105 protein-coding genes and 1 pseudogene (2 of these 106 running past the window's edge) are annotated in these 112,872 nt (G+C 66.4%); 71 read left to right on the top strand and 35 right to left on the bottom strand.

Annotated elements, in window-relative coordinates; translation table 11 throughout:
* Positions 1-5, bottom strand: partial view of a response regulator gene (locus tag P7F68_RS11080; protein ID WP_002926268.1) — the beginning only. The gene continues 685 nt to the left of window position 1, outside the view; 5 of the gene's 690 nt are visible here — the first part of the coding sequence; its start codon is at positions 3-5; the stop codon falls past the left edge of the window.
* A 111-nt stretch (positions 6-116) separates the two neighbouring features.
* Between P7F68_RS11080 and P7F68_RS11075 the strand changes: the two genes are divergently transcribed.
* Positions 117-1,262, top strand: a complete 1,146-nt coding sequence (locus P7F68_RS11075; protein WP_277833125.1) for an ABC transporter substrate-binding protein — start codon at positions 117-119, stop codon at positions 1,260-1,262.
* Complete coding sequence (locus P7F68_RS11070; protein ID WP_277833123.1) at positions 1,263-2,324, top strand: AbrB family transcriptional regulator; 1,062 nt, start codon at positions 1,263-1,265, stop codon at positions 2,322-2,324. It abuts the gene before it with no gap.
* A gap of 29 nt (positions 2,325-2,353) precedes the next feature.
* On the opposite strand, the gene P7F68_RS11065 is transcribed toward P7F68_RS11070, so the two are convergent.
* Positions 2,354-3,916 (bottom strand): sensor domain-containing diguanylate cyclase, encoded by a 1,563-nt coding sequence (locus tag P7F68_RS11065; protein WP_277833122.1) that lies wholly within the window; start codon positions 3,914-3,916, stop codon positions 2,354-2,356.
* A gap of 352 nt (positions 3,917-4,268) precedes the next feature.
* On the opposite strand from P7F68_RS11065, the gene P7F68_RS11060 reads away from it, so the two are divergent.
* A complete protein-coding gene (locus P7F68_RS11060; RefSeq protein ID WP_002926263.1) occupies positions 4,269-4,643 on the top strand; it encodes a hypothetical protein in 375 nt (124 codons plus the stop codon).
* A 15-nt stretch (positions 4,644-4,658) separates the two neighbouring features.
* Here the strand turns inward: P7F68_RS11060 and mscK are convergent, their stop codons facing one another.
* A complete protein-coding gene (gene mscK / locus P7F68_RS11055; RefSeq protein ID WP_338405590.1) occupies positions 4,659-8,012 on the bottom strand; it encodes a mechanosensitive channel MscK in 3,354 nt (1,117 codons plus the stop codon).
* Positions 8,013-8,184: 172 nt separating this feature from the next.
* Here mscK and P7F68_RS11050 point away from each other — a divergent pair, with 172 nt between their 5' ends.
* The 9 genes from P7F68_RS11050 (at position 8,185) to P7F68_RS11010 (ending at position 20,394) form a co-directional block, all read left to right on the top strand.
* Positions 8,185-8,958, top strand: a complete 774-nt coding sequence (locus P7F68_RS11050; protein WP_002926259.1) for a hypothetical protein — start codon at positions 8,185-8,187, stop codon at positions 8,956-8,958.
* Positions 8,959-9,047: 89 nt separating this feature from the next.
* Entirely contained in the window at positions 9,048-10,235 is a 1,188-nt protein-coding gene (locus tag P7F68_RS11045; RefSeq protein WP_277833118.1) for a YbfB/YjiJ family MFS transporter, read from the top strand.
* A gap of 215 nt (positions 10,236-10,450) precedes the next feature.
* A complete protein-coding gene (locus tag P7F68_RS11040) occupies positions 10,451-12,688 on the top strand; it encodes an NADP-dependent isocitrate dehydrogenase (RefSeq protein ID WP_002926254.1) in 2,238 nt (745 codons plus the stop codon).
* 101 nt (positions 12,689-12,789) lie between these two features.
* Positions 12,790-14,082, top strand: coding sequence for a nucleoside recognition domain-containing protein (locus P7F68_RS11035; RefSeq protein WP_002926251.1), 1,293 nt, complete (start codon positions 12,790-12,792; stop codon positions 14,080-14,082).
* 76 nt (positions 14,083-14,158) lie between these two features.
* On the top strand, positions 14,159-17,551 hold the full coding sequence (locus P7F68_RS11030; protein WP_422126331.1) for an EAL domain-containing protein: 3,393 nt from the start codon (positions 14,159-14,161) through the stop codon (positions 17,549-17,551).
* 114 nt (positions 17,552-17,665) lie between these two features.
* Positions 17,666-18,244 (top strand): NnrU family protein, encoded by a 579-nt coding sequence (locus tag P7F68_RS11025; RefSeq protein ID WP_277833116.1) that lies wholly within the window; start codon positions 17,666-17,668, stop codon positions 18,242-18,244.
* Positions 18,245-18,301: 57 nt separating this feature from the next.
* On the top strand, positions 18,302-19,504 hold the full coding sequence (locus P7F68_RS11020) for a hypothetical protein (protein WP_277833115.1): 1,203 nt from the start codon (positions 18,302-18,304) through the stop codon (positions 19,502-19,504).
* A 48-nt stretch (positions 19,505-19,552) separates the two neighbouring features.
* A complete protein-coding gene (locus P7F68_RS11015) occupies positions 19,553-19,870 on the top strand; it encodes a hypothetical protein (protein ID WP_277833114.1) in 318 nt (105 codons plus the stop codon).
* On the top strand, positions 19,822-20,394 hold the full coding sequence (locus tag P7F68_RS11010; protein ID WP_277833113.1) for an SIR2 family protein: 573 nt from the start codon (positions 19,822-19,824) through the stop codon (positions 20,392-20,394). The genes P7F68_RS11015 and P7F68_RS11010 overlap by 49 nt, the downstream gene beginning before the upstream one ends.
* A 22-nt stretch (positions 20,395-20,416) precedes the next feature.
* Here the strand turns inward: P7F68_RS11010 and P7F68_RS11005 are convergent, their stop codons facing one another.
* The 4 genes from P7F68_RS11005 to P7F68_RS10990 form a co-directional block, all read right to left on the bottom strand.
* Positions 20,417-20,836 carry a hypothetical protein gene (locus P7F68_RS11005; protein WP_002926243.1) on the bottom strand — a complete coding sequence of 140 codons (420 nt, stop codon included), beginning with the start codon at positions 20,834-20,836 and terminating at the stop codon, positions 20,417-20,419.
* 110 nt (positions 20,837-20,946) lie between these two features.
* Positions 20,947-21,963, bottom strand: a complete 1,017-nt coding sequence (locus tag P7F68_RS11000) for a class I SAM-dependent rRNA methyltransferase (RefSeq protein ID WP_277833112.1) — start codon at positions 21,961-21,963, stop codon at positions 20,947-20,949.
* A gap of 46 nt (positions 21,964-22,009) precedes the next feature.
* Positions 22,010-22,516: an AAA family ATPase gene (locus P7F68_RS10995; RefSeq protein WP_277833111.1), complete on the bottom strand. Its 507-nt coding sequence runs from the start codon at positions 22,514-22,516 to the stop codon at positions 22,010-22,012.
* A 58-nt stretch (positions 22,517-22,574) separates the two neighbouring features.
* Positions 22,575-23,696, bottom strand: coding sequence for an extracellular catalytic domain type 2 short-chain-length polyhydroxyalkanoate depolymerase (locus P7F68_RS10990; RefSeq protein ID WP_277833110.1), 1,122 nt, complete (start codon positions 23,694-23,696; stop codon positions 22,575-22,577).
* Positions 23,697-23,909: 213 nt separating this feature from the next.
* Between P7F68_RS10990 and parA the strand changes: the two genes are divergently transcribed.
* Both parA and P7F68_RS10980 read left to right on the top strand, forming a co-directional pair.
* Positions 23,910-24,569: a ParA family partition ATPase gene (gene parA, locus P7F68_RS10985; RefSeq protein ID WP_002926237.1), complete on the top strand. Its 660-nt coding sequence runs from the start codon at positions 23,910-23,912 to the stop codon at positions 24,567-24,569.
* Positions 24,570-24,571: 2 nt separating this feature from the next.
* The gene (locus P7F68_RS10980) at positions 24,572-24,949 is read left to right on the top strand and encodes a hypothetical protein (protein WP_002926235.1); all 378 of its coding nucleotides are present in this window, start codon (positions 24,572-24,574) and stop codon (positions 24,947-24,949) included.
* A gap of 18 nt (positions 24,950-24,967) precedes the next feature.
* On the opposite strand, the gene P7F68_RS10975 is transcribed toward P7F68_RS10980, so the two are convergent.
* Positions 24,968-25,594, bottom strand: a complete 627-nt coding sequence (locus P7F68_RS10975; protein WP_277833108.1) for a hypothetical protein — start codon at positions 25,592-25,594, stop codon at positions 24,968-24,970.
* A 218-nt stretch (positions 25,595-25,812) separates the two neighbouring features.
* On the opposite strand from P7F68_RS10975, the gene gpmI reads away from it, so the two are divergent.
* Positions 25,813-27,480 carry a 2,3-bisphosphoglycerate-independent phosphoglycerate mutase gene (gpmI, locus tag P7F68_RS10970; protein WP_002926231.1) on the top strand — a complete coding sequence of 556 codons (1,668 nt, stop codon included), beginning with the start codon at positions 25,813-25,815 and terminating at the stop codon, positions 27,478-27,480.
* 111 nt (positions 27,481-27,591) lie between these two features.
* Here the strand turns inward: gpmI and P7F68_RS10965 are convergent, their stop codons facing one another.
* Positions 27,592-28,860 (bottom strand): OprD family porin, encoded by a 1,269-nt coding sequence (locus P7F68_RS10965; RefSeq protein ID WP_002936101.1) that lies wholly within the window; start codon positions 28,858-28,860, stop codon positions 27,592-27,594.
* Between the two features lie 299 nt (positions 28,861-29,159).
* Here P7F68_RS10965 and P7F68_RS10960 point away from each other — a divergent pair, with 299 nt between their 5' ends.
* Positions 29,160-30,020, top strand: coding sequence for a THxN family PEP-CTERM protein (locus tag P7F68_RS10960; RefSeq protein WP_002936099.1), 861 nt, complete (start codon positions 29,160-29,162; stop codon positions 30,018-30,020).
* 138 nt (positions 30,021-30,158) lie between these two features.
* On the opposite strand, the gene P7F68_RS10955 is transcribed toward P7F68_RS10960, so the two are convergent.
* The 10 genes from P7F68_RS10955 to dnaA form a co-directional block, all read right to left on the bottom strand.
* Positions 30,159-32,315 carry a TonB-dependent receptor domain-containing protein gene (locus tag P7F68_RS10955; protein WP_002936098.1) on the bottom strand — a complete coding sequence of 719 codons (2,157 nt, stop codon included), beginning with the start codon at positions 32,313-32,315 and terminating at the stop codon, positions 30,159-30,161.
* A 229-nt stretch (positions 32,316-32,544) separates the two neighbouring features.
* Complete coding sequence (locus tag P7F68_RS10950) at positions 32,545-33,402, bottom strand: methylated-DNA--[protein]-cysteine S-methyltransferase (RefSeq protein ID WP_002936091.1); 858 nt, start codon at positions 33,400-33,402, stop codon at positions 32,545-32,547.
* A gap of 135 nt (positions 33,403-33,537) precedes the next feature.
* Entirely contained in the window at positions 33,538-34,068 is a 531-nt protein-coding gene (locus tag P7F68_RS10945) for a M48 metallopeptidase family protein (RefSeq protein ID WP_277833101.1), read from the bottom strand.
* A gap of 41 nt (positions 34,069-34,109) precedes the next feature.
* Positions 34,110-34,742, bottom strand: coding sequence for an RluA family pseudouridine synthase (locus P7F68_RS10940; protein WP_277833099.1), 633 nt, complete (start codon positions 34,740-34,742; stop codon positions 34,110-34,112).
* A gap of 464 nt (positions 34,743-35,206) precedes the next feature.
* Positions 35,207-35,713: a nuclease-related domain-containing protein gene (locus P7F68_RS10935; RefSeq protein WP_277833081.1), complete on the bottom strand. Its 507-nt coding sequence runs from the start codon at positions 35,711-35,713 to the stop codon at positions 35,207-35,209.
* Positions 35,714-35,875: 162 nt separating this feature from the next.
* Positions 35,876-37,039, bottom strand: a complete 1,164-nt coding sequence (locus tag P7F68_RS10930; RefSeq protein ID WP_277833080.1) for a beta-propeller fold lactonase family protein — start codon at positions 37,037-37,039, stop codon at positions 35,876-35,878.
* Between the two features lie 197 nt (positions 37,040-37,236).
* Positions 37,237-37,416, bottom strand: a complete 180-nt coding sequence (locus tag P7F68_RS10925) for a DUF3375 family protein (protein ID WP_232433225.1) — start codon at positions 37,414-37,416, stop codon at positions 37,237-37,239.
* A 135-nt stretch (positions 37,417-37,551) separates the two neighbouring features.
* The gene (gene gyrB / locus P7F68_RS10920; protein ID WP_002926188.1) at positions 37,552-40,047 is read right to left on the bottom strand and encodes a DNA topoisomerase (ATP-hydrolyzing) subunit B; all 2,496 of its coding nucleotides are present in this window, start codon (positions 40,045-40,047) and stop codon (positions 37,552-37,554) included.
* 167 nt (positions 40,048-40,214) lie between these two features.
* Positions 40,215-41,336: a DNA polymerase III subunit beta gene (dnaN, locus tag P7F68_RS10915; RefSeq protein ID WP_002936065.1), complete on the bottom strand. Its 1,122-nt coding sequence runs from the start codon at positions 41,334-41,336 to the stop codon at positions 40,215-40,217.
* Between the two features lie 47 nt (positions 41,337-41,383).
* On the bottom strand, positions 41,384-42,883 hold the full coding sequence (dnaA, locus tag P7F68_RS10910) for a chromosomal replication initiator protein DnaA (RefSeq protein WP_277833075.1): 1,500 nt from the start codon (positions 42,881-42,883) through the stop codon (positions 41,384-41,386).
* A 286-nt stretch (positions 42,884-43,169) separates the two neighbouring features.
* On the opposite strand from dnaA, the gene rpmH reads away from it, so the two are divergent.
* The 17 genes from rpmH to P7F68_RS10825 all read left to right on the top strand — a co-directional run bounded on the left by rpmH (position 43,170) and on the right by P7F68_RS10825 (position 64,450).
* Positions 43,170-43,304, top strand: coding sequence for a 50S ribosomal protein L34 (rpmH, locus tag P7F68_RS10905; RefSeq protein WP_002926183.1), 135 nt, complete (start codon positions 43,170-43,172; stop codon positions 43,302-43,304).
* Complete coding sequence (gene rnpA, locus P7F68_RS10900; protein ID WP_422126330.1) at positions 43,243-43,668, top strand: ribonuclease P protein component; 426 nt, start codon at positions 43,243-43,245, stop codon at positions 43,666-43,668. The genes rpmH and rnpA overlap by 62 nt, the downstream gene beginning before the upstream one ends.
* Positions 43,665-43,874, top strand: a complete 210-nt coding sequence (yidD, locus tag P7F68_RS10895) for a membrane protein insertion efficiency factor YidD (RefSeq protein WP_002926168.1) — start codon at positions 43,665-43,667, stop codon at positions 43,872-43,874. The genes rnpA and yidD overlap by 4 nt, the downstream gene beginning before the upstream one ends.
* Before the next feature lie 20 nt (positions 43,875-43,894).
* Positions 43,895-45,556 carry a membrane protein insertase YidC gene (gene yidC, locus P7F68_RS10890; protein WP_277833069.1) on the top strand — a complete coding sequence of 554 codons (1,662 nt, stop codon included), beginning with the start codon at positions 43,895-43,897 and terminating at the stop codon, positions 45,554-45,556.
* Complete coding sequence (gene mnmE, locus P7F68_RS10885) at positions 45,528-46,880, top strand: tRNA uridine-5-carboxymethylaminomethyl(34) synthesis GTPase MnmE (protein ID WP_277833067.1); 1,353 nt, start codon at positions 45,528-45,530, stop codon at positions 46,878-46,880. The genes yidC and mnmE overlap by 29 nt, the downstream gene beginning before the upstream one ends.
* Before the next feature lie 65 nt (positions 46,881-46,945).
* A complete protein-coding gene (locus P7F68_RS10880; RefSeq protein WP_277833065.1) occupies positions 46,946-47,716 on the top strand; it encodes a sulfite exporter TauE/SafE family protein in 771 nt (256 codons plus the stop codon).
* Positions 47,717-47,877: 161 nt separating this feature from the next.
* Positions 47,878-48,270, top strand: a complete 393-nt coding sequence (locus tag P7F68_RS10875; RefSeq protein WP_002926163.1) for an S-adenosylmethionine decarboxylase family protein — start codon at positions 47,878-47,880, stop codon at positions 48,268-48,270.
* Positions 48,267-49,151 carry a polyamine aminopropyltransferase gene (gene speE, locus P7F68_RS10870; RefSeq protein WP_277833062.1) on the top strand — a complete coding sequence of 295 codons (885 nt, stop codon included), beginning with the start codon at positions 48,267-48,269 and terminating at the stop codon, positions 49,149-49,151. Before P7F68_RS10875 ends, speE begins: the two co-directional genes overlap by 4 nt.
* Before the next feature lie 166 nt (positions 49,152-49,317).
* Positions 49,318-50,574 (top strand): 16S rRNA (cytosine(967)-C(5))-methyltransferase RsmB, encoded by a 1,257-nt coding sequence (rsmB, locus tag P7F68_RS10865; RefSeq protein ID WP_277833060.1) that lies wholly within the window; start codon positions 49,318-49,320, stop codon positions 50,572-50,574.
* Positions 50,525-51,136 (top strand): DUF4390 domain-containing protein, encoded by a 612-nt coding sequence (locus P7F68_RS10860; protein WP_277833058.1) that lies wholly within the window; start codon positions 50,525-50,527, stop codon positions 51,134-51,136. The genes rsmB and P7F68_RS10860 overlap by 50 nt, the downstream gene beginning before the upstream one ends.
* Positions 51,133-53,256, top strand: coding sequence for a sensor histidine kinase (locus P7F68_RS10855; protein WP_002926159.1), 2,124 nt, complete (start codon positions 51,133-51,135; stop codon positions 53,254-53,256). The genes P7F68_RS10860 and P7F68_RS10855 overlap by 4 nt, the downstream gene beginning before the upstream one ends.
* A gap of 8 nt (positions 53,257-53,264) precedes the next feature.
* Positions 53,265-54,512 carry a sigma-54-dependent transcriptional regulator gene (locus P7F68_RS10850; RefSeq protein WP_002926158.1) on the top strand — a complete coding sequence of 416 codons (1,248 nt, stop codon included), beginning with the start codon at positions 53,265-53,267 and terminating at the stop codon, positions 54,510-54,512.
* Positions 54,513-54,613: 101 nt separating this feature from the next.
* Positions 54,614-56,017, top strand: a complete 1,404-nt coding sequence (trkA, locus tag P7F68_RS10845) for a Trk system potassium transporter TrkA (protein ID WP_002936047.1) — start codon at positions 54,614-54,616, stop codon at positions 56,015-56,017.
* A 17-nt stretch (positions 56,018-56,034) separates the two neighbouring features.
* Entirely contained in the window at positions 56,035-57,492 is a 1,458-nt protein-coding gene (locus tag P7F68_RS10840; RefSeq protein ID WP_002926156.1) for a TrkH family potassium uptake protein, read from the top strand.
* Between the two features lie 125 nt (positions 57,493-57,617).
* Positions 57,618-58,688 (top strand): uroporphyrinogen decarboxylase, encoded by a 1,071-nt coding sequence (hemE, locus tag P7F68_RS10835; protein WP_002936043.1) that lies wholly within the window; start codon positions 57,618-57,620, stop codon positions 58,686-58,688.
* Between the two features lie 389 nt (positions 58,689-59,077).
* Positions 59,078-61,258 carry a primosomal protein N' gene (locus P7F68_RS10830; protein WP_037982219.1) on the top strand — a complete coding sequence of 727 codons (2,181 nt, stop codon included), beginning with the start codon at positions 59,078-59,080 and terminating at the stop codon, positions 61,256-61,258.
* 189 nt (positions 61,259-61,447) lie between these two features.
* Complete coding sequence (locus P7F68_RS10825) at positions 61,448-64,450, top strand: HD domain-containing phosphohydrolase (protein ID WP_277833050.1); 3,003 nt, start codon at positions 61,448-61,450, stop codon at positions 64,448-64,450.
* Between the two features lie 18 nt (positions 64,451-64,468).
* Here the strand turns inward: P7F68_RS10825 and P7F68_RS10820 are convergent, their stop codons facing one another.
* Entirely contained in the window at positions 64,469-65,380 is a 912-nt protein-coding gene (locus P7F68_RS10820) for an ROK family protein (protein ID WP_277833048.1), read from the bottom strand.
* Between the two features lie 219 nt (positions 65,381-65,599).
* Here P7F68_RS10820 and P7F68_RS10815 point away from each other — a divergent pair, with 219 nt between their 5' ends.
* Genes P7F68_RS10815 through P7F68_RS10800 form a run of 4 tightly spaced genes read left to right on the top strand, consistent with a single transcriptional unit; the run spans position 65,600 to position 68,984 of the window.
* Positions 65,600-66,562: a YcjF family protein gene (locus P7F68_RS10815; RefSeq protein WP_002926146.1), complete on the top strand. Its 963-nt coding sequence runs from the start codon at positions 65,600-65,602 to the stop codon at positions 66,560-66,562.
* Positions 66,563-66,577: 15 nt separating this feature from the next.
* Positions 66,578-66,952 (top strand): PepSY domain-containing protein, encoded by a 375-nt coding sequence (locus P7F68_RS10810; RefSeq protein WP_002926144.1) that lies wholly within the window; start codon positions 66,578-66,580, stop codon positions 66,950-66,952.
* Positions 66,952-67,614: a response regulator transcription factor gene (locus tag P7F68_RS10805; protein ID WP_002926143.1), complete on the top strand. Its 663-nt coding sequence runs from the start codon at positions 66,952-66,954 to the stop codon at positions 67,612-67,614. Before P7F68_RS10810 ends, P7F68_RS10805 begins: the two co-directional genes overlap by 1 nt.
* Positions 67,611-68,984, top strand: a complete 1,374-nt coding sequence (locus tag P7F68_RS10800; protein WP_277833045.1) for an ATP-binding protein — start codon at positions 67,611-67,613, stop codon at positions 68,982-68,984. The genes P7F68_RS10805 and P7F68_RS10800 overlap by 4 nt, the downstream gene beginning before the upstream one ends.
* A gap of 50 nt (positions 68,985-69,034) precedes the next feature.
* Here P7F68_RS10800 and P7F68_RS10795 read toward each other — a convergent pair whose 3' ends face one another.
* Genes P7F68_RS10795 through P7F68_RS10775 form a run of 5 tightly spaced genes read right to left on the bottom strand, consistent with a single transcriptional unit; the run spans position 69,035 to position 74,293 of the window.
* Entirely contained in the window at positions 69,035-69,757 is a 723-nt protein-coding gene (locus P7F68_RS10795) for a uracil-DNA glycosylase family protein (protein ID WP_002926134.1), read from the bottom strand.
* A gap of 25 nt (positions 69,758-69,782) precedes the next feature.
* Positions 69,783-70,124 (bottom strand): AzlD domain-containing protein, encoded by a 342-nt coding sequence (locus tag P7F68_RS10790; protein ID WP_277833042.1) that lies wholly within the window; start codon positions 70,122-70,124, stop codon positions 69,783-69,785.
* Positions 70,121-70,837: an AzlC family ABC transporter permease gene (locus P7F68_RS10785; RefSeq protein WP_002926130.1), complete on the bottom strand. Its 717-nt coding sequence runs from the start codon at positions 70,835-70,837 to the stop codon at positions 70,121-70,123. The genes P7F68_RS10790 and P7F68_RS10785 overlap by 4 nt, the downstream gene beginning before the upstream one ends.
* Positions 70,838-70,853: 16 nt before the next feature.
* Positions 70,854-72,143: an AmpG family muropeptide MFS transporter gene (locus P7F68_RS10780; RefSeq protein WP_277833039.1), complete on the bottom strand. Its 1,290-nt coding sequence runs from the start codon at positions 72,141-72,143 to the stop codon at positions 70,854-70,856.
* A complete protein-coding gene (locus tag P7F68_RS10775) occupies positions 72,134-74,293 on the bottom strand; it encodes a putative bifunctional diguanylate cyclase/phosphodiesterase (protein ID WP_277833037.1) in 2,160 nt (719 codons plus the stop codon). The genes P7F68_RS10780 and P7F68_RS10775 overlap by 10 nt, the downstream gene beginning before the upstream one ends.
* Positions 74,294-74,494: 201 nt before the next feature.
* On the opposite strand from P7F68_RS10775, the gene P7F68_RS10770 reads away from it, so the two are divergent.
* Complete coding sequence (locus tag P7F68_RS10770) at positions 74,495-74,812, top strand: hypothetical protein (protein ID WP_002926124.1); 318 nt, start codon at positions 74,495-74,497, stop codon at positions 74,810-74,812.
* A 63-nt stretch (positions 74,813-74,875) separates the two neighbouring features.
* Here the strand turns inward: P7F68_RS10770 and metW are convergent, their stop codons facing one another.
* The gene (metW, locus tag P7F68_RS10765) at positions 74,876-75,466 is read right to left on the bottom strand and encodes a methionine biosynthesis protein MetW (RefSeq protein WP_002926122.1); all 591 of its coding nucleotides are present in this window, start codon (positions 75,464-75,466) and stop codon (positions 74,876-74,878) included.
* A gap of 1 nt (position 75,467) precedes the next feature.
* Positions 75,468-76,595 carry a homoserine O-succinyltransferase MetX gene (metX, locus tag P7F68_RS10760; protein ID WP_270068804.1) on the bottom strand — a complete coding sequence of 376 codons (1,128 nt, stop codon included), beginning with the start codon at positions 76,593-76,595 and terminating at the stop codon, positions 75,468-75,470.
* A gap of 195 nt (positions 76,596-76,790) precedes the next feature.
* On the opposite strand from metX, the gene thiS reads away from it, so the two are divergent.
* The 13 genes and pseudogenes from thiS to P7F68_RS19905 all read left to right on the top strand — a co-directional run.
* Positions 76,791-76,994: a sulfur carrier protein ThiS gene (gene thiS, locus P7F68_RS10755; RefSeq protein WP_002926118.1), complete on the top strand. Its 204-nt coding sequence runs from the start codon at positions 76,791-76,793 to the stop codon at positions 76,992-76,994.
* 84 nt (positions 76,995-77,078) lie between these two features.
* A complete protein-coding gene (locus tag P7F68_RS10750) occupies positions 77,079-77,864 on the top strand; it encodes a thiazole synthase (RefSeq protein ID WP_002926116.1) in 786 nt (261 codons plus the stop codon).
* Positions 77,861-78,595 (top strand): tRNA (guanosine(46)-N7)-methyltransferase TrmB, encoded by a 735-nt coding sequence (gene trmB / locus P7F68_RS10745; protein WP_277833031.1) that lies wholly within the window; start codon positions 77,861-77,863, stop codon positions 78,593-78,595. The genes P7F68_RS10750 and trmB overlap by 4 nt, the downstream gene beginning before the upstream one ends.
* 54 nt (positions 78,596-78,649) lie before the next feature.
* The gene (gene sppA / locus P7F68_RS10740; RefSeq protein ID WP_277833029.1) at positions 78,650-80,500 is read left to right on the top strand and encodes a signal peptide peptidase SppA; all 1,851 of its coding nucleotides are present in this window, start codon (positions 78,650-78,652) and stop codon (positions 80,498-80,500) included.
* A 76-nt stretch (positions 80,501-80,576) separates the two neighbouring features.
* Positions 80,577-81,206 (top strand): YbhB/YbcL family Raf kinase inhibitor-like protein, encoded by a 630-nt coding sequence (locus P7F68_RS10735; protein WP_277833027.1) that lies wholly within the window; start codon positions 80,577-80,579, stop codon positions 81,204-81,206.
* Positions 81,207-81,330: 124 nt separating this feature from the next.
* A complete protein-coding gene (locus P7F68_RS10730) occupies positions 81,331-82,266 on the top strand; it encodes a hypothetical protein (protein WP_002926108.1) in 936 nt (311 codons plus the stop codon).
* Between the two features lie 16 nt (positions 82,267-82,282).
* Positions 82,283-83,422 (top strand): toxic anion resistance protein, encoded by a 1,140-nt coding sequence (locus tag P7F68_RS10725; protein ID WP_002926107.1) that lies wholly within the window; start codon positions 82,283-82,285, stop codon positions 83,420-83,422.
* Positions 83,423-83,525: 103 nt separating this feature from the next.
* The gene (locus P7F68_RS10720) at positions 83,526-84,248 is read left to right on the top strand and encodes an alpha/beta fold hydrolase (protein WP_277833146.1); all 723 of its coding nucleotides are present in this window, start codon (positions 83,526-83,528) and stop codon (positions 84,246-84,248) included.
* 154 nt (positions 84,249-84,402) lie between these two features.
* The gene (locus tag P7F68_RS10715) at positions 84,403-85,083 is read left to right on the top strand and encodes an SDR family oxidoreductase (protein ID WP_277833024.1); all 681 of its coding nucleotides are present in this window, start codon (positions 84,403-84,405) and stop codon (positions 85,081-85,083) included.
* A gap of 522 nt (positions 85,084-85,605) precedes the next feature.
* On the top strand, positions 85,606-86,940 hold the full coding sequence (locus P7F68_RS10710; protein ID WP_277833022.1) for a TrkH family potassium uptake protein: 1,335 nt from the start codon (positions 85,606-85,608) through the stop codon (positions 86,938-86,940).
* Complete coding sequence (locus P7F68_RS10705; protein WP_277833020.1) at positions 86,933-87,628, top strand: potassium channel family protein; 696 nt, start codon at positions 86,933-86,935, stop codon at positions 87,626-87,628. The genes P7F68_RS10710 and P7F68_RS10705 overlap by 8 nt, the downstream gene beginning before the upstream one ends.
* A gap of 79 nt (positions 87,629-87,707) precedes the next feature.
* Complete coding sequence (locus tag P7F68_RS10700; protein ID WP_277833018.1) at positions 87,708-87,929, top strand: hypothetical protein; 222 nt, start codon at positions 87,708-87,710, stop codon at positions 87,927-87,929.
* Between the two features lie 109 nt (positions 87,930-88,038).
* Positions 88,039-88,254: pseudogene (locus P7F68_RS19905) on the top strand (DUF2703 domain-containing protein); the annotation flags it as partial.
* Positions 88,255-88,425: 171 nt separating this feature from the next.
* Here P7F68_RS19905 and P7F68_RS10690 read toward each other — a convergent pair.
* The 7 genes from P7F68_RS10690 to P7F68_RS10660 all read right to left on the bottom strand — a co-directional run bounded on the left by P7F68_RS10690 (position 88,426) and on the right by P7F68_RS10660 (position 94,423).
* On the bottom strand, positions 88,426-89,274 hold the full coding sequence (locus P7F68_RS10690) for an SDR family oxidoreductase (protein ID WP_277833016.1): 849 nt from the start codon (positions 89,272-89,274) through the stop codon (positions 88,426-88,428).
* Between the two features lie 38 nt (positions 89,275-89,312).
* The gene (locus tag P7F68_RS10685) at positions 89,313-89,807 is read right to left on the bottom strand and encodes an OmpA family protein (RefSeq protein WP_270068793.1); all 495 of its coding nucleotides are present in this window, start codon (positions 89,805-89,807) and stop codon (positions 89,313-89,315) included.
* Between the two features lie 176 nt (positions 89,808-89,983).
* Positions 89,984-91,207 (bottom strand): radical SAM family heme chaperone HemW, encoded by a 1,224-nt coding sequence (hemW, locus tag P7F68_RS10680; protein ID WP_002926098.1) that lies wholly within the window; start codon positions 91,205-91,207, stop codon positions 89,984-89,986.
* Positions 91,204-91,809, bottom strand: a complete 606-nt coding sequence (gene rdgB, locus P7F68_RS10675) for an RdgB/HAM1 family non-canonical purine NTP pyrophosphatase (protein ID WP_277833008.1) — start codon at positions 91,807-91,809, stop codon at positions 91,204-91,206. The genes hemW and rdgB overlap by 4 nt, the downstream gene beginning before the upstream one ends.
* A 3-nt stretch (positions 91,810-91,812) precedes the next feature.
* Complete coding sequence (gene rph, locus P7F68_RS10670) at positions 91,813-92,532, bottom strand: ribonuclease PH (protein ID WP_002926095.1); 720 nt, start codon at positions 92,530-92,532, stop codon at positions 91,813-91,815.
* Positions 92,533-92,540: 8 nt separating this feature from the next.
* Positions 92,541-93,464 (bottom strand): PP2C family protein-serine/threonine phosphatase, encoded by a 924-nt coding sequence (locus P7F68_RS10665; RefSeq protein ID WP_002926091.1) that lies wholly within the window; start codon positions 93,462-93,464, stop codon positions 92,541-92,543.
* An 11-nt stretch (positions 93,465-93,475) separates the two neighbouring features.
* Positions 93,476-94,423, bottom strand: a complete 948-nt coding sequence (locus P7F68_RS10660; RefSeq protein WP_002926089.1) for a serine/threonine-protein kinase — start codon at positions 94,421-94,423, stop codon at positions 93,476-93,478.
* A gap of 91 nt (positions 94,424-94,514) precedes the next feature.
* Here P7F68_RS10660 and P7F68_RS10655 point away from each other — a divergent pair, with 91 nt between their 5' ends.
* The 6 genes from P7F68_RS10655 to P7F68_RS10630 all read left to right on the top strand — a co-directional run bounded on the left by P7F68_RS10655 (position 94,515) and on the right by P7F68_RS10630 (position 100,278).
* The gene (locus tag P7F68_RS10655; protein ID WP_277833004.1) at positions 94,515-95,381 is read left to right on the top strand and encodes a YicC/YloC family endoribonuclease; all 867 of its coding nucleotides are present in this window, start codon (positions 94,515-94,517) and stop codon (positions 95,379-95,381) included.
* 12 nt (positions 95,382-95,393) lie between these two features.
* Positions 95,394-96,008, top strand: coding sequence for a guanylate kinase (gmk, locus tag P7F68_RS10650; protein WP_002926084.1), 615 nt, complete (start codon positions 95,394-95,396; stop codon positions 96,006-96,008).
* Between the two features lie 2 nt (positions 96,009-96,010).
* The gene (gene rpoZ / locus P7F68_RS10645) at positions 96,011-96,226 is read left to right on the top strand and encodes a DNA-directed RNA polymerase subunit omega (protein WP_002926082.1); all 216 of its coding nucleotides are present in this window, start codon (positions 96,011-96,013) and stop codon (positions 96,224-96,226) included.
* A 22-nt stretch (positions 96,227-96,248) separates the two neighbouring features.
* Complete coding sequence (locus tag P7F68_RS10640; RefSeq protein ID WP_277833001.1) at positions 96,249-98,477, top strand: RelA/SpoT family protein; 2,229 nt, start codon at positions 96,249-96,251, stop codon at positions 98,475-98,477.
* A gap of 108 nt (positions 98,478-98,585) precedes the next feature.
* Positions 98,586-98,774, top strand: coding sequence for a DUF3460 family protein (locus P7F68_RS10635; RefSeq protein WP_002926078.1), 189 nt, complete (start codon positions 98,586-98,588; stop codon positions 98,772-98,774).
* Positions 98,775-98,829: 55 nt separating this feature from the next.
* Positions 98,830-100,278, top strand: coding sequence for an exonuclease domain-containing protein (locus P7F68_RS10630; RefSeq protein ID WP_002926075.1), 1,449 nt, complete (start codon positions 98,830-98,832; stop codon positions 100,276-100,278).
* A gap of 32 nt (positions 100,279-100,310) precedes the next feature.
* Here the strand turns inward: P7F68_RS10630 and P7F68_RS10625 are convergent, their stop codons facing one another.
* Complete coding sequence (locus P7F68_RS10625; RefSeq protein WP_002926074.1) at positions 100,311-101,009, bottom strand: Crp/Fnr family transcriptional regulator; 699 nt, start codon at positions 101,007-101,009, stop codon at positions 100,311-100,313.
* Between the two features lie 254 nt (positions 101,010-101,263).
* Between P7F68_RS10625 and P7F68_RS10620 the strand changes: the two genes are divergently transcribed.
* The 14 genes from P7F68_RS10620 to ccmE form a co-directional block, all read left to right on the top strand.
* A complete protein-coding gene (locus P7F68_RS10620; RefSeq protein ID WP_277832993.1) occupies positions 101,264-103,195 on the top strand; it encodes a histidine kinase in 1,932 nt (643 codons plus the stop codon).
* On the top strand, positions 103,192-103,836 hold the full coding sequence (narL, locus tag P7F68_RS10615; RefSeq protein WP_002926072.1) for a two-component system response regulator NarL: 645 nt from the start codon (positions 103,192-103,194) through the stop codon (positions 103,834-103,836). Before P7F68_RS10620 ends, narL begins: the two co-directional genes overlap by 4 nt.
* Before the next feature lie 86 nt (positions 103,837-103,922).
* Positions 103,923-104,444: a ferredoxin-type protein NapF gene (gene napF, locus P7F68_RS10610; protein WP_083485739.1), complete on the top strand. Its 522-nt coding sequence runs from the start codon at positions 103,923-103,925 to the stop codon at positions 104,442-104,444.
* Complete coding sequence (locus tag P7F68_RS10605) at positions 104,441-104,695, top strand: chaperone NapD (RefSeq protein WP_002926070.1); 255 nt, start codon at positions 104,441-104,443, stop codon at positions 104,693-104,695. The genes napF and P7F68_RS10605 overlap by 4 nt, the downstream gene beginning before the upstream one ends.
* A 1-nt stretch (position 104,696) precedes the next feature.
* Positions 104,697-107,243, top strand: a complete 2,547-nt coding sequence (gene napA / locus P7F68_RS10600) for a nitrate reductase catalytic subunit NapA (RefSeq protein WP_277832986.1) — start codon at positions 104,697-104,699, stop codon at positions 107,241-107,243.
* 75 nt (positions 107,244-107,318) lie between these two features.
* On the top strand, positions 107,319-108,194 hold the full coding sequence (gene napG / locus P7F68_RS10595) for a ferredoxin-type protein NapG (RefSeq protein ID WP_002926067.1): 876 nt from the start codon (positions 107,319-107,321) through the stop codon (positions 108,192-108,194).
* Positions 108,191-109,135, top strand: a complete 945-nt coding sequence (gene napH, locus P7F68_RS10590; protein WP_002926065.1) for a quinol dehydrogenase ferredoxin subunit NapH — start codon at positions 108,191-108,193, stop codon at positions 109,133-109,135. Before napG ends, napH begins: the two co-directional genes overlap by 4 nt.
* Positions 109,132-109,584: a nitrate reductase cytochrome c-type subunit gene (locus P7F68_RS10585; protein WP_002926061.1), complete on the top strand. Its 453-nt coding sequence runs from the start codon at positions 109,132-109,134 to the stop codon at positions 109,582-109,584. The genes napH and P7F68_RS10585 overlap by 4 nt, the downstream gene beginning before the upstream one ends.
* Before the next feature lie 22 nt (positions 109,585-109,606).
* Positions 109,607-110,233, top strand: coding sequence for a NapC/NirT family cytochrome c (locus P7F68_RS10580; RefSeq protein ID WP_277832982.1), 627 nt, complete (start codon positions 109,607-109,609; stop codon positions 110,231-110,233).
* Positions 110,234-110,391: 158 nt separating this feature from the next.
* Complete coding sequence (gene ccmA / locus P7F68_RS10575; protein WP_277832980.1) at positions 110,392-111,018, top strand: cytochrome c biogenesis heme-transporting ATPase CcmA; 627 nt, start codon at positions 110,392-110,394, stop codon at positions 111,016-111,018.
* Positions 111,012-111,680 carry a heme exporter protein CcmB gene (ccmB, locus tag P7F68_RS10570; protein WP_002926054.1) on the top strand — a complete coding sequence of 223 codons (669 nt, stop codon included), beginning with the start codon at positions 111,012-111,014 and terminating at the stop codon, positions 111,678-111,680. Before ccmA ends, ccmB begins: the two co-directional genes overlap by 7 nt.
* Before the next feature lie 58 nt (positions 111,681-111,738).
* Entirely contained in the window at positions 111,739-112,527 is a 789-nt protein-coding gene (ccmC, locus tag P7F68_RS10565) for a heme ABC transporter permease CcmC (protein WP_277832977.1), read from the top strand.
* Positions 112,527-112,754: a heme exporter protein CcmD gene (gene ccmD / locus P7F68_RS10560; RefSeq protein WP_002926051.1), complete on the top strand. Its 228-nt coding sequence runs from the start codon at positions 112,527-112,529 to the stop codon at positions 112,752-112,754. Before ccmC ends, ccmD begins: the two co-directional genes overlap by 1 nt.
* Positions 112,751-112,872, top strand: partial view of a cytochrome c maturation protein CcmE gene (gene ccmE, locus P7F68_RS10555; protein ID WP_002926049.1) — the start only. 325 nt of this gene lie beyond the right edge of the window; 122 of the gene's 447 nt are visible here — the first part of the coding sequence; the start codon lies at positions 112,751-112,753; the stop codon falls past the right edge of the window. Before ccmD ends, ccmE begins: the two co-directional genes overlap by 4 nt.

Genomic DNA, 112,872 nt, shown 5'->3' with positions numbered 1-112,872 from the left:
CGCATTGGCGTTCCGGTGAAAGTGAATCGAAAGGCGTGTCGGCGATTATCGGGGCAAAGGCGGATGGCGTCCAAGCCGCCGACTTGCAGGGAGATCGGGATATGAGAACAGTGCGGATGAGGACCGGCGACGGCGCCGTGATGGCGATGGTCCGAGCTTGCCGTGGGGCGTTGTGCGGGCTGCGCGTGGCGGTTTTCGGGCTGGCCATGCTGTGTGCGGGCAGCGCCCTCGCCCGGCAGGCGCCCGATGCGCGCGAGGCGGCGGTGCGTGAAGGCGTGGTGGTCGTGTATGCGGCGGCTGACCAGGATGTGGTGCAACCCATCCTCGACGACTTCGAGGCCTTGCACCCAGGGATCCGCGTCGAATACCACGACCTGAGCTCGAACGAGCTCTACCAGCGGGTGGTGGATGAGCGTGCAGCCGGTACGCTAGGTGCAGACGTGGTGTGGAGTTCGGCCATGGACCTGCAGGTGAAGCTGGTCAACGATGGCTATGCCCAGCCCCACCGCTCGCCCGAGACCGCCGCGCTGCCGCGCTGGGCGGTATGGAAGGACGAGGCTTTCGGCACTACCTATGAGCCGGCGGCGATCGTCTACAACAAGCGCCTGCTGACTGAGGCCGAGGTACCTGACACCCATGCCGAGCTGATCCGTCTGCTCGGGGAGCAGCCTTCACGACTGCTTGGGCGCTTGGCCAGCTATGATCCCGAGCGCTCCGGCCTGGGCCTGCTGCTGCATACCCAGGATGCACAAGCCAACCCGATCGTGTTCTGGCAGCTGGCGCGCCGGATGGGCGAGCTGGGGCTGGAGCAGCACAGCTCGAGCCGCGACATGCTCGACCGTCTCGCCGCAGGCCAGCTGGTGCTGGCCTACAACGTGCTCGGTTCCTATGCGCACAAGCGCGCACGCAGCGAGGCGGTGCTCGGCGTGGTGTGGCCGCAGGACTATACCCTGGTGCTGAGCCGGGTTGCCTTCATCGCCCGCGATGCCCGCCATCCGGCCGCGGCGCGGCTGTGGCTGGACCACTTGCTGTCGCCGCGCGGACAGGCTTTGCTCGCCGAGCACCTCGGCCTGCTGCCGGTACGTGCCGATGCCGGCACGGCGGGTGCCGACAGTGCGGCTGCCCTGCTGCATGAGAACCTGCGCCATGCTTTCCGCCCGATCCGCATCGGCTCGGGACTGCTCACCTACCAGGACCAGGCCAAGCGCCAGGCCTTCCTGCGCCAATGGGACGCTGCCACACGGCCGTCCGTCGAACCCTAGATGTCGTCCTCAACACAGAAGAACAGCGGCGCTTCGTGGCGCTATGTCCTGGCCACGCTTGTGCTCGCGGCCGTCGCCGGCTGGCTGGCCGAGCGCTTCCACCTGCCGCTGCCGTGGATGATCGGTCCGCTGTTTGCCGTCGCCGCCGTGCGCATGGCCGACATCGAGCTGCGCCCGCTGCCCGGTGGTCGGCAGAGCGGGCAATGGGCGATCGGTGCCGCACTCGGCCTGTACTTCAGTCCCGAGGTCGTGGCGCAGCTGAGCCTGCATGCAGCGCTGGTGGTGGCTGCAGCAGTCGGTTCGCTGGTGCTCGGTGTCCTTTGTGCGCTGATCATGCGTCGCCTGGGTGGCGTCGATACGCCAACCGCCTTCTTCGCGGCGCTACCCGGCGGTGCCTCCGAGATGGCCAATCTCGCTGACCGCTACGGCGGCGCGGTGGATCGCATTGCCGCGGCACATGCTATTCGAGTAATGATGGTGGTGTCGCTACTACCCTTCGCGCTCACCTTTGGTGGAGTGCACGGCAGTGATCTCTACGTGCCGCTCGCCCAGGCCGTGGATGCCCGGCATTTCCCGCAGCTGGTGGTGGCGAGCCTGCTTGGCGTGGCGATGTTCAAGCTGTTGCGCATTGCCAACGCCTGGGTGCTTGGTCCGCTGCTCGGCGTGGCAGTGGCAACGCTCGCTGGGGTCCCGCTCTCCGCCCTGCCCGTCTGGGTGGTCAATGGCGGACAGCTGCTGATCGGTTGCGCGCTGGGCTGCCGCTTCTCGCGTGCGTTCTTTCGTGCTGCGCCACGCTTCATGGCGGTGGCTGGGCTGACTGCGGTAATGTCGATCGTGTTTGCCGGCGCTTTCGCCGCTTTGCTCGCACTGGCTTCGGGGGTGCCGCTGCCGACCTTGATACTGGCGACTGCGCCGGGCGGGGTATCGGAGATGTGCATCACTGCCAAGGTGCTGCAGCTCGGCGTGCCGCTGGTCACCGTCTGCCACGTGCTGCGCGTGGTGGTGCTGACCGTGGGTGCGCAGTGGAGCTTCGGGGCGTTCCGGCGGATGGTGGAGACCTGAGCAAGGCAGTCGACCTGGGCCGGGCTGGATCAAGCTGTGGTGTCAGCGCACAGGACGACTGCATGCCGGCCCGACTGCTTGGCGGCATACATGGCCATGTCGGCGCGACGGCGCAGGCTGTCGAGATCGGTGCCGTGGTCGGGACAGATGGCGACCCCGACGCTGCAGGACATGGGCAGCGCACCGGCGCTGGTATGCACGGGCTGCGAAATTGCGGCGAGCAGCTTGTTGCCGACCTGAAGCGCATCGCCAGCGTCGAGGATGCTGGTGAGCAGCACGATGAACTCGTCGCCGCCGTAGCGCGCCACGGTGTCGCAGGAGCGCAACTGCGTGCTCATGCGGTCGCTGGTGGCGCACAGGACCTGGTCGCCAGCTTCATGGCCGTAGCGGTCGTTGATGTCCTTGAAGTGGTCGAGATCGATCAGGATCACGGCGAAGCGTGTGCCATGGCGTTGCCAGCCGTGGAGGGCGCTGGCGAAGCGGTCAGCGAGCAGGTAGCGGTTGGGGAGTCCGGTGAGCACGTCGTGCGTCGCGAGGTAGGCGGAATGTGCGTGCTCGATGCCTGCCTGCTTCAGCGCGCGATAGTGGCGCAGCAGCAGCGAGGAGGCTGCGAGCGCGGCGACCAGCAGCAGGGTAAGGATGGCGACCGTCTGGGGAGTAAGTACATCCTGCAAGTGGGGTTGCCGGGTGAACTGGAGGCCGATCGTCTGGCCTGCCGTCTCGATCCGTTCATGATGTTCCAGCATGGCGAGCAGGCGGCGGTCCAGTGCCGTTCCGGCATCCATTTCCTGCCGCAGCAGAGTGTCTTCCATACCCTCACTGCCGATCAGCACGGCCTGGATACCGAGCTGTCTGCCCAGTGCCGCGCGCTCGTCGGAAGGCAGGAGGGCGGCGCTCTTGATCACCAGCATGGATGCCATCGTGCTGCCGAAGAAGTTGGGGGCGCCTGTGCGGCGGTCGTCCGTGCTGCGTTCGACGACCTGAAGCAGGATGTAGCCGGTGTCGCCCTCATAGAAGTCGAACATCGGTGAAGCCACTGCATGCCCTTTGACGTGCGCGCGGGCGAGCGTGCTGGCGAGGTGGTCCACCGTCTCAAGGCGCAAGCCGAAAATAGGCAGTGTGTCGGGCAGTGGCGGATGGATGAACAGGATCGGCCAGTAGTCCGCCCCGGGCGGCAGCGTGGCCGGCGTACGACCCGTCAGCTCGGCGAAGGTCTTCAGGGCGAATTCGCCACGCCAGTTGCGGCGCAGGCCTTCGGCCAGCCTGGGGGTGTCGTGCGGTGGGATCCTGCGTGCGATCTCGACCTGGTAGATGTGGTCGTGGGCGGCGGTGACAGCGGCCGCATAGCGTTCGGTCGCAGCGTAGTCGTCGCGGTCCACCGCGAGCAGGAAGGCCGATAGCCCTGACAGAACGGCCTCATTGGCGTGAAGCCTGTGCTGGACGCCGTTAGCCAAGGTGCCCGCGGCCTGGTGGAACTGGCGCTCCACGCGCTGCAGCTCGGTCATGATCAGCAGCGAGCCGGCGACTGCGAGCAGTGTCAGCCATGCGAGCAACAGCAGGATGAGTTTTGATCGTCGGGGTCGATGCGGCATGGCGGCTCCTGTCCGTGCAGTATCGACAGATGGATGCGCCGTGTAAATTTGACCAAAGTCGTAGAGCGCTTGGACGCTTGCCAGCCTTCGACGGGATGAGCGCTCACAGGCGCTAATCCGTGGCGGCCCGCAGGCGATCGAGGCGCAGGCGCTGGCGTTCGTCGAACAGGCGGCGCGCGGGTTTTCAATCGGTGTTCGTCGTGCTTTGGCTAGGTGCCGAGGGCGCGTGTGCGCGAGAATGCATAGCCTCAATCCGCGTGCGCGATGATGCGGAATCTTTCTTCCGCGCAGCGCTCTGATCTGCCAAGACGCGACGCAGGCGCATACTGCGCATTCACTTCAGGACAAGTTCATGCACAAGGATCCTCGTTTCTCCGGTGTATTCCTCAATGTTGGCGGTGGCAGTGCCACGCCGCCATCGCTGTGGCAGAAGATCGTCGGCGGTGTGGCGGCGCTCGGGGTGTTCGTGCTGGCGCTGACCTTCTCGGTGGCCTTGTTCGCCGTGGTGATCACCGTTGGCGTGGTCGTATGGGCTTACTTCTGGTGGAAGACGCGCGCGCTGCGCAAGGCCATGCGTGAGCAGATGGATGCGCGCATGGCCGAGGCCGGCATGCGTGCGGGCGAGTCCGGCGGGGCGCAGGCCGCGCGTGGCCTGATCATCGAGGGCGAGGTGATTCGCGAGGTCAAGATCGAGGACGGCGCGGGCCAGGACGAGCGCGGACGCTGAGCAGGCCGCCCGCCCTCACTTCAACTCGCCGCCGCCGCCGGCCCGCGGTGCCTCGATGGTCTGCAGCCGCGCTTCCTTGCCGTCGATGCTGCGGATATGCACATCCATCTGATTGAAGGCGATTTCGATGCCGTGCTCCTTGAACAGGCGGTCGATCTCGCGGTTGATCTCGTCGATGGCGGCGTTGCGGTCGCCCAGCTCGCGTACATGCACGCGCAGTTCATGGTCGAGCGTGCTGGGGCCGAAGCTGAGGAAGAACACCAGCGGCTTGGGCTCCTTTAGTACGCGCGTGTTGTCCTCGGCGATCCGTAGCAGCAGCTTGCGGGTGAGCTCGAGGTCCGAGCCGTAGGCCACGCCCACCTTGACCGTGATGCGGGTGACGGTGTCGGTCAGTGACCAGTTGGTGAGCTGGCCGGTGATGAAGGCCTTGTTGGGGACGATCATTTCCTTGCGGTCGAAGTCGGTGATCGTGGTGGCGCGGATCTGGATGCGGGTGACCGTGCCCGACACGTTGCCGATGGTGACCGTGTCGCCGATGCGCACCGGGCGCTCGAACAGGATGATGAGGCCGGATACGAAGTTGGCGAAGATCTCCTGCAGGCCGAAGCCCAGACCCACCGACAGCGCCGCCACCAGCCACTGCAGCTTGTCCCAGCTCACCCCCAGCGAGCCGAGCGTGGCGACGATGCCCACCGCCATGATCACGTAGGACAGCAGTGTGGTAGTCGCGTAGGCGCTGCCTTGCGCCAGCTGCAGCCGTGACAGCACCAGCACCTCGAGCAGGCCAGGCAGGTTGCGCGCGAGCAGGAAGGCGATGCTGCCGATGACCAGCGCGGCGATGAGGTCGCGCAGGCTGATCGGGGTGACGCTTGCGGTGTCGCCGCTGCCGCTGGCGTATTCGTACAGGGTGATGTTGTCGAGGTAGGCGAACACCGTGATGAGGTCCGCCCATACCCAGTACAGGCTCAGTAGCAGCCCGGCGAGCAGGCCCAGATGCAGCAGGCGCAGCGATTGCTGGCTGATGCGATCGATGTCGAAGCGAGGTGGCTCGATGCCGTCGTCGGTGTCGGCGCCGGGCAGGCCTTCGCGCTCGGCGGCTTCGCGGCGCGCGACCGCCTGCTGGTGGTCGAGGCGGCGGGCGGCGACGCCGAGGGCGCGGATCACGGTGGCTTCGACCAGGCGCCAGAGGATGAGCACGAACAGGGTGTCGATCAGCCGCCCGGTGAGCTTGAGCGCGGTGTAGTAGTAGCCCATGAGCAGGGCCGCGATGAGGGCGAGCGGCATCAGTCCGAGGGCGACGCCGATGGTGACGCGCAGGGGCGAGGGCCGGTCCTGTTGCGAGCGGTGGATCAGCAGGCGCGCCATCAGCCAGGCCATGGTGGCGTAGCCGGCGAGCAGGATCAGGATGCCGAGCACGTCGTTGGCGAGCGCCTCGGGCTGGCGTTCGGCCATGGCGACCACCGCCACCACCGCGAGCACGACCAGGCCGAGGTGGCGCATGTGGCGGTGCAGCTCGCGCACGCGCTCGAGCGGCCAGCGGAAGTGGCGCTCGGCGACGCCAGCGGGCGCGAGCACGCGATACGCGGTGTAGAACACCAGCCAGGCCTGGGCCATCTGCAGCAGGGCGGCGCCCAGGCTGGCGTTCTGGCCGCGGGCGTCCATCTGCAGGGCGAGCCCGGCGAGGGCGAGCAGCAGGCTCACCGGCAGTGCGAGCAGGATGTTGAACAGGATCGCGAGCGGCGTGTGCAGCTGGCTGTCGCGGCGCACGTAGCCGATGTCTGCATGCAGACCGTCCAGCCGGGCGCGCAGCCAGCGCCGCCGCGACAACAGCCACAGGGTCAGCAGCAGCACCGGCAGGAACAGCAGCGGACGAGCCTTGAGACCTGCCCACAGTTCCGTGCTCGCCGACTGCCACGGGATGGCGGCCAGCTGCGCCTGCAGCGCGGCAGGAACGGCCATGACCCAGGCGGCATCGAGCGGGCGGTTGCTGGGGATCCAGAACATCTGCTCGTCCAGCGTGCTGCGCAGGCGGTCTGCCGTGGCCTGCAGCTGCCGTTCGCTGAGCTGCAGTGTGATCGATTCGTTGAGGACGGCGCTGAGTTCGCGGTTGAGCCGTTCGAGTAGCTCCGCGCGTGCCGTCAGCAGCCCGAGCAGCTGGCTGCGCATGGTCTCGTCGGCCTGCTCAGGCGGCAGTTCGGCGAGTAGGCGTTCGGCATGGGCGGCGGGGGTGCCGAGCTGTTCGCGTTGCTTGCTGACCTCGAACTGGTAGAGGCGGATGTCGGCGATCTGCTCGGCGAGCTGCTTGTCCACGCGCGGCTGCGGTAGCGCGCGCTTCTGCTCGAGCAGGATGCGCGACAGCAGCAGGCTGCCCTGCAGTACGTTGATCTGCTCGTCGATGATGGTGCCGGCGCGGTTGAGGCTGTCGAGCTGCTGGCGGGTTGCCAGATTGCGCTGGGTGAGCGTGTTGAGGTGCTCGGTGGCACGCAGCAGGTATTCGGACACGCGCTGGTTGGCAGCGATCTCGCGCGCGATCAGGCCGCCGGTGTCGGGTGTCTGGGCCTGCTCGCGCCTGAGCGCCTCCACGGTTTCCACTGCGTCGGCGCTGCGCCGTGCGTTGATCGCGGATTGCAGTGCGTGGGTCTCGGCGCCGAGGCGGCGAAGGTGCTCGGCAGCGAGCTCACGCCGTGCCTGGCCGAGGTCCTGCAGTACGCTGCTACCCGAGAGTTCGAGCTGGCGCAGGCGGTTTTGTGCGTCGAGCGCATGCCATTCGGCCGCGAGCGCGTCGCGCCGCTCGGTGGTCAGCGAGCGGGCCTCGCGGCCCGGGCCCGGCTCGCGGTTGGCGGACAGGGCGGCCTCGATGGCGGTCATGCGTGTCTGGTTGGTGCTGATCTCGGTCTGGGCGCGCTCCGGGCCAGTGCGGGCACTCAGCAAGAGTGCGTCGGCCTCATCGAGACTGCGCTGCCATTGGCTGAGTTCGGCATTGCGCTCGGCCAGGCGTTGTTCGAGCACGCCGGCGGACAGCTCCGGGCCGAGGGCTGCAGCCTGGTCAGGCTCCGCCTTGGCCTGCAACGCATCCAGTTGAGTCCGTGCAGTGGAAATCTGCCGGGGGGCTGCGGCCAGGCGCTCGTTCAGCGTGCTGAGCTGCTGGCGGTAATCCTCCGCGGCGGCGAGCCGCGACAAGGCCTGGTCCAGGGCTTGCTGAGCCGCCTGGCGCTCGGATTCGGGCAGCTGGCGCTCCGCCAGTGCAGCGGCGCGAGCCTGCAATTCCTTGGCCGCCGGCGGCAGGGGCGGTTCTGCCGCTGCCCGCAATACGAGCAGCGGCAGGAGCAGGAGGACGAGAAGGCGGACCAGGTGCGGGAACGAGGGCATGCGCGTGAGGAGCGATCTGGGCAAGACCGGAGTGTACCCTGCTGCGTGGCGAGCGCAGTGTTCCTCCAGCATGGGTGGGTGTGGGTCGGCGCGACGGCAGCGCCCCGGAACTCTTTCCGATCGTGACCCCACTCACCGAGAGCACTCGATCAACCTGCCGCCAATCGCCGCCATGCCATCACCTGTTCGCCTGATCCTGCCTCTGCTGGTGCTTCTGATTGCCGCGCTGGCGTGGCTGAAACCGCTCGATCAGATTGCCGAGGCCCACGCCGAGGCGGGGCTCAAGCGTGCGGTGGCGAGTTTCGCCGCGGCGCGCGCCTTGAATGCGGTGATCTCGGTGGTGCAGGGCACCGAAGTCAGCGGGGGCGTGGTGGTCGGTGTCAAGCTCGCGCCCGGCCAGGTGCTGGACCCGGTGAATGACCTGATCGAGCAGTTCTCCACCCTGATGTTGGCAGCGAGCATCGCGTTTGGCGCACAGTTGCTGTTGATGCAGATCGGTGCTGGCTGGCTGGTGGCCGCGGCCCTCACCGTGGTCGCGGTGGCCTGGGCCGTGTGTTGCCTGCGCGGGCCGCCGCCGGCCTGGCTGTCGCGGGTGCTGGTGGCCTTGCTGCTGGTGCGCTTCATCGTGCCGGTGGCGGCGCTGACGAGCGAGTATGCCTTCCAGGCCTTCATGGCTGACGAGTACCGCGTGCACCAGCAGGGCATCGAGCAGGCGGCCGACTCCTTCGGCGCGCTGCCGGTGGCCGAGGAGGCGGCCAAGTTGCGCTGGTGGGAGGTGCGCGAGCGGATCGACGCGCTCAAGGCAGCAGCCGAGCGCATCGTCGATCACACCATCCGCATCGCGGTGGTGTTCCTGCTGCAGACGCTGGTGCTGCCTGTGCTGGTGATGTGGGGGATGCTGCAGGCCGGGCGGCTGCTGTTGTCGCCGCGGGGGCAAGGCGCCTAGCGCGGGCGCGGGCGGCCGCGCCCGGTGCTTGAGTCTGCGTCCTGCGCAGACTATGGTGTGTGCCCCAAGAGAGACGGAAAACAACAACAATGGATGAGCAGTTCCAACGCATGAAGGTGCTCGGCGCCGGCATCTTCAGCCTGATGCTTGCGCTCGGCGTAGCACGTTTCGCCTATACGCCCCTGCTGCCGCTGATGCAGGCACAGGCCGGCCTCGGGCTTGCCGAGGGCGGCTGGCTGGCGGCGATCAACTACCTGGGCTATCTGAGCGGTGCATTGCTCGCGGCATCGATCAGCAATCTGGTGCTCAAGGACCGCCTGTACCGTATCGGCATGGTGATGGCGGTGCTGACCACGGTGATGATGGGGCTGACGACCGATTTCTGGGTATGGGCCGCGTCGCGCTACCTGGCTGGGCTGTCGAGCGCGGCGTCGATGCTGCTCGGTACCGGGCTGATCCTGAACTGGCTGATCCGCCACAACCACCGCAGCGAGCTCGGTATCCACTTCGCCGGCATCGGCCTGGGCATCGCGGGTTGTTCGCTGGCGGTGGCGCTGATGAGCCAGTGGCTCGACTGGCGTGCGCAGTGGTTCGTCTTCACGGTGATCGCCTGCGGGCTGCTGGTGCCGGCGCTGTCCTGGCTACCGGCGCCTGATACCAGCGGGGTGACGCGGAGCGGCGCACCCATGCACGACGACCCGCCCAGCCCGCTGTTCATGCGCATCTTCATGGCGTCCTATTTCTGCGCCGGGATTGGCTTCGTGGTCAGCGCGACCTTCATCGTCGCCATCGTCAACCGCCTGCCGGGGCTGGAAGGCCAGGGTAGCTGGAGCTTTCTTGCCATCGGCCTGGCAGCGATGCCGGCCTGTATCGTGTGGGATTTCGTCGCCCGTCGCACAGGCGCCCTCAATGCGCTGATCCTTGCCGCCGTGCTGCAGATCGTCGGCATCCTGCTGCCGGTGGTGGTGGGCGGCATGGTGGGGGCGATCGCAGGCGCGCTGCTCTTCGGCGGCACCTTCGTCGGCATGGTGAGCCTGGTGCTGACCATGGCCGGACGCTACTACCCCACGCGGCCAGCGAAGATGATGGGCAAGATGACCATCTCCTACGGCGTCGCGCAGATCCTCGGCCCGGCGGTCACCGGCTGGCTGGGCGCCACCTTCGGCAGCTATGCGGGTGGCCTGTACTTTGCCGCCGCCATGATGGTGGTGGGCACCATCCTGCTGTTGATGCTGAAGGCGGTGGAGCGCCGCGACCGCGAGGGTGCGCAGGCCTGAGCCGCGGCAGGGGCCAACCCGGGTTGCGAGGCGCCGCCGCCTGATCCATCGGGGGCCGCACAAATTTCCCCTCCATGGCCGTGAAGTGCGAAAATGCGCGCGCAGCGCGTGCTATTTTTTCGCGTCTGCTGCGCGCACGGTCCTCACGTTCCTACAGGGGCGATGAGGGGCCGGCCATCGTTCGTCACCACAAGATCAAGGTCCAGGGGGAAACAATGTCTGCAGGGAATTCGAAGATCATCTACACGCTCACCGACGAGGCGCCGCTGCTGGCGACGTGCGCGTTCCTTCCGATCGTCCGCACCTTCACCGCACCCGCAGGCGTCGAGGTGGAGAAGGCCGACATCTCGGTTTCGGCGCGTGTGCTTGCCGAGTTTCCCGAGTACCTGAGCGAAGATCAGCGCGTGCCCAACACGCTCGCCGAGCTGGGCAAGAAGACCCTCGAGCCCGACGCCAACATCATCAAGCTGCCCAACATCAGTGCCTCGGTGGCGCAGCTCAAGGCCTGCATCAAGGAGCTCCAGGAAAAGGGCTACAAGATCCCCGACTTCCCTGAGGATCCGAAGACGGACGAGGAAAAGGACATCCGCGCGCGCTATGGCCGCTGCCTCGGTTCTGCGGTCAACCCGGTGCTGCGCGAAGGTAACTCCGACCGCCGCGCACCGGCCGCGGTCAAGAACTTCGCCAAGAAGAACCCGCACTCGATGGGTGAGTGGAAGCAGTGGTCGCAGACCCACGTCTCGCACATGCACCACGGCGACTTCTACCACGGCGAGAAGTCGATGACGCTCGACCGCGCACGCTCGGTCAAGATGGAGCTGATCACCAAGTCGGGCAAGACCGTGGTGCTCAAGCCCAGGACCGACCTGCTCGAAGGCGAGATCATCGACTCGATGTTCATGAGCAAGAAGGCGCTGTGCGAGTTCTACGAGAAGGAGCTTGACGACTGCCGCGAGGCCGGCATCCTGTTCTCGCTGCACGTGAAGGCGACGATGATGAAGGTCTCGCACCCGATCGTCTTCGGTCACTGCGTCAAGATCTACTACAAGGACGCCTTCGCCAAGCACGGCAAGCTGTTCGAAGAGCTGGGCATCAACGTCAACAACGGCATGGTCGACCTCTACGAGAAGATCAAGACCCTGCCCGAATCCAAGCGCGACGAGATCATCCGCGACCTGCATGCCTGCCAGGAGCATCGTCCGGCGCTGGCCATGGTCGATTCGGCCAAGGGCATCACCAACTTCCATTCGCCCAACGACATCATCGTTGACGCGTCGATGCCGGCGATGATCCGTCAGGGCGGCAAGATGTGGGGTGCGGACGGCAAGCAGTACGACGCCAAGGCGGTCATGCCGGAATCGACCTTCGCCCGCATCTACCAGGAGATGATCAACTTCTGCAAGTGGCACGGCAACTTCGACCCGCGCACGATGGGCACGGTGCCGAACGTCGGCCTGATGGCGCAGAAGGCCGAGGAGTATGGCTCGCACGACCGCACCTTCGAGATCGTCGAAGACGGTGTGGCCAACATCACCGATCTCGACACCGGCGAGGTGCTGCTGTCGCAGAACGTCGAAGAGGGCGATATCTGGCGCATGTGCCAGGTCAAGGATGCGCCGATCCGCGACTGGGTCAAGCTCGCCGTCACGCGCGCGCGCAACTCCGGCATGCCGGCCATCTTCTGGCTCGACCCCTATCGTCCGCACGAGAACGAGCTCATCAAGAAGGTGCGCACCTACCTCAAGGAGCACGACACCACAGGCCTCGACATCCAGATCATGAGCCAGGTGCGTGCGATGCGTTACACGCTCGAGCGCGTGATCCGCGGCCTCGACACCATCTCGGTGACCGGCAACATCCTGCGCGACTACCTCACCGACCTGTTCCCGATCATGGAACTGGGCACCAGCGCCAAGATGCTGTCGATCGTTCCGCTGATGGCCGGTGGCGGCATGTACGAGACCGGCGCCGGCGGTTCGGCACCCAAGCACGTGCAGCAACTGGTGCAGGAGAACCATCTGCGCTGGGATTCGCTGGGCGAGTTCCTTGCCCTGGCGGTGTCGCTCGAGGACCTCGGCATCAAGACCGGCAACGACAAGGCCAAGCTGCTCGCCAAGACCCTGGACGAAGCGACCGGCCGCCTGCTCGACGAGAACAAGTCGCCCTCGCCCAAGACCGGCCAGCTCGACAACCGCGGTAGCCAGTTCTACCTGGCCAAGTTCTGGGCCGAGCGCCTGGCTACGCAGACCGAGGACGCAGAACTGGCGGCGAAGTTCGCGCCCCTCGCCAAGGACCTGGCCGACAACGAGGCGAAGATCATCGCCGAACTGGCCGAAGTTCAGGGCAAGCCCGCTGACATCGGTGGCTACTACAAGGCCGACCCCGAGAAGTGCAAGGCAGTGATGCGTCCGAGCGCCACGCTCAACAGCATCCTGCGTGCCGCAGGGGCCTGATGCAGGCGCCGGCCTGACCGGCGTGCAGCAATGAGACGCGTGGGCGAGCCGCCGAGCGGTTCGCCCACGCGTTTTTTCTTGGTTTCGATATCTTTCCGGTCATGAACGGGATCTTCTTCGGCATCGTCCTCATTGCCTTCGTCGCCGCCGCCTGGCGGCAGTTCAGCCACGTCCCGGTCGACGGCGTGCAGTCGCCGATGGAGGTGCTGTCCGCAGGCATGATCTCGTCCGCCAGCGGCGCGGTGGAACTCGCGCTCGGCCTGGTGGGGGTAATGACGCTGTTCCTTGGCCTGATGAAGGTGGCTGAGGCTGGCGGGCTGCTGGTGATCATCGCGCGCCTGATCCGGCCCTTGATGACCCGGCTGTTCCCCGAGGTACCGCCCAACCATCCGGCGATGGGGGCGATGATCCTCAACCTGTCGGCCAATGCGCTTGGCCTGGGCAATGCCGCCACGCCTTTCGGCATCCGTGCCATGCAGGAGCTCGACAAGCTCAATACCCGGCCCGGTACGGCGACCAACTCGATGGCGCTGTTCCTTGCCATCAACACTTCCAGCATCACGCTGCTGCCCACCGGCGTCATCGCCATCCGCGCTGCGGCCGGCTCGGCCGATCCCGCTGCCATCCTGCCGACGACGTTGTTCGCGACCGTGTGCGCCACCATTGCCGCCATCACCGCGGCACTGATCTACAAGCGCTTCTCGGCCCTTGGCCCGGTCGATCCGGCCGCCGCTGCGATGGAGCGGCCCTGGGTGGCCGACGATCCGGCGCGTGAGGCGGTGGACGACCCCGGCGCTTACCCCTTGTGGGTGTCCGTCCTCGCCCTGGGCGCCATCATCGCGCTCATTCCCGCGACCATCGTTTGGGGGCGCGTGATCTCGCCGTGGATCATCCCCGGGCTGATGATGGGCTTCCTGCTTTTTGGCGTGTTGCGCGGGGTGCGCATCTACGAGGTCTTCGTCGACGGCGCCAAGGACGGTTTCCAGGTGGCGCTGCGCATCATTCCCTACCTGGTTGCGATCCTGGTCGCGGTCGGCATGTTCCGCGCCAGCGGGGCGATGGACGTGATGGTGAACCTGCTCGGCGGGCTCACCTCCCGCGTCGGCCTGCCGCCGGAGGCACTACCGATGGCCTTGCTGCGCCCGCTGTCCGGTTCGGGCGCCTACGGCGTGATGGCCTCGATCATCAACGACCCGGCGATCGGGCCCGACAGTTACGTCGGTTACCTCGTCACCACGCTGCAGGGCTCGACCGAGACCACCTTCTACGTGCTGGCGGTGTATTTCGGCGCGGTGCAGATCCGCCGCATCCGCCACACCCTGGCGGCGGCGCTGACCGCGGACGTGGTCGCGGTGGCAGCCGCGGTAGCGATCTGCTCCTACCTGTTCCTGTAGTTCCGTCGTGCCGGCTTGTGTTCCAAAAAATGTTGATTTCTTGATGATGTGACAAAATCGCGAGGCGCTTTGGCGCTTGGATGCTAGCTTTTGGGGCTCGCGCGCAGCATCACGAATATGGAGCTTGAACGTTTTGAGCGGTAAGTTTCGCATCGGTTTGATGGCTCCCCTGAGTGGCGTGGTCAGTCTTTATGGCCCGGAGATCGTCGCCGCGGCGACGATTGCCTGCGCCGAGGTCAATGAGCAGGGCGGGATTCTCGGGTGCGCGCTCGAGTTGATCGTCGAGGATGATGGCAGCTTGCCGGCGACGGCGATGTCGGCGGCTGAACGCCTGATCGATGAGCACGGTTGTGTTGCCCTCATCGGCAATCTGCTGTCCAACGCCCGTATCGACGTGGCCTACCGCGTAGCCGAGCCACGACGGGTACCGCTGCTCAACTTCTCCTTCTACGAGGGCAGCATCCGCTCGCCCTACTTCTTCCACTTTGCCGCGCTGCCCAATCAGCAGATCGACAGAATGATCCCCTTCGCGGCCCGGCATCATGGCCTGAAGGTGTTTTTTGCCGGCAACAATTACGAGTGGCCAAGGGGCTCGATCGACGCGGCCAAGCGCGCACTGACCGAGCTCGAGGGCGATGTGGTGGGCGAGGCGTATCTTCCGCTCGGTGTCGTAGCCGACCAGGTTGAGGCCTTGATGGCACAGCTCGCCCGCTCCGGTGCGGATGTGTTCGTACCGTACTTTGCCGGGGTGGACCAGATTGCGGTGCTCACGCGCTTCACCGAGCTCGGACTCAAGCCACGGATGGCCGTCATCACGGGGCATTTCGACGAGCTGATGGCCAGCCAGCTGCCGCCCGAGGTGAGGGCGGGCGTGTATGTGAGCAATACCTATTTCATGTCGGTCGACACCCCGCTCAATCGCAGCTATCTCCAGCGCCTGCAGCAGCAGCAGGGAGTGAGCGGGATCTGGCCCGATGGAAACGGTGTTCTGACCCATTTCGGCGAGGCGGCCTACCTGTGCGTGCACGCTTTCGCCACTGCGGCTCGTGCCGCGGGTGGCGTCAGTAACCCGGCGCTGATCGGTGCGCTGCGCCGAGTCGAGGTAAGTGGTCCGCAGGGCGAAGTCCGGATGGATCCCGTGACCCAGCATGCAAGCGTCAATGTCCATCTGGCACGCTGCACCCGCGACGGGGTGTTCGAGATCGTCGAGCACTTCGGTTGCATCGAGCCGCGCATCCCTGCGCGCTATCAGGCCGAGATCGACCAGGAGCGGGGCCTCGAGCTGCCAAGCCCGGCGCTGACGGCCCGGCTCGCTGCGGAGATCGGCGCCAGCCGGCAGCCCCTCGAGTCGGCCCAGCGCATCCTGTCGGTGGCCGACATGGCGATCATCACGACCGATGGCGAAGGCGTGATCAGCCAGTGCAACCTCAGCGCGGAGGCGATGTTTGGCTACGAGGCTGGCGAGCTCGTCGGCCTGTCGGTTCATCACCTCGTACCCCCGCATTTTCGTGAGCGCCATACGGCCTTGGTCAAGGCCTTCATCGACAGTGAGGAAACCGAGCGCCGCATGGGTCGGCGCAACGAGATCACCGGCTATCGCAAGGATGGCAGCTTCTTTCCGCTCGAAGCCTCGATCGCGAAGTTCCATGACGGTCGGGGTTGGTTGCTGGTGGTCACCCTGCGTGACATCACCGAGCGCAAGGAGGCCGAGGCTACCCTGACCTGGCAGGCAACCCACGATACGCTGACAGGACTGCCGAACCGCGCGCTGATCCGGGACCGTCTCACCAATGCGCTGCAACGCTCGCGGCGCAGCGGCCTGATCGTGGCTTTGCTCTTCATTGATCTGGATGGCTTCAAGTTGATCAACGGTGCGCATGGCCACGCAGCCGGTGACGAGTTGCTGAAGACGGTCGCGAGGCGCCTGATCGAACAGATTCGGCCCGGGGACACAGTTGCGCGTCTGGGCAGCGATGAGTTCGTGGTGCTGTGCGAGCAGGTCGAGCAACCGACCAGCATGTCGGTGCTGGCCGAACGCATCAACGACGCCTTGCGCTTGGCGATCGAGGTCGACGGCAACGCCCTGTACGTCACTGCCAGCATCGGCATCGCGGTTGGTAACGGCACCACCCACGCCCCGGACGACCTCCTGCGTCATGCCGATACGGCCATGCATGCAGTGAAGGCCCGCAGCGGGGACGGCTGGCAGTTCTTCAGCGAGGGGCTGGAGGAGAAGGCGCGTCAGCGGCTCATGATCAGTACCGGTTTGCGCCTGGCGATCGAGCGCAACGAGTTGTCCCTGCGCTACCAGCCCATCGTGGCGGCGGAAACGGCCAGGATTGTGGGCGCAGAGCTCCTGCTGCGCTGGCACCCGCCGACGGGCGAAGTGTCGCCGGCCATCTTCATTCCCATTGCCGAACTGAGTGGTGCGATCGTGCCGATCGGTGAGTGGGTGTTGAGGCAGGCCTGCCGCTGCGAGGCAAGCTGGCGTCAGCGCTGGGGCGAGCAGGCGCCGTATGTTTCGGTGAACCTGTCGGCACGCCAACTGGGTGAGGAGAATCTGCCGGAGGTGTTCGCGGCCATCCTGCGCGACACGGGGGCGGACCCTTCGCGGTTGCTGCTTGAGATCACAGAGACCGCGCTGATGGCCGACGTCGAGGCGAATCTGCGCGTATTGCGGCGCCTGGCCGAGTTCGGCCTGCGCGTGGCCGTCGACGACTTCGGCACGGGCTACTCGTCGCTGTCGCAGCTGACACGGCTCCCGGTAGATGTGCTGAAGATTGACCGCGCCTTCGTGGACGGTCTAGAACGGAGCGAGGAAAACCGCGCCGTGATCCGCGCGGTGGCCGGCCTTGGCGCAGCGCTGGGCTTGAAGCTTGTCGCCGAAGGCGTCGAGAACGATGCACAGCGCCAGGAGTTGTGCGCCTGCGGTTGTGAAATGCTGCAGGGCTACCATTTCTACCGCCCTCTCATCGAGGCCGATTTCGCGCGTCACTTCCAGGCTCAGCAGGCTGATGGGGGGGAGGCAAACGCGCCGTCGCTCTACTACCTCATCTATGTGAGCCGCGCACAGGTGGAGGTCGGAACGGATACGCTCAAGGCGTTGCGGCAGGTGATGCAGCGCCGCAATCGTCTCGAGGGGCTGTCCGGTTGCCTGCTCTACATGAACGGTGAGTTCATGCAGATGATTGAGGGTCAGCGCGAGGCGGTCGAAGCGCTCATGCGCAGGATTCGACAGGATCCGCTGCACCGTGACATCCGCGTCGTCGTCGAGGGCTCGGCGGCCCGTCGCGTGTTTGTCGACTGGGGTATGGTCGTGCATGACCTCGAGTCACTGCCCGGTTGCTCGCTTGCCGGCGAGGACGACAAGGCCGCATCACCGCTCACCTTCTCCAGGGTCGCGGACGACGCGCGCCTGTGTTACGTGCTCATCACGGCGCATGCAAGTGGCGGCGCGCCGAGGCGTTAAGCGAATTGTCGTGGTCTGCCCGAGCGGGCCATAGTGTGACGGGCTCGTCGATCGGGAGCGAAATTCGATCGACGGGGTCTGACTCGCTCGATTCAAACGCTGGAGACCTGTTTCATGACCGCACTCATCATCGGCCTGGTGCTGTTTCTCTGTACGCATTCGGCGCGCATCGTTGCCGAGGACAACCGCGCCCAGTACATCGCACACTACGGCGCCGCAAAGTGGAAGCTGGCCTACTCGATCGTCTCGGTGATTGGCCTGGTGCTGATTGTCTGGGGCTATGCGCAGACGCGCTACGACCCGGTGTACCTGTGGTTCCCGCCGGTGTGGACGCGCCATCTGGCAGCCCTGCTGCTGCTGCCGGCCTTCATCCTGCTGGTGGCGACCTACCTGCCGGGCACGCGCATGAAGTCGGCGCTCGGCCACCCGATGAGCGCGGGGGTGAAGCTGTGGGCGCTGGCGCATCTGATTTCGAACGGTACGCTGGCAGACGTGCTGCTGTTCGGCAGTTTCCTGGTGTGGTCGATCGCCGCGTTCGCCAGTGCGCGCAAGCGTGATCGCGCACATGGCGTGGTACGCGCGGATGGCGCGCTCGGCCGCGACGCGCTCGCCGTGCTGATCGGCGCCGGGGTCTGGTTCGTGTTTGCACGCTACCTGCACGCCTGGCTGTTCGGGGTGGCGCCCTTCGGCTGAGCTTGCCGGCTGCGGGGCTGGCGTCTAGGCTGCAGCAACAGCCTGGAGGCCGTCGCCATGCGCAGATTCCTCTTGTCCGTCCTGGTCGGGGCGTGCATATCCTCCGCCGTCCTGGCGCAGGCCCGCCCGCCCATTCCTGCCGTCGTGCTCACGCACATGAACGACCTGGACCGCCGCTGCACTGCAGCCGGCGGGCGTGCCGGCAGCGGGCGTTATGTCGTTGCACAGGATTTCACCGGCGACGGCCGCCTCGATTACCTGCTGTCCGAAGGCGATTACGATTGCACCGGCCGCCCCGGCCTGTTCCGCCAGGGGGGTGTGGCGCGGGTCGATATCTTCGTCGTCGACGCGCGCAACAATGCACGCCGGGTCTATTCGGATCAGCTGATTGCCTACCGTGTACTCGCCGGCAAGCCAGCCAAGGTGCAGATTGCGCGCCGTGGTGCGGCCTGTGGGCCGGGCAGCAGCGCCAGTACGCAGTGCGCTGCCCAGCTGGCCTGGAATGGCCATGGTTTTGGCGAGGCGGTTGCCGTCAGCGATGCCAGCGAGGGCAAGGCTGCGGCGCCTCGGCCAGCCACGGCGGCGGTAGCTGCAGCGCCGGCAGGGAGTACGGCTGCTGCTGGTCCGGCCCCGCCACCGCTGGTGGTCCAGCCCGAGGCGCGGCCGCGTTTTCTGGCCGATTGCCGCCGCTTCTATGTGTCGCTCAGCGCGGATGCGGCGCGCTGGGCAGACGAACAATGCGCAGCCGACTGGGAAAAGATCGGCGCGAGTGCGGCGGCAACCGATGCCCTGCTGGCGGCCTTGCCGGCGGCAGCGGGCGAGGCGGTGCCTGTCGCCGCCCTGCGCCAACGTCTCGGCGGTGTGCGCTGGGCAGCGAAGGCGAGTTCGCGCGAATTGTCGGCGAGCGGCAAGCTGGGCAGGTTCGAGGTGTCGGTCAGCGGTTCGCCCGCGGCCAGGACAGTGGCCATGAACTGGATGGCAGTCGGCGCTGAGCCACCCTATGACATCGTCGGTGCGATGCGTGCGCGTGGTGTGCAGCTGACCGAGATCGCCTGCGAGGAGTTCGGCAGCGGAGAGTGGCAGCGCGTTTTTTCCGGCGTGGCACCAGGGCGCGCACCGTTCAGGCTCGAGGTGGCGCAGCGCGTTGCGCCGACGGCAAATGCCAACTCGTACTATGGCGCTACCATCGATCTCTCGGGACAGGCTCCGCGGGCGGGGGCGGCCCAGGCGTGCCGCAATCCGAGCAATCTCTTGATGTAGGGCGCGGCAGGCCGGTGCTGCGTCCGGCACGACCAGGAGGTGGGCGCCATGTATGTCGGACCATCGCAGCATGCGCACGCCTGGCGGGCGTTCTTTACCGCACGCAGCTGGGAGCCGCAGCTGTTTGCCGATCTTGTCGAGCGTGACGAGATCGGCGCTGCGTTCTTCGAGATCGAGACCCAGATCAACGGCCTGTATCGCTCGCTGCAGATGTCGCAGGCGCTGGCCCAGCGCTTCGGCTTGTCCGTGGACGAAGACCGCCGGGGCGAGGTCGAGCTGAAGGCGCGCTGGCTGTCAATGTGCCCGATCGTGGCGGGTTGCTGCCAGGCTGGGACGCGATCATCACCTACAACTTCGACGACCTGATGGGCGAGGCGCTCGATGAGGCCGGACTCGCGCGTGCGGCCTACGCAATGCGCGCAGATGAGCTCGCTGGCGACCCGAACACGCTGGCGCGAGAGCAGGGCCAGCACGCCTTGCATCAGGGCATCTACCATGTGCATGGCTACACGCCGCGGAGGCTTTTCCGGATCACCCATGTGCGCTTCGTGTTTTCCACCAGCCAGTACGAGTGCACGTATGGCGGCAGCCGCGCCGGTATTGTCGGCGAGGTGTTCGCACGCTGGCTCGCCAACCCCGTGCATCATGCGCTGTACGTCGGTTGCTCGTTTGCGGACGAGGAGATGAACCGGCTGCTGCGCGATGCCGCGAAGGTCTTGCCTGGGCGTTACCACTACGCGCTACTGAAGTGGCCAGGGTCCTGTCGCCATTCCGAGGCGAGCGCGATGGAGCTTGCGCTGGCCTCGGCGCCCTATCTCTCGATGGGGGTGCGCCCGCTCTGGTTTGACGATTTTGGCGAGATTGCGGGCCTGATTCGCCGGCTGGCCTGAGCGTGGTGTGGCCGTTCGTCGCCTAGCCGCTGTTGGCCACGCGCACCGGCACCTGCCGGCATTCGCTGGCGATGGGTTTGTGGCTGCGGCCATCGAGCAGCACGCTCTTCCACGGCAGGTCGATCCACACCAGGCCACTGGCGGGGTCCTCGAAGCGCGGCAGGCCGGAGTGCGACAGGTCGCGCTCGAGCAGGTACTGATTGCCGTTCCAGCCGAGCTGGATGCGGTTGTTGATGCGCTCCTGCATGTCGCGCCGAACCTGCACGCGCACGCCGTGCTCGCAGCCGTAGTCGCCACTGGCAAGCGCGAAGTCGAGCTGTCCGTTGCGGTGCGCCGGGCCCGCGTCCGGCAGCTGGGCGACCGGGGATGGGCGTACGGAGCTGAAGCAGGCCGACAGCAGGAGAGGTAGGGTAGCGATGGCGATCGTGGACAGGCGGATCATGAGAAAAACTCTGAATGAAACGGTGCAAGTGATTGTAGATCAACAATAAAACGCATTGTTCACCGTTACAGCTCAGTCCTGTGCGTGTCTGCACGCGGCGTATGTGTCGCTTACACGCGCAGTAGCACCGTTTTCAGCGGCGGCTTGTCGTCAAGGCTGGGGAAGTCGTCTTCGGGGGTGATCCATTCGGCCTCGCGCAGCGGCCTGCCGGCCTTGCGCGCACTGCGTTCGAGCTGGTCGAGCCAGGCCTCGCGATCGACCTGGGCAACGTTGTTGCAGCACACCAGGGTGCCGCCTTCGGCGGTGGCGAGCAGCGCGGGCTTGAACAGGGCGGCGTAGTCGTTGATGAGGTCGACGACGCCGAACGGGCTCTTGGCGTAGCGCGGCGGATCGAGGAAGACGATGTCGAAGCGGTGTGGCTCGAGGGCGGGGAACGGCGGCAGGTGCTTGCCGCGCACCATCCGGGGCTGACCGATGCCGGCGTACTGGCGCAGGGCGGCGAAGGCGTCGCACTTGATGAAGCGCGGGCGAGTCGCCAGCGTGTTGAGGGGGGCGTTGTCCTTGCCGACGGCAAGGCTGGATTCGGCGAAATCCACGTTGATCACATGGCGTGCGCCGGCCTTGGCGGCGGCGATGCCGACCCCGCAGGTGTAGGCGAACATGTTGAGCAAGGACTTGCCCGGCGCTTCCTGCATGATGCGCCGGCGTGCGGCGCGCAGGTCGAGGAACAGCCAGGGGTCCTGGCCGGCGTGGCGGGCCTGGAAGCGGTAGCGCACGCCGAGTTCGGAGAACTCGCAGGGTGTTTCGGCGACCGCCTGCTGTTCGGGCGGCAGCGGGTTGGCAATGCGCGAATGCTTGCCGCTGCGATCGTTCCAGATCAGCGGCAGGCCGGGCAGGGCGGTGGCGTAGAAGGCCTGCAGTTCGGCGAGGCTGTCGAGGCTGAGCGGGTGGTGAAAGGTCTGCACCAGCAGCATCGGTCCGTAGCGGTCGACGGTGAGGCCGGGCTCGCCTTCGACCGTGCCGTGGAACAGGCGGTAGGCGTCGGTGTGTTCGGCGGCGAGGCGCTCGATCAGGGGCGCGCGGGCGGCGAGCGCGGTGGCGAGCAGGTCGGTGAGGGTCGAGGACATGGGGCGCTCCGGCGCTGGGCGCGCCAGTATGCCCCAGGGCGAGGCTTCAGCGATCGACTTCGAACTCGAACAGACCGGTGATCTCGGGCAGTTGCAGGCGCAGGCGCCAGCGCCCGGGTTCGGGCAGTGCCGCCTTGGCGACATAGCTGCCGGGGCCGGCGAGCGTGTGCTGCAGCGGGATGGGCGCGCGGTCGTGGTCGGGCATGTCGAGGCTGAGGTCGAACGCCAGCGTGGCGGGTGCAGGCTGAGCAGTGGGGCCGATGAGGTCGAAGCTGAAGCTCACCTGACGCTCGGCGTCGAGCGTCATGCGGCCGCGCACTTCCCAGATGTTCGCCGTGCCGTGGAACACCAGACCGCCGCGCTCGGCGCCGGGCGCCGGGGGGATCGGCCCCACGGCGTTGAGGCGGGCCTCGTCGCGCACCGTGAACACCATGGCGACGAAGGCCACGATCAGCAGCAGGAAAAGCCCGCCGACAATGAGCGCAACCAGGCGCGCCTGGCGCGCTGCGGGTGCGCCCGCGCTGCGGGAGGGGGGTGTCGAGGATGAGGCCATGCCGGGCTTCCTGGTCTGGGACGAGGCCGGTAGTGTGCCGCAAGCGGCGCTGCGGATGCTACGACCCTGGGCGCAGTCCTGCGCCGAGGCGGTCGATCATGGCGCGCAGGGCGCGGATCTGGACGCCGTTACGCGTCGCGTAGTGCTCGTCGGTGTAGCCCCACCAGTCCCAGCAGCCGTTCGGGTTACGCCAGGGGATGGACACTGCCTGCGGGAACAGCACGACCAGGCGGTTGGCGTCGGCCCAGCGGTCGTAGCCGGTGTTCTTCACGAAGGTGGTGCCGTTATAGAGCCCGCCGCCCGGCGGGCGCTTGAGAGGCAGGTAACTCTGGCCCTGCTTGCAGCCGTGCAGTGCGATGTGGAGGCGGCAGCGCTCGCCCGCTTCGCACACCTGGGGGACATACACCCAGCCTGTCTTGTCCATGCCTGAGCCCCACAGGAAGTCGAACAGGCCGCCCTTGGGCACATAGCCACTTTGGTCGAACTCGACGAAACGGCCGGCCGCCGGCGTGCCCGCCGGGGCGGGCGGGACAGCGTCGGGATAGATCCAGCCGAGGATTGCGCCTGCGGCGTCGAAATCGCACTTGCCGATATAGGGTTCATCGGTGGTCGCGCAGGCGGCGCCGAAGTCGATGGTGGGCATCGTATGCCCGGCGCCGTCCAGGGCGATGGCTTTCAGGCTGTCCGGCGGCAGGCCGAAGGCGCCGTAGTAGTCGTGGAGCTGGCGTGCGATCGGTGTGGGTACCAGCCGGTCTTCGCCGCCGACGACCGTGGCAACGCGTTGGCGGGCGATGTTGGCAGGGTCGTCGATCAAGCCCTTTGCGAAGAAGCCCTGGGTGGCCGTCACCAGCGCCTGAACGGCCGCGCTGTGCTCGGTGACCTTGCAGCCGAGCATCGGTTCGCCGGTGCATGAGCACAGCGTGGTGGCGGTGATGACGTCGTTCTGGGCGCAGTAGTACGGGCCCCCGGCGACGATGCCTGCGCCCTTGATGATCGACGAGTGCGCGACCTGCAACTGCGCAGACATGAAGCCGCCGGAGGAGATGCCCGACACCGAGGTCTCGCGGATGTCGATGTTGAGCGCGGGAAGTGGCCCGGGCGGCGAGGCCGCTGCGGGGTTGGAGAGAACTGTGGCGAGGGCGAGCAGGCCGGATGCGAGCGCTTTCGATAGCGATGTCATGACGGATCTCCCGTTGTTGGCCGCCGGGCGGGAAACACCACGGCTGCGAATCGATGACAGTGGCAAGAACTGTGCCGAATGGTGCGCTGCGCAACACGATTTGCCAAGTGAAATGATCCAATGCAGGCGCGGGGGCGTCGACAGGGCGTGCAAGCCGGCGCCGATTCGCTAGACTGTCGGGTATTACCTTTACACGCCTGAACGGGACGCACCATGAGCGCACGGCGGCTGATCGCGCTGATTTCGCAGAAAGGAGGCTCAGGCAAGACTACGGTCAGCCTGCAACTGGCGGCAGGCCTCGGCTTGCAGGGCTACCGGGTCGCGCTTGCCGACCTCGACCCACAGGAGAGCGCATCGCGCTGGGCGGAGCTTGCCCCGGCGGACGCGCCGATTGCGAGCGAGGTGCTGCAGCTCAAGGGCTCTGCTGTCGACATGGCCGAGGCCCTGCGTCCGGTGGCGAGGCGGGTCGATGTGGTCGTGATGGATTGCCCGCCGTCGATCGAACACCCACATACCATGAGTGCGCTGGAGCTATGTGATGTGGCCCTGGTGCCGGTGGTGCCAAGCCCGACCGATCTGTGGGCAACGCGCGGCATCGAACGCCTGATCCTCGATCGCCAGCGCAGCCGCCCTGCCCTCTGCGGCGTGCTGCTGCCCAACCGCGTCATGCGTACGGCGCTCGCCGGCGATGTGCTCGAGGTGTTGCAGGATTTCAAGCTGCCGGTGCTGGACGCGGCCTTGTCGCAGCGTAGTGCGTATGCCTTGAGTGCGGTGCGCGGTACCTCCGTCTATGGCTTGGGCCGTGCCGCAGCGGCGGCACAGGAAGAAGTCGATCGATTGGTCTCGGCCGTCGTCCGGCTGATCGAGGGGTGAGCATGACTGCAGCGACGACGCGTAAACGACGTGCGAGCGCCGGCCCGGCGAAGGTGCCGGTGCAGCCTGCGGCCAGCGAGGTGACCAGCGGGGTGGCCGGCGAGATGGACGACGGTATCGACACGCTGGGAGCGCAGGAGGCCGAGCGCAAGGATCGCCACGAGAAAGTGGAGCGCGACTCCTTTTCGATGCCGGCGAGCGAGCACCGCCGCATCAAGGCCTTGCGCGAGGCGCTGGGCAAGGCCGGCGTGCTGGTGAGCAAGTCGGAGATCCTGCGCGCGGGGCTCGCCCTGCTGGCCGAGCGCGACACCGCGGGTGTCGCGCAGGTGATCGCCGCGCTGCCCAAGGTCGCCAAGGGCAAGCGCAGCAAGAAGCACTGACCCTGCGCTCGGCGCCGCTCAGCGCTTTTTCTTGTTGGTCTTGCGTTTGGCGGTGGCTTCCTTGCGTCCGCCGGCCTTCTTGGCCGCGGTCTTCTTGCGCTTGGACTCATCCTTCTTCTTCTCTGCGGCCTTGGCCTTCTTGCCGGTGCCGAGCGGCGCCAGTGCGCGCAGCAGTGCCCTTACCGCGTCCGTACCCTGAGCGGCGAGGGCGCCGATCGCGGCGCGGACGAGCTCAGACTTGCCGGGCCGCTTGCCGCTGTCGGCCAGGTCTGCGCGCAGCACCTTGAGGCGCTTGCAGTCGTTCTCGCCGATCACGAAGGTTTCGCGTTGCGGCTTGTCGGCTGCGACCGGCTCAGCGGGCGCCTGCGCGCTGGCAGCCGGTGCTGCGGGGGGCTCTGCACCGGCCGCCGCATTGGCAACCGGCGTACTGTTGGCGGCGGTGGTGTCGGCAGTGCCGTTCTGAGCTCCCGCAGGTGCTGCGACCGGCTCCGGTGCAGCGGTGGAACTGGCTTCCTGCACGTCGGCTACAGGTGGCTGCGTGGTCGCGGCCGCTTCTGTCTGGGCCGGCTCGGGCAGGCGCTTCTCGAGCGCGGAGTCTTCATGCTGGAGGGCGGCACGCAATGCGTTCTGGGTCTTGGTGTTCATGTCGTCGGCTTTCCCTGTAAAGGTAATACTTTATTATTTTGTCTCGATCGACGCCACTCGGCAATGGGATGCATCCCTTTGCGTGGGGTTCGAGCGTGGCCTTGCAACGGGCGGGATGTTGCAGCGCCGCGTTGATGCTATCTTCCGCCCTTTGGACATGGGCACCGGGCAGGCCGCCGGTTGCCGCCATCGACATCTTCAGATCCCAGGAAGCGACCATGCTGCAGAAACTCCCCGCCTTCGCCGGCGTCAAGGGCCCCGTTGTCGTGATTGTCATGGATGGCTATGGCATCCCCAGGCACGATGTGGGCAGTGCGATCGACGCCGCGCGCAAGCCGACGCTCGACCGCCTGTTCGCCGAGTATCCGAACATCACCCTGCGTGCGCACGGTACGGCGGTCGGCATGCCGTCGGACGAGGACATGGGTAACTCCGAGGTGGGCCACAACGCCATTGGTGCCGGCCAAGTGTATTCCCAGGGCGCGGCGCTGGTCGCCAACGCGATCGCCAGCGGCGCGATCTGGGAGGGCAAGGCGTGGCAGGAGGTGGTGGCCGCAGCCAGGGCAGGCACTGCGGGCAAGGCGGGCGTGCTGCATTTCATCGGCCTGTTCTCGGATGGCAATGTGCACAGCCACATCGACCACCTGCGGGCGATGGTGGTGCAGGCCAAGGCCGATGGCGTGCGCACGGTGCGCATCCACGCCCTGCTCGACGGCCGCGACGTGCCCGAAACCAGCGCGCTGGACTACGTCGAACCCTTCGAGGCCTTCCTGGCCGGGATCAGCAGCGACGGCTTCGACGCCCGCATCGCCTCGGGCGGCGGCCGCCAGTACATCACCATGGACCGCTACGACGCCAACTGGCCGATGGTCGAGCGCGGCTGGCGGACCCACGTGCTGGGCGAAGGGCCGAAGTTCGCCAGTGCGGCCGAGGCGGTCAAGGCCTTGCGCGACAAGCACCCCGGCACCATCGACCAGGACCTGCCCGAGTTCGTCATCGCCGAATTCGACGGTGACGGTTGCGGTCAGCCGATCGGCACCATCGAGGATGGCGATGCCGTGGTCCTGTTCAATTTCCGTGGCGACCGCGCAATCGAGATCACGCGCGCATTCGTCGAGAACGACTTCGACGCCTTTGATCGCGTGCGCGTGCCCAAGGTGACCTACGCCGGCATGCTGCAGTACGACGGCGACCTGCAACTGCCCAAGCGTTTCCTGGTCGCCCCGCCGGCGATCACCGATACCTCCAGCGAGTGGTTCAGCAAGATGGGCCTGGCGCAGTTCGCGTGCTCGGAAACGCAGAAGTTCGGCCACGTCACCTATTTCTGGAACGGCAACCGCTCCGGGCGTTTCGATGGTGAGACCTGGGAGGAGGTGCCGAGCGACGTCGTACCCTTCGAGCAGCGGCCGTGGATGAAGGCGGCCGAGATCACCGATGCCATGATCGCTGCGCTCCAGTCCGGCAAGTATGCGGTGATGCGCTGCAATTACGCTAATGGCGACATGGTCGGCCACACGGGCAATTTCCGCGCCGCGACGATGTCGATCGAGGCGGTCGACCTGGCGCTGGCGCGCCTGCTGCCGGCGATCGACGCTGCCGGCGGGGTGGCGCTGATCACCGCCGACCACGGCAACGCCGACGAGATGTTCGAGCTCGACAAGAAGACCAAGGAGCCGGCGCGCAACGCCGATGGCAGCTACAAGGCCAAGACCGCGCACACCCTCAACCCGGTGCCGCTGATCCTGTACGACAACGTCAGCGGCGGCAGGCTGGGCCTGAAGCAGGCCGATGGCGCCGGTCTGTCGAACATCGCCGCCACCGTGGCCAACCTGCTTGGGCTGGACAAGCACCCGAAGTGGGACGACAGCCTGCTCGTGGTGAAGTGAGCGCCCGGGCGGTGTGCGCTGTGCGCCCCTGAGCGAGGCGCACAGCGCATCGGATCCGGTCGCAGCGCATGGGGCGGCGGGGCAAGCCCTGCCCCATGCGCGTCAGGCGGATCAGAACGCGTTGAACGGGTAGTCGATGAAGACCCGCACTTCGCGGCCGCTGACGTTGTAGTCGGCGGCATCGCTCGACACGCGCAGCGCCGAGGTGCGCAGGCGGATGTTCAGGTCCTTGGCGGCGCCGTTCTGCACGGTGTACGAGATCTGGTTGAAGAACTCGTGCTCCTTGCCGCGGGTGGTGACGTCGGTGTCGATGTCGCTGCCACGCACGTAGGCGACGCGGTACTTGAGGCCGGGCATGCCGTACTGGCCGAAATCGACCGCGTAGGCGAGTTGCCAGGATTTTTCGTCCTTGCCGTTGAAGTCCGACCAGTAGGAGTTCGCCAGCCAGATCGAGGCCCCGCCGTTACCGGTGCCGCCGGCCTTCTGGTACCAGCCGTAGTCGAAGCCGACGTCGCCGCTGCTGCGCTGGTAGGCGAGCGTGAAGGCGTGCGGGCCGGTCTCGTAGGTTGCGGCCAGGCTCCAAATGCGGTTCTTGTCGCCGGACACGTCGTACTTGGTGCGATAGCCGTTGAGGTCGAAGCTCAGCGTGTTGCTGGCGATCGGCAGCGCGTAGTTCAGGTTCACGTACTGGCGCTTGAAGCTGTTGTCGCGCACCACGTTGTCGACGTCGGAGAAATACAGCGCCGCGCTCAGCGCGTCGTTGAACTGGTAGCTGCCACCGATCACGTCGATGCCTTTCAGCCCACCGCTGTCGCGGCCTTCATCGCTCTTGCGCGACTGCGCATGGAAGCGGCCGGCGACCAGTTCGAGGCCGTCGATCTCGCTCGAGGTGAGCAGGGTGCCGGTGTAGCTCTCCGGCAGAAGGCGCGAGTCGTCGTGGTTCAGCACCGGCAGCGAGGGGCGCAGGTCGCCGTAGGCCAGCACGGTGTTGGACACACGCAGCTTGAGCGACGCACCGCCCTTGGCCAGGTCGCTTGCGGGCTTGCCCGTGCTGTCTTCCTGCTTGAAGAAGTCGATGCCACCCGCGCCGGCGCGGCGGCGGGTGCTGTCCAGGCGCAGGCCGTAGGCCGCGAAGGCGTCCACGCCCACGCCCACGGTGCCCTGGGTGAAACCCGACTCGAAGTTGGCGATCACGCCCTGCCCCCATTCGCGCTTGTCCTGGTTGCCGTCGCGGTAGTCGCGGTTGATGAAGGCGTTGCGCAGCAGCACGTTGAGCGTGCTGTCTTCCACGAAACCCTTGGCATCGGCTTGCCCGGCGGCGAAAGCGGGGGTCGCGCTCGCCAGTCCGAGGGCGATGAATGCTGCCCAGTGTCTTGCCATTGTTGTTTTCCTCGAGGCTGGATGTGTCCGATGGACGGCCCGTTGCTGCGTGGTGCACCCGGACCGGGGCGCGGATTGTCCCATTAACTTGGCCCGGGTGCAGCCGGGTTCATCAGTCGTCGTTCGGGCAGAAGGCAGCACTCGCGATGGGGAGACTGCGCTCGATTGTCGAGTATTTTTACAGTCGGGTTTGCCAGAGCCCCCGGTTATTTTGTCAAGCACATGAATATTAAAGAAAAATTAAATCTGGCCTGGTTGATGCTTGACTTTGATCGGGTACTCGGATAACGGAGATCGTCATGGGCACGCGCAAAACCACCAAGCCACACCTGATCGCGCTGGCAATCGCCGGCTTCTCGGTCGGGATGATGTCCGCGCCGCTTGCGGAGGCAGCTATCGTCACGCAATGGGAGGTGACGGTTGATGCAAAGTTCGATGCGAGTTCCATCGTCTGGCGCTTCGGTGATGCCGGGACGACGGTTACCGACCATCAGCTGCGCTGGGGCGACCCAAGCCCTTCCACAGGGCCGCAGAGCGGTGTCGATATTACCAACAGTCCGGCTGTCACCTCTGTGGACACCAACGGTGCCGCCGTGGGCAACATCTTCCTGTCGCACTTGAACAACCCGATCGTGGCCGGTAGCCCGCGCCCGGAGCGCTTCGCAATCGCGTCGACGCTGACCTTGACGCCCCTGGTGCCTGCAGGGCCGGGATTGCCGTCGGTGACGCAGACCTTCAATGTCTACTTCGAGGAAACGCCCAATGGCGCCAACCCCTGTGCAGACGGTGGGGCGAACGGCGTCGGGGTCAACCTGAACGGCTGCGGCGACATCTTCGTGCTCGACCGTGACGCGCTGAACTTCATGTTCACTTATGACACCGGCGACGGCATCGATCAGCAGTACTTCATCAGCTTCTTCGAGCTGACGAGCGGTCTCAATCCGCTGCCGCAGACGGCCTGTGACTATGTGTTCAACGCTCAGAGCTTGCCCACCGGCAGTCCGTGCCTGGGCTTCGTGACGCCGGAGGATGCGACGACGCGGGTCCAGTTCGCAGCGATGATCACGACCGCGCCGGTGCAGATCCCCGAACCGGGCTCTCTGGCCTTGGCCGGGCTCAGCCTCAGCCTGCTTGGCTTGTTGCGTCGCCGGTGGGTTTAAGGGGTTTGGCTTGAGCCGTGTCTTGTCAGGGGATGAGGGCTTGCGCAGGTTCTGAACTGGCGCTCTGCGCCGTGTGACGCGGGGGCTCCCGGGCCGACAAGCGAATCGGGGGGCAATCATGCCCCCCGATTCGTTACGTCAGAACGACGCCGACACCGACAACCAGAGCCGGCGTGGTTCGTAGATGTTGTTGTAGATGTTGCTGTACGTTTGGCCGCCGACCGTGGTGCAGGCCGCGTTGCCGCAGAAGTCGTAGGGCCCTTTGTACTTGTTGAAGTCCTTGTCGAGCAGGTTGTAGACCACTGCGTTCAGTTTCACGTTGGGCGTGAGCGCATAGGCACCACCGAGGTTGAAGACGGTGAAGCCCTCGAAGTCGCCGAGGAAGCTCTTGTCGACCGGCTGTGCGTTGCCGCCCTGGTGAGGCTCATGGAAGTTTGCCGGACGGAAGCGCTTGCTGCGGTGTTCGGCGGCGAGGAAGGCGTTGAGCTTGGGCGTAGCCTGCCAGTCCAGTTTCGCATTCAGGCTGTGGCGCGGTACTCCGAACAGGGGGTCGCCCTTGTTGATGCCGAACACATTCGAGGTGGTGACCTCGCTGTCGATGAAGGTGTAGTTGCCCGACAGGGTCAGCGCCTGGGTCAACAGCCAGCGCGCGCTGAACTCGACCCCCTGGATGCGCGCTTCGCCCACGTTGGCGGTGACGTTCGCGCCGGCACCCGTGGGGCGCTCGATCTTGTTTTTCAGGTCGGTGTGGAACACCGTCATCTGGGCCGTAAGCGGGCCGGCATCGTAGAGCGCTGCGAGCTCGTAGTTGGTGCTCTTTTCCGGCTGCAGGTTGGGGTTGCCGAACAGCGGGTCCTGGCCCTGGTTGCCATATCCGACGATGCCATCGTGCAACTGTTCGAGGAAGGGAGCACGGTAGCCACGCCCCACGCCGCCCTTGAGCGTCCAGCTGTCGTTCGCCTTCCAGGTGAGGTAGGCCCGCGGTGTGGTCTGGCCACCAAACACGTCGTGGCGGTCGTGGCGCAGGCCGAGCGTAAGTGCGAGGTCGTCACGCAGGGACCATTCGTCCTCGGCGAAGATGCCCCATTGGGTGTTCTTGAACGTTGTCTGGGGAATGCCGTCGGTCAGGCGGGCGTCCATGTACTGGGCGCCGACGGACAGCAGATGATTGCCCAGGCCGGTGACGAGTTTGGTGTCGAAGACGGTGGTTTCGGACTCCAGCGTGCGCGGCGTGTTGCGCCGGCCCGAGGCGGCCGATGCAGCGGCGTTCGGAATCCGGCGGCCGGTGGTCTCGGTGGTGTTGCGGGTGATGGAGGTCTCGATGAGGCCGATGTCGAGTCGGCCCGTATGCCCCAGGTAAAGCTGTTCGCGGTTGAATCCGAGCTTCGGCGCATATCCGTCGCCAGGGCGGATGCTACCCATCTGGCCACGGTCGTTGTTGAGGGATTGACGGGTGACGTCGAATCCGAAGTAGAGCTCGTGTGCGCTGTTCGGGCTGAGGATCAGCTTGCCGCCGGCTGTGTTGACCGTGGCACGCACCGGGTTCTGGCCCATGGTGCGCTGACGGTCGGATGAGGTGTCCTGCCCCGGGAAGCGGATATCCGAGGCCTCACGCTCGAACTTGCGGCCGTATAGCTGCATCGACAGCATGTCGGCCTTGAGCGGGCCGGACAGGTAAGCCTCCAGTCCGTACTTGTCACCGAAGGCAGAGTCGCCCTGCAGCGTGGCGTCGACACTGACACTGCCAGCCCAGTCGTTGCCCGGCTTGCGGGTGATGATATTGACCACGCCGCCGAGGGCGTCGGCACCGTAGAGCGTGGACATCGGGCCGCGGATCACTTCGATTCGTTCGATCGCTGCGACCGGCGGGAAGAAGACGCTGGCCGAGTCAACAAAGGCGTTCGGTGCGACCGTGCCGGGGACGTTCTGGCGCCGGCCATCGATCAGGATGAGGGTGTATTCGGCGGGCAGTCCGCGCAGGCTGATGCTGCGATTCCCGGTCTTGTTGCTGCGCGCATCCAGGCCATCGACGTCGACGCCCTCGATCCCGCGCAGGGCGTCGGCAAGGTTCGTGATCTGACGCTGTTCGAGTTCGGCCCGCGTCACGACAGTGATGCTCGCGGGCGCATCCTTGATGTCCTGCTCATAGCCGCCCGCCGTGACGACCATGGTGTCCAGGCGGGTGGCTTCGTTGGCGTGGGCCGGTGCAAGACCGGCAGCGAGCGTCAAGGGGATGAGGCTGGCGAGCAGCCGATGCGGGGGGCGAGGGCTGCGGCGAGGGGCGCGCATGGACATTGGGAAGACTCCGAGGCTTGGCTGAAAAGCTGTTGAGGCCTTGGCTGGCTTCCCGGTTGATGTGGCACTTGGGTGCGACGATCGGGTGGCTGGCTACCGACGTGTATGTTGCGGAGTATAACAATGAGAATGGTTGGCATTACTGGTGTTTATGGGGCGCGTTGCATTCCTGCAACTACATGCATGCCAGGCATGAGGCGGTATGGCCACTCCCGGTGTTCGTCAGCGTTCAGTCGCCGTGCCCACGCGCGCAGCTGCCCGCCTCGCGACCGAGCATTGCCAGCTTGCGCTCGCTGCCCCAGCGGTATTCGCCCGTTTCGCCGCTGTCGCGGATGACGCGATGGCAGGGGATCAGGTAGCCGATGGTGTTGGCCGCCAGCGCCGTGCCGACTGCGCGTGCGGCGCGTGGCATGCCGATTTCGTGTGCGAGCTGCCCGTAGGACAGGATGTGGCCGGGTTCGATGCGGATGAGCGCTTCCCAGACCTTGATCTGGAAGTTCGTGCCGCGCAGCACCACATGCACGCGGCCGCGGCTTGGCGCTTGTGGGAAGATCTCGTGCATCAGGCGCCTGGCGGCCTCGTCGTCTCGGTGCAGGCTGGCGGCTGGCCATTGGGCCCGCAGTCCGGCAAGCAGGGCTGCGTCGTCGGTCGTGCGGAAGGCGAAGTGGCATACGCCGCGTGGTGTCCACGCCACCAGCGCGGCGCCGAAGGGCGTAGGGGCGATGCCGTGGCCGATGTCGATGCCGCGTGCGGCGGTCTTGATCTCGCCCGGAGTCATGGCCTCGCAGCTCACCATCAGGTCGTGCAGCCGGCTCGGACTGCCCAGCCCGGCCTCGGCGCTGACGGACAGGATGTCCAGCGCTTGGCGCAGGCGTGTGCGTGCGTATTCCTTGGTGAGGTGCTGCAGGAAGCGTTTGGGCGAGATGCCTGCCCATTCGGTGAACACGCGTTGCAGGTGCGCGGGGCTGAGATGTACGGCGGCGGCGACTTCGTCCAGCCCGGGCTGATCGCTGACGCGGGCGCGGAGGTAGGCGATCGCCCGCGCCACGGTGTCGTAATGGCGTGCGTGGTGGTCGAGTGCATCCATGGTGTCCTCCCGGTGGGTGGCTGCCAGGCGCGCAGCGCGCCTGGCCCGGCTGGCCCCGAGTATGGCGACGCGCCTGGCAGGTGCAACCCGATTCTTGCGGAGCGGACACCGGCAGGCCGGGAGCGTGTGCGGCGCTCAGGCCCCCCACAGCGCCTCGCCACCCGCATCGCGATAGCTGAGATAGGCGCGCAGGTCGAACTCGTGCTGGTGGTAGTCGGGCTCCATGTGCTGGCAGAGCTGGTAGAAGGCCTTGTCGTGCTCGCGCACGCGCAGGTGGGCCAGCTCATGGACCACGATCATGCGCAGGAAGGCCTCCGGCGTGGCGCGGAACAGCGTGGCGACGCGGATCTCGCGCTTGGCCTGCAGGCGTGCACCCTGCACGCGCGAGATGGCGGTGTGGGTGCCGAGCGCGCCGTGGATGACGTGCAGGCTGTTGTCGAAGCGCACCTTGCCGAGCGGTGGCGCGCTGCGCAGGTGCTCGGCCTTGAGCGCCTGCACGTAGTCGTAGAGCGCATTGTCCGAGCGCACGGTGTGGGCGTCGGGGTAGCGCTTGCGCATGGCGTCGGCGAAGCGCCCCTGCTCGATCAGGGCCGTCACCTGATGCACGAGTGCGGGCGGGTAGCCGGCGAGGTAGGCGGGTGCGCGGCGGTTGTGATGAGTGGCCATGGGGGATGGGCGGGTGGATCGATCCCGTGTCACGGGCAGACTCAGAACGGTACCGGACTTTCGAACTGCAGTGGTACCCGGGTGCGCGGATGGATGAAGGCGATGCGGGTGGCGTGCAGGTGCATGCGCACGAAGCGTGCGACGCTGGCGGGCGGCGCGTAGAGCGGATCGCCCAGGATGGGGTGGCCGAGGGCGAGCAGATGGACGCGCAACTGGTGGGCGCGGCCGGTCACTGGCTTGAGCGCCACGCGCGTGCATGCCTCGGCGCCCTCCCCCATGCGTGCCAGCACCCGGTAGCGGGTAAGCGCGCGCCGGCCGTGCAGGTGGTCGACGATCTGGCGCGGACGGTTGGCGGCGTCCTCGCCGAGCGGTAGGTCGATCTCGCCCTCATCCAGTGCGAGGTGCCCGTGCACCACCCCCACGTACTGCTTGCCCACGGTACGTTGCTCGAAGGCGAGGCTCATCCGGCGCAGCATTTCCAGCCCGCGTGCAAACAGCACCAGCCCCGAGGTGGGGGCGTCCAGGCGATGCACGATCAGCGCGTCCGCGTGAAGTGCCTGGATGCGGGCGGCCAGGCAGTCCTGGCGGTCCGCGCCACGGGCGGGGACGGAGAGCAGGCCGGCAGGTTTGTCGACGACGAGGAGGTCATCGTCGAGGTGGAGGACGGTGGGCATGGCGACCGGGCTCATCGCAGGACGGGGGATTGCATGGTGAAGCAGGCGACCCGGCGCGGAAAGCGCGCGGCTGGCGCTCCTCCCATGGGCGAGGCACGCCGCGGCCTGCTGTAGGAGCGGCGCAAGCCGCGAGCCTTCCGAAGGCGTTCGCGCACTTCTCCTTCAAACTCATGATCACTCTCATGCGATAGTCCCGGGGAGCGCTCCAGGACGGCTGCGCGATGATCCGAAACCGGTGGCGTGATCAACTACATGCGATAGTGCGCTTTGTCACACAGCCAGATTCTCTGGCCACAGGAAGTAGGGGCCGAACTTCTGGCTGATGCGGAACTCGCCACCCGCTGCCTTGCCTTCTGCGGTTATGTAGGTCTTGCCGTCACGTAGCTCCAGCAGGCCGCGGGCGACCAGGCGCTCGGTCAGCTCAGGTGTCTTCAGGTTAAGCGCCTTGGCGAGCTTGGAGGTGGTCAGCTTGCTGGTGCTTGCGGACGTGTCGCCCGTGGTCTCTGCTGCAGCCGGAAGCCGAGGCGGGTGGGCATTTCGAGTGTCTTGAAGACGTCCTGAAGTACTGCGATGTGGCGCTCGTTCTGCTCGAGCGGTGATGGGATGCCGCGCGGCTTGCCCGCAAACCAGATCGAGAATTCGCCTTGCTCGTTGATCGACACGCCTTCGCTGAAGTGCTTGGTCTCGAGCACATAGACTTCGAGCAGGCGGTTGAGAATGAGATGGTCAATCTGGGCGACGCGGCCGTTGTGCTCGATGCGCAGGTCGTGGATGACGATGCGGTTCTTGCTCGCGCCGCTGTAGAAATCGATGTCGTAGGCGGATTCGCGCTCGCCCTTGATGCCGGCGCGGAGAATCTTCAACTCGCGTTCTATCTGTTGCCGGGTCGCTTCTGGAACGCCTGGGGCAGCGAGGTAGGTTTCCAGCGCGGTGAGCTGAGAGTCCTTGGGGTCGGCTTCTTTCAGGATCATGATCGAGTCGAACGTCGCCGTCCTCTAATGCGAGAATGACGAGGGGGTCCAGTTGGGCTAAATGGGAATGCTAAGCGCTTGAGCCGAAAGCCGCCGTGACGGGGGTCGCATTCATGGGGCGAATCAGACGCAGGTTGCTCCGGCGCTCGAGATGGCGATGGACTACTTGCCCGCACTGACGACGAAGTGCACCCCCGCCTGCGGTGTCGGCCCCACCTCGATCACCCTGATCGGCGCAAGGCTCTGCGCATCGAGGACATGCACGGCATTGCTCGCCGGCGCCACGACCACTACGCGACGGCCGTCGGGCGACACCGCCAGGCCGTCGGTGGGCTGATCGCCGATGTGGCGCATTGCGAGCCGCTTGCCGCTGCGAGTGTCGAGCGCGACAACCATGGTGGGCTTGGTTGCGCTTCCCCGGCCCAGCGCGTCGTTCCGGGGCGCGTAAAGAATGTGCGCGTCCGGGGAAAGGGCGACCGGCCAGTGGGCCGAGGAGGTTGCGCCGGCGAAGCCGCCGTGGGTCGGGTTGTAATCGGCCCGGCCGACACGACGAACGGTGAAGGCGGACAGGTCGGCCACGTCGAAGTGGAAGGCGAGCATGGCGAGCAGGCTGTCGTCCCGGGCGAGGTCGAAGTTACCGTATATCAGCCCGGGCAGTTCGCCGATGACCTCGAGTTTCTCTGCATCCAGGATCATCATGCCGTTGCGGTTCGCATCCGGAACGAACAGTCGCCGGTCGTCGGCAGACAGTCTGCCGACCGCATCGAAGATGTGCAGGCTCGGTCCGAACAGGGCCTGGAACTCCGGTGAGATCCCGAGCTGGAAGCCGAACATGTCCGCCTTGCCGCTGTCGACGTCGAAGCGCAGGATGGTGCCCTCCCTGCCGATCACGAACAGCGTGTCACCCCGGCCCGACAGGATCACCGAGCCGATGGTGTAGCGCGACAGTACCGAGACAATCTGCCCTTCGGTCGGGTCGGACAGGCCGGCGGTGCTCAGCTTGGCCTCGTAAGCCGTGCGCAGCAGATCGCGAAAGAGCCACTGGCCGATTACTGTCTGCGTGCGGGTGTCGATCAGCTCGACTGCCGTGCGTTCACGCGTCACCACGGCCACCCGCGTTCCGTCCCGGCTTGCTGTGGTCCCCAGCGGCAGAGGCCCGACTGGGATGCGCGCTACGGTTTCGCCGCTGTCGATGTCGAGCGCGAGTACCGCTGCTGCATTGCGCAGCGCCACGTAGGCGAGGGGCCGCGTCGGTTCGCTTGCAGGGCCTGCTTCAGCGGTTCGCGCCGTGTCCGCTTGGGCGCTGCCGATGCTCAGCAGGGCCATTACGACCAGCGCCAGCGTTCGGGCCGCCGTTTCCCATGGCCTAGGCTGGATGCGGCTGCATGTGCGTCGCGAGAACGATTGAAGCTGGGTTCCAATAGACGGCGTCATCGCTATTCCCTCCCGGTTGCCCGCGGCAGGCGGCAGTGCGACATGCGCCATGCCGCCTCGCCAACGTCATGGTATGGAATCAGGATAGTTCATCCTGCCGCAAACGGGCGTCTGGCGCCGACGAGCTGGCGCTCCCTCAGCCACGCTAGCCCGGCGAGCGCTTTCTCGGTGGCCGGTGTGGGGGCGAACTGGGCCTCGTCGGTGTCGGGCTTGTAGTACTTGCACCGCCAGCCTCTATTGGCCGCGGCCCAGTCGCTTAGGTAGTCGATCGTCGGCTTGGGACGGGCGCTACTTGCCGATGCTGATCTTGACGATCGTTTCCCAATAGCTGACCGGGCCGAAGAAGGCCTCGGTCGCCGGATTGCGGATCAGCTCACGTGCAGTGCCCGACATGTAGCTTGAAATCACACATCAATATTCTGCGCATACAGCGCATTACCCTCGATGAACGCCCTCCGCGGCTCCACGTTATCCCCCATCAGCGTGGTGAAGATCTCGTCGGCGGCGATGGCGTCGTCGATCTGCACGCGCAGCAGGCGGCGCACGGCGGGGTCCATGGTGGTTTCCCACAGCTGCTCGGGGTTCATCTCGCCCAGGCCCTTGTAGCGCTGCTTGCTGATGCCGCGCTCGACGTCGGCGAGCATCCACTTGATGGCGTCGGCGAAGCGGCTGACGGTCTGGCGCTTTTCGCCGCGGCGGATCTCGGCGCCGGGGCCGATGAGGCCGCTGATGGCTTCGGCGGCGTTGCGGATGGCGCGGTAGTCGCCGGAGACCAGGAAGTCGTGCTCGACCCAGCCGAATTTGCGGTTGCCGTGGTGCAGGCGCTCGATGGTGAGACGCCAGGCTTCGGATTCGTCGTGGTACTCGGCGTAGATCTGCAGGCCTTCGGGCAGGTGGGGCTGGATGCGTTCGGCCGAGGCGCGGGCGGCGGCCTCGTCGTCGAGGCTGACCTCGATGTCGTGCGCCAGCATGACCTGCAGCACTTCGGGGTCGATGTAGCTGGCCAGGCGGCGGGTGACGGCTTCGGCGAGCAGGTAGGTGCGTGCCAGGCCACCGAGGGCCTCGTCGCCGATGGCTTCCGCACCTTCACGCGGTACGAGCACCGCGCCGTCGAGGGCGAGGCGCAGCAGGTGGTTCGACAGCTCGTTGTCGTCCTTGATGTACATCTCGCTCTTGCCGTGCTTGATCTTGTACAGCGGCGGCTGGGCGATGTAGATGTGGCCGCGCTCGACCAGCTCGGGCATCTGGCGGTAGAAGAAGGTGAGCAGCAGGGTGCGGATGTGGGCGCCGTCGACGTCGGCGTCGGTCATCAGGATGATGCGGTGGTAGCGCAGCTTCTCGGGCTTGTAGTCGTCCTTGCCGATGCTGGTGCCGAGCGCGGTGATCAGGGTGGCGATCTCCTGGCTCTGCAGCAGCTTGTCGAAGCGCGCCTTTTCGACGTTGAGGATCTTGCCCTTGAGCGGCAGGATGGCCTGGAACTTGCGATCGCGGCCTTGCTTGGCCGAACCGCCTGCGGAGTCGCCCTCGACGAGGTAGAGCTCGCACAGCGCGGGGTCCTTCTCCTGGCAATCGGCGAGCTTGCCGGGCAGGCCGACGCCGTCGAGCACGCCCTTGCGGCGCGTCATCTCGCGCGCCTTGCGGGCGGCGTCGCGCGCGCGCGCGGCCTCGACGATCTTGTTGCAGATGGTCTTGGCGTCGATCGGGTTTTCGAGCAGGAAGTCGCCGAGCTTGCTGGCGACGACTTCTTCCACCGCCGGGCGGGCTTCCGACGACACCAGCTTCATCTTGGTCTGGCTGGCGAACTTGGGGTCGGGCATCTTGACCGACAGCACGCAGGCCAGGCCTTCGCGCATGTCGTCACCGGTGATGTCGACCTTGGCCTTCTTGGCGATCTCGTTTTCTTCGATGTACTTGTTGATGACGCGCGTCATCGCCGCGCGCAGGCCGGTGAGGTGGGTGCCGCCGTCGGCCTGCGGGATGTTGTTGGTGTAGCACAGCACCTGTTCCTGGTAGCTGTCGTTCCACTGCATGGCGACTTCGACCGAGAGTTCGGCTTCGTGGCCCTGGCCGGTGGGGATGCGGGTGGTGCCGGTGGCGTAGAAGACGTTGGGGTGCAGCACCGTCTTGGCGCGGTTGATGTACTCGACGAAGCCCTTCACGCCGCCGGCGAAGGCGAAGTCCTCTTCCTTGCCGGTGCGCTGGTCGATGAGGCGGATCTTGACGCCGTTGTTGAGGAAGGAGAGCTCGCGCAGGCGCTTGGCGAGGATGTCGTAGTGGTACTCGACGGTGCCGAAGATCTCGTCGTCGGCGAGGTAGTGCACCTTGGTGCCGCGCTTGGTGGTCTCGCCGATGACGCGCGCCGGGCTGACCTCGACGCCGTCGACGAGCTCGATGACGCGGTTCTGCGGCTTGCCGCGCTCGAATTCGAGCAGGTGCCGCTTGCCGTCGCGCGCCACGGTGACGTGCATCCACTTCGACAGCGCGTTGACGCAGGACACGCCCACGCCGTGCAGGCCGCCGGACACCTTGTAGCTGTTCTGGTTGAACTTGCCGCCGGCGTGCAGCACGCACATGACGATCTCGGCCGCGCTGCGCTTGGGTTCGTGCTTGTCGTCCATCTTGACGCCGACCGGGATGCCGCGGCCGTTGTCGGTGACCGAGATCGAGTTGTCGGCGTGGATGGTGATGACGATGTCGTCGCAGTGGCCGGCCAGGGCCTCGTCGATGGAGTTGTCGACGACTTCGAACACCATGTGGTGCAGGCCGGTGCCGTCGGAGGTGTCGCCGATGTACATGCCGGGGCGCTTGCGCACGGCCTCCAGCCCTTCGAGCTGCTGGATGCTGGATTCGTCGTAGTCGTTGCCCGCTTGCGGGGCCGGCATGTTTTGCGGTTCGGACATGGTCATCTCGGTGATTCGTAAAGAACGGGGTGCTGCGGTGGAGCGTGGCGCAAGGTGTTGCGGGTGCCTGTAGGGGCGGCGCGGGCTGCGAGCTTGCTGCGGTGGTCCGTGGGTTGTCTGGGCCTGGCGCACAAAGGCTCGCGGCTGGCGCCGCTCCTACAAGGGGGTCAGATGCGCATCGGCATTACGACGTACTTGAACTTGTCGTTGCCCGGGAGGGTGATCAGGGCGCTGGAGTTGCCGTCGTTGAAGCGCCAGTCCACGGTCTCGGACGAGAGGTTGTTGAGCACGTCGAGCAGGTAGGTGACGTTGAAGCCGATGTCGAGCTTGTCACCCTGGTAGTCGATCTCGAGTTCGTCCATGGCCTCTTCCTGCTCGGCGTTGGTGGAGACGATCTTGAGGATGCCGTCTTCGAGCACCATGCGCACGCCGCGGAACTTCTCGTTGGTGAGGATGGCTGCACGCTGCAGGGCGCCGAGCAGGGGCTGGCGGGCGAAGCTGATGAGCTTGGGGTGGGCCTGCGGGATGACGCGCTCGTAGTCGGGGAACTTGCCGTCGATGAGCTTGGTGACGAGTTCGATGGGGCCGAAGCGGAAGACGGCCTGGTTGCCGGCGAGCACGATTTCGAGCGGGTCGTCGTTGTCGGCGAGCTGGCGGGCGAGTTCGAGCACGGTCTTGCGCGGCAGGATGGCTTCGTAGCGCTGCGCGTGTTCAGAACCGAGCGGCGCGTCGAGGTCGGACGCGGCGTAGGCGAGACGGTGGCCGTCGGTGGCAACCATGCGTAGTTCGCCGCCGTCGGCAATGATGAGCAGGCCGTTGAGGTAGTAGCGGATGTCCTGCTGCGCCATGGCGTACGAGACCTGGGCGAGCTGGCGCTTGAAGGCGCGCTGGCTGATCGACAGGCGCGCGGTGGCGTCGGTGGGCGGGTTGAGGCTGGGGTAGTCGGCGGCGGGCAGGGTCTGCAGCTGGAAGCGGCTGCGCCCGGCCTTTACCGTGAGGCGTTTGTCGTCGAGCGTGAGGCTGATCTCGGCCGAGTCGGGCAGGGCGCGCAGGATGTCCTGCAGCTTGCGTGCGCCGACGGTGATGGCGGCGTCTTCGCCGCCGATGTGGCCGCCGGTGGTGGTGCGGATCTGGATCTCGATGTCGGTGGCGAGCATGGTGAGCTGGTCGCCATGCTTCTCGATCAGCACGTTGGACAGGATCGGCAGCGTGTGGCGCTTTTCGACGATGCCGGCAACCGACTGCAGCGGGGCCAGGAGCGCATCGCGGGTGGTGGTGAGCAGGAGCATGGCGTCAGATCAGGTCGTTGGGTTGATCGGAGGTGTCGGGTGTGTGCTCAGCCCCGCAGGACCTGGGTGAGCACGTGAACGTCGTGGTTGAGCTGAGCGTCGCCGAGGCGAAGCTCGGTGATGGTGCGGCAGGCGTGCAGCACGGTGGTGTGGTCGCGGCCGCCGAAGGCTTCGCCGATGGCCGGCAGCGACATCGGCGTGAGCTCCTTGGCCAGCCACATCGCCACCTGGCGCGGGCGTGCGATCACGCGCGTGCGCTTCTTGGAGTGCATGTCGGCGACCTTGATCTTGTAGTAGTCGGCGACGGTCTTCTGGATGTGCTCGATCGACAACTGACGGTTGTGCGCGTGCAGCAGGTCCTTGAGCGCCTCCTTGGCGACCTCCAGGCCGATCTGGCGGCCGTGGAAGCGGGCGTAGGCGACCACCTTGTTGAGTGCGCCCTCGAGCTCGCGCACGTTCGAGCGCAGGTTCTTGGCGATCAGGAAGGCGACGTCGTCGTCGACCAGCACGCGCAGCGCCTCGGCCTTTTTCTTGAGGATGGCGACGCGCATCTCCAGCTCGGGCGGCTCGATCTGCACGGTCAGACCCCAGTCGAAGCGGGAAATGAGGCGGTCTTCCAGGCCCTGGATGTCCTTGGGGTAGGTGTCGCAGGTGATGACGATCTGCTTGCGCGCTTCGGTGAGGGCGTTGAAGGCGTGGAAGAACTCTTCCTGAGTCCGGTTCTTGTTGTTGAAGAACTGGATGTCGTCGATGATCAGCATGTCGAGCGAGCGGTAGTAGCGCTTGAAGGCGTCGAAGCTCTTCTGCTGATAGGCGCGCACCACGTCGGCGTAGTAGTCCTCGACGTGCACGTAGCGGATGACCGCGCGCGGGTTGTGACGGAACACCGCGTTGCCGATGGCGTGTACGAGGTGGGTCTTGCCGAGGCCGACGCCGCCGTAAACAAACAGCGGGTTGTAGGACGTGCCCGGGTTCTGCGACACCTGCATGGCGGCGGCGCGGGCGAGGTCGTTGGCGCGGCCGGTGACCAGGGTGTCGAAGGTGAAGTCCGGGTTGAGCCGGGTCTTGTCGTAGGCCAGTTCGAGGCCGCTGGCGGGCTCGGTGTCGCGGGTGCCGGTCGCGTTCGCGACGCTGCGGCGGCGCACGGCCGTTGCGGTGTCGGACGCCGTATTGTCGATGGGCGCCGGTTCGGCTGCTGGCGTGCTTGCCGTGGTGTCCGCGCTGGCCTGGCTAGCGCCGGCCGGAGGCGTTGCGACGCTGGGTGCGGGGCTTGTCGACGGGCTGCGCTTGGCCGGGGCGCTGCCTGCCGGCGGGAGCTGGAGTTCGATCTGGACCGGGACCCCCGCATGCTCTTCGCCCAGCTCTTGGATGCGGCGCAGGTAGCGCTCGCGCACCCACTGAAGCACGAAGCGGTTGGGCGCAATCAGCGTCCATGCGCTGCCGTCACCAAGTTCGGCCCGCAGGGTCTTGATCCAGGTGTTGAATTGCTGCTGGGGCAGCTCCTGTTCAAGGCGCAACAGGCAGAAGGACCAGAGATCTTGAGTCACGGAGGCGCGATGGGTAATGGCGAGCTTGCAGTTGAAGACGAAAATACCGGTACCGTACCGCGGGTTTGCGGTGCCGGAAGGCGGCGTGGGCGGGGTGTCGTGCCAGCTTGCGCTCTTGCGGCGGCATTGTTGGGGCCGGGTGCTGAGGCTACCCGGAGGCACGCGAAGAGCTGTATTCTAAACCCGCAAGAGCGACTTATCCACAGGCTGGGTCAAAAATTCTTATTGACAAACATGGGATTATCCATTTAACTCTCGCGTTTGACCTAACACTGGCAGTCCGATCATGAAACGCACTTATCAGCCCTCCGTCGTCCGTCGCAAGCGCACCCACGGCTTCCTGGTCCGCATGAAGACCCGTGGCGGCCGTGCGGTCATCCGCGCACGTCGTGCCAAGGGCCGTCATCGCCTCGCCGTCTGAGGTGACGTTGCCCACGGGCGCTGACCAGGGTTTCCGCAGCGCTCACAGATTGCACAAAACGGATGAGTATTCATCCGTTTTTGCTTTTCGGCGGGCGTTGCGCGGCCGCTTCTATATGCTCCACTACCGGCCCAACGAGCTCGACACGGCCCGCCTCGGCGTGGTGGTCGCCAAGAAGCTGGCCAAGCGTGCGAATGTGCGCAACCTGGTCAAGCGTATTGCGCGCGAAACCTTCAGGCGTCATCGTGAAGGTCTGCCTGCGACGGATCTCGTCGTCAGGCTGCATGCGCCGGTGGCCAAGGCCACCCGTGCGGAACTGAACCTTGACCTGCTCGCTCTGCTGCAAAGGCTGCCCCGGCAATGAAGACCCTGATGATCGCCCTGCTGCGCTTCTACCGCTACGCGATCAGCCCGATGCTGGGGCGCAATTGCCGTTTTCATCCCACTTGTTCCGAGTACGCGATCGAGGCGATCCAGCGTCACGGCGCGCTGCGCGGCGGCTGGCTGGCCGCACGGCGGGTGGGACGCTGTCACCCCTTCAATCCGGGCGGGTATGATCCCGTTCCCTGACCTGAGACAGACCGATTCCGATGGATCAACGCCGCCTACTCCTCTTCCTGGTTTTCTCCTTCGCCCTCGTCATGCTGTGGGATGGCTGGATCAAGCATAACCAGCCCGCACCCACGGTGCAGCAGGCCGCCGCAGGCGTGGCCGCGCCGACGGACGGTTCGGTGCCGACGCCCTCGGCAAACCTCGGTGTCGGGCAGGCGGCTGTGCCTGGCGAGCAGCAGGCTACGGCTGCCGCGGCGGCGGTTGCCCGCACGGTGGTCGAGACCGACTTGCTGCGTGCGCAGGTCTCCGCGCAGGGTGGTGCCATCGTTCGCCTCGAGCTCAAGCAGCATCGCGCGAGCGCGAAGAGCGAAGACAGCTTCGTGCTGCTCGACGATGGCTCGCGCCACCAGTACGCAGCGCAGGCAGGCCTGATCGGTGACGGCCTGCCCAACCATCGCACGATGTTCGAGCTGCCTGCGAGCGAACTGGTGCTCAAGGATGGCGAAGACCGCGTCGAGCTGCGACTGCGCGCGCCCGAGCAGAACGGCGTGCAGGTCACCAAGGTGATGACCTTCCATCGCGGCAGCTACCTGATCGATGTGGCCTACGAGATCGTCAACGAGAGTGGCCAGCCGATCTCGCCGCATGCGTATTTCCAGCTCACCCGCGACGGCAATCCGGCCGAGCAGGTCGAGGCCTTTGGTGTGCATACCTTCACCGGGCCGGCTTTCTACACCGACCTCGGCAAGTTCCAGAAGGTGGACTTCGACGACATCGCCAGCGGCAAGGCCAAGTTGCCGGCGGCCACTGCCGATGGCTGGGTGGCGATGGTGCAGCATTACTTCGTCAGCGCCTGGTTGCCCGAGCAGGGTGTGCAGCGCGAGTACTTCGCGCGTTCGATCGGTGGTGGTCTGTACTCGGCGGGCCTCATCGTACCGGTGGCCAGCATCGAGCCGGGCGCCACGGCGACGATCGGTTCGCGTCTGTATTCCGGGCCGCAGGAGCAGGACAAGCTCGAGAGCATCGCCCCCGGGCTCGACCTGGTGGTGGACTACGGCTGGCTGACGGTGATCGCGGCGCCGCTGTTCTGGGTGCTGTCGTGGTTCCATAGCCTGACCGGCAACTGGGGCTGGGCGATCATCCTGGTCACGGTGGCGATCAAGCTGGTGTTCTTCCCGCTGTCGGCAGCGAGCTACAAGTCGATGGCGAAGATGCGCGTGCTCGGTCCGCGCCTGCAGCGCATGAAGGAGCTGTACGGCAACGACAAGGCCAAGATGCAGCAGGAGATGATGAATCTCTACCGCACCGAGAAGATCAACCCGCTTGGCGGTTGCCTGCCGATCCTGGTTCAGATCCCGGTGTTCATCGCGCTCTACTGGGTGTTGCTGGGCAGCGTCGAGATGCGGCACGCACCCTGGCTGGGCTGGATCACCGATCTGTCGTCGAAGGATCCGTACTTCATCCTGCCGATCATCATGGGCGCGTCCATGCTGGTCCAGATGAAGCTCAACCCGACGCCGCCGGACCCGATCCAGGCTAAGGTGATGATGGCGATGCCGATCATCTTCACCTTCATGTTCATGTGGTTCCCGTCCGGCCTGGTGCTGTACTGGGTTGTGAACAACCTGTTGTCGATCGCCCAGCAGTGGCAGATCACGCGGATGATCGAGAGTGGAAAGGCAGCCGCCAAGAGCGCCTGACACCATCGCCGCGGTCGCGACGGCGCCGGGCTGCGGTGGCATCGGCGTCGTTCGTGTCTCGGGCTCCGGCCTGCTGGGGTTTGCGCAGGCCTTGTGCGGTCGCCAGCCGCAACCCCGGCTGGCGCAGTTTTCCCGCTTTGTCGATGGCGAAGGTCGGCCGATCGACGAGGGTATCCTGCTCTACTTCCCCGCTCCGGCCTCGTTCACTGGCGAGGACGTCCTCGAACTGCAGGGCCATGGTGGCCCGGTGGTCATGCAGCTGCTGCTTGAGCGCTGCCTGGGGCTGGGCGCACGTCTTGCCGAGCCGGGGGAGTTCACCCGCAGGGCCTTCCTCAACGGCAAGCTGGACCTCGCCCAAGCGGAGGGGGTGGCGGACCTGATCGAGGCGTCGACTGCGGCGGCGGCGCGTTCTGCGGTCCGCTCGCTGTCCGGGCGCTTCTCGGAAGAAGTGCATCGTATCGTCGATCGTCTGGTCGATCTGCGCATGCTGGTCGAGGCGACGCTGGATTTTCCCGAGGAAGAGATCGAGTTTCTCGAGCGTGCGCGCGCAATGCCGCGGCTCGAGGGTATTCGTGGCGAGCTCGAAGCGCTGCTCGATCGTGCGGGGCAGGGCGCATTGCTGCGCAGCGGGCTGAATGTCGTGCTCGTCGGTGCACCGAACGTCGGCAAGTCGAGCCTGCTGAACCAGCTCGCGGGTGAGGAGCGTGCGATTGTCACCGACATCGCCGGCACGACCCGTGATGCGCTGCGCGAGACCATTCAGATTGAGGGTATCCCGCTCCACGTCATCGACACTGCAGGCTTGCGTGACACGGCCGATACGGTCGAGCGTCTGGGCATCGAGCGTACCTGGCGGGAGATCGAGCGTGCGGACGTGATCGTGCGTCTTGTCGATGCCAGCGTGTCGGCGACTGGAGACGATGAGCTCGCTGGCCGCTTGCCTGGCGGGGTTGAGCGCATCACGGTGGTCAACAAGATCGACCTGGTGTCGGCGGCTGCTGGCCGTGAAGAGCAGGCGGGGCAGGTCACGGTCCGCGTTTCGGCGCGAACGGGCGAGGGCGTCGATCTGCTGCGCGCCGAGTTGCTTCGGGTCGCGGGCTGGCACGCGCATGGAGAGGATGTCGTGCTCGCGCGCGAGCGGCACCTCCAGGCCTTGCGCATGGCGCTCGGGCACGTGTGCGCGGCGGGTGAGCAGCTCGCAGCGCTCGAGTTGTTTGCGGAAGAGCTGCGCCTTGCGCAGGAACGCCTGGGCGAGATCACGGGCGAGTTCGGCGCAGATGATCTGCTGGGCGAGATCTTCTCGCGCTTCTGTATCGGCAAGTAGGGTTCCCCGGATTGCCCGTCCGCATCGGTACGAGCCGCTGCGGATGTTTCACGTGAAACGTCCCGATGGAAATCGAGTTCCTCTTCCTGGCCCTGGGGCTTGCCGCATTGTTCGCCGGATTCGTGGATTCCGTCGTGGGTGGCGGCGGGCTGATTCAGCTGCCTGCGCTGTTCACGGCGCTGCCCAACGCGGCGCCGGCAACCCTGTTCGGCACCAACAAACTTGCCAGCATCGTCGGTACGACAAGCGCTGCGATCCAGTACGGGCGCCGCGTGAGCATACCCTGGCGGGTCGCGCTGCCTGGCGCTGCCGCCGCGTTGGTCGGGTCATGGTACGGCGCCAAGGCGGTTGCCTACCTGGATCCGGCGATCCTGCGCCCGCTCATCCTCGTGCTGCTCGTCGCCGTAGCCGCCTATACCTTCATCCGCAAGGATCTTGGTGCGGTCTCGGCGGAGCCTGCTCATGGTGCCCGTTCGGCGCTGCTTGCGGCGACGATTGGCGCTGTGATCGGCTTCTACGACGGCTTCTTTGGCCCTGGAACGGGGAGCTTTCTGATCTTTCTGTTCATCCGCTTCCTGGGCATGGATTTTCTGCGGGCATCCGTTACCGCAAAGATTCTCAATGTCGCCACCAATGCAGCGGCGATCTCCTTCTTCGTGGGGAATGTCGAGCTGCTGTGGAAACTGGCCGCAGTGATGGCGGTGTGCAACCTTGCGGGGGCCTTGCTTGGGTCGCGTATGGCCCTGAAGCACGGCGTCGCATTCGTGAGGAAGATGTTCCTGGCCGTGGTCACGGTGCTGATCGCACGCCTGGCCTACGACACCTTCCTGCGCTGAGCCGCGCTGTGTTTCACGTGGAACATGCGTGCCCCCTGAGCCTGCCAGGGGCGGGGTCGGCGAGGGCACGCCAGAGCGCTGGGAATATTTGCAAAAATATTACCTTAGCCCCGCATGATAAAATCCTCAGCTTCAGTCACCTGTACAACAAGACCGAGGACATGAACGGACTGCATCTCATCGCTGACATCTACCGCTGCAGATCTTCTGCTGGATTGCTGACCGAACGCGCCGAGCTTGAGGCCTTGTGCGTGGAAGGCTGCCGTAATGCGGGTCTGACACCGCTGGGCGCCTACTTCTATCAGTTTCTGGACGAGCAGGGCGACGCTGCCGGGGTGACCGGTACCGTCGTGCTCGCGGAGTCGCACCTTGCCATCCATACCTGGCCGGAAACTGGCGATGTGACACTCGACGTTTACGTGTGCAATTTTTCGCGTGACAACAGCGGTCGCGCTCGTCAGGTGTTCGCTGCCGTGATCGATGCGCTCGCGCCTGAGGAAATCGTCAGCCACGAGGTGGTCCGCGGTCGTCTCGAGCAGGGTGTCACCTCGTGAGCGTGCATGTGGAAGGGTGGCCGCCGGAGCTCATTCCTGAGTTTCTGTGCGACGACGCCGGCTATTTTCTGAAGGCAGGCCGGCTGCTCGAGCGAGGCCATTCGGAATGGCAGTCCTACGAAGTCTGGGACACGCCCCGGTTTGGGCGCCTGTTCCGCCTCGATGGCTGCTTCATGACTTCGGAGCGCGATGAGTTCTACTACCACGAGAACCTAATCCATGTGCCGGGGCTCGCTCACGCGGGCTTGCGTCGAGCCCTCGTCATCGGTGGCGGGGACGGCGGCTCGGCAGAAGAATTGCTCAAGTACCCGTCGATCGAGAAGGTTGTGATTGCCGAACTCGACGCCAAGGTGATCGACATCTCCCGTCGCCATCTCCAGGCCGTTCACCACGGCGCCCTGGACGATCCGCGTGTCGATATCCGTATTGGCGACGGCATGAAGTACGTGCTCGAGGACGCGCCTGCAGCCGGCGATCGCTACGACATCGTGGTGCTCGATCTGACGGATCCGGTCGGTCCTGCCGAGGCGCTCTATTCCGAGGCCTTCTTCCGCGCCTGTCGTGAGCTGCTCACGCCCGGCGGTGCCCTGAGCTTGCATATCGGCACGCCGGTCTTCCAGCCGGAGCGGGTGCGCCTGTTGATCGAGCGTCTGCGTGCCGTGTTTGCCTGCGTGCGCCCCTATTTCCTGTACATTCCGCTTTACGGCAGCCTGTGGGGCCTGGCCTGTGCCTCCGATACCCTCGATCCGCTGAGCTTGAGCGAGGAAGAGGTCGAGCGCGTGATTGCCACGCGCGGCATCAGGCGGCTCCAGCATCTGAACGGGGCTGTCTATCGGGCCCAGTTTGCCCTGCCCAATCACCTGCGCGCCTTGCTGGCCTGAGCCATGGGGCGCGTGTCCCGCGTCCACTCCCGTATTCCAGATCGTGACCTCTCCGTCCGGAAACCAGCGCCCTTCGCGCTCCTCCGCGCCGGGCGCGCGCAATCGCAGATCGCCTCAAGACGCTTCCGCCGCCGTTCGGACCACCCTTGCCGATGACAGCCTTGCCATGGCCTTGGCGCGTGCAGCCGAGCTTGTTGGCGCAGTGCTTGGTGGCGGCAACCTTACCGAAGCGTTCGAGCACATGCTTGCCACCCATCCGGGGTGGCCGGATGCAACCCGGGGGGCGGTGCGCGACCTGGCCTGGTCCACGCTGCGTGATTTTCGTCGTAGCGGCGTCGTGCTCGATCGTCTCCTGCACACGCCGCCTGCGCCGGCCATCCATGGCCTGCTGCTGGTTGCGCTCACACGTCTGCGCCAGCGGCCCGAACAGGCGCACACCGTCGTGGATCAGGCGGTCCAGGCCGCACTCGAGTTGATGCCCGGGCTCAAGAACATGGTCAACGGCGTGTTGCGCAACGCCCTCCGTCAGCGTGATCAGTGGGCGGCCTGGACCGAGGCCGACGAGGAGGCCCGGCTCGGCTTTCCGCGCTGGTGGATCGCCCGCCTGCGTGCCTCGGCCGGTGAGGGTTGGGAGGCGGCGCTTGCAGCCGGCAACCAGCGTCCGCCCATGGCCATCCGTGTGAATACGCGCAGGACGACGATCGACGCTGCGCTGGCAGGGCTCGAGGGCGCCGGGCTGGTCGTACGCCGGCTCGATAACGATGCGCTGCTGCTCGATCGCCCCGTGCCCGTAGGCCGCCTGCCCGGGTTCTCCGACGGCCTGCTTTCGGTGCAGGATGCGGGCGCACAGTGGGCGGCACGGCTGCTTGCGCCGCTTGCGGGCGAGCGGGTGCTGGATGCCTGCGCGGCCCCCGGCGGAAAGACGGCGCATCTGCTGGAGTGCGCTGACGTCGAGCTGCTCGCGCTCGAGCTCGACTCGCTGCGTGCCCAGCGTGTCGACAGCAATCTGGCGCGGCTGGGCCTGACTGCCCGCGTACAGGTTGCCGATTGCCGGCGTGTCGAGCGCTGGTGGGATGGACGCCCCTTCGATCGTATCCTGGCCGATGTGCCGTGCTCCGCGTCCGGCGTTGCGCGCAGGCATCCCGACATCAAGTGGCTGCGCCGGGAGACCGACATCGCGCAGTTCGCGGCACAGCAAGCGGAGATCCTCGATGCGCTTTGGCAGACGCTGGCCCCGGGTGGCACAATGCTCTACGTCACCTGCTCGGTTTTCGATGAAGAGAACGCCGGGCAGATCGCCCGTTTCTGCGCCCTGCATGCCGATGCCGAACGTGTCCCGGTTTGCGGGGAGCCCGACCTGAAGCTGTTGCCCAATGCCGAACATGACGGCTTCTACTACGCGCTCCTTCGCAAGCAGGCCTGAACGCCTGCTGCGTACGATCGTATTTACCCTGCTTAGCGTCATCGTCGTGTTCGCGCATGCGGACTCGAGCGAGATCCGCAACGCAGAGATCGTGCGTGGCGATTCGGGCTATGTCCTCAATGCCGATATCGACATCGAGCTCAACCCTCGACTCGTCGATGCCGTTTCGCGTGGCGTGTCGCTGTACTTCACCACTCAGCTGCTCATCGAGCGCCCGCGCTGGTACTGGCTCAATCAGGTCGTGGTCGATCGCAGTCTGGACTACCGGCTGCACTACCACGCCATTACGCGCAGCTACCGGTTGTCGATCGGCAGCTTCCACCAGAGCTTCGACAGCCTCGAGGCGGCGGTGATGACCATGCAGCGTGTGCGCAACTGGCAGGTCGCCGACTTCGACACCCTCGAGGCGGGGCAGTCTCACCAAGCCTCACTGCGTTTTCGACTCGACACCAGCCAGCTGCCCAAGCCCTTCCAGGTGACCGCGATCGGCAGCCGTGACTGGAGCCTGGGCACCGACTGGTTGCGCTGGACCTTCCTGCCCGGAGCGCCGGGGTTCCAATGAAGCGCGCCTATCTCGTCATCGTTGCCGCCCTTGCCGGAATCTCCTTGTTCCTGCTGGCCTCGGCGAGCGCGAATACGGAGCTCTTTGCAGGCAGCTATCCGTTCCTGCTTGCGCTCAACGGCGCGGTGGTCGTTGCGATGGCTGCCCTCGTTGGCATTCAGCTGCGCCAGCTGTGGCGCGAGTACCGCCGCCGGGAGTTCGGCTCGCGGCTCAAGATGCGCCTGGTGCTGATGTTCGCGCTCATGGGCGTGGTGCCCGGCGTGCTCGTGTATGGCGTATCCTTGCAGTTCGTCGTACGCAGCATCGAGTCGTGGTTCGACGTACGCGTGGATTCGGCGCTGGAGGGTGGCATTGCGCTGGGCCAGAGCGCCTTCGACTACCTCGTCAGCCAGGTGCGCGACAAGGCTGACGACATGGTCCTCGAACTCGAGGTTGCCAGCGCAGGAGCAGGGTCGGCCGCCTTGCTCAACCGCCTGCGCGAGCAGAGCGGCATCAGCAGCGCAACCATCATCAGCGCCAATGGCCAGGTGGTGGCGACGGCGGCCGACCAGAGTCATGGCCTCATCCCAGACCTGCCGTCGGTCGCCGAACTGCGCCAGGCTCGCCAGTCGCGCCATTTCCAGAGTGTCGACAGTCGCCCCGACGGACGTCTGGTGATTCGCGTCGTCACCCCCATCCCGCTGCGCACGCTGGCGGGCGAGCCCAATCTGCTGATGCTCCTTCAACCGGTGCCGGAGTCATTCGGGCGCAGCGCCGAGGCTGTCCAGGAGGCCTATCGTGACTATCAGCAGCTCACCCTCGGGCGCAGCGGGCTCAAGCGCATCTACACCATCACGCTCAGCCTCACGCTGCTGCTCGCGCTGCTGACCGCACTCGCGGTCGCCTTCTTCATCGCCCGCCGGCTGGCGGCGCCTCTGCTCATCCTGGCCGAGGGCACACAGGCGGTGGCACAAGGCGACTTCAGCCCGCGCCAGGCCCTGCCTGCCAACGACGAACTGGGCGTGCTGACGCAGTCCTTCAACCGCATGACGCGGCAACTGCAGGACGCACGCGGCGCGGCCGAGCGCAGCCGTGCCGAGGTCGAAGCCGCCCGCGCTTACCTCGAGAGCGTGCTGGCCCACCTGTCCACCGGTGTGCTTGCCTTCTCGGTGGACGGCCAGCTGCGTGCGGCCAACCATGGTGCGCTGCAGATCCTGGCCGACGACCTTGCCGGGTTCGAGGATCTCGCGCTTGAGGACTGGCCTCGCCTCGACCTCTTCCGTGACACCTTGGTCGAGGGCTTCGCCAACAACGAGGGCGACTGGCAGACCCAGATAGACCTGCCGGTGAAGGACAGCTCGCCGCTCAGCCTGCTGATCCACGGCTCGCGTCTGCCTGCGGTCGGCGGCGGCGGGTTGGTCGTCGTCTTCGACGACATCTCCAGCCTGGTTGCGGCGCAACGTACCGCCGCTTGGGCCGAGGTGGCGCGCCGACTCGCGCATGAGATCAAGAACCCGCTGACGCCGATCCAGCTCTCCGCCGAGCGCCTTGCCTTCAAGCTGGCGGACCGCCTGGACGACAGCGGGCGAGAGATGCTCGAGCGCGCAACGACGACCATCGTCAACCAGGTCGAGGCGATGAAGAACCTGGTCAATGCCTTCCGCGACTATGCACGCCTGCCTGCGCCGAAGCTGGCGGCGGTCGATCTGAATGCGCTGATCCGGGAGGTGCTGCACCTGTACGAAAGCTCCGCCGTGCGTGTGCGCACCGAACTCGCCACCGGTCTGCCGCCGGTCATGGGTGACAGCACCCAGCTAAGGCAGGTGATCCACAATATGCTGCAGAATGCGCAGGACGCGGTGACGGGCGTTGATGATGGCGAGGTGCGTGTGCTGACGCGCCGTGACGGCGAACGGGTTGTGCTGCTGTTCCGTGACAGCGGGCCCGGCTTTCCGGCTGAAGTGCTCGCCCGCGCCTTCGAGCCCTACTTCACGACCAAGTCGCGTGGCACCGGACTGGGTCTGGCGATCGTGAAGAAGATCGTCGATGAGCATGGCGGCGACGTGCGCCTGAGCAACCTCGAGGGCGGCGGTGCAGAGGTCCGCATCCGCTTGCGCCTGGCTGAAAACAAACAAGCTTGACGAAGACAATGGCAAAGATACTCATCGTTGACGACGAAATCGGAATCCGCGAACTGCTCTCCGAAATCCTGCGCGACGAAGGCCACGACATCCTGCTCGCCGAGAATGCCGCCGCTGCGCGTGCGGCGCGCAATGCGTTGCGGCCCGACATGGTGCTGCTGGACATCTGGATGCCGGACACCGATGGCATCACCCTGCTCAAGGAGTGGGCGGCCAACGGCCAGCTCAACATGCCGGTGGTGATGATGTCCGGCCATGGCACGATCGATACGGCGGTCGAGGCGACACGTATCGGTGCGATCGACTACCTCGAAAAGCCGATCGCACTGCAGAAGCTGCTTGCTGCGGTCAAGCGTGGGCTGCAACGGCCGCAAGCCCCGGGGGCGCCCGCTCCCTTGACCCTGTCGGCGTTCACGCGCTCGGTGCCGCTGCGCGAGCTCAAGCGCCGGGTCGAGCAGATATCCGGTAGTTCGCGCGTGCTGTTGCTGCGCGTCGGCAGCGGCAGCCTTGCCGAACTCGTTGCCCGCAGCGTGCAGCCGGGCAATGCCCCCTGGCTGGACCTGGGCGCTGTCAGCGCGCCGCTCGACCTGAGCCAGCTGCAGGCTACCCAGGGCGGCGTCCTGTTCGTGTCCGAGCTTGCCCGTCTGTCGCGTGCGCAGCAGAAGAATCTCGCCTTTGCCCTCGACCGCCTCGAGCGCTATGACTTGCGCCTCGTGGTCGCCACCGAGCGCAATCTGGAAGGGCTTGTCGCCGAAGGTTGGGAGGAGGGCTTGCTGAGCCGCTTGTTCGAGGTCAGCCTGGCACCGCCCTCGCTGGCCGAGGTGCGCGACGACCTGCCGGAGCTGGCCAGCCAGCTGCTGCTGCACCTGATCGAGGGCGGCGATGTGCCCTTGCGGCGCTTGTCCACGGCAGCCCTGAACCAGCTGCGCAATCTGCCCTGGCCAGGGGGATATGCCGAGTTGCGCGCCGCGGTGAAGTCGCTCGCGCTCGGTACGCTGGAGGAGGAGATCGGCGCGGGCGAGGTCCGCCGCCTGCTTCCGCCCGATCTCTCCACCGGTGGCTGCGGGGTACCGCTCGACCAGCCCTTGCGCGAGGCGCGCGAAGCATTCGAGCGTCTCTACTTCGAGCACCACCTGCGCCTCGAGGGGGGCAACATGACGCGGCTTGCCGAAAAGACCGGGCTCGAGCGCACGCACCTCTACCGCAAGTTGAAGCAGCTCGGCTTGCAGGCTGGGCGGCGCCACGAAGAGGGCTGAGTAGCCGGTATCGCTATTATTGCTGCAGTGCAACAAAATCTTGGACCCTGCGCCGCGGGCGGCGTAGAATCCACAGCCTACATTCGTGTGCGGAAGTCAGCGTGAAGATCATCATTCTCGGCGCCGGCCAGGTCGGTGCGTCGGTCGCCGAAAACCTGGTGTCGGAAGCGAACGACATCACGCTCGTCGACACCAGCGAGGAGTACCTGGCTGCGCTGCGCGAACGGCTCGAAGTCCGTACCGTGTGCGGCAACGCGGCATCGCCGCGCGTGCTGCGCGAGGCCGGGGCGGACGACGCCGACCTGTTGATCGCGGTGACCCAGTCCGACCAGACCAACCTGTGCGCCTGCCGTATCGCCAAGACGCTGTACAACCTGCCGACCCGCATCGCACGCCTGCGCTCGACCGACTACGTCGACCATCCCGAACTGCTCGAGGACCACAATTTCGCGGTCGACTTCTCGATCTGCCCCGAGCAGGTGGTCACTGACTACATCAAGCGCCTCATCGCTTTTCCGGAAGCGCTGCAGGTGCTCGAGTTCGCCAACGGGGTGGTGAGCCTGATCTGCGTGCGCGCCTTCGAGGGCGGGCCGCTGGTGGGGCATCCGCTCAAGGCGCTGCGTTTTCACCTGCCCAACGTAGAGGTGCGCATCGCCGCCATCTACCGTAATGGCGAGCCCATCATCCCCAAGGGCGATACCGTGATCCTGCCCGGTGACGAGGTCTTCTGCCTGGCCGCGACCGTGCACATCCGCAAGGTCATGGGCGAACTGCGGCGTTCGGACCGGCCGATGCGGCGCATCATGATCGCGGGCGGCGGCAACATCGGTTTCCGTCTGGCGCAGTCCATCGAGGAGAACTACCACGTCAAGATCCTCGAACTGAACCGGGTTCGTGCAGAGATGCTGGCCTCGCACCTGTCCCACGCCCTGGTGCTGCGCGGCGATTCGACTGACGAGAAGCTGCTCGAGAACGAGGGCATCGACGAGACCGACCTGTTCGTCGCGCTGACCAACGACGAGGAAGACAACATCATGTCGGCCTCGCTCGCCAAGCGCATGGGCGCGCGCCGCACGCTGGCGCTGATCAACCGCAAGAGCTATGTCGACCTCGTGCAGGGCGGGCCGATCGACATCGCCATCTCGCCGGCCCACACCTCGATCGGTACCTTGCTGGCGCATGTGCGCAGGGGCGATGTCGTGGCCGTGCATAGCCTGCGCCGCGGTGCTGCCGAGGCGCTCGAGATCATCGCCCACGGCAACCGCAAGGATTCCAAGGTCGTCGGCCGCATGATCGAGGAAGTCCCCCTTCCAAAGGGGGCGACCATCGGCGCGCTCGTGCGTGACGTGAAGAACGACGAAGGGCGCATCCTGCGCAGCGAGGTCATCATGCCCCACCACGACACGGTGATCGAAGAAAATGACCACGTCATTGTCTTCTGTACCAGCAAGAACCTCGTGCGCAAGGTCGAGAAGCTGTTCCAGGTCAGCTTCACCTTCCTGTGACCCAGGGAACCGCCTGAATGCGCGCTTACCACCCCGCGCTCAATGCGCTCGGCCTGATCATCATGATCTTCGGCCTGCTCATGGGCTTTCCGCTCACCGTGTCCGCGGTGCTGGAGGATGGCGCCACCCTGGCCTACGACCAGGGCATTTTCGTCACCTTCGTCTCGGGCCTGCTGCTGTGGGCTGCCACGCGCTCGCGGCGCCGCGACCTGCGCGTGCATGACGGCTTCCTGCTCGTAGCCGCGAGCTGGGTGGTGCTGCCGGTGTTCGGTGCCCTGCCGCTGGTTGCCTACATCCCCGAACTGCGCTTCACCGACGGTTACTTCGAGGCGGTGTCCGGGCTCACCGCAACCGGCGCGACCGTGCTCAGCGGCATCGACGATCTACCCATCTCGATCAACCTGTGGCGTACCTTCATGCACTGGATCGGCGGCATGGGCGTCATCGTGCTGGTGGTGGCCATCCTGCCGCTGCTCGGCATCGGTGGCCGCCAGCTCTACAAGGCCGAAGTGCCTACACCGATGAAGGACGCCAGCCTGACGCCGCGCATCGCCGAGACCGCGAAGGGCCTGTGGATCACCTACGTGCTGCTCACCGTCGCCTGCGGCTTCGCGCTGTGGTGGGCGGGGCTGGAGGGCTGGGACGCGGTGATCCATGCTTTTTCGATTGCGGGCCTGGGCGGTTTCTCGAGCAAGGACGCCTCGATCGGCCACTTCGCCAACCTCAACGTCGAACTCGTCACCATCGTCTTCGCTCTCCTTGCCGGTCTCAACTACGCCACCCACTACCTGGCCCTGGTGCGGCGGACCTACAAGCCCTATCTGCGCGACCCCGAGATTCCCTTCTACTTCGCCGTGCTCGCCGGCAGCATCGTGCTCCTCACCGTGTACCTGATGCAGCATGGTGCGCACGACGATGCAGCCACCGCGCTACGCTATGTCGCCTTCCACGTCGTGTCGATTTCCACCTCGCTCGGCCTGGCGACCTACGACTACACGCTGTGGCCGATGTTCGCCCAGATCTGGATCCTGTTCCTGGGCAGCTTCATCGCCTGCTCGGGCTCGACCGGCGGCGGCATCAAGATGATGCGCGCGATGATCCTCTACAAGCAGGTGTTCCGCGAGATCGTGCGCTCGCTGCATCCGCAGGCGGTGCGTCCGGTCCGCCTCGGTACCAAGCCCGTACCCGAGACCATCCTGCACGCGGTGCTTGGTTTCAGCTTCATGTACATGGTGTCGATCGTCAGCCTGACGCTGATCCTGTCGGCGACCGGTCTCGAACTCATCACCGCCTTCTCCGCGGTGGTGGCCTGCCTCAACAACACCGGCCCTGGCCTTGGTCTGGTGGGCCCGGCGTCCAATTACCAGGGGCTCGAGGACATCCACAAGTGGGTGCTGTCGTTCACCATGATCCTCGGCCGCCTGGAGATCTTCACCTTCCTCGTCGTGCTCACGCCCACCTTCTGGCGGCGCTGAGCCTGCGCCAGGAGCGCCCCGGCTGCACCTGGATTGACGCTCGACAAGCCCCGAGCGGCGCGGGAAAGGCGATAATCACGCCTTCAGCCCCCTTCAGCCAGATTGCCAGCCTCAAAGGACTCGCCGTGAGCCACCTGAAGAACGACACCTTCCTGCGCGCCCTGCTGCGCCAACCCACCGAATACACGCCCGTCTGGCTCATGCGCCAGGCTGGCCGCTATCTGCCCGAGTACTGCGAAACCCGCCGCCGTGCAGGCAACTTCCTGAACCTGTGCAAGAGCCCGGCGATGGCGTGCGAGGTCACCCTGCAGCCGCTGGCGCGCTACGACCTCGACGCCGCCATCCTGTTCTCCGACATCCTCACCGTACCGGATGCCATGGGTCTGGGCCTGTACTTCGCCGAAGGCGAGGGGCCGCGCTTCGAGCGTCCGCTCAAGGACGAGTGGGAGATCCGCAACCTGACTGCGCCCGATCCCCATGTCGAGCTGCAGTACGTGATGGATGCGGTGAGCGAGATCCGCCGCGCGCTCGACGGTAGCGTGCCGCTGATCGGCTTTTCCGGCAGTCCGTGGACGCTGGCCTGCTACATGGTCGAAGGCGGCTCGTCCGACGACTACCGCAAGGTCAAGAGCATGGCCTACAGCCGCCCCGACCTGATGCACCACATCCTGGAGGTGACCGCGCAGGCGGTGGTCAAGTATCTCAACGCCCAGATCGAGGCGGGCGCACAGGCGGTGATGGTGTTCGATTCCTGGGGCGGGGTGCTGTCCGAAGCCGCGTACAAGGAGTTCTCGCTGCGTTACCTGGAGCAGGTCGTCTCCGGACTCATCCGCGAGCGTGACGGCCAGCGTGTGCCCAGCATCGTGTTCACCAAGGGCGGTGGCCTGTGGCTGGAATCGATCGCTGCCATTGGCAGCGACGCGGTGGGTCTCGACTGGACCATGGACATCGGCCGTGCCCGCCGCCTGGTCGGCGACAAGGTCGCGCTCCAGGGCAACCTCGACCCCAACGTGCTGTTCGCGCCCGCCGACGCCGTAGCTGCGGAAACCCGACGCATCCTCGATGCCTACGGCAACCACCCTGGCCATGTCTTCAACCTCGGGCATGGCATTTCGCAATACACCCCGCCCGAGAGCGTCAGCGTGCTGGTCGACACCGTGCATGCCTACAGCCGCGAACTGCGCGCACGCGGCTGAAAGCCGTCATGGGCGGCGACTTGGGTCGTCCAGGTCGCCGCCTGTCAAGCACAATATTGCGTGCAAAGTGCTTGACTTATGCACATCCGCCGGTTCCAGCTTCGCTCTTTGGCGCAGAAACAGCTGCTTGTGACTGCATTCAATAAGTTGTTGAAAATTAACGAGTAAATAATCGCGCAATGTTAAGGCATTGTGACGAAAAGCCTTATGTGGCGCAGGTTTGGGGCTGATTCACCCAGGTTCCCCACAAACTTATCCACAGCTTTTGTGGACAAGCCCAAAGGGTCATTCTGGCCCAGAGACTTGACCTTCGTTTTCTCCATCCGGTCTCATCAAGGTGCTGCAAGCACCTGACACAAAAGCCTTTTTACAAGGTCATCCATCATCCCATGACCATTGTCCGCGTTGCCTTGCCCGTTCCGCTGCCGCAAGTCTTTGATTACGCTGCGGCAGATGCCACTGAAGCGGACGTCGGGCGGTGTGTGAAGGTGCCCTTCGGGCGCGGCGATCGCAACGGTTTGATCGTCGCCCTCGGCAACACGGCCGATGTCGAACCAGCACGCATCAAGACCGTGCATCACATCCAGCGCGAGGTACCGGCACTGCCGGCAGACTGGTTGGCGTTGGTCGATTTCGTTGCACGCTACTATCACGCGCCCCTGGGCGAGGTGGTTGCACTGGCCTTGCCGCCTGGCCTGCGTCGCGCCGACGGTGTGAGCGACGCCGACGAGGACCCCCTGCTCGAGATCGGCGAGGCCGGCCGGCGTGCGCTTGCCGACGCCCGGCGGCCGAGCAAGGCGCTCATGCTGCTGCAGGCGCTCGCTGCCGAACCTGGGCCATGGCGGCGCAGCGTGATCCGTGCCATGGCTGGCGGCGAGGCGGTGGGCGATGTGCTGCGGCGTGGCTGGCTGACTGCAATACAGGATGAGGGCCGTGTTGCCGCGCTTGCCAGCGGCGCGCAACCCGAACTCACTGCCGAACAGGCGCGCGCGATCGAGGCCATCGTCGGCGGCGGGGCAGGCTTTCGGCCCTGGCTGCTGCATGGCGTCACCGGCAGTGGCAAGACCGAGGTGTACCTTAGGCTGGCCGCGCATGCGCTGGCACAAGGTCAGCAGGTGTTGATGCTGGTACCCGAGATCGCGCTGACGCCGCAGCTGGAGCAGCGCGTCGCGCAGCGCTTTGCCGCCGCCAACGTCGTCAGCCTGCACTCCGCGCTTGCCGACGGCGCGCGCTCGCGCGGATTCGTTCAGGCGCTCACCGGCCGCGCCGACATCGTCCTCGGCACCCGACTGGCAGTGTTCGCACCGCTGCCGCGGCTGGGCCTAATCCTGGTCGACGAGGAGCACGATGCGTCCTACAAGCAGCAGGAGGGGGTGCGCTATTCGGCGCGAGACGTCGCCGTGTGGCGCGCGCGCCAGCGCGGCGTGCCGATCGTGCTGGGGTCGGCCACGCCCTCGCTCGAGACCTGGTACCACGCGCGCAGCGAGCGCTATGCGTTGCAGACCCTGAGCCAGCGCGCGGTAGCGGCGACCTTGCCGGCCGTGCACTGCATCGACACGCGGCGTCTGAAGCTCGACGAAGGCCTCAGCCCGGGCCTGCAGGCTGCGATCGGCCAACGCCTGGAGCGTGGCGAGCAAAGCCTGGTGTTCCTCAATCGCCGTGGTTATGCACCGGTGCTGTCGTGCCCGTCTTGCGGCTGGGTGAGCCGCTGTCCGCACTGCTCGGCCAACCTTGTGGTCCATCTTGCCGATCGCCGCCTGCGCTGCCACCACTGTGGCTGCGACGGATCGATCCCGCACGCCTGTCCGAGCTGCGGCAACCAGGACATCCAGCCTTTCGGTCGCGGCACGCAGCGCATCGAGGCGCGCCTTGCCGAACGCTTTCCTCAGGCGCGCGTGCTGCGCGTCGACCGTGATGCCGCACGCACGCGCGCGCAGTGGGAAAAGCTGCTCGATACCATTGCTGCGGGCGAGGCCGACATCCTCGTCGGCACCCAGATGATGGCCAAGGGACACGACTTTCCACGCCTGACTCTGGTCGGCGTGATCGGCGCCGACGCGTCGCTGCATGCGGCCGATTTCCGCGCCCCGGAGCGCTTGTTCCAGCAGCTCATGCAGGTGGGCGGGCGCGCCGGCCGTGGCACTCTGCCCGGAACGGTGCTCATCCAGACCGAGTACCCGGGACACCCGCTCTACCAGCACCTTGGCCGCCATGATTTCGACGCCTTTGCCCGCATGGCGCTTCAGGAGCGGCGCAGTGCGGGCTTTCCGCCGTTTACCCACCAGGCCATGCTGCGCGCCGACGCGCCCGCGCTCGACGATGCCGTGGAGTTCCTGCGCCATGCGCGGCGCCTGGCCGAGGCGCTTGCGCCCGAGGGATTGCGCCTGTACGACCCGGTCCCGATGCGCATGACGCGGCTGGCCCGCCGCGAGCGCGCGCAGCTACTGGTCGAGGCCGACCAGCGCGGCCTGTTGCAGGCTTTTCTGCTGAGCTGGATCGAGATGCTCTACCGCCAGCGTACGGCGCGCGAACTGCGCTGGCAGATCGACGTCGACCCGCTCGAGGTCTGACCGCAACCGCGGCGCCGGGCTTGCGGTGGCTTCGGTCGTGCCCGGGCCCCGAGTGTCCAATTGTCGTCATGGCTCCCCATCGTGGGGCGTATTGCTTCATCATGAGCGGCGATGTCTACTGCGCCTCGGTGCGCCCAAGCTGCCCCGTGGGTCGCAGTGGGGCGACGATGCCTGCAAAAGGAGCGGGTCATGCACATGGGACGAACTTTTCCGCTGCACACTCATGTCCTTGCCCTTGCGCTCGGACTCGTCCTGCTGGTGGGGGGGCTGTTGGCCGTGATCGGCCAGCATCTGGCGCGCGACATGATGGCATCCGTCGCGCAGGACCTTTCGCTACGCATCAACCGTGAGGTTCGTGGCAATCTGCATCTGCTGCTGCGGCCCGCGGACATGGCGCTGCGTCTGCTGCAGGAGGATGAGCTTGCCGAGGCCGGGACGCTGGACGAGCGCCTGCGTCGCTTGCCGGCGATGCGTGCGGTACTGACGGGCTCGACGGCGCTGTCTTCGGTGTATGTCGGCTACGGTGATGGGCAGTTCTTCTTTGTTCGCCGCCTGGCGAGCGATGCCGAACGCGCGCGTTTCGCTGCGCCAGCCGATGCGGCTTTCCTGGTGCAGAGCATCGACCGCGACGGCGGCGTCATGCGCGGGCGCTACCTCTACTTTGACAAGGGGCTCGCATTGCTCGCCGAATCGGAGCGGCCCACGTACCCGCGCGACTTCGATCCACGCTACCGCGCCTGGTTCAGGCATGCGCCGCAGGCCGGCCAGTTGTCGGTCACGCCGCCTTATCTGTTCTTCTCGGATCGTGAGGTGGGTGTAACACTTGCCCGCAGGGTGGCGGGCAAGGACGTGGTGGTTGGCGCCGACATCCGGCTGCACACCCTGGGTGAGGACTTGATGCGGCAGCGGGTCACGCCCGGCACGCGCCTGGCGCTGGTCGATGAGCAAGGGCGTGTCATGGCTCAGGACGATACCAGCCTCATGGTCACACGGTCGGGCCCGGACGATGCGCCCGGCCTGCCCACTCTTGGAGACCTCGCGCACCCGGCCTTCGCGGGCCAGGACAAGCTCGTTGCTGCCGCCCTGGCCGCACCCGAGGGGCATCTGGTGCGCAGCTATGCCGCGGACGGCGAGAATTGGCTGCTCAGTGCAGCCGTGCTGCAGCTGGATGAGAGCGCCGCGCAGCTTATCGTCACCGCCATTCCCGAGCGCGAGCTGATGGCGCTCGCGCATCGGCAACGCGACGCCGCGCTGATGGTGACTGCGCTCGTGCTGTTGATTGCGGTACCGCTGACCTGGGCCCTGGCACGGCAGATAGCCCGTCCGCTGCGTGTCCTGGCAACCGAGGCCGAAGCCATCCGCCGCTTCAACTTCGGCCAGGTCGGGGTGCCGCGTTCGCGTATCCGCGAGGTGGCGGTACTGGGCGACACCATGGACGGGATGCGGCTCACCATTCGTCGCTTCCTGGAACTGAACACGGTGGTGGCGGGCGAGCCCGATTTCGACAGCTTGCTGCCACGCCTGCTCGGTGAGACCTTGTCGGCAACGCGTGCACAGGGCGGCGTGCTCTATCTCGCTGCGGACGGGCACCTCGCGCCGGCCGTGACTCTCGATGGCGAAGGCCGCCCCCTGCCGGAGACCGCGCCGTGGGCGGCGACGGACGCCGAGGCCGGGCAGCCTGGGCTGGCACGTGCGCAAGGGCGGTCGATGGTTGCGGCACGTGCGCTCGGCAGCGTCGGCCCGTTGATGACGGCGGCGCTCGCTGCCAGCGCGCCGCGCGCTGCCGCACTCACCACGCACGACCTGGAGGCGCTCGGCCTGCAGGCGCAGGCCACGGCGCTCGGGGTATCGCACGCAATAGCCGTGCCCTTGCTCAACCGCCAGGATGAACTGGTGGGGGCGATGCTGCTGCTGCTCGATGCACCCGCCGACGATGACCGGCTCGCCTTCATCGGTGCGCTGTCTGGGCTGGCTGCAGTGACGCTGGAGGCGAGGGCGCTGATCGCCGCCCAGAAAGCGCTGTTCGAGGCGCTGGTGCGGATGGTCGCGGGAGCCATTGACGCCAAGAGCCAGCACACGGGCGGCCACTGTGCGAGGGTGCCCGAGCTGGCGCGTCTCCTTGCTCAGGCCGCCTGCGATGCGCGCAGCGGCCCCTACGCTGGTTTCAGCCTCGATGAGGGAGGCTGGGAAACCTTGCGTATCGCCGCCTGGCTGCACGATTGCGGCAAGATCACCACGCCCGAGTATGTGGTCGAGAAGGCGACCAAGCTGCACGCACTCTATGACCGCATCCACGAGGTGCGCATGCGCTTCGAGGTGCTCAAGCGCGAGGCGGAGCTGCGCTGCCTGCAGGACATTCTTGCCGGCGCCGAGGCCGCCGAGCGGCGACGCCGTTGCGATGCGGAACTCGCCGTGCTCGACGAGGAGTTTGCCTTCGTCGCGCGCTGCAACCAGGGTGTCGAGGCGATGGCCGAGGCCGACGTCGCGCGCCTGCATCGCATCGCCGGGCGCGCCTGGACGAGAACGCTCGATGACCGTCTTGGCGTGTCGGGCGAAGAGCTGGCGCGCAAGCTTGCCGAGGGCGAGGTCGCCTTGCCATGCGCCGAACCGGTGCTCGCCGATCGCGCCGAGCACCGCGTCCCGCGTCGCCCCGAGGATCGCTTCGAGGAAGGCAACCCCTGGGGGTTCCGCATGCAAGCGCCGCACTGGCAGCTCGACCTCGGTGAGCTGCACAACCTCGGCGTGCGCTACGGCACGCTTACCGACGAGGAGCGCTACCTGATCAACGCCCACATCATCCGTACCGAGATCATGCTGCGCCAGCTACCCTGGCCGCGGCATCTGGTAGAGGTGCCCGAGGTGGCGGCCTCGCACCACGAGAAGATGGACGGGAGCGGTTACCCCAAGGGCCTGGATGGTACGCAGATGAGCCTGCCGGCGCGCATGATCGCGGTAGCCGACATCTTCGAGGCTCTGACCGCGCGTGACCGGCCCTACAAGGCGGGCAAGACCCTGTCCGAAGCGCTTGCCATCATGGCGCGCATGGCGCGCGAGGGCCATGTCGATCCTGGCCTGTTCGCGCTCTTCCTGCGCTCCGGAAGCCATCTTGTCTATGCACGCCGGTTCATGACCGAGGCGCAGATCGATGCCGTCGATATCGATGCGCTGCTTGCCGGCTTCCCTGCCACATGAGTTGCAGGCGCAGCCCGATCAGACCCGACGCGCGGCCGGCCATAACCAGGCTGCGCCGCGCACGCCGGAGGCATCGCCGTGGCGGGCCGGCAGCAGGCGGGTGGCGATGTGGTCCGAGAACACGTGCGGTATCCACAGCCGCGGGACGTTGTCGTACAGGCGTGCGATGCGGGACAGGCCGCCGCCGAGCACGATCACGTCCGGGTCGAGCAGGTTGATCACCCCGGCCAGCGCGCGCGCCAGGCGCGCCTCGAAGCGCGCCAGTGTCGCCGTGCAGGCCTCATCTCCCGCCTGGGCGTTGCGGGCGATGGCGGCCGCTTCCAATGTCTGGCCGTGGTGGCGCAGGTGGTCCGCCGCCATGCCGGGGCCCGACAGGTAGGTTTCGATGCAGCCGTGGCGACCGCAGTAACAGTCTGGCAGGGGCAGGTCGGTGGTCGTGGGCAGCGGCAGCGGGTTGTGCCCCCACTCACCGGCGACGGCGTTGGCGCCGACGAGCAGGCGACCATCGACCACGATGCCGCCCCCTACGCCGGTGCCCAGGATGGCGGCGAACACCGTGCCGGTGCCGGCCCCCGCACCGTCGGTCGCTTCCGACATCGCCAGGCAGTTGGCGTCGTTGGCGAGGCGGATCTCGCGCCCGAGCAGGGCCTGCAGGTCGTCCTGCAGCGGGCGGCCATTGAGGCAGGTCGAGTTGGCGTTGCGGATCAGGCCGCTAGGGCGCGAGGGCGAGCCGGGGGTGCCGATACCCACCGTGGCCGTGGCGCCCGTTGCGTTTTCGGCCTGGCGTACCAGGTCGGCGATGGCGTGCAGGGTCGCCGCATAGTCGCCCTGCGGGGTGGGGATGCGTTGGCGCCACAGGACCTGGCCATCGTCGGCAAGCGCGACGAGTTCGATCTTGGTGCCGCCGAGGTCTATGCCGATGCGGATCATGGCCTGCGTCCGGTTGCTCCGAGGGCAGGATTATCGCCAATTCCGCAGTCGTCAGCGGCGGCTGCGGCTTCGTGTTGCTCAGTCAGACCCGTCGCCGGCCGCAGACCCGTTGACCATTCATCCAGCGTTCAGGTGCAGGCGCATAATCTCGCTGCCTGATGATGCCGCCGTGCCCCTGCGACGGCAGTACCGACGTCCGCGATCCTTCCAGGAGCCCTCATGAATCCCGAGCAGACCCGTTCCCTCGTCGCCATCTGCCTGATGGCGGCCTTCGCAGATGGTCACCAGAGCGCCGACGAGCGCGAGCACGTGCGCAAGGTGGCCGAGTCGTTGAGCCGTGAGACACAGATCGACTTCATTGCGCTGTACCAGGACGTGCTGCTCGGGCGCGTCGTCCTGGAAGAGGCGGTTGCTGCACTCTCCGAGCCTGGCTTGCGCCAGCTTGCGTTCGAGCTCGCGCTTGGGGTGTGCGAGGCCGACGGTAGCCACGACGCGGACGAGCGCGCCTTCCTCGCGCGCCTGGCAGCGGCGCTGGGCCTGGAGGCTGCTGCTGCGCAGCAAAGTGTCGTGCAGGCGGAGGCGGTGGCCGATGCACCGCTCGAAGGTGTCCTGCCCGGCTACGATGTGGTCCCCAGCGCTACGCCAAGGGTTGCCGCGTCCGTGGTTCCGGATGCGGCCGAACTCGAGCGCATGACGCTCAACGCCGCCATCCTCAACGGCGCGCTCGAACTGCTGCCGCAGTCGATGGCCTCGATGGCGATCATCCCGTTGCAGATCCGCCTCGTGTATCGCATCGGCAAGGCGCATGGCTACGAGCTCGACCGTGGCCACATCCGCGATTTTCTCGCCACCCTCGGCGTGGGCATGACCGGGCAGTACGTCGAGCAGTTCGGCCGCAAGCTGCTCGGCGGTGTCCTTGGCAAGGTGTTTGGCGGCGCAGGCCGTGCCATCGGCAGCCAGGTCGCAGGCTCCGGCTTCTCCTTTGCCACCACCTGGGCCATTGGCAAGGTGGCGCAGCGCTATTACGGCAGCGGCCGGACCCTGGATGCGGAGATGCTCAAGCAGACCTTCGCCAGCCTCTACGACCAGGCCAGGGGGCTGCAGTCGAGTCATGCCCCTGCGATCGCCGAGCAGGCGCGCAGCATCGACCTCGGTCGCTTGATGGCCGAACTGCGTGCATAGGGGGAGGGCGGCACCATGGCAGCAGTAGACATCACCCGGCGCCAGCTTGGACATCGCCTGCTGGCGGTGGGCCTCGGCTGTGCCGCGCTTGCCGTGGCGCCCGCCGGCAGGGCTGACGGGCGTGACGACCATGAGCGCGCGCGGCGTGCCTTCGAGGCCGGCGAGGTGATGCCGCTACGCGTGTTGCTTGAGCAGGTCGAGCTCACTTATCCGGGGCAGGTGCTGGAGGTCGAGCTCGAGCGTGAGGACGGGCGCTGGGTGTATGAGCTCAAGCTGCTGCGAGGCGGTGGCGAGATGCTCGAGCTCGAGCTCGACGCCCGTGACGGTACCCTGCTCAAGCTCAAGGGGCGCGATGTCAGGCCCGAGCGCGGTCACGGTGAGAGACGCTGATGCGCATCCTGGTCGTGGAAGACGAGCCTCTTCTGAACGCGCAGCTGCGTGCTGCGTTGGAGGCGGCGGGGTATGTGGTAGATAGTGCGGCCGATGGCCGCGAGGCGAGCTTCATGGGGGAGGTCGAGGCCTACGATGCCGTGGTGCTCGATCTCGGCCTGCCTCAGGTCGATGGGCTGAGCGTGCTCAAGCGCTGGCGCGCGGCCAGCGTGGGTATGCCGGTGCTGATCCTGACCGCGCGTGGTGACTGGCACGAGAAGGTGGCCGGAATTGACGCCGGTGCCGACGACTACCTGACCAAGCCCTTCCATATGGAAGAGCTGCTCGCCCGCGTGCGTGCGCTCATCCGCCGTGCGGCAGGGCAGGCGAGCCCCGAGCTGCGCTGCGGTGCGGTGGTCCTCGACACCCGTGGCGGGCGGGTCACGGTGGACGGCCAGCTGCTTGGCCTCACCAGCCACGAGTTCCGCGTGCTCGCTTACCTGATGCACCACCGCGGCGAGGTGGTGTCGCGCACCGAGCTTACCGAGCATATCTACGCCCAGGACCATGATCGCGACTCGAACACCATCGAGGTCTTCGTTGCCCGCCTGCGCAAGAAGCTGCCGCCCGAGCTGATCGAGACCGTGCGTGGCCTGGGCTATCGGCTCGTGTGTCCGCCATGACGCCTGTCCGACCCGTCTGGCGGGATTCCCTTCGTCTGCGGCTGCTGGTTGGCACCCTGATGTGGGCGAGCGTGGCGGTGCTTGTCGCCGGCTGGGGCCTTGCACGCCTCTTCCACGAGCATGTGGAGCGGCAGTTTCACGTGGAACTGAGCGCTCATCTCGATCAACTGGCGGCCCAGCTTGAGGTGGATGCCACCGGCCGTGCCGCTCTGCGCATGGCGCTTGGCGACCCGCGCTTTGCACGGCCTTACTCGGGGCTGTACTGGCAGATCGATGATCTGACTGCGGAGGGGCGCGGCCTGCTGCGCTCGCGCTCGCTGTGGGACGTGGTGCTGTTCGTCCCCGGTGACGAGCTTGTCGATGGCGAGGTCCATGTACATCGTGTCGAGGGGCCCGACGGTGAGCCGCTACGCATGATCGAGCGTGTACTGAGGCCGGCAGCGACCCCAGATGCCCCGCTGCGCTTGATCGTCGCCGCCAACGCGGCTTTCGTCGATGCACCGGTGATGCGCTTGAACCGGCTTCTTGCCGTTGCGTTGGCCCTACTCGTCCTGGGGCTGGCGTTCGCCGTCGTTGTACAGGTCGGCCTCGGCCTACGTCCGCTGCAGCGCCTGAGGGAAGCCCTGGCGGCGGTCCGCGATGGGCGCAGCGCAGCGATCGATGGCCGCTACCCAGTCGAGATCCAACCTCTGGTCGACGAGTTCAACGCCGTGCTCGCGCGCAATGCGGAGCTCGTGTCACGGGCGCGTACCCAAGCCGGCAACCTCGCCCACGCGGTCAAGACCCCGCTCACCGTTCTTGCGAACGCGGCCGATGCGGCCGATGGGGGGCTTGCCCGCCTCGTCCGCGAGCAGGTCGGACTTGCCCGAACCCAAGTCGATTACCACCTGGCGCGTTCGCGTGCAGCAGCAGCCGTCGGCGTTCCTGGGCAGCGCACGCCCATGCGCCCGGTACTGGAGGGGTTGCAGCGCCTGATGGCGAAGGTGTATGCCGAGCGTGATCTGCGGCTGCAACTGCTGGCGTGTTCCGATTCGCTCGCCTTCCGCGGTGAGGCACAGGACCTGCAGGAGATGTTGGGCAACCTGCTCGATAACGCCTGCAAATGGGCGAAGACGCGCGTCGAGCTCAGCGCGTCCGAGTGCGGGGGGCAGTTACAGGTCTGCATCGACGACGATGGACCTGGCCTGCCGGCAGCCGTGCGCGAGGCGGTGTTCGGCCGTGGTGTGCGTCTCGACGAACAGGTTGACGGCTCGGGCCTGGGGTTGGCGATCGTGCGCGACCTCGCCTGCCTGTATGGAGGGGAGGTCGTGCTCGAGCCCTCGCCATCGGGGGGGGTGCGGGCGCTGCTGAGGTTGCCGCTGGCGCCTTGAATGACCATGCTGCGCCGGCCTTTGGCTTGCGCAGCCTTGCCGGTTCGTGATCAGTTGGCCCAGATTCCCAGTGTCTGCAGTTGCCGCGTCGCTGCCTCGGCCCAGCCGCGGTTGGCGGCGGGGCTGGCCGGGCTGGGGTGCAGGATGCGGCCGAACCTGAGCCCTGCCGTGCCGGCGAGTGCCTCGCTGGCACGCTTCTCCGCCCAGTTGCCGATGCCGATCACCCATTCGGGCTGGAGGGTGTCGACAAGGGTACGCAGATGTTCGTCGCAGGCTTGCAGCAAGGGGCGCTGTTCGGCCGCCGGCAGCTTGTCTGGGGTGAGGTTGCGACCGCCCTCGAAGAAGGCGAGCGGGCAGTAGTTGGCGACGAAGTGTTCGGCGAAGAAGGCCTCGGGGGTGCCGAAGCGGGTGCGGAACAGCCCCCACAGGCGCTGGCCGCTGACCTCCGAGCGCGCGCAGGCGAAGCCCTCGACCGGGCGCTTGGGGTTGGTCTCGCGCGGCTGGCCGACCGGGCCTTCCAGGCCGAGCCAGTCGCGCGCGCTGGCGATCTCGCCGAAGGGCACACCGATCTGGGCCATGCCGAAGGGCCCGGGGTTCATGCCGACGAAGACGACGCGCTTGCGGCCGCTGCCGAAGCGCTCGAGATAGCGCTGGTGCACCGCCCAGGCGTAGTCGAGCGGGTTGTAGACATGGCTGACGGGGGGCGCGAAGCGCATCGCATCTACCCGCGCAGAGAGGCTGCGGGCTGCGTCGATCAGGGGCTGTGCGGTCATGAGTGGCTGTTGGGTCGGGTGGGGATCAGCCGGCGAGCAGCAGGCTGGCGAGGAACTTGAAAAGGTATAGCGCGGCCATGCCGGCGGCGATGGTCGCAAGCACGTTACGGGTGCGCCAGGCCACCAGCACGGCGACCAGAGCCGCCCAAGGGCGCGGCGTGTCGAAGGCAAATGTGACTTCGCCGGCGGTGACGAAGAGTGCGCTTGCGGTCAGTGCAGCGAAGCTCGCCGGTGCGATGTGGCGGCACAGCGCATGCAGCCAGCCGGGCAGGCTGCGGCTGGCAAAGAGGCCGATCATTGCGTAGCGATAGAGGTAGGTGAGCACGCCGACGACGCCGAGCAGCAGGAGCAGGCCGGTGTTGCTCATCGTGCGCGCTCCAGCCGATGCACCGTCCATGCCCCGGCCACCAGGCCGAGCAGGATCGCCGCCACCAGGCCAAGCTTGTAGGGCAGGGCGGCGAACAGCAGCGCCCCCGCACCGGCCACCACGGCGGCGGCCTGGCCGGCACGCTCGCGCAGCAGCAAGGTGAGGAGCGCGATGAAGGTGAGCGGCACGGCGAAGTCCAGCTCCCACTCGGGCGGGATGGTAGCGCCGAACACCAGGCCGACGGCGGTCGACAGCTGCCAGCCCACCCACAGCGTGAAGCCGGCGCCAAGGAAGTACCAGTGGCGGTAGTCGGGCGCGTCCGCTGGCGGCGCGTCGCGGCGCTGGTAGCGCAGCACGGCCACCGCATAGGCCTCGTCGGTAAGCACGTAGGCGAGCAACAGGCGCCAGCGCCGCGGCAGGTGGCGCACGTATTCCGCCATCGAGGCGCTATAGAGCATGTGGCGCAGGTTGAGCAGGCCGGAGGTGAGCGCGATCGGCACGAAGCCTGCGCCCGCTGCCAGCATCTGTACGATGACGAGCTGGGCGGCGCCGGCAAAGACCACCGCCGAGGCCAGCTGCGCGATCCAGGCCGGCACGCCGGCGGCGAGTGCGGCGATGCCGTAGATCATGCCGAAGGGCGCCACGCCCAGCAGCAGCGGCGATTCGTCACGACAGCCAGCGAGGAACTCGCCGAGACGGGAGGGGAGGCGCACGGACGTCACGGTGGCTTCAGGCGGTGGCGGCTTCCGTGCGCGGGCTGCGATCGCCGTGCCAGGGCGCGACCTTGAACAGCAGCAGCATGCCCGGCACCGCAAGCGCAAAGCACAGCCAGAAGAAGTTGGTCCAGCCCAGCGCTTCGACCAGCCAGCCGGCGGTGGCGTTGATGAAGGTGCGCGGCACCGCCATCAGGCTGGTGAACAGCGCCAGTTGGGTGGCCGTGTAGGCCGGATGCGTGCTGCGCGCCATGAAGGCGACGAAGGCGGTGGTACCCAGCCCGGCGCCGATCGCCTCGCCGGCGATCACCGTGGCGAGCACCACCAGCCGTGCCGGCGTGGACTCGCCCGGGCCCAGCCAGGCCATCCAGACGAAGCCGAGGATGGTGACGAACTGCACAACGCCGAAGATCCACAGCGCGCGGTTGATGCCGAGCTTGAGCATCCAGATGCCGCCGAGGATGCCGCCGATCACCATCGGCCACAGCCCGGCGTTCTTGGCGATGACGCCGATCTCGGTCTTGCTGTAGCCCATGTCGAGGTAGAAGGGCGTGGCGAGCGCGGTGCACAGCGAGTCGCCGAGCTTGTAGAAGAACAGGAAGGCGAGCACCAGCAGCGCCGATTGCACGCCGTGGCGGCCGAAGAACTCGCGGAAGGGCTCGACCACGGCGTCGCGCAGCGTGCGCGGCGTGCCGGCCGCGGCGAGTGGCTCCTTCACCAGCAGCGTCATCGCCAGGCCGGGGATCATGAACGCGGCGGTGATCACGAACACCTGGCTCCACGGCAGATGGTCGGCCAGGATCAGCGACAGCGAGCCTGGTACGAGGCCGGCGATGCGGTAGGCGTTGACGTGGATCGCGTTGCCCAGCCCCAACTCGGCATCGGGCAGGATCTCGCGGCGGAAGGCGTCGAGCGCGATGTCCTGGGTCGCCGACAGCAGCGCCAGCGCGGCCGTGAGGCCGACCACCAGCGCCAGGTGGTCGACCGGGGAGAGCTGGCCGAGCCAGGCGATGGACGCCAGCAGGCCGAGCTGGGAGACGAACATCCAGCTGCGCCGCCGCCCCAGCCAGGGCAGGATGCCGTAGCGATCGAGCAGGGGCGCCCACAGGAACTTCCAGGTGTAGGGGAACTGGATCAGTGCGAAGGCGCCGATCGCCTTCAGCGACAGGCCCTCGGTCTTGAGCCAGGCCGGCACCAGGTTGAGCAGCAGGTAGAGCGGCAGGCCCGAAGCGAAGCCGGTGAAGATGCAGATCAGCATCCGCCGGTTGAGCAGGGCGGTGAGCCAGGCGGGACGGGCTAGGGGCATGCGGGATCCTGGGGGCCAGCAGGTGTCGCCCCGGCTGCAGGCAGGTTGAGCGCGGCGCGCAGCAGCGGTTCGAGCTGCTCGGCCGGCAACGGGCGCGAGAAGTGATAGCCCTGCAGCTCGTCGCAGCCAAGTGCCTTCAGCTGCGCCCACTGCACGGCGGACTCCACGCCCTCGGCGACGACCTCGAGGCCGAGCCCATGGGCGAGCGAGATGGCTGCGGAGACGATGGCCGCGTCGTTGCAATCGTGCTCGATGTCCGATACGAAGGAGCGGTCGATCTTCAGGCGGTCGAGTGGGAAGCGCTTGAGGTAGGCGAGCGAGGAATGCCCTGTGCCGAAGTCGTCGATCGCCAGGCTGACACCGAGCGCCTTGATCCGCCCGAGGATGAAAGCGGCTTCGTCGGGCCGCTCCATCACGCTGCTCTCGGTGACCTCGAACTCGAGTTCGCCCGGTCCGATGCCGTGACGCTCGATCTGCGCCCTGAGCAGATCGATGATGCGCGTGTCGCGCAGCTGGCGGGCTGAGACATTGATCGCCATGCGCAGTGGCGCAAGCCCGGCGTTGCGCCAGCTGGCGAGCTGAGCGCAGGCTTTCTCCATGACCCAGCGGCCGATGTCGAGGATCATCCCGTTGTCTTCGCAGATGGGGATGAAGCGGTCGGGTGGGATCAATCCGTCCTGAGGGTGGCGCCAGCGCAGCAAGGCCTCGACGCCGATCGCCTGGCCGTCGCACGCGCGGTACTGGGGTTGGTACCAGAGCTCGAACTCACCGCCTGCAGCGGCGTTGCGCAGTTTGCGCTCGAGATCGAGGCGTGCCATCGCCGAGCGGTTGAGCTCTTCGGAGTAGAACTGGTAGTTGGCTCTCCCCTGGGCCTTGGCGTGGTACATGGCGGTGTCGGCGTTGCGCAGCAGCGAGACCGCGTCCTGTGCGTCGTCTGGGAACACGCTGATGCCGATCGAGGGGGGCGCGTGCAGCACTTCGCCATTGACGACGTAGGGCGCGGAGAGCGCGGTAAGGATCTTCGCCGCGACGTGGGCGATGCTCGCTTCCTGCTCGACCGCGCTCAGTACGACGACGAACTCGTCGCCCCCCAGGCGCGCGACGAGATCAGTCTGTCGCACCGCGGCGTGCAGGCGACGACCAACCATCACCAGCAAGGCATCGCCCATCTGGTGGCCGAGGGAGTCGTTGATGGTCTTGAAGCGGTCGAGGTCGAGGAAGAGCACGGCAAAGCGGCGCTGGTCGCGCGTGCCCTCTGCGACCCGCATGCGCATGTGTTCGTCGAGCGTGAGGCGATTGGCGAGCCCGGTGAGCGGGTCGTGGTGGGCGAGATGGTTCAGGCGCTCCTCGGCCCGGCGCAGCTCGGTGATGTCCGTATAGACGGTGACGAAGCTGCCATCCTGCAGTGCCTGGCCCTGGATCAGCAGCACGGTGCCGTCCGGGCGCACGCGCTCGAAGATGTGCGGAATGCGCTGGCGCGCGCGCGCCAGAAGGTCGCGTACGATGATCTCGGGGTCGCCGGGTCCGTACTCGCCGCGTTCGGCGTTGAAGCGGAACAGCGTCTCGAGCGAGGGCAGGCCATTGGCGAACAGGGCGTCGGGGAAATCGAGCAGTCGGCGCAGCATATCGTTGCACGCGAGCAGCTGCAGGTTGTCGTCGAACAGCGTGACGCCGCCGGGGATGTTGTCGATGATGCTCCTGAGGCGGGCATGGCTGATCTGCAGCGCCTCTTCCATCCGCTTGCGGTCGGTGATGTCGGTGTAGGTCGTGATGAAGCCGGCCAGCTGGCCGTCGATCAGCAGGGGTTCGCCCGAGACCAGGTGGGTACGTCCGTTGGGCCGGGTGCGCTCGAAACGATGTGCTTCGAAGCGCAGCGCCAGTGCCTTGCGCGCCCGCACATGTTCGACCGGGTCGCCGGGGCCGTACTCGCCGCGCGAAGCCGGGAACATGATCAGATCCTCGAACGGTACGCCGGCATGGACCGCGTCGGCGGGCAGGTCGAGCACCTCGAGAAAGTGGGCATTCCAGTACAGCAGCTTCAGTTCGGCGTCGAACACGCTGATGCCTTGCGGCAGGTGGTCGAGCACGCCGCCCAGGTAGGCGATCTGCAGCTCGGCGGGCAGCGAGGGGTCCGGGGTTTGATGCGGCATGGCGGCTAGAGGGCGTCTTCGGGTGGGGCGCGTATGCGCCCGCCGGCAGTTTGCCAGAGCGTGCCGATGAAGGGGTGGCTGTTACCCGCGGAGGGCGGAAGCGGACAAGGTCAACACAATTCCGTACTTTTCTTGCAATCAGGGGCGATCTGCCCCAACAATGCGCGCAGTCGAACCCAATGCTTCGAGGAGGAAGTCTGCATGTCCTATAACGTGACCGTCGTTTTCGGCGCCGAGCGTGAGTATGAGTTCTCGTTGCACGAGAGCGAGGTTGCCGCCGTGACCAAGGATCAGGCGCGTGGCTGGTTGGCCAAGGAGTTCGAGGCGCTCGAATGTACGCCGTCGAACCCGATGGGCAAGGTGCTCGTGCTCGACATGATCCTCAACGTGGCCAAGTACGGCGGCGAGAGCCGTTTCGAGCAGGGCGCCGAGTGGGCCAAGAAGTTTGCCGTCGTCGTTGCGGCGGCGCTTGACCGTCCTGCCGTTCGTGTCGACGTCGTTTCGTTCGTGGTGGGCTGAACGACAGGTCACCCGGCTGCTGCGGGTAAGGAACTGCGGGGGCGGCTGCCCCCGCAGTTCGTTTCAGCGCTCGAGGCCGAGCCGGTAGACCGCAACACTGGCGAGGAAGTTGGGTTCCTCCAGCACCAGCTTGCCCTCGTCGAAGGCCAGCCGCTCGCGCACCGCGATGCCATTGATCTCGCACAGGGCGTCGAAGTCGGCGATGGTGAAGAAGCGCACGTTGGGCGTGTTGAACCACTGGTGCGGCAGGCTCTCCGATACCGGCATGCGGCCGTTCAGGATGCTCTGGCGGTGGCGCCAGTAGCCGAAGTTGGGAAAGCTCACCACCGCCTCGCGGCCCACGCGCAGCATTTCGCGCAGGATGCCCTGGGTGTTGTGCATGGCCTGTAGCGACAGACTCATGATGACGTGGTCGAAGAAGCCGTCTTCGAGCCCGACGAGGCCTTTTTCCAGGTCCATCTGGATCACATTCACCCCGTTCCTCACGCTGCCGAGCAGCTTGTCGGGGTCGTTTTCCACGCCATAGCCCTGGACCTGGCGGACCTCCATCAGGTGACGCAGCAGTTCGCCGTCGCCGCAGCCGAGGTCGAGCACTTTCTCGCCGGGCTCGATCCACTGGGTGATCACGTCGTAGTCGTAGCGGTACGCAGTCATCTTATGCCTCTATGCGGTCGAACCAGGCCGACAGCAGCTTGTGGTAGCGCGTCTCGTCGAGCAGGAAGGAGTCGTGGCCGGCCGGGCAGTCGATCTCGGCGTAGCTGACGTTGCGCTTGTTGTGCAGCAGCGCGTAGACGATCTCGCGCGAGCGTGCGGGCGAGAAGCGCCAGTCGGTGGTGAAGGACACCACCAGGAAGTCGGCCGTGGCGCGCGCCAGGGCAGCGTCCAGGTTGCCGCCGTATTCGAAAGCGGGGTCGAAGTAGTCGAGCGCCTTGGTGGTCAGCAGGTAGGTGTTGGCGTCGAAGTAGCCGGCGAACTTGTCGCCCTGGTAGCGCAGGTAGGATTCGATCTCGAACTCGACGTCGTAGCTGTAGGTGTTGCGGCCGTGGCGCAGGCTGCGGCCGAATTTCTCCGCCATCGAATCGTCGGACAGGTAGGTGATGTGGCCCACCATGCGCGCCAGCTTGAGCCCGCGCGCCGGCACCACGCCGTGCTCGTAGTAGTGGCCGCCGTGGAACTCGGGGTCGGTCAGGATGGCCTGGCGCGCCACCTCGTTGAAGGCGATGTTCTGCGCGGTGAGCTTGGGTGCGGCGGCGATCACCGCCACATGGCCGACGCGCTCGGGATACTGCAGCGCCCACGACATCGCCTGCATGCCACCGAGCGAGCCGCCCACCACCGCGGCGAAGCGGCGGATGCCGAGCTGGTCGGCCAGGCGAGCCTGTGACTCGACCCAGTCCTCGACGGTGACGAAGGGGAAGTCTGCGCCCCACAGCTTGCCGGTGGCGGGGTTGATCTGGTTGGGGCCGGACGAGCCGTAGCAGCCACCGAGGTTATTCACCCCGATGACGAAGAACTTGCGCGTGTCGAGCGGCTTGCCCGGACCGACCAGGTTGTCCCACCAGCCGACGTTGTGCGGCGCGTCGGCGTAGGTGCCGGCAACATGGTGCGAACCCGACAATGCATGGCATACCAGCACCGCGTTGCTGCGCTCGGCATTGAGCGTGCCGTAGGTCTCGTAGATGAGGTGGTAGCTGTCCAGCGTGCCGCCGCCGCGCAGCGCAAGCGGCGTGGTGAACTCGGCCCGCTGCGGCGTGACCACGCCGACCGATTGGGGAGGGATCATCTTCGTCATCTGCAAAAACAAAAACCCAGTCGGCTGCAAACGCGGACTGGGTGCCCTCGCTTTAGCCGTATTTGTTGAGCGCCCGCAAGCTGTTGATCAAATCGGCGCTAGGTGGATGGAAGTTAGCGCCGGGCCAGCCAAAAGTCAAACGCGCTGGCGTGATAAGATTTTTGCCCGCCGATACCTCCGAACACCATGATCCAGGTCATCCTCAACGGCCAGCCCGAGATGCTGGCTCCCGATCTCACCGTGCTCACCCTGCTCGAGGCCCGCGGGCTCGCCGGCAAGCGCCTCGCGGTCGAGCGCAACGGCGAGATCGTGCCCAAGGCTCGTCACGCAGAGGTGAAACTCGCCGACGGCGACAGGCTCGAAATTGTCGTCGCGGTCGGCGGCGGCTGAGCCCGGCGCGGCGATCACGACAAGATCCAGGCGCGCCACTCGCGCGCATCCCCACAATACGGAACAGCACAGGCTCATACCATCATGAACGACCCCTTGGTCATCGCCGGCAAGGCCTACGGTTCGCGCTTGCTCGTCGGCACCGGCAAGTACAAGGACTTTGCCGAGACGCGCGAAGCCATCGACGCCAGCGGCGCCGACATCGTCACCGTCGCCATCCGCCGCACAAATATCGGCCAGAACCCGGGCGAACCCAATCTGCTCGACGTGCTGCCGCCGGAGAAGTTCACCATCCTCCCGAACACCGCCGGCTGCTACACCGCCGACGACGCGGTGCGCACGCTGCGACTGGCGCGCGAGCTGCTGGACGGCCATGCCCTGGTGAAGCTCGAGGTGCTTGGCGACCCCAAGAACCTGTTCCCCAACATGCCCGAGACGCTGAAAGCCGCCGAGACCCTGGTCAAGGATGGCTTCGACGTCATGGTGTACTGCGCCGACGACCCCATCCAGGCGAAGATGCTGGAAGACATCGGCTGCTGCGCAATCATGCCGCTGGCTTCGCTGATCGGCTCCGGCATGGGCATCCTCAACCCCTGGAACCTGCGCCTGATCATCGACAACGCCAAGGTGCCGGTGCTGGTCGATGCTGGCGTGGGTACCGCGTCGGATGCGGCGATCGCCATGGAGCTTGGCTGCGACGGCGTGCTGATGAACACTGCGATCGCCGCCGCCGGCCGCCCGGTGCTGATGGCGAGCGCGATGAAGAAGGCGGTCGAGGCCGGACGCGAGGCCTTCCTCGCCGGGCGCATGCCACGCAAGTTCTACTCGGCCGACCCGAGCTCGCCGACCCAGGGGCTGATCGGTTCATGAGCGAGACGCACAACGCGCAGGTCGAGATCATCGGCCGCGACAGCCCCGAGCACCGCTTCTCCAGCCGCAGCATCCGCAGCTTCGTGCTGCGCCAGGGGCGCATGTCCGAGGCGCAGCAGCGCTACCTCGACGAGGTGCTGCCCAAGGTGGGTATCGACTACCGCGTCGGGCCGCTCGATCTGGATGCGGCCTTTGGACGCCAGGCGCCGAAGATCCTCGAGATCGGCTTCGGCATGGGCGAGACCACGGCGCGCATCGCGGCGGCGATGCCCGAGCGCGATTTCCTCGGCATCGAAGTCCATACCCCAGGCGTGGGTGCGCTGTGCAAGCTGATCGCCGAGGGCAACCTGGGCAATCTGCGCATCATGCAGCACGATGCGGTCGAGGTCATGCGCGACATGATCGCCGACGGCGCGCTCGCGGGTGTGCATCTGTTTTTCCCCGACCCCTGGCGCAAGAAGCGGCATTTCAAGCGTCGCATCGTGCAGCCGGACTTCGTCGCCCTGGTGGCGCAGAAGCTCGCTCCAGGCGGCTACTTCCACTGCGCCACCGACTGGGAGGACTACGCGCACTGGATGCTCGAGATCATCTCGGCCGAACCCCTGCTGCAGAACACCGCCGACGGTTTCGCGCCGCGACCCGACTATCGCCCGCTGACGAAATTCGAAAACCGTGGTCTCAGGCTGGGACACGGCGTGTGGGACCTGGTGTATCGCCGTCGTAGCGACTGATCCTGCCCCCACCGACGCAGCCCGACCGACCCATCCGAGCAAGGACCCCAAGGCGTGATACGAGGCCTGTTCCGCTTTCTCTTCAACATGCTGCGCATGTTCGTGCGCCTGCTCGACCTCGTCGTGCGCGGCGCCTTCTATGCGCTGATGATCTTCGGCATCGGCGCCCTCGTCGCCTTTTTCCTGCGCCCCGAGCCGGCGGTGCGGGAGGGCTCTGCGCTGGTACTGCGTCCGGTGGGGATGATCGTCGAGCAGGCCGCGCTCGAGCCGCCGCTCGCGCTGCTGCGCGCTGGCGGCGCGCCGGCCGGCCAGATGCGGCTTGCCGACCTGGTCGAGGCGGTGAAGGCGGCCCGCGACGACAAGCGCATTGCCGCGCTGGTGATCGAGACCGACGAACTGGTTGGTGGTGGCCTGTCCAAGCTCGCCGAGCTTCGTGCCGCCATCGAGGACTTCAAGACCTCGGGCAAGCCCGTGCTGGCGCGCGGCGAACGCTTCACCCAGTCGCAGTACTACCTTGCGTCGGTGGCCGACGAACTGCACCTGTCGGCGGACGGTTTCGTGCTGCTGCGCGGCCTGGCGCGCTACGGCACCTATTTCAAGGACGCGCTTGATCGCCTCGGCGTGAAGGTGCATGTGTTCCGCGTCGGCGAGTACAAGTCCTTCTCCGAGCCCTTCACCCGCAGCGACATGTCCGATGAGGATCGCGAGTCCTCGCGCGATCTGCTGCAAGGCCTGTGGCAGGTGATGCGCGACGACATTGCCGCCAGCCGTAAGCTGAGCCCTGAGGCGGTCGACGCGCATGTAAACGGTATCCGCGACGCGCTCGCTGCGAGCGCCGGTGATGCGGCGCAGGCGGCTTTGGCTGCCGGGCTGGTCGATCGTTTCAGCACCCGCGACGAATGGCGCGCCCGCCTCATCGAACGGGTCGGCAAGGATCCCGACAATGATGACATCCGCCGCATCGGCGTCGGCCGCTACCTGGCACTGGTCGGCCGGGAGGCAGACAGCGCGGACGAGCGCATCGCCGTCATCGTCGCCCAGGGCACCATCGTCGATGGCATGGAGCCTTCCGGCGTCGTGGCTGGCGACACCTTTGCGCGCCTGATCCGCTCGGTGCGCGAGGACGACAGCATCAAGGCCCTGGTGATGCGCATCGACAGCCCCGGCGGCAGCGCCTGGGCGTCCGAGCTCATTCGCCACGAGCTCGAGCTCACCCGTCAGGCGGGCAAGCCGGTGATCGCCTCGATGAGTTCGGTCGCCGCCTCGGGCGGCTACTGGATTGCGGCCGGGGCCGACGAAATCTGGGCGGCGCCGGCCACCGTGACCGGTTCGATCGGCATCTTCGGCATGTTCCCCGAGTTTGCGGAGCCGCTGCGCCGCCTGGGTATCGGCGTCGATGGCGTGGCCACCGCGCCGCTGGCTGGCGCCCTCGACCCGCGCCGGCCGCTCGATCCGGTGGCAGCCGATGCGATGCAGCTCAGCATCGAGCACGGCTACCGCCGCTTCCTGGAGACGGTCGCGCGGGCGCGTGGCATGACCCCCGACGAAGTCGATGCGGTCGCGCGTGGCCGGGTGTGGACGGGTGCAGCGGCGGCCGAGCTTGGCCTCGTCGACCAGCTCGGTGGCCTGCAGGCGGCGGTCGATGCGGCAGCGCGGCGTGCAGGCATCGAGCGTTACGAGGTGGTGTGGCCCGAGGCCCGCGAATCCTTCGAGCAGCGCCTGCTGCGCCGCCTGATGCGTGCTGGCGAGGAGCTTGGCATCGAACTTGGCCTGCAGTTGGGCGGTGGCTCGCGTCCGGGGGCGCTCGCGCTCGTCATCGACGAGATGCAGACCGCGGCGGGCGAACTGCTGCGCTGGAACGATCCTCAGCACATGTACCTGCACTGCCTGTGCGAGGCGCCCTGAGGCGCGGCCCCGTGATGTGCGCGCCTGCGATGCCGAACAGCCTTCCCAACAAGCTTCAACCAGCGAGGAGACAGCCTTGAAACTCAGCAGCCAGAGCTTCACCGACGGCGCCCCCATCCCGGGCGAGTTCGCGTTCTGCATTCCGGCCGACGAAGGTCACGTCTGCCTGGGCGGCAACCGCAATCCGCAGCTGTCGTGGGCAGAGGTGCCGGCGGGTACGCAGTCCTTCGTGCTGATCTGCCACGACCCCGATGTGCCCAGCAAGGGTGACGACGTGAATCAGGAGGGGCGCAGCGTGCCCGCCAGCCTGCCGCGTGTCGATTTCTTCCACTGGGTGGTGGTCGACCTGCCCGCCGACCTGCGCGCGATCGACGCCGGCCATTTCTCGGGCGAGGTCACGCCCGGCGGCAAGCCCGGGCCCGAGACTGCGCTCGGCGCACGCCACGGCGTCAATGACTACACCGCCTGGTTTGCCGGTGACGAGGCGATGAAGGGCGACTACCACGGCTATGACGGCCCTTGTCCGCCGTGGAACGACGAGATCATCCACCACTACGTGTTCACGCTCTACGCGCTGGACGTGCCGCGTTGTGCCGTGGATGGGCGCTTCACGGGCCAGGACGTGCGTGCGGCGATTGCTGGCCATGTGCTCGCCGAGGCGAAGCTGACAGGCACGTATACGCTCAACCCCGCCTTGCGCGGCTGAGCGGGCGACGGAAGACGGCCATCGCCAGGCGCCACAACGAACGCTCGGATCAGGGCGCCTCGCCCGCCGAGGCGAAGAACGGACCGACCTGAGGGCACCCGGGCGCCGGGAAGCGGAGGCATCGATGTTCGAATTCCTGCAGGGCTTCGCCTTTGGCCTGTTCGTCACCTTCGTGCCCTGGTTCGTGGCCGGGCTGTACGATCCGCGCCTGGCCGTGCCGGAAGAGCTTGCCACGCGCTGGCAGGTGATCCTGCGTTACGCGGTGGCGATGCCTGCGCTGGCGATGCTGTTGTTCCTGACCTCGCTGTGGGGTGGGTTCGGTGCCAGCCTGGGCGGCTGGCTCGCCGGTCTGGTCGCGGTGCCGACAGCGCTTTTCCTTGAGCGGCGCTGGTGGCGCTGGCGTGCGGCACGGGCGGGGCGCGAACGTGCCGCTATCCGGGAGCGCCAGCGCGACGAACTGGCCCAGGCGCACCGCGAGCGCGACCTGCTTACCCTCGATCCCGCCCTCGCGCCTACTAACGCCGATGCGGTGGTGCTGCAGCTGTGGGAGGTCAAGCGCGAGCTTGTCGGCCTGCGCCGCCCCGACCTCGCCGTGCAGGCCGACCGCCTGTTCACCCGCTACCAGCGCGCGCTCGCCGTGCTGGACGACAAGTTCGATACGCGCGAGCTCACCTACGAGCGCGCCCGTGGCCTGGTCGCCGAGGTAGGTCGCGAGGCCAGCGCCGGGCTGGGTGCGATGGTCGAGCTGGTGCACGGCAGCGCCGGCCTGGATGCCGATTTCGTGCGCGAGCGCCTCGAGCGCGCCCCCGCGCGCCTCAATCCCACCGAGCGCGAAGCGCTGCAGCGCCGGCTGGCGATTGCCGATGAGACCGAGCGCCGGCTGGCCGAGATTGCCGCCGGCAATGAGGCCGCGCTCACCGCGCTCGACCATGTTGCGGTCGCGGTCGCCCGCATCGACACTGGCCGCACACAGTCCGGCAGTGCGGGCAACATGGAGCAGGCGTTGCAAGAGCTGCGCCGCTTTGCCGAGCGTGCCGGTCTGTACGGTCGCCAGCCCTGAACCGAGGAGTGTTGCAATGAGCCTGTCACTGCCCCCGATCGAGGACATCGCGCGCGAAGCGGTGCCGCCCCAGCCTGCGGAGGCGCCCGAAGACGCCCAACTCGCCGCCACCGCCGACGCCTTCGTGCGCGATGTCCTCGCCGTCGACGAGGCCGAGCTGCAGCGCCAGCGCGAGGCGGTCGACACCATGGGCGTCGAGTTGCAGCGCCAGGCCGCCTGGCGCAGCGAGATGCTGCAGGCGCCGATCCGCAAGCTTGCCCATCAGGGCGACGAAGGCGGCCCGGTGGCCCAGGCCCTGATGGCCTTGCGCGACAAGATGCAGGACCTCGACCCTGCGCGCCAGACGCTGAGTGGCGACGGCCTGTCGCGTGCGCTGTCCTTCATCCCCGGCGTCGGCAAGCCGATGCAGCGCTACTTCCAGAAGTACGAGAAGGCACAGGATGCACTCGACGCCATCATCCGCGACCTGCAGGCCGGTGCCGACATGCTGCGCCGCGACAATCTCACCCTGGCCGACGACCAGCAGTCCCTGCGCGCCATCCTCGCCCAGCTCGAGCGCCAGGTCGAACTCGGCCGCATGATCGACCGCCGCCTCGCCCGCGAGGCCGCGGCCACCGGCCTGCCCGCAGCGCGCCGCGCCTTCGTCGAGGAGGAGCTCCTGTTCCCGCTGCGCCAGCGCATCATCGACCTGCAGCAACAGGTGGCGGTGAGCCAGCAGGGCGTGCTCGCGCTCGAGGTGGTGATCCGCAATAATCGCGAGCTGATCCGTGGCGTGGACCGCGCAATCAACGTCACGGTGTCGGCGCTCAACGTCGCCGTCACGGTGGCGCTGGGCCTCGCCAACCAGCGCCTGGTGCTCGACCGCGTCGCAGCGCTCAACGACACGACCTCTGCACTCATTGCCGGCACCGCCCAGGCGCTGCGCACCCAGGGCGTGGACATCCAGAAGCGTGCCGCTTCGACCATGCTCGACATGGGTCAGCTCGAGCAGGCCTTTGCCGACGTCATTGGCGCCATCGACGACCTGTCGCGCTACCGCCAAGAGGCCCTGCCCAGGCTCGACGCCCAGATCGACCGCCTCGCCGCGCTCGCCAGCCAGGGCGAGCAGGCGATCCGCCGCATGGACGAGGGCAATCGCGCCGACCCGCAACGCTGACCTTCCCTGTCTGGACTCCCGCTTGAACGCGAAACCACAACACACAACGAGCCAGGACGCCTGGGTCGACGGCCGCCAGGGCCGCCTCTTCGTGCGCCGCTGGATGCCTACCGAGCCTTCGGCGCGGGCGCCGATCGTGCTGTTGCACGACTCGCTCGGCAGCGTCGAGCTGTGGCGCGGCTTTCCTGCCGAGCTGTGCAAGGCCACTGGCCGCCAGGTGTTCGCCTATGACCGCCTCGGTTTCGGCCGCTCCGACCCGCATCCGGGCAGGCTGGCGCAGGACTTCATCGCCAGTGAGGCCGAAGCCGATTTCGTCGCCGTCATCGACCAGCTCGATCTCGCGCGCTTCATCGTCTTCGGCCACAGCGTGGGCGGCGGCATGGCGGTGAACTGCGCTGCGCGTCACGCCACAGCGTGTGCGGCGCTGATCACCGAATCCGCCCAGGCCTTTGTCGAGGACCGCACCGTCGCGGGGATCGAGGACGCGCGCGAGCTGTTCAAGGACCCCGGCCAGGTCGAGCGTCTCGCGCGCTACCACGGTGACAAGGCGCGCTGGGTGCTCGACGCCTGGATCGGCTCCTGGCTGCACCCGGACTTCGCGGCCTGGTCGTTGCGCGTCGTGCTGCCCGAGGTCAAGTGTCCGAGCCTGGTGATCCACGGCATCGACGACGAGTACGGCTCCCCAGCGCATCCGGCGCTGATTGCCGAGCTCAGCGCCGGCCCGGCGCAGCTGGCGCTGATGGCCGAGACGCGCCATGTGCCGCATCGCGAGCGCGAGGCGGAAGTCGTTGCCATGGTGAGGTCCTTCCTCAGCGCGCTGCCCTGAGCCGTAGCCGAACCGGCCCGTTTCTCCCCGATGGTGCCGATTCGCGCGCTTCGCTGCCCGCCGCGAGCGCAAGCCGAGCGCGCGTCTGCTTGCTATAAGTAAGGGGACGCAGCCCGAATTTGCCGGCGCTGTAACCACGCGGGGGAAACAGATCATGGAAAACGCACTCGCCGGCAAGCGCGTCCTCATCACCCAGGCCGATGCCTTCATGGGCCCCGTGCTGTGCGAAGTCTTCGCCGAGCAGGGCGCGGAGGTCGTCGCCAGCGCCGATGATCTTGCCGTGGTCGATGCGGCCGAGCGCGTGGTGCGCGCGGCCGGGCACATCGACGTCGTGGTCGCCAACCTGGCCATCAAGGCCCCATCGACCGCCGCGATCGAGGTCACCGATGCCGAATGGCGCGACGTCTTCGCTGCGCTGGTCGACCCGCTGCCACGCCTGGTGCGCGCCGCTGCGCCGGCCATGGTCGAGCGCCGTGCGGGCAAGATCCTGCTCATGGGCAGCGCCTCGGCCCTGCGCGGCATGAAGCGCGCCTCCACCTACAGTGCCGCGCGCGGCGCGCAACTGGCCTATGTGCAGGCGATCGGCGTGGAACTGGCCGCGCACAACGTGCAGGTCAATGCCGTCGCGCAGAACTTCGTCGACAACCCGACCTACTTCCCGCCCGAGGTGCAGGCCAACCCGCGCTTCCAGGAGCGGCTGGCCCGCGAGGTGCCGCTGGGACGTCTGGTGTCTGCGCGCGAGGACGCGCTGTTCGCGGCCTACCTGTGCAGCCCGGCCGCGGACTGTTTCGTCGGCCAGGTGTTTCCGGTCTGTGGCGGCTGGGTGGGGCGGTAGGCGAGGCTCCAGGCCGCCGCGCGCTGAAGCCTTCCAGCTGCGCCCGCCCCTCGGGGCGCTGCAACAACTGCGGGATGCCGGGGTGCCGCCAGAGAATCGGGGTGGCAGGGCGAAGCCTTGCACATCGCGCGGGAGCTCGGAAGCAGGGCTGCGCCGGGTGGGACAAGTAAGATGCTCTATATTCGGGCGAAAAACAAAAGGTAGAACTGGGACGCGCTCAACGCGGACCCACACATTCGGCCACAAGCGGCCTCTCGAGTCCCACGCATTCCTGCAGCCAGAGTGGCAGCTTCGACCACGAACTTGCCGGAGAGCCGGTTTGCCTCGGGATGAACAGCGCGGAGGCCTGTCGCACATACGACCTCAACTAACCGAGAGTGCGGCCTATGCATGACCATCCACTGCTTCATGTTTAGCGGCGACAAGGTTTTGACCCGGGCAATTCCCACCCGCCGGGCGTATGATTCGCACCCGATGTGCGTTTTTTTCCGCGCCGCAGCATGACTCGAAGGATGGTGCGAATTGAAGATTCGTGAGGTCCAGCACCCGGCACGTGTCGTTCCGCTCGCGTTCCTGATCACGATCCTGATCGGAACCGCGTTGCTCATGTTGCCGATCGCTCGCGCAGATGCCGTCGCCACGCCTTGGCTTACCGCGCTGTTCACCTCGGTATCGGCTGTGTGCGTGACCGGCCTGGTGACGGTGGATACGGGCACTTACTGGTCGTCGTTCGGGCAGTGGGTGATCATGGCGCTGTTCCAGGTCGGGGGCTTCGGCATGATGACGGTCGCCACGCTGCTCGGGCTCATGGTCAACCGCTCCTTGCGCTTGCGCACACGGTTAACGGCGCAAGCCGAAACACACGCCGTCGGTATCGGTGACGTCACCAGTGTGGCCAAACTCGTGCTTGTCGTGACCTTGATCGTCGAGCTGATCGTCGCACTGGCGTTATTGCTGCGTTTGCGTATCGGCTATGAGTTGGACTGGGCCGATGCTGCTTGGAGCGGCCTCTTCCACGCCGTGTCTGCCTTCAACAACGCGGGGTTTTCGATCCACGCTGACGGCCTGATGCGCTACGCGAGCGACGGCGCGATCCTCGCCCCCATCATGTTTGCGATTGTTGTCGGTGGTTTGGGTTTTCCTGTCCTTAATGATCTGCGCAGGAAGTTTACGACCCCGCACCATTGGTCGGTGCATACCAAGCTCACGCTCGTGGGCACGGCCGTGCTGTTGGTGGGCGGTACGATCCTGCTGCTTGGCTTCGAGTGGTCCAATCCGCGCACGCTCGGTCCAATGGCCACCGGGGACAAGTTGCTGTCGGCGATCTTCGCGTCGGTGTCGGCACGCACGGCCGGATTCAATTCGATCGATATCGGCGGGCTGACGCACGAGAGCCTCGGGGTGCACTACTTCCTGATGTTCATCGGCGGCGGCAGTGCCGGAACGGCTGGTGGTGTCAAGGTGGGTACGGCGATGATCCTGGTGATGCTTGTGATCGCCGAGATCCGGGGGCGGATGGATACGGAGGCTTTCGGTCGGCGTATCAGCCATTCGGCCCAGCGCCAGGCCATCACCGTACTTGTTCTCAGCAGCGCGGTGATCGTGCTGGGTACGGTGTTTATCCTCCACACGACCGACATCGCGACCGACAAGGTCATCTTCGAGGTGATCTCGGCGTTTGCAACCGTGGGCCTGTCCACCGGCATCACCGCTGAGCTGCCCGAATCGGCACAGCTGATGCTGGTCCTGCTGATGTACGTCGGCCGGGTTGGAACGATCACATTGGCGGCATCGCTCGCGCTGGGCGAGCATCGCATGCCCTTCCGCTATCCAGAGGAGCATCCCGTTGTTGGCTAGGCTATTTACAGAGCAGTTCGCCTTCTCGAAGGGCGACAGTGTGGTCGTGATCGGTCTGGGGCGCTTTGGTGGCGCCGTGGCCGACTCCCTGATGCAACTCGGGCACGACGTGATGGGGATCGATCGTGATGCCGAACCGGTGCATGCGTGGGCGGACCTGCTGACCCACGCAGTCCAGGCCGATTCGACCAACGCGATGACCATGCGCCAACTCGGAGTGGCGGACTTCTCGCACGCCATCGTGGGTATCGGTGGCGATCTGGCGGCGAGTCTGATGACTGTGATGGCGCTGACCGAGCTGGAGATACCGGATATTTGGGTCAAGGCCATGACGCCCGAGCACGGCAAGATCGCCGAGCGCATCGGTGCGCATCACGTCGTCTACCCCGAGGCCGACATGGGTGAGCGCGTCGCCCACCTCATCAGCGGGCGAATGATGGACTACATTGAATTCGACGACGGCTTTGCGATCGCGAAGATCCAGGCGCCGCCAGCGACGCACGACCTCTCGCTCGCCGAGTCCCTGGTGCGCGAGCGCTTCGGCGTCACGGTGGTCGGCATCAAGCGCGCGCACGAGGACTTCCAACACGGCAAGCCCAGCAGTGTCGTGCTGCCCGGCGATCTGCTGATCGTCTCCGGGCCCACCAAGAAGGTGGAGGCGTTTGCGGCCAGTGGGCGCAGACGCTAGCCGGCCAAGCCGCTGGTGACTGCTGTCCGGCAGTCTGTGGTCCATCTCATCGTGTCGTCTCCGAAATGGCCTCTGCGAAATGCTCAACTGGATCCTGAGTCAATTCAAGCGGCAGTCGGCCGAAGATCTCGAGCGGGCGCGAGAATTGGTCAAGGCAGCCGAGCGGGGAGGAGCACACCTGAACCTATCGAAGGCACGTGAGCTTGCGCGGGCGCTCGGGATCGAAGTGGGGGCCCATGCAAGCGGCGATGAGGTCGTTCACGCAATCCGGCGTTACCTCAGTCATCACGGCGAGTTGTGAGTCTGGCAGTGCCTACCGCTGAACATAGAACCTGGGCGAGCACAGCCGCGCGATTGCGCCTTGTTTTGAAGGTCGTCTCCGCTCAGAAACCCGCCGCTGCACCATCGAGATGACGAATGTCGCTTCCGGGGTGCAAGCTGCCGACTCCGATCATCTAGACATCTCGTTGTCCGCCACCGTCCGCCCTTCAGCGATCCCGATCACCATGAAGATCCTGAACATCCTTTGGCAGCGACTCGTGACGCCGGAAGGGGAGACCTGCGAGCGCTGCGGCGGCACGCACGACGCCATCGTCCAGGCTCTCCCCAAGCTTGAACAAGCGCTGCGCCCGCTTGGCAAGAGCACCTGCTGCTCGGCCTGTGGCCCTCGGGTTCTTCGTGAGGACTGCGCGGGGCGCGGGCTGATGACCGAGACGTGCCATGTGCCGCATCGCGAGCGCGAGGCAGTGGAGAAGCAACTCGGCAGGCCGCTTTACCCACCACCCGACGTAGTCAGGCTACTGCCGAGAAGATGCAGGTGCCGCAACGGCGCCAGCGAGGATGCCGCCATCGATGTTGAGTTCCGCCCCGTTCATGTAGGCGGCCTCGTCGGAGGCGAGCATCACGGCTACGGCGGCGACCTCCTCCGGCCGCCCGAAGCGTCGCAGGGGGCAATCCTGGACGAACTCGCGCATTCTGATCTCGCGCTCCGGACCCTCGCCCAGGAGCGGTTCCCACATGGGTGTCAGCACGGCGGCGGGGTGGATCGAGTTGCACCGGACCGGCAAGCCCTGCTCGGCGCAGTAGAGCGCCACGGTCTTCGTATGGTTGCGCACGGCGGCCTTTGACGAGGCATAGGCCGCGGCGCCGGGGATGCCGACCAGGCCGGAGCGCGAGGACACATTGATGATCGAGCCCGTGCTTGCCGATTGGCGCATCGCCTGAATGGCGTGCTTGCAGCCGAGAAACACACCGTCCAGATTCGTGCGATGCACGGCATGCCAATCCGCGAGCGAGGCATGTTCGGGGTCGTGCACCAGGCAACCGTCCTCGAATCCGGTGATCCCTGCGTTGTTGACCAGGACGTTCAGGCCCGCAGCTTCGCCAAGGATCTGCGCCATGGCCGCCTGCCAATGGGGTTCTTCGCGCACGTCGAGGTGTAGGTAGCGCGCATTGGCACCCAGGGCGGCGGCAAGCGCCTGGCCCATCTCTTCGTTGATGTCGCTCAGATAGACGAAGGCGCCATTTTCAACAAAGGTCGTGGCAATCGCTGCCCCGATGCCGCGCGCGGCGCCGGTCACCAAGGCGGTCTTGCCATCGAGTCGCTTCATAGCGCCGTTCCTCTCTTGTGCGAAAAAGCCGGGCATGCCCCGCTTTCGAGTCTTGTTCGCGTGCCGTGGTGCGCTTACTGCACCCGTACCTCGACCCTGCGCGCCTCCGCGGCGTCGCTGCCGCCGAGGGTGACGGCGGGGCGGCGCATCAGCACGCGCTCGGTGGGCACGCCGGCGGCGACGAGGGCGTCGCGCACCGACAGGGCGCGGTTCTTCGCCACTTCGGCGTTGACCGCTGCGCCGCCGGTCTCATCGTGGTAGCCGGACAACAGCGCGCTGGCCGTTGGTGTGGCTGCCAGTGCCGAGGCGACGGTGGCGATCTGCTCGTCGGCGGTCGCCGGCAGCGCGGCCTGGCCGAGCTCGAAGTAGATCTTCACCAGCGGTTCGCCGACTTCGGCGACGTCCACGAAGGCGACCTCACCTGCACCGTGCGCTGCAAGCGCCGGCGCCGCCTGCTTTCCGCCCAGCTGGTTGGCGGCCAGGCCGATGACGAAGGCGATGACCAGCGCGATGATGCCGAACACCACGCCCATCACGACGTTGAGCTCGCTGTCTTCCTGATCGAACATGTGCTGGATTCTCCTGTAGATGCGCGACCCGACGGCTCGGGCAGCGTGGACCGGATTCTATCGGAATGCGCTTGCAGCCGTATCCGGCGCTGCATCAGGGCAAGACTGGTGAGCCTCGACCACTGGCTCAGCGATGCGGCCGCGCTTCAGCCTCAAGGTCGTGAGGGCTTGCACCCTCAATCCCGCAAGAACACCTGCAGCAACTCGTTCAGGAACCGCCGCCCCTGGAGCGTCGGCCGCAATTGCCCCTCTGCCATCTCCAGCAGCCCGCGCTCGCGCGCCTGCGCCAGCTCGTCGGTGATCGTCTCGATCGGCACCCCGGTGCGTGCGGCGAACAGCTTGGCCGGCACACCCTCGGTGAGGCGCAGCGCGTTCATCATGAACTCGAAGGGCAGCTCGGCTACCGACACCTCGCGCGCCTCCTGGATGAAGTCGTTGCGTGCCGCGCCTTCGAGGTAGCGCCCCGGGTGCTTGTGGCGCATCTCGCGGCGGATGCCTTCGTGGCTGGAGAGCTTGCCGTGGGCGCCGGGGCCGATGCCGAGGTAGTCGCCGAAGGTCCAGTAGTTGAGGTTGTGACGGCTCTGCTCGTGCGGGCGGGCGAAGGCGGAGGTCTCGTAGTGGGCGAAGCCGGCCGCGGCGAGGCGGGATTCGATCGCCTCCTGCATGTCTGCGGCGGTGTCGTCGTCGGGCAGCGCCGGCGGGTTGTGGGCGAAGGGGGTGTTGGGTTCGAGGGTGAGGTGGTAGCAGGACAGGTGCTGCACGCCGAAGCCGATTGCGGTGTCCAGGTCGGCGAGCGCCATGTCCAGGGTCTGGCCTGGCAGGGCGTACATGAGGTCGAGATTGACGCGCTCGAAGTGCGTGCGCGCAGCGTCGATCGCGCGTCGCGCCTCATCGCCGCCGTGGATGCGGCCGATCTTCGCCAGCATGGCGTCGTCGAAGCTCTGGATGCCGAGCGAGATTCGATTGACGCCGGCAGCGCGGTAGTCGCGGAAGCGCCCGGCTTCCACCGTGCCCGGGTTGGCTTCGAGCGTGACCTCGGCGAGCGGGTCGAGCGGCAGCAGCATGCGGATGCCGGTGAGCAGGCCGTCGAGCGTGGCCGCGGACATCAGGCTGGGCGTGCCGCCACCGATGAAGACGCTATGTACCCGCCGCCCCCAGACCTGGGGCAGTGCGTGCTGGAGGTCGGCGAGTACCGCATCGAGCCAGGCCTGCTCCGGGATGCCGCCCTCGCGCGGGGCGTGCGAGTTGAAGTCGCAGTAGGGGCACTTCCTCACGCACCAGGGAAAATGCACATACAGCGACAGCGGCGGAGGTGCCTCGAGCTGCGGACGCTCGGGTAGCGGCAGGGGCTTCGCCGGGGGGGTGACCGGGCTCAGCGGGATGATGCGGCGGCTGCTCACAGCGGGTAGTACTTGAGGCGGTCGAGCAGGTGGCGCATGGCGGCGCCGCGGTGGCTGAGGGTATTCTTGAGCGCAGGTTCGAGCTCGGCGGCGGTCTGTTCGAGCTCGGGCAGCCAGAACAGCGGGTCGTAGCCGAAACCGCCCGCGCCGCGCTCGGCGGTGAGGATCTGGCCGTGCCATTCGCCGTCGGCGATCAGCGGGCGCGGGTCCTCTGCGTGACGCACCAGGACCACGGTGGAGTAGAAGTAGGCTGCGCGCTGGGCGGGCTCGGTGAGGTGCGCGAGCTTTTCCAGCAGCAGGGTGTTGTTGCGTGCATCCGACTTGGGCTCGCCGGCAAAGCGTGCGGAGATCACGCCCGGTGCGCCGCCTAGCGCTTCCACGCACAGGCCGGAGTCGTCGGCGACCGCCGGCAGGCCGGTGGCCGCTGCCGCGTGACGGGCCTTGGCGAGTGCATTCTCGACGAAGGTGGGGTGGGGCTCCTCGGCTTCACTGACGCCGAACACCGACTGCGGCACCACCTCGATCCCCAGCGGGGCGAGCAGGGCCTGCATTTCGGCGGCCTTCTTGACGTTGTTGCTGGCGAGGACGAGTCGCTTGCTCATGCTTCAGGCTCCATGAATGGCATTGCGTTGCAGTTCGAACAGGCGGCGGCCGCCGAGTTCGGCGAGGTCGAGCAGGGCGTTGAGTTCGGCGCGCGAGAAGGCTGCGCCTTCGGCCGTGCCCTGCACCTCGATCAGGCCACCACCTTCGGTCATCACCACGTTCATGTCGGTGTCGCAGTCGGAGTCCTCGGCGTAATCGAGGTCGAGCACCGGGACGCCCTGGTGGATGCCCACCGAGACGGCGGCGACGAGCTCGCGCATCGGGTTGCGGGCGAGCTTGCCAGCGGCAACCAGGCCGACGAGCGCGTCATGCACGGCGACGCAGGCGCCGGTGATGGCGGCGGTGCGGGTGCCGCCGTCGGCCTGCAGCACGTCGCAGTCGATCACGACCTGGCGTTCGCCCAGGGCGGTGAGGTCGACCACGGCGCGCAGGCTGCGCCCGATCAGGCGCTGGATTTCCTGTGTGCGGCCACTTTGCTTGCCCTTGGCGGCTTCGCGCGCGCTGCGGGTGTGGGTGGCACGCGGCAACATGCCGTACTCGGCGGTGAGCCAGCCCTGGCCCTTGCCGCGCAGGAAGCCGGGAACGCTGTCGTCCACGCTGGCCGTGCACAGCACGCGGGTGTCGCCGAACTCGACCAGCACCGAACCTTCGGCATGGCGGGTGAAGCCGCGGGTGAGGCGCACGGGGCGCAGTTCGGCAGGTTGGCGGTTGCTGGGTCGCATGGAGGTTCCTATCGCTTGTCGAGTTTCTTGATGGTGTCGTTGATCTCGCGGATCGCGCGTTCGATCTCGTCGTCGTTGTCCAGCTCGCCGGAGGCGTCCGCACCCATGCTCGAGGTGTCGAGACGGGTGGTGTTGTCGTCGAGCGCCATCGTCCGTGTGGAGATCGCGTCGGCCATCGTTGCCTGACTGGCGTTGTCGGCATGCCAGCACATGGCGACGATGGACAGGTTGTCGGCACTGCTGCCGGCAGTGAGTTCTGCCTGCTTGAGGAGCTGGGGCACGCAGCGGCTGAGTGGGCCGCCGGTGAGTCCGCTGACGAGCGCATCGTCGCCCGCCGGGCCCCACACGCCGTCGCTGCACAGGGCGATGATGTCGCCGTCGCGCAGCGGTGTCCGGGCGGAATGCTCGATCTGCGGCGCGTGGCTGCCTCCCAGGCAGGAGTAGAGTCGATTGCGAGCGGGGTGGCTGTCGGCCTCGGCGGGCGTGAGGATACCCTGGTCGACCAGCAGTTGCGTGCGCGAATGGTCGCGCGTGCGCGTCACCACATGGCCGCGACGCAGCAGGTACAGGCGCGAGTCGCCGGCATGGGCCCAGTGCGCAGCGCCGTCCTGGATGACGCAGGCGACGATGGTCGTGCGCGGCGCCTCGGGCAGCGCGCGGTCGAGCGCATCGTCGAGGATGGCGTGATGGGCACCGGCGAGTGCGCGCGACAGGAACAGGCCAGGGTCGGGCAGGGCAGGGCGCGCCTCGCGCTGGAACGCCTGGACCACGTGGCGGGCGGCGATGTGCGCGGCCAGTTCGCCATGAAGGTGGCCGCCCATGCCGTCGGCGACGAGCATGAGCAGGGCATCGCGCGAATAGCAGTGCGCAATGCGGTCCTGGTTGTCGTTGCGCTTGCCGGTGCGGCTTTCCTGGTAGATCGTGAAACGCATGGGCAGTCTCTTCAGTTGCGTCCGATGAAGGACTTCAGCCTGCCGCCGAGGTCGGAGAACCAGCGTGCGGACGGTTGTGCCCCGGTGTCGCGCTGGATCAGCGCCTTCTGCAGGCTGTACACGCTCTGCGGCCGGGCCAGCGGGTCGAGCTTGAGGCACCAGTCCACGAGTTCGAGCAATTGTGGCGCGTAGTGTTCGGCATGGGTCTTCGCGACCGGCTGCAGGGTGTCCTTGGTGCTGCGTTCATCGGCACGCGGCGGCGCCTTGCCGGTGACGCTGGCATACAGGCTGGCGCCGACGCTGTAGATGTCTGTCCATGGGCCGAGCTGATCGCGCTTGTCATACTGTTCCGGTGCGGCATAGCCTGGCGTGTACATCGGCTTGAGCACCGGTTGGCCCACCATCAAGGTTTGGCGTGCCGCGCCGAAATCGAGCAGCACGGGCGTGCCGTCGGCACGCAGGTAGATGTTGGCCGGCTTGATGTCGAGGTGGAGCAGCTTGTGGGCGTGCACTTCGCGCAGGCCGTTGAGCATGCGGGCGAACACCGCGCGGATGAACAGCTCCTTGAGCTCGCCGCGGTGGCGCTGGATGTAGTCGTGCAACGTGCGGCCGCGCTCGAATTGCATCACCATGTACACCGTGCCGTTGGCGCGGAAGAAGTTGAGCACGCGCACCACGTTGGGGTGCATCAGCTTGGCGAGTGCGCGGCCTTCCTCGAAGAAGCACTTCATGCCGTAGCGGAAGGCGGCGCGGTGCTCGTCCGGGACCTGCGGTTCGATCTCGCCCTCCTTGCGCAGCGCGAGCGAATTGGGCAGGTACTCCTTGATCGCCACCGGGATGCCGGCCTCGTCATGAGCGAGGTACACGATGGAGAAGCCGCCCAGCGACAATTGCCGCTCGATACGGTACTGGTCGAGCTGAAAGCCCTGTGGCAGCGCGAAGTTGGCTTGAGAGGGCATCTTCGTGGGCGCTAGAATCAGCTCTTTGCAGCTTCATTCCTGAGTGGGACCCGCAGTGTAATCGATCGCGCCGGGTTCCCGGAGACTCCACATGATCCACAGCATGACGGGTTTCGCGGTACAGACGCGAGACCTGGGTAGCGTTTGTCTGCACCTCGAACTGCGCAGCGTCAATTCGCGCTATCTCGACCTCGGCTTTCGTATCGTCGATGACCTGCGTGCGGCCGAACCCGCCATTCGCGAACGCCTGAGCGCCCGCCTGGGCCGTGGCAAGGTCGAATGCCGGCTCAACCTGCAGGCCGGCCATGGCGGTGCGCGCAGCCTGGCGCTCAACACCGCACTGCTCGATCAGCTTGCCGACGCCCAGGCCGGGCTGCGTGCGCGCTTTGCCGATGCCGCGCCGCTGTCGGTCAATGAGCTGCTGCGCTGGCCCGGCATGCTGGCTGACGACGGTCTCGGCTTCGACGAGATGCTGCCGGCGATCGTCGAGCTCACCAACGCCGCGCTCGACGAACTCGTCGCCACCCGCCGTCGTGAAGGCGACAAGCTTGCCGACATGATCCGCGAGCGCGTCGTGCGCATGCGCGAACTGGTCACCATCGCCACCCCGCGCATGCCGGCCGTTGTTGCCGAATACCAGGAGCGCCTCACGACCAAGCTGCGCGACGCAGTGGTCAGTCTTGACGAGGACCGCATCCGCCAGGAGGTGGCGCTCTACGCGCAGCGCATCGACGTGGCCGAGGAGCTCACCCGGCTCGTCACCCACCTCGACGAGGTCGAGCGCATCCTCAAGGCCGGCGGGGCTGCGGGCAAGCGCCTGGATTTCCTGATGCAGGAGCTCAACCGCGAGGCCAACACCCTGGCCTCCAAGTCGCCCGCCACCGATATCACCGCCATCGCCATGGAGATGAAGGTGCTGATCGAGCAGATGCGCGAGCAAGTGCAGAACATCGAATAAGGAGCGCCTCGCATGCCCGGAACCCTCTTCATCGTCACCGCGCCATCGGGCGCGGGCAAGACCACCCTGGTGCGCGGCCTGCTGCAACGCGATGCACGCGTGCAGCTGTCGATCTCCTACACCACGCGCGACCCGCGCCCGGGCGAGCAGGATGGGCGCGAGTACCATTTCGTCGATGTGGCGACCTTCCGTGCCCTGCGCGATCGCGGCGAGTTTCTCGAGTGGGCCGAGGTGCATGGCAACTATTACGCTACTTCCAAGGTCTGGTTGAAGGAGCAGATCGAGGCTGGGCGCGACACCTTGCTCGAGATCGACTGGCAGGGGGCGCAGCAGGTGCGCAAGCACTTTCCGGATGCGGTCGGGGTCTTCATCCTGCCGCCGTCGATGGAGGCGCTCGAGGCGCGTCTCGTCGGTCGCGGCACCGACAGTCCCGACGTGATCAGCCGGCGCTTGCTGGGTGCGCGCGGGGAAATGCGCCATGTCGCCGAATTCGACTACGTTATAATCAACGACGAAATCGGTGCCGCGCTGGATGATCTCGTCGCCGTCGTGCGTGCAGCGCGCCTGCGCTGCGGCAATCAGCACCTGCGGCATCCCGAATATTTCGCCTTTCTCGAACAGGATTGAACATGGCCCGCATCACCGTCGAAGATTGCCTGAAACGCATCCCCAATCGCTTCCAGCTCACCCTGGCTGCGACCTATCGTGCCCGCCAGCTCACCATCGGCAGCACGCCCCAGATCGAACTCGAGCCGGGTGACAACGACAAGCCCACCGTGATTGCCCTGCGCGAAGTGGCGGCGGGCAAGGTCGGGCTCGAGATGCTCAACCGCGGCCAGGCCTGAGCCCGGGGCCAGGGGGTGAAGCATGCAAGCCAATCATGTAGGCGCGCCCCCTCAGCCCGCGCAATCCCCCGGCCCGATCTTTCGTCCGCCGGTGTCGAGCGTGCTGTCGCTCGACTTCCAGCAACTCAAGGCCAAGATCGAGGCCTACCTCAAGCCCGAGGACGTCGGCCGGGTCGAGGCGGCTTACCATTTCTCGGCCGATGCCCATGCCGGGCAGTTCCGCGTCAGTGGCGAGCCCTATGTCAGCCACCCGGTTGCCGTCTGCTCGCTCGTCGCCGACTGGCATCTTGACGCCCAGGCGCTGATCGCCGCGCTCCTCCATGATGTGATGGAGGACACCCACATCACGAAGGCGGAGCTGACCGAGCGCTTCGGCAAGGTGTCCGCCGAGCTGGTCGATGGCCTGTCCAAGCTCGACAAGATCGAGTTCCGCTCGCAGGAAGAGGCGCAGGCCGAGAATTTCCGCAAGATGCTGCTGGCGATGGCGAGCGACCTGCGCGTCATCCTCATCAAGCTCGCCGACCGCCTGCACAACATGCGCACGCTGGACCACATGCGTCCGGCCAAGCGCCGCCGCATCGCCAACGAAACGCTCGAGATCTACGCGCCGATCGCCAACCGGCTCGGCCTCAACGACCTCTATCGCGAGCTGCAGGAACTGTCCTTCCGCAACAAGCATCCGCTGCGCTACGAGGTGCTTGCCAAGGCGATCCGCTCGGCGCGTGGCAACCGCCGCGAGGTCGTGGGCAAGATCCTCGCCAGTATCGAGGAACGCTTGCCGCAGTGGGGCATCGGCGCAGAGGTGCAGGGGCGCGAGAAGCATCTCTACGGCATCTACCGCAAGATGGTGGAAAAGCACCTGTCCTTCTCGCAGGTGCTCGACATCTATGGCTTTCGCGTCATCGTGCGCGACGTACCGAGTTGTTACCTCGCGCTGGGCGCACTGCACTCGATGTACAAGCCGGTGCCGGGCAAGTTCAAGGACTATCTGGCGATTCCCAAGGCCAATGGCTACCAGAGCCTGCACACGACGCTGATCGGCCCTTTCGGCATGCCGGTCGAGGTGCAGATCCGCACTCGCGAGATGCACCACATCGCCGAGACCGGCGTGGCCTCCCACTGGCTGTACAAGGAGGACGAGCGCACGCTGTCCGAACTCCAGCAGAAGACGCACTCATGGCTGCAGTCCCTGCTCGAGCTCCAGTCCACCTCGGGCGAGGCCACCGAGTTCCTCGAGCACGTCAAGATCGACCTTTTCCCGGGTGAGGTCTACGTGTTCTCGCCCAAGGGCAAGATCTTCTCCATGCCCAAGGGCTCGACGCCGGTCGATTTCGCCTATGCGGTGCATACGGACGTTGGCAACCGCTGCGTGGCCTGCCGCATCAATGGCGACCTGATGCCCCTGCGCAGCGAGCTCAAGAACGGCGACCAGGTCGAGATCATCACCGCCGCGCATGCCAACCCCAACCCCGCCTGGTTGTCCTACGCCCGCACCGGCAAGGCGCGCTCGCAGATCCGCCACTTCCTCAAGAACGCCCAGCTCGACGAGTCGGTCGCGCTCGGCGAGCGCCTGCTCAACCAGGCTTTGCGACCGCACGGGCTCACCCTGGGGCAGATCTCCACGTTTGCCTGGGACCGCTTCCTGCGTGACCGCGGTGTGCGCAGCAAGAAGGACATCTTCTCCGATCTCGGTCTGGGCAAGCGCTTGCCGATCATCGTGGCGCGGCGTCTGGCAGAGGCCCAGGACCTCGAATCCGGTCGCCCGGACGTGGTCAAGCCCAAGCCGGCAGGCGCTATCACCATCCGCGGCTCCGAGGGCGTTGCGGTCCAGTTGGCGCGGTGCTGCCACCCGATTCCGGGTGATCCGATCATCGGTACCTTGCGCAAGGGCCAGGGACTCGAGGTGCATACGCACGACTGCGCAGTGATGGGCAAGCTGCGTGGCGACCGCGGGCGCTGGGTCGATGTGGAGTGGGAGCACGTTGTCGATGATCGCCTGTTCGATGTCGGCATCCGCGTGCTCACGCGCAATGCTCGCGGCGTGCTTGCCCGTGTCGCCAACGCGATCGCCGAGGAAGACTGCAATATCCAGAGCGTCAGCATGGAAAGCGGGCAGGGCGACTACACCGCGCTCAATTTCACCGTCCAGGTGCGCGACCGCATGCACCTGGCGCGCGTCATGCGCGGGGTACGCAGGGTGCAGGAAGTGGTGCGCATTGGCCGGGCCAAGGGCGACGGGCGGGCGAGCTGAACGGCCGCCGCGCTGCTAGAATACCGGCCTTGTGTCTTTGCTTGCGCTGCGGCCAGGGCCGCTGCAGGCGCGACTGACAACCCTCATTGCATCCAGCCGGGACCCGACATGGCAATGTACGAATCCGATCACACCAAGTTCATGCGCGAATGGCTTGCGCAGCATCCCGAGCAGGCGGCCGAACAGCAGAAGGGCCGCGCGCTGTGGTGGGACAAGCCGCAGGACGTCCGTGCGCAGGGCGCGCTCGAGCAGGCCAAGGTGCCGGTCAAGCCCTACTACTACGACAGCAACCACTGAGCCGTAACGCCCTGAACACCTTGCCGCAAGGGCGGCGCGAAGGCGGCGCGCGCGCATGAGCCTGCCGCGTCGCCTCGCCTTCATTGATGTCGAGAGCACCGGCGCCCATCCGGTACGCGACCGCATCACCGAGATCGCCATCCTGCGGATCGAGGACGGGCAGGTCGTCGCAAGCTGGGAAAGCCTGGTCTGTCCCGGTCAGCCGATTCCGCCGCTGATCCGCGAGGTGACCGGCATCTCCGATGAGATGGTTGCCGACGCGCCGAGCTTCGAAGCGCTCGCCGACAAGGTCGAAGCCCTGCTTGCCGACTGCGTCTTCGTCGCCCACAACGCCCGCTTCGACTTCGGTTTCATCAAGAGTGCCTTCGACCGCATCGGACGCCGTTTCGATGCGCCGGTGCTGTGTACGGTGAAGCTGTCGCGCGCGCTATACCCCGAGCATCATCGGCACGGCCTCGATGCACTGATAGAGCGCCATCAACTTGTCTGTGACGCCCGTCACCGCGCCATGGGCGACGTGCAGGCGCTCTGGCAGTTCGTGTGCCAGGCCCGGGCCGCATTCGCTCCTGAGGTGCTCGAGCGCGCCGTCGAGCGTGCGATGAAGGCAGCGGCCCAGGCCCCCGGCCTGCCCGAGGGGCTGCTGGAGGCGGTGCCGGACGTGCCCGGGCTATACCTTTTTCACGATACCCCCGAGCCGCCCGCTGGTGCGCGCGACACTCGACCGCTATACGTCGGCCGCGCGCAAAGCCTGCGTGCGCGGGTACGTGAGCATTTTGCCGCGCAGGCCCGCAAGGGGCGCGACGCCGAGCTGGCAGCAAGGGTGCGCCGGGTGGAGTGGGTCGAGACCGCGGGCGAGCTCGACACCTCACTGCAGGAGCTGGCGCTACTGCGCCGCTTTGGCCCACCCTACAACCGACCTCAGGAGCCGGCGGACACGGTCTTTGCCTTGCGCCTGCTGACGGGGCGCCGGCGGGCACCGATCTATGAACGCGTGCCCGTGGCTGGCACCGATCCGGCGCAATGGACGGGCCTGCATGGCGTGTTTCGCAACGCGCGCGAGGTGGACAACCTTCTGCGCGAACTGGCGATGCTGTATCGCCTGTGTCCGCGCCGGCTGGGGCTGGAGGGTGGGAGTGGTCCGTGCTCGGCTTACCAAGGGCGCCGTTGTGCAGGCGTCTGCGCACGACGTGAGTCGATTGACGAGCATGATGGGCGCCTCGCCGCTGCTCTGTCGGCTCTGGGTCCGAAGCCGTGGCCGTGGTCAGGCGCAGTGTTCGTGCGGGAAAGCAATGCGCACAGCGGGCGCGAGATGTTCCATCTTTTCGACCGCTGGTGCCACCTGGGCAGCGTGCCGGACGCGGCCTCGTTGGCGGCCATGGCGGCGAGCACCGCACGTGCGTTCGATGCCGATGTCGCGCGCATCCTCACACGCTGGCTCGCTGTGCCGGTTCATCTTGCCGGTGTGCAGCCGGTGGACGGCCGGGGCGCAACAGGCGCCGAGTAAGGCCTGGTCGAGGGCCTGTGTGTGCAGTGCGCTCAGTGTGCTGCGCAGCTGCGCAGTTCCGAGACCCGGTTCAACACCATGCCACGCCGGCCGCGCGGCTGGATCATGCCGTCGCGGGTCAGTTGCGAAAGGATGCGCGACAGGGTTTCGGGCGTCAGGTTGAGCTGTGCCGCAATGGTCTGCTTGTCGATGTCGAGGCGGATCTCACAGTGCTCGGCATCGTCGGGCGCGAGGCGGGTGAGGTAGTGCGCGACGCGCTGCGTGCCGCTCATCTGCAGCTGTACCTGCATGGTCGACATCAGGTCGTAGTTCGCCATCGCCAGGCGCATCGCCATCGACACCGAGAATGCGGTCGAACTCACCATGGCTTCGCGCAGGAGGGTGGTCGGAACCAGCAGCAGCTCGGTTGCCGTCATGGCCTGAGCGTTGACGATGTGCGGGCGGTTGAGCATCGCTGCGTCCTCGCCGAAGAAACAGCCTGATTCCGCCAGGCTGACGATTTTCTCGCCGCCCGAGGGTGAGAGCACGAAGCACTTCACCCGGCCGGAGAGGACGAGGTAGACACCGCGCGGACAGTCATCCTGCTGCACGAGCAGTTCGCCGCGTGCCGCGTGGATGGGCCGCGCGCCGGCCTGGAGACGGTTGCGCTCCGCGTCGTCGAGCATGTTGAAAGGGCTGAAGCGGCTCAGTAGGCTGCTTGTATCGACGACGGGGGGCTTGCTGCGGTTCATGCGGTTCTCCTGCGGACGCCGTGTCTGGCGCTAGACCTGTACACTAGACACTTGTGCACCGATTTACGCCCTGCCAGCGCTGGGCCGGACGCCCGGTGTGGCTTGGCGCATACCTCCAAAGAGGTATGCGCCAAGCGTGTAAGTGCATGATTTGAATAGGGTGGCAAGAATGTGTGCTTCCGAGTTGCCTGACCCTGGCGTTAAAGGGGTATGTCCACGTTTCCGACGTGGGATTGCCTGAGCGGAGGTTGAGGATGAACTTTCCCACCCTGCGTCCGCTGGCAAGGCGTTCGATCATGCTGCTGGTATCGGTGGCAATGCTCACCCTCACCCTGATCACCCTTGCCGGTATGAGCGCCTCGGTGCTGGTCGTCGAGAGTGCGCGCGGCAGTGCGAGCGCGATCAACGTTGCCGGCAGCCTGCGCCGCTACACCCATCGCCTTGCCAACCTGATCGCGGTCGACGCGCTCTCGGGGCGTTCCGAGTCGCAGCGGGTCGAGGCGGCGGTGAGGGACTTCGAGACCCATCTCGAGCACCCTGCGCTGCTGCGCTTCGTCGAGCGTGCGCCCGGCGAGTTGTTTGCCGCCACGTACCGCGGCGTGCACGCATCCTGGCACTTGAGCCTCAAGCCGCGCATCGAGGCGCTTGGCGCCCAGTCGCCACCACCGCCCAATGAGCAGGTCGAGATCCTGCTGACCGAGGTCGACGCCTTTGTCGACCAGCTCAATACCCTGGTCGCCGTGCTCGAACACGATACCGAGAAGCGCATCCAGGACCTGCGTCTGATCCTGGCAGGGGCGATTGTGCTCACCGTGCTGGTGGTTGTGGTGGCGCTGTTGTTGCTCAAGCGTGCGCTGCTGACGCCCTTGCGTGGGCTGCTCGATGCGGCGCGGCGTATCGCCGGCGGCGATTTCGGGGTGCGTGTGAGCTACACCGGCCAGGACGAACTCGGCCGCGTCGGTCTGGCTTTCAATCTGATGGCAGATGAGCTTGCCGGCCACTACCGCACGCTGGAGCAGCGGGTTGCCGACAAGACATCCGAACTTCAGCGCAGCAACCGCTCGCTGGAGTTGCTGTACCACGCCATTGCCCGCCTGTACCAGACGCCAACGGCCACCGAGGCGTATGAGGCGACCCTGCGCGACATCGATCGGGTGGCGGGCCTGGAGGGCAGCTTTGTCTGCATCGAGCCGCGTCACGGTGGGCCCGCGAGTGTGATCGCTTCCTCGATGGGGGGCTGTCCCGACCGCAACGAGCGTGGCGAGGATGCCTGTGGCGCCTGTCGGGCGGCATCCGATGGCGTTGGGGTGGCGCTTCATCACCCGGCCTTGTTGCGCTTTCCGCTGCGCGACCGTGAGCACCACTACGGCATGCTGCGCCTTTCGCTGCCCGATGGGGCCCGCCTCGAGGACTGGCAGCGTCAGCTGGTGGAGGCGCTGTCGCGCCACATCGGCATGGCGCTCGGCGCGAGCCGGCGCAGCGAGCAGGAGCGCCTACTGGCGCTGCAGGAGGAGCGTTCGGTGATTGCGCGCGAGCTTCATGACTCGCTTGCCCAGGCGCTGTCCTACATGAAGATCCAGGTCAGTCTCCTGCAGGGCGTGCTTGCCGATCCGCAGCGGCGTGCCGAAGCCGAGCCCATACTGGCCGATCTGCGTGAAGGCATCAACGCGGCCTACCGGCAGTTGCGCGAACTGCTCGTCTCGTTCCGGCTCGGCCTTGCGGGCGACCTGAAGACCCTGCTCGCGGATGCCGTGCGCGAGTACGGGGCACGCGGTGGTGTGGAGGTGCAGCTGGAGGTCGCGCTCGGGGAGTGTACGCTGCGTCCCAACCAGGAAGTGCATGTGCTGCAGATCGCGCGCGAGGCCTTGTCGAACATGGTGCGTCACGCCCAGGCTCGCAGGGCCCGGGTCAGCCTGATCGGTACTGACGACGGGATGGTGGAGCTGACTGTCATGGATGACGGCGTCGGCCTCGGCGTGCCGCCGGCCGATGCGCATAACCATCATGGCATGGCGATCATGCGCGAGCGTGCCAGCAGTCTTGGCGGCAGTATTGCGTTTGATGACCAAGCCGACGGCGGCACCTGTCTGCGGGTGCGCTTCCAGGCGGCCGCCAGCCTTGCCGAGCCTGTCGTTCCCCCCGCGCCCGCAGAGGCGCGAAGCCACGCCGGAGAAAGCCGCGCATGAATGAGCACCACCGCGTCCTGATCGTCGATGACCACCCTCTGTTCCGCAAGGGATTGGGCCAGCTGCTGCAGATGGTGCCCGGTTTCGTGCTTGCCGGTGAGGCTGCGGACGGGGAGGAGGGGCTCGCGCTTTCCCGCCAGCTCAAGCCTGACCTGATCCTGCTCGATCTCAACATGCGTGGCATGAATGGCCTGGAAGTGCTGCGTGGCTTGCGTACCGCCCGTATCGAAAGCAAGGTCGTCATGATCACCGTTTCGGACGCCGGGGAGGATGTCGTCGCTGCGTTGCGCGCGGGCGTCGACGGCTATCTGCTCAAGGACATGGAGCCTGAGGCGATGATGGCAGCGCTGGCCGATGTCGCGGCTGGCAGGGTGGTGATTCCGCCTCAGCTCAATCACCTGCTTGCGGCTGCGCTGCGCAGCGAGACCCGCCCGCAATCGGTGGGGGCGGCAGGTCTGACCGAGCAGGAGACCCGTATCCTCGAGAAGATCGCCGCAGGTTTGTCCAACAAGCAGATCGGACGCGAACTGGACATCACCGAAGGGACTGTCAAGGTCCATGTCAAACACGTCCTGCGCAAGCTTGACTTGCGTTCGCGGGTGGAAGCCGCGGTGTGGGCAGTGGAGCACATACGTAACTGAGAGACGCTCGCAACTTGACTGTAGTCAATGATCCATGCGGTCCAGGAGGTATCCAATGGAATCGATAAAAAGGTCAGGTCAGCGAAGTGGAATCAGTCACTCTCTCCCGCAGGGGTTTCCTGCGGGGCCGCATGCGCAAGGTTGCGCCCGCACAGCGCCCCCCGTGGGCGCTTGCAGAGGATGATTTCATCTCCCGCTGCACCCGCTGCGACGCGTGTGTCGAGGCCTGCCCGACGCTGATTCTCGTGCGTGGGGAGGGTGGCTTCCCGAGCGTCGATTTCAGCAAGGGCGAGTGCAGCTTCTGTACCGAATGCGTCACGCGGTGCGAGCCCCGTGCGCTGTTGCGCACCGATGCGCATGAGTTGCCGTGGGCGCTCGCCGCGCGCATCGGCGATGCGTGTATCGCCGCCGCAGGGGTCGAGTGCCGGGTTTGCGGTGAGTCCTGCCCGGTCGGTGCAATCCGCTTTCGCCCGCAACTCGGCGGCGTGTCGCGTCCCCAGCTCGATGTACAGACGTGTACGGGCTGCGGCGCCTGCTTCGCCCCTTGCCCGACGCGCGCGATCGCCATCGAATCACGATTGGATACGCCCATGGAGAGCGAACAATGAACATAGCAAGCCTGGTCGTGCGGGCTTTTCCCGCCGATTTCCCCACGGTGATGGAAGCCTTGCGCAAGATCCCCGGCGTCGAGCTGCATGGCGCTTCGGAAGAAAAAGGCAGCATCGTCGTCACGATCGAGGACGGCGAGGGCTGGTCGGTCACCGACTCGATCCTTGCGGTGAATCTTGCCCCGAAGGTCCAGGGCCTGACGATCGCCTATGAATACACCGATGATGGTCTCGAATTAACGGAGGCATGAAATGAGCATGAATCGACGCGAATTCATCAAGAACAATGCGGTTGCGGCTGCCGCGGCTACGGCCGGTATCGGCATCCCCGTGGTCACGCAGGCGCAGGGCGCCGCATCGGCAGGCACCAATGTGCGCTGGGACAAGGCTGCCTGCCGCTTCTGTGGTACCGGCTGCTCGGTGCTGGTGGGTGTGCAGAACGGGCGTGTGGTGGCCTCGCAGGGCGACCCCGACTCGCCCGTCAACCGCGGCCTGAACTGCATCAAGGGCTACTTCCTGTCCAAGATCATGTACGGCGAGGACCGCCTCACCAAGCCGCTGCTGCGCATGCGCGGCGGCAAGTACGACAAGAACGGCGAGTTCACCCCGATCAGCTGGGACCAGGCTTTCGACATCATGGCCGAGAAGTGGAAGGCCGCGCTCAAGGAACACGGTCCGCGCTCGATCGGCATGTTCGGCTCCGGCCAGTGGACGATCTGGGAAGGCTATGCCGCGGCCAAGCTGCACAAGGCCGGTTTCCGCACCAATAACCTCGACCCCAATGCCCGCCATTGCATGGCTTCGGCGGTGGCAGGCTTCATGCGCACCTTCGGCATGGACGAGCCGATGGGCTGCTATGACGACATCGAGAACGCCGACGCCTTCGTGCTTTGGGGCGCGAACATGGCCGAGATGCACCCCATCCTCTGGAGCCGCATCACCGACCGTCGTCTGACCCATCCGGGGTGTGAGGTGCACGTGCTGTCGACCTTCGAGCATCGCTCCTACGAGCTCGCCGACAACCCGATGATCTTCAAGCCGCAGACCGACCTGGCGATGCTGAACTACATCTGCCATCACATCATCTCGACCGGTGCGGTGAACAAGGACTTCGTCGCCAAGCACGTCAAGTTCAAGCGCGGTGAGACTGACATCGGCTACGGCCTGCGCGGCAACCATGCGCTCGAGGTGAATGCGACCAACAACGGCTATCCCGGCGCCGACGGCAAGCCCAAGGGCAACCCGGGCAAGTCCGAGGACATGACGTTCGAGGAGTTCGCCGCCTACGTCTCCGAGTACACGCTGGAGAAGACCTCCAAGCTCTCGGGTGTGCCCGAGGCCCACCTCAAGCGCATGGCTGAGGTCTATGCCGATCCGAATCGCAAGGTCACCTCGTTCTGGACCATGGGCTTCAACCAGCACACCCGCGGCACCTGGGTGAACAACATGATCTACAACGTCCACCTGCTGGTGGGCAAGATCTCGGAGCCGGGCAACAGCCCGTTCTCGCTCACCGGCCAGCCTTCGGCCTGCGGTACCGCGCGCGAGGTCGGCACCTTCGCCCACCGCCTGCCGGCGGACATGGTGGTGACCGATCCCAAGCACCGCGCCTTCGCCGAGAAGGTCTGGAAGCTGCCCGAGGGCACCATCCCCGACTGGGTCGGTCTGCACGCCGTGGCGCAGAGCCGCGCGCTCAAGGATGGCACGCTCAAGTGCTACTGGACCACGACCACCAACAACATGCAGGCGGGGCCCAACGTCAATGACGAGATCTATCCGGGCTGGCGCAATCCGGAAGCATTCGTCGTCGTCTCCGACGTCTATCCGACCGTGTCGGCGCTGTCGGCCGACCTCATCCTGCCGGCTGCGATGTGGGCAGAGAAGGAAGGCGCCTTCGGCAACGCCGAGCGCCGCAGCCAGTTCTGGCGCCAGCAGGTGAGCGCGCCCGGCGAGGCCAAGTCCGATCTGTGGCAGTACATCGAGTTCTCCAAGCGTTTCAAGATGGAGGAAGTGTGGCCGGCCGAGCTGCTCGACAAGATGCCGGAGTACAAGGGCAAGACCCTGTACGACGTGCTCTACGCCAACGGCCAGGTCAACAAGTTCCCGCTCGACGAAGTCACCAAGGTCAACGCCCACGCGTGGGATGGCTACATGAACGACGAGTCCAAGGAACTGGGCTTCTACCTGCAGAAGGGGCTGTTCGAGGAATACGCGGTGTTCGGGCGCGGCAAGGCGCACGATCTGGCCGACTTCGATGACTACCACCGCTCCCGCGGTTTCCGCTGGCCGGTGGTCGAGGGCAAGGAAACCCTGTGGCGCTACCGTGAAGGCTATGACCCCTACGTCGAGGCAGGCGAGGGTTGGAGCTTCTACGGCTATCCGGACAAGCGGGCGATCGTGTTCGCGCTGCCCTACCAGGATCCGCCCGAGATGCCGGATGCCGAGTACGACATGTGGATGTGCACGGGCCGTGTGCTGGAGCACTGGCATACCGGTTCGATGACGCGCCGCGTGCCCGAGCTGCACCGCTCGGTGCCGGACGCGCAGGTCTTCATGCACCCGGACGATGCCCAGAAGCGCGGCCTGCAACGTGGCATGGCGGTGAAGATCGTCTCCAAGCGTGGTGAAGTAGTGGCGCGTCTCGAGACGCGTGGCCGCAACAAGCCGCCGGTCGGCCTCATCTTCATCCCCTTCTTTGACGAAGGGCGCCTGGTGAACAAGCTGATCCTGGACGCGACCTGCCCGATCTCGAAAGAGACCGACTTCAAGAAGTGCCCGGTCAAGGTGGTCAAGGCCTGATAAATGGAGGCGTGACTCCGGCTTGCGCACGACCGACCGGGGGGCGGCGTGCGCGGGCGGGGATCCACGAATGAAATGAGCAAGCAAACGGAAAACACCGAGCGCAAAGGGGCCACCGTCCCGTCCTCGCGCCGCAGGTTCCTCAAGGAATCGGCGGGCGTGGCAGGCGGTGCCGGCCTGCTCGCGCTCGGTGCCGGGATGTACGCGAAGCAGGCGTCGGCGTTGCCGGCCACTGCCATCCGTCCGCCCGGGGCACTCCCCGAGCCCGAGTTCCTGGCAGCCTGTGTGCGCTGTGGCCTGTGCGTGCGCGACTGCCCCTACGACACCCTGAAGCTGGCCGAACTGGGCGACGGTGTCGCCACCGGCACGCCCTACTTCGAAGCACGCAGGATCCCCTGCGAGATGTGCGAGGACATTCCCTGCGTGGTTGCCTGTCCGACTGGTGCGCTCGATCGTGCGCTCACCGACATCGAGCAGGCGCGCATGGGACTGGCCGTGCTCATCGACCAGGAGAACTGCCTCAACTTCCTCGGCCTGCGCTGCGATGTGTGCTACCGCGTGTGCCCGGTCATCGACAAGGCGATCACGCTCGAGCGCATGCACAACCCGCGCTCGGACCGTCACGCCATGTTGCTGCCCACGGTGCATTCGGATCACTGCACGGGTTGCGGGAAATGCGAGCAGGCCTGCGTGCTGCCGGGCGAGTCGGCGATCAAGGTGCTGCCGATCAAGCTCGCCCAAGGTTCGAAAGCCGACCATTACCTGCGCGGCTGGGAACAGAAGGAAGCGGCCGGGCAGTCGCTCATCGGCGACCAGATCGAGCTGCCTGTGCGAGGCCTGGAGGACAAGGCCTTTGGGGATACCCGTGTGCGTCCTGGTGAAGCGCCGACCCGTACGCCCGAGTATGCACCGACGGCCCCCGGCGGACTGGATTCGGGGTGGAAGCCATGAGCACGCAGACGACTTCCGTGATGGCGGGCGGCAAGCCCGAGCGCACGGTGCCGCCCACCAGTGTGCGTGGTGCGGCGATGCGTGGTGTCGTTGCGCGGCCAGGGCATGAAGCGATCGAGGCCAAGGGTTGGTTCGGAGCCCACAAGTGGTTGCTGCTGCGGCGCGCTTCCCAGTTCGGCATCCTTGCGCTGTTTCTGGTCGGGCCCTGGCTCGGCTGGTGGATCGTCAAGGGCAACCTGGCCTCAAGCCTGACCTTGGGCGTGCTGCCGCTCACCGATCCCTTCCTGATCGCGCAGCAGGTGGCGGCGGGGCAGTGGCCGTATCGCGAGGCCTTGCTCGGTGGTGGCATCGTGCTGGCCTTCTACCTGCTCCTCGGTGGGCGGCTGTTCTGCTCCTGGGTATGCCCGGTGAACCTCGTCACCGATGCTGCGGCCTGGCTGCGGCGCCGGCTGGGGCTCAAGGGCGGCAAGGCGCCTGCGGCGAGCACGCGCTACTGGCTGCTGGGGTTCGTGCTGGTGATCGCGGCGGCAACCGGTTCGCTGGCGTGGGAGTGGGTGAATCCGGTGTCGATGTTCCACCGTGGGCTGATCTTCGGCTTCGGTCTGGCCTGGGGCATCGTCGGCGGCATCTTCTTTTACGACCTGCTGATTGCGCCGCGCGGCTGGTGCGGTCACTTGTGCCCGCAAGGCGCCTTCTACGCGCTGCTCGGCCGTGCTTCGGTGCTCAAGGTGTCGGCCGCCAGGCGCAGCGCCTGCAACGACTGCATGGACTGCTTCGCCGTGTGCCCCGAGCCGCAGGTCATCCGTCCCGCGCTCAAGGCGGCCGGGCAGGACCACCCCCTGATTCTGGATGCCGACTGCACCACCTGCGGACGCTGTGTGGATGTATGCGGCAAGGACGTTTTCCGTATTACGACCCGATTCAACAGGAGCGAGTCATGAAAAAACAAACCCGCAATCTCGTGATCGCGCTCGTCGCCGCACTCGGCATCGGCGCTGCACTGCCCGATGCCGCCGAGGCCCAGAGCGTGCGCAGTATTCGTGGCGCCGACGTCGCCGATCCCGAACTGGCCGTGGGCAACTACAAGCTGATCCCCGACCAGGCCCCGCTGCCGCGTGACTATGTGCAGCAGCCACCGCTGGTGCCGCACAAGATCGATGGTTATGAGGTCACCATCAATTTCAACAAGTGCATGGACTGCCACTCCTGGACGCGTTATCGCGAGACCGGTGCGACCAAGGTCAGCATCACGCACTTCAAGGACCGCGAGGGCACCGAACTCTCCAACATCTCGCCGCGGCGCTATTTCTGCCTGCAGTGCCATGTGCCGCAGACCGATGCCCGCCCGCTGGTCGAGAACCAGTTCCAGCGCGCCCAGGGCCTGCGCTAAGGCCGACTGAACGGGGTATGAAATGACCGACAACAAGAAGAGTTTGATGCAGCGCATCCGCGGCGCCGGTTGGGGCGCGGTCGTGCTGCTGTTCGCGGCCGGTGTCGTATTCTGGGGCGGCTTCAACTGGGCCCTGGAGGCGACCAACACCGAGAAGTTCTGCATCTCCTGCCACGAAATGGAGGAGAACGTCTTCAAGGAGTACCGCAACACCATCCACTACCAGAACCGCACCGGTGTGCGCGCGACCTGCCCGGACTGCCACGTCCCCAAGGAGTGGGGGCCGAAGATGGTCCGCAAGGTCCAGGCAACCCGTGAGCTGTACGGCAAGGTGATGGGCACGATCGACACGCCCGAGAAGTTCAACAAGGAGCGCCTCCGCCTCGCCGAGAACGAATGGCGCCGCATGAAGGCGAACGACTCGCGCGAGTGTCGCAACTGCCACAGCTTCGAGTACTTCGACTACTCGGCGCAGGGTCGCCGCTCCAACCAGATGCACCAGGCTGGCTTCGCCGAAGGCAAGACCTGCATCGACTGCCACAAGGGCATCGCTCACTCGCTGCCGCCGGTCGCGCAGGATATCGGCGCCGAGCGTGGCGGTGTGACGCCGGAGACCATGCACCCGACGCCGCCCGCCGCCCAGCAGTAAGCCCTGGCGTGAAGGGCAGAGCGGGGGCTTAGGCGCCCGCTCCACATATCCGCCCCCTGCGGCGCTGATCAGGATCGGTGGCGCAGGGGGTTTGCCATTGCCTTTCGGCGCAGCTCGGGATGGCGTCGCCTGCCATCCCTGTGGTTCAATCCGTCCCCATGCTCGAAGCCCAAGATCTCGCCTGCCTGAAGGGCGATCGCCTGTTGTTCCGCGACCTCGCCTTTCGCCTGCAGGCGGGCGAAATGCTGCGTATCGCCGGCCCCAACGGGGTAGGAAAGACCAGCCTGCTGCGCCTGGTCACCGGCCTTGCCTTGCCGGAAGTCGGGGAGGTGCGCTGGCGCGGCCACTGTATCCGCCGCGAGCGCGAAGCCTTCCATGGCGAACTGCTCTATCTCGGCCATGCGCCGGCCCTCAACGACTTGCTCAGCCCGCTCGAGAACCTCCGCTTTGCCTGTGCCGCGGGAGGCGACCATGTCGCCGAGGATGACTGCGTACAGGCGCTTGTGCGCATCGGTCTCGAGAACCAGCTCGATCTGCCCGCACGGGTGCTGTCGCAGGGCCAGCGCCGGCGTGTGGGGCTCGCCCGCCTGTTCCTGTCGGCGCGGCGGCCGTTGTGGGTACTGGACGAACCCTTCACTGCACTCGACGTGCACGCGGTGGCCGATCTGGCCGCAACCCTGTCCGCACACTGTGCGGACGGTGGCTGCGTGATGATGACCACCCACCAGGATGCACCCTTTGCCCGCCCACCCGCGGTGCTCGATGTCGGAGCCTTTGCATGCTGAGCACCTTCCTCGCTGTGCTGCGCCGCGACCTATTGCTGGCGTGGCGCGGGCGCGCCGACGTACTGGTGACGCTGGCCTTCTTCGTCATCGTCGTCTGTCTGTTCCCGTTCGGTGTCGGTGCCGAGCCCAACCAGCTGCGCGCGATCGCACCCGGCGTGTTGTGGGTGGCCGCCTTGCTCGCGTGCCTGTTGTCCTTGCACCGGCTGTTTGCACAGGACTATGCGGACGGAACCCTGGAGCAACTCCTCCTGTCTAGAGAGCCTGCTGCTGTTTGGGTGATGGCCAAGGTGCTGGCCTTCTGGCTCAGCACCGGCCTGCCGGTGATTGCGGTTGCGCCTGCGATGGCCTTGCTGCTTGACCTGGAGCAAGGTGGACTTTCGGTGTTGGTACTAAGTTTGACGCTGGGCACGCCGATCCTGACCTTGCTGGGCGCTGTAGGCGCCGCCCTGACGCTTGGCCTGAGAGGCGGCGGGATGTTGCTGGCGCTGCTTGTACTGCCGCTGTTCGTGCCGGTGCTGATCTTCGGTGCGGGGGCGGTCGAGGCCGAGGTGTCGGGTAGTGGTGCCCTGGCTCACCTGCTGCTGCTTGGTGGCGGGCTGGCCGGTGCGGTGGCGCTTGCCCCCTGGGCGTGCGCCGCGGCGCTCAGGATTTCGACCGAATGATGATGTGGCCGCGCATTTGCGTGTGTGGCCTTGAGACGAGACAACGACCGATCTTCGCATGACGACCTCCGAACGCAGTCGCAGCGTGCTCCGCTTCGCATCCCCGCAGTACTTCTATCCGCTCGCTGGCAAGCTTGCCCCCTGGTTCGCAGCCCTGGCGGTCGTGCTCACCCTTGTCGGCCTCTGGCTGGGCTTCTTTGTGGCACCCACCGATGCAACCCAGGGCGAGGTCTATCGGGTGATCTTCATCCACGTGCCTGCGGCCTGGATGTCGATGTTCATCTACCTGGTGATGGCCTTCTGGTCTGCGGTCGGCCTGGTCATGAACACGCGCCTGTCCTTCGTGATGAGCCAGGCGCTGGCGCCCACTGGCGCGATCTTCTGTTTCCTGGCGCTGTGGACCGGCGCGCTGTGGGGCAAGCCGACCTGGGGGGCCTACTGGGTGTGGGACGCACGCCTGACCTCGCAGTTGCTGCTGCTTTTCCTTTATTTCGGCTTCATCGCGCTCACGCGCGCGATCGAGGACCCGCGCCGCGCCGACCGTGCCGGCGCCATCATCGCACTGGTCGGTGCGGTGAACGTGCCCATCATCTATTTCTCGGTGAATTGGTGGAACACCCTGCACCAGGGTGCTTCGGTGAGCCTTACCAAGGCGCCGTCGATGGCGGCGACGATGCTCGCCGGCATGCTGGTGATGGCGATCGCGGCGTGGATGTACACCATCGCCGTCGTGCTGTGGCGGGTGCGCCCGATGATCCTCGAGCGCGAGCGCCACACCGAATGGGTGGGCATCGTGCTCGAGAAGGAATTGCAGGCCGTTGCAGCGAACAAGGGAGGACGTGCCTGATGCAATGGGAAAGCTGGTCCGCGTTCTGGGACATGGGCGGTGCAGCCATCTTCGTCTGGGGCAGCTACGCCGTCACCTTCGGATTGCTCGCGCTGGAACTCGTGCTCGTGTTCCAGCGTCGGAGAGACACGACGCGCCGACTGCTGCGCTGGCGGCGGGCGGTCGGCAAGGAAGTTGGCAAGCATGATGGCGGCGAGTTCGAGCCCGCCCTGGAGTCTGAACGATGAAAGCCCGTAGCAAGCGTCTGATGTTGGTTGGCGGCGGTGTCGCCCTGTTGGTGGCGGCGGTCGCCCTCGTGTTGAGCGCCTTCCAGCAGAACCTGGTGTTTTTCCACACGCCTTCCGA

Origin of the sequence: Thauera mechernichensis (assembly GCF_029588855.1) — a bacterium.
In the GTDB taxonomy this organism is placed as follows: domain Bacteria; phylum Pseudomonadota; class Gammaproteobacteria; order Burkholderiales; family Rhodocyclaceae; genus Thauera; species Thauera mechernichensis.
The sequence above is the reverse complement of the archived record's forward strand: the minus strand, read 5'-3'. Positions and strand labels throughout refer to the sequence as shown.

Excerpts from the sequence above, each read along its gene's own strand:
- P7F68_RS10700 (WP_277833018.1), top strand. The coding sequence starts at position 87,708 with ATGCTCAACTGGATCCTGAGTCAATTCAAGCGGCAGTCGGCCGAAGAT.
- P7F68_RS10960 (WP_002936099.1), top strand. The coding sequence starts at position 29,160 with ATGGGCACGCGCAAAACCACCAAGCCACACCTGATCGCGCTGGCAATC.
- P7F68_RS10640 (WP_277833001.1), top strand. The coding sequence starts at position 96,249 with ATGCAAGCCAATCATGTAGGCGCGCCCCCTCAGCCCGCGCAATCCCCC.
- P7F68_RS11000 (WP_277833112.1), bottom strand. The coding sequence starts at position 21,963 with ATGTCCTCGACCCTCACCGACCTGCTCGCCACCGCGCTCGCCGCCCGC.
- P7F68_RS10950 (WP_002936091.1), bottom strand. The coding sequence starts at position 33,402 with ATGGATGCACTCGACCACCACGCACGCCATTACGACACCGTGGCGCGG.
- P7F68_RS10995 (WP_277833111.1), bottom strand. The coding sequence starts at position 22,516 with ATGGCCTCATCCTCGACACCCCCCTCCCGCAGCGCGGGCGCACCCGCA.
- mscK (WP_338405590.1), bottom strand. The coding sequence starts at position 8,012 with ATGCCCTCGTTCCCGCACCTGGTCCGCCTTCTCGTCCTCCTGCTCCTG.
- rpmH (WP_002926183.1), top strand. The coding sequence starts at position 43,170 with ATGAAACGCACTTATCAGCCCTCCGTCGTCCGTCGCAAGCGCACCCAC.
- trmB (WP_277833031.1), top strand. The coding sequence starts at position 77,861 with ATGAGCGAGACGCACAACGCGCAGGTCGAGATCATCGGCCGCGACAGC.
- thiS (WP_002926118.1), top strand. The coding sequence starts at position 76,791 with ATGATCCAGGTCATCCTCAACGGCCAGCCCGAGATGCTGGCTCCCGAT.
- P7F68_RS11070 (WP_277833123.1), top strand. The coding sequence starts at position 1,263 with ATGTCGTCCTCAACACAGAAGAACAGCGGCGCTTCGTGGCGCTATGTC.
- parA (WP_002926237.1), top strand. The coding sequence starts at position 23,910 with ATGAGCGCACGGCGGCTGATCGCGCTGATTTCGCAGAAAGGAGGCTCA.
- metX (WP_270068804.1), bottom strand. The coding sequence starts at position 76,595 with ATGATCCCTCCCCAATCGGTCGGCGTGGTCACGCCGCAGCGGGCCGAG.
- P7F68_RS11045 (WP_277833118.1), top strand. The coding sequence starts at position 9,048 with ATGGATGAGCAGTTCCAACGCATGAAGGTGCTCGGCGCCGGCATCTTC.
- P7F68_RS10795 (WP_002926134.1), bottom strand. The coding sequence starts at position 69,757 with ATGACCGCACAGCCCCTGATCGACGCAGCCCGCAGCCTCTCTGCGCGG.
- P7F68_RS10585 (WP_002926061.1), top strand. The coding sequence starts at position 109,132 with ATGAAAAAACAAACCCGCAATCTCGTGATCGCGCTCGTCGCCGCACTC.
- yidC (WP_277833069.1), top strand. The coding sequence starts at position 43,895 with ATGGATCAACGCCGCCTACTCCTCTTCCTGGTTTTCTCCTTCGCCCTC.
- P7F68_RS11005 (WP_002926243.1), bottom strand. The coding sequence starts at position 20,836 with ATGATCCGCCTGTCCACGATCGCCATCGCTACCCTACCTCTCCTGCTG.
- P7F68_RS10605 (WP_002926070.1), top strand. The coding sequence starts at position 104,441 with ATGAACATAGCAAGCCTGGTCGTGCGGGCTTTTCCCGCCGATTTCCCC.
- P7F68_RS10820 (WP_277833048.1), bottom strand. The coding sequence starts at position 65,380 with ATGATCCGCATCGGCATAGACCTCGGCGGCACCAAGATCGAACTCGTC.
- P7F68_RS10855 (WP_002926159.1), top strand. The coding sequence starts at position 51,133 with ATGAAGCGCGCCTATCTCGTCATCGTTGCCGCCCTTGCCGGAATCTCC.
- P7F68_RS11035 (WP_002926251.1), top strand. The coding sequence starts at position 12,790 with ATGAACGGGATCTTCTTCGGCATCGTCCTCATTGCCTTCGTCGCCGCC.
- gyrB (WP_002926188.1), bottom strand. The coding sequence starts at position 40,047 with ATGTCCGAACCGCAAAACATGCCGGCCCCGCAAGCGGGCAACGACTAC.
- narL (WP_002926072.1), top strand. The coding sequence starts at position 103,192 with ATGAATGAGCACCACCGCGTCCTGATCGTCGATGACCACCCTCTGTTC.
- P7F68_RS10665 (WP_002926091.1), bottom strand. The coding sequence starts at position 93,464 with ATGCGTTTCACGATCTACCAGGAAAGCCGCACCGGCAAGCGCAACGAC.
- P7F68_RS10655 (WP_277833004.1), top strand. The coding sequence starts at position 94,515 with ATGATCCACAGCATGACGGGTTTCGCGGTACAGACGCGAGACCTGGGT.
- P7F68_RS10830 (WP_037982219.1), top strand. The coding sequence starts at position 59,078 with ATGACCATTGTCCGCGTTGCCTTGCCCGTTCCGCTGCCGCAAGTCTTT.
- P7F68_RS10930 (WP_277833080.1), bottom strand. The coding sequence starts at position 37,039 with ATGGCCCTGCTGAGCATCGGCAGCGCCCAAGCGGACACGGCGCGAACC.
- P7F68_RS10965 (WP_002936101.1), bottom strand. The coding sequence starts at position 28,860 with ATGGCAAGACACTGGGCAGCATTCATCGCCCTCGGACTGGCGAGCGCG.
- P7F68_RS10660 (WP_002926089.1), bottom strand. The coding sequence starts at position 94,423 with ATGCCCTCTCAAGCCAACTTCGCGCTGCCACAGGGCTTTCAGCTCGAC.
- ccmC (WP_277832977.1), top strand. The coding sequence starts at position 111,739 with ATGACGACCTCCGAACGCAGTCGCAGCGTGCTCCGCTTCGCATCCCCG.
- ccmA (WP_277832980.1), top strand. The coding sequence starts at position 110,392 with ATGCTCGAAGCCCAAGATCTCGCCTGCCTGAAGGGCGATCGCCTGTTG.
- P7F68_RS11025 (WP_277833116.1), top strand. The coding sequence starts at position 17,666 with ATGACCGCACTCATCATCGGCCTGGTGCTGTTTCTCTGTACGCATTCG.
- yidD (WP_002926168.1), top strand. The coding sequence starts at position 43,665 with ATGAAGACCCTGATGATCGCCCTGCTGCGCTTCTACCGCTACGCGATC.
- P7F68_RS10825 (WP_277833050.1), top strand. The coding sequence starts at position 61,448 with ATGCACATGGGACGAACTTTTCCGCTGCACACTCATGTCCTTGCCCTT.
- rpoZ (WP_002926082.1), top strand. The coding sequence starts at position 96,011 with ATGGCCCGCATCACCGTCGAAGATTGCCTGAAACGCATCCCCAATCGC.
- P7F68_RS10685 (WP_270068793.1), bottom strand. The coding sequence starts at position 89,807 with ATGTTCGATCAGGAAGACAGCGAGCTCAACGTCGTGATGGGCGTGGTG.
- P7F68_RS11050 (WP_002926259.1), top strand. The coding sequence starts at position 8,185 with ATGCCATCACCTGTTCGCCTGATCCTGCCTCTGCTGGTGCTTCTGATT.
- P7F68_RS10635 (WP_002926078.1), top strand. The coding sequence starts at position 98,586 with ATGGCAATGTACGAATCCGATCACACCAAGTTCATGCGCGAATGGCTT.
- metW (WP_002926122.1), bottom strand. The coding sequence starts at position 75,466 with ATGACTGCGTACCGCTACGACTACGACGTGATCACCCAGTGGATCGAG.
- dnaN (WP_002936065.1), bottom strand. The coding sequence starts at position 41,336 with ATGCTCCTGCTCACCACCACCCGCGATGCGCTCCTGGCCCCGCTGCAG.
- P7F68_RS10815 (WP_002926146.1), top strand. The coding sequence starts at position 65,600 with ATGAATCCCGAGCAGACCCGTTCCCTCGTCGCCATCTGCCTGATGGCG.
- P7F68_RS10810 (WP_002926144.1), top strand. The coding sequence starts at position 66,578 with ATGGCAGCAGTAGACATCACCCGGCGCCAGCTTGGACATCGCCTGCTG.
- P7F68_RS11020 (WP_277833115.1), top strand. The coding sequence starts at position 18,302 with ATGCGCAGATTCCTCTTGTCCGTCCTGGTCGGGGCGTGCATATCCTCC.
- rsmB (WP_277833060.1), top strand. The coding sequence starts at position 49,318 with ATGGCCTTGGCGCGTGCAGCCGAGCTTGTTGGCGCAGTGCTTGGTGGC.
- P7F68_RS10720 (WP_277833146.1), top strand. The coding sequence starts at position 83,526 with ATGCCTACCGAGCCTTCGGCGCGGGCGCCGATCGTGCTGTTGCACGAC.
- P7F68_RS10630 (WP_002926075.1), top strand. The coding sequence starts at position 98,830 with ATGAGCCTGCCGCGTCGCCTCGCCTTCATTGATGTCGAGAGCACCGGC.
- P7F68_RS10875 (WP_002926163.1), top strand. The coding sequence starts at position 47,878 with ATGAACGGACTGCATCTCATCGCTGACATCTACCGCTGCAGATCTTCT.
- P7F68_RS10690 (WP_277833016.1), bottom strand. The coding sequence starts at position 89,274 with ATGCCCGGCTTTTTCGCACAAGAGAGGAACGGCGCTATGAAGCGACTC.
- P7F68_RS10775 (WP_277833037.1), bottom strand. The coding sequence starts at position 74,293 with ATGCCGCATCAAACCCCGGACCCCTCGCTGCCCGCCGAGCTGCAGATC.
- P7F68_RS10715 (WP_277833024.1), top strand. The coding sequence starts at position 84,403 with ATGGAAAACGCACTCGCCGGCAAGCGCGTCCTCATCACCCAGGCCGAT.
- P7F68_RS10935 (WP_277833081.1), bottom strand. The coding sequence starts at position 35,713 with ATGATCCTGAAAGAAGCCGACCCCAAGGACTCTCAGCTCACCGCGCTG.
- P7F68_RS11015 (WP_277833114.1), top strand. The coding sequence starts at position 19,553 with ATGTATGTCGGACCATCGCAGCATGCGCACGCCTGGCGGGCGTTCTTT.
- napG (WP_002926067.1), top strand. The coding sequence starts at position 107,319 with ATGAGCAAGCAAACGGAAAACACCGAGCGCAAAGGGGCCACCGTCCCG.
- gmk (WP_002926084.1), top strand. The coding sequence starts at position 95,394 with ATGCCCGGAACCCTCTTCATCGTCACCGCGCCATCGGGCGCGGGCAAG.
- P7F68_RS11065 (WP_277833122.1), bottom strand. The coding sequence starts at position 3,916 with ATGCCGCATCGACCCCGACGATCAAAACTCATCCTGCTGTTGCTCGCA.
- rdgB (WP_277833008.1), bottom strand. The coding sequence starts at position 91,809 with ATGAGCAAGCGACTCGTCCTCGCCAGCAACAACGTCAAGAAGGCCGCC.
- P7F68_RS10980 (WP_002926235.1), top strand. The coding sequence starts at position 24,572 with ATGACTGCAGCGACGACGCGTAAACGACGTGCGAGCGCCGGCCCGGCG.
- P7F68_RS10620 (WP_277832993.1), top strand. The coding sequence starts at position 101,264 with ATGAACTTTCCCACCCTGCGTCCGCTGGCAAGGCGTTCGATCATGCTG.
- ccmD (WP_002926051.1), top strand. The coding sequence starts at position 112,527 with ATGCAATGGGAAAGCTGGTCCGCGTTCTGGGACATGGGCGGTGCAGCC.
- P7F68_RS10725 (WP_002926107.1), top strand. The coding sequence starts at position 82,283 with ATGAGCCTGTCACTGCCCCCGATCGAGGACATCGCGCGCGAAGCGGTG.
- P7F68_RS10940 (WP_277833099.1), bottom strand. The coding sequence starts at position 34,742 with ATGCCCACCGTCCTCCACCTCGACGATGACCTCCTCGTCGTCGACAAA.
- P7F68_RS10750 (WP_002926116.1), top strand. The coding sequence starts at position 77,079 with ATGAACGACCCCTTGGTCATCGCCGGCAAGGCCTACGGTTCGCGCTTG.
- P7F68_RS10580 (WP_277832982.1), top strand. The coding sequence starts at position 109,607 with ATGACCGACAACAAGAAGAGTTTGATGCAGCGCATCCGCGGCGCCGGT.
- P7F68_RS10790 (WP_277833042.1), bottom strand. The coding sequence starts at position 70,124 with ATGAGCAACACCGGCCTGCTCCTGCTGCTCGGCGTCGTCGGCGTGCTC.
- P7F68_RS10800 (WP_277833045.1), top strand. The coding sequence starts at position 67,611 with ATGACGCCTGTCCGACCCGTCTGGCGGGATTCCCTTCGTCTGCGGCTG.
- P7F68_RS10625 (WP_002926074.1), bottom strand. The coding sequence starts at position 101,009 with ATGAACCGCAGCAAGCCCCCCGTCGTCGATACAAGCAGCCTACTGAGC.
- napH (WP_002926065.1), top strand. The coding sequence starts at position 108,191 with ATGAGCACGCAGACGACTTCCGTGATGGCGGGCGGCAAGCCCGAGCGC.
- P7F68_RS10880 (WP_277833065.1), top strand. The coding sequence starts at position 46,946 with ATGGAAATCGAGTTCCTCTTCCTGGCCCTGGGGCTTGCCGCATTGTTC.
- P7F68_RS10805 (WP_002926143.1), top strand. The coding sequence starts at position 66,952 with ATGCGCATCCTGGTCGTGGAAGACGAGCCTCTTCTGAACGCGCAGCTG.
- P7F68_RS10780 (WP_277833039.1), bottom strand. The coding sequence starts at position 72,143 with ATGCCCCTAGCCCGTCCCGCCTGGCTCACCGCCCTGCTCAACCGGCGG.
- P7F68_RS11040 (WP_002926254.1), top strand. The coding sequence starts at position 10,451 with ATGTCTGCAGGGAATTCGAAGATCATCTACACGCTCACCGACGAGGCG.
- ccmB (WP_002926054.1), top strand. The coding sequence starts at position 111,012 with ATGCTGAGCACCTTCCTCGCTGTGCTGCGCCGCGACCTATTGCTGGCG.
- P7F68_RS11075 (WP_277833125.1), top strand. The coding sequence starts at position 117 with ATGAGGACCGGCGACGGCGCCGTGATGGCGATGGTCCGAGCTTGCCGT.
- P7F68_RS10975 (WP_277833108.1), bottom strand. The coding sequence starts at position 25,594 with ATGAACACCAAGACCCAGAACGCATTGCGTGCCGCCCTCCAGCATGAA.
- P7F68_RS10860 (WP_277833058.1), top strand. The coding sequence starts at position 50,525 with ATGCCGAACATGACGGCTTCTACTACGCGCTCCTTCGCAAGCAGGCCT.
- P7F68_RS10770 (WP_002926124.1), top strand. The coding sequence starts at position 74,495 with ATGTCCTATAACGTGACCGTCGTTTTCGGCGCCGAGCGTGAGTATGAG.
- P7F68_RS10955 (WP_002936098.1), bottom strand. The coding sequence starts at position 32,315 with ATGTCCATGCGCGCCCCTCGCCGCAGCCCTCGCCCCCCGCATCGGCTG.
- P7F68_RS10945 (WP_277833101.1), bottom strand. The coding sequence starts at position 34,068 with ATGGCCACTCATCACAACCGCCGCGCACCCGCCTACCTCGCCGGCTAC.
- P7F68_RS10730 (WP_002926108.1), top strand. The coding sequence starts at position 81,331 with ATGTTCGAATTCCTGCAGGGCTTCGCCTTTGGCCTGTTCGTCACCTTC.
- P7F68_RS10990 (WP_277833110.1), bottom strand. The coding sequence starts at position 23,696 with ATGACATCGCTATCGAAAGCGCTCGCATCCGGCCTGCTCGCCCTCGCC.
- rph (WP_002926095.1), bottom strand. The coding sequence starts at position 92,532 with ATGCGACCCAGCAACCGCCAACCTGCCGAACTGCGCCCCGTGCGCCTC.
- gpmI (WP_002926231.1), top strand. The coding sequence starts at position 25,813 with ATGCTGCAGAAACTCCCCGCCTTCGCCGGCGTCAAGGGCCCCGTTGTC.
- P7F68_RS10840 (WP_002926156.1), top strand. The coding sequence starts at position 56,035 with ATGCGCGCTTACCACCCCGCGCTCAATGCGCTCGGCCTGATCATCATG.
- P7F68_RS11060 (WP_002926263.1), top strand. The coding sequence starts at position 4,269 with ATGCACAAGGATCCTCGTTTCTCCGGTGTATTCCTCAATGTTGGCGGT.
- napA (WP_277832986.1), top strand. The coding sequence starts at position 104,697 with ATGAGCATGAATCGACGCGAATTCATCAAGAACAATGCGGTTGCGGCT.
- P7F68_RS10850 (WP_002926158.1), top strand. The coding sequence starts at position 53,265 with ATGGCAAAGATACTCATCGTTGACGACGAAATCGGAATCCGCGAACTG.